We start from the raw sequence: 111,182 nt of genomic DNA on the forward strand, positions 1-111,182 counted from the left end.
GAATACAGGCAGGGCGTCATCAGTGGTGTCACCGTCATTGATTGGGCCAACCACCGGACCGACATCATCTTCCACCTCACCAATCACCGGTTTTTCCGGCGGGGTGAGATCGACCACGAAATCAATAGGATCGGACGGTTCGCTGGCGTTACCCTCAGGGTCGGTGATGACCACTACCGCTTCATGTTCGCCTTCCGGCAGCGGTTTTTCTGGCGTCACTTCCCAGTTGCCGTCTTCACCCACGATCGCGGTGCCCACGACTTCATCGTCGACAATCAGCTCAACGGTATCGCCAGGGTTCGCACCACCGCCACGGAATACAGGCTGGGCGTCGTCAGTGGCATCGCCGTTGTGGATAGGGCCAGTGATCGGGCCAACGTCATCCTCAACTTCGCCGATCGTTGGTTTGCCAGGACCTGTCGGTGGAGGGGGAATAACGTCGCCGTTATCACCACCGTCATTGCCGCCACGGTTATGGCGAATAATGGAGCCGATGCCAATCGCCGCACCAATCGCCGCTAATGCACCCAGTGCCAGCAAGGCAGGGGAAAACGCGGTACCCGCAACCGCCAGACCGTCAAGGCTGGCAATCGCGCCTGCGCCCAGCGCTTGCGCAGAGGATTCACCGTCCAGCAGGAAAGCAGCTTCGTGGTCATCATCACCGTCGGTGGCGATGTATTCATGCCACTGACCATCTTCCCCTTTACCGACCAGTTCACCCGGATTATCAAAGTAGTCTTCGATAATCAGCTGCGGCTGATCTTCATCAGTGCCTTCCAGCATGATGAACAGGTCTTTACCGACACGTTTCAGGGTAATGTTTTCTGGCGCAACGCCGTTTTCCCCTTCAGCAAGAATGTATTTTGCATTCGGGATGGCTTTAATTTTGACGGCACTGCCTATTTTTTCACTGCGCAGAACGTCGGCTTTGACAATCGTATTTTTATCAACGACTGCAATATTTACTGGCTTGAGATTCATTCGCTAAATTCTCGTGTAAATAATCGATCTGTGTCTGCGCAACGCGCCAGACGCACTTCCATACGGGATTCTTTCCCTGGCTGACGCTATCTTCCTGTCAGAGCGACGGAGTCTTAATAAGACCTGTCGCAAACGACCAGGTTAAGGTTGCAAGGAGATGTAATAAAAGGACTGGTCTGTTATCTGGCAGGCCAGGCAGGACAGCGCTGAGGGGGAAAATAAAGTCTCAGTTAAAGACAAGTCTTAGCCAAATTTGCATTGACGGGATAGAGAATAAATTTTTCCTTTCCCGATTCAGGACAACCAGGAATGTCAGGCAAAAAAGTCATTGTCATGGACGCCAGCCCACTGCTTCGCGCTGGACTCCAGGGCTTATTATCAGAACATGGTCATCAGATTGTTGCGCAGTTTGGCACAATGGAAGAATTGCTGGACAAACATTCGTTGTTCAACGCCGACTTGATAATAATGGAGCATCTGCAACAACAGCCAGACGTGTTTTCTTCTCTGGCTCAGTTAATAAAAAATATCCCTGATACACAGGTAATGATTTTATCCTCATCATCCAGTGATTTTCACATTCAGCTTAGCAGGAAGGCGGGAGCTGCCGGCTATCTTAATAAAAACAGTACGCTGGACAACATCGTCCGGACTGTCAATAAAGTCGCATCCGGCCAGTTCTGTTATGGCAATGAACTGAGGCTGCACCGGACAAAATACCCGCGAGACGCCTCGTTGTTGTTATCGCTATCCCATACTGATATCTGTATCTTGCGCTACATTTCTGCGGGCTACAGCAATCAGGTCATTGCCGGCATAATGAATATAAATAATAAACGCGTCAGCGCTTATAAAAAGCGCATCATGCTGAAATTTAAAATATCCAAATTGACTGAACTGGTGGATCTGGCAAAACGTAATTATCTCTATTGAACAGAAATGACGCCGGGAAATGACTAACGACCACGAAACTCGCGACGATAGCGGGAAGGTGAGGTATTAAGCTGCTTTTGAAAGTGGCGCCGTAAAGAGGTCGTGGAAGGGAAGCCGACGCGTTCGGCAATATCTTCCACTGGCCGATCGGTTTTTTCAAGAAAGCGCTGGGCAACGAGAATGCGCTGGTTCAAAAGCCAGTTTGAAAAACGTTCCCCCGTCGTTTGCTGAAAGCGGCGGGTAAAGCTCCTGCGGCTCATGCAGGCTTTCTCCGCCACGCAGTCCAGCGTGATGGCCAGCTGTAAATTCTCTGTTGCCCAGGCCAGCGCGTCGGTGAAGTTATCTCCACGACGCGTATTCTGCACCGGCAGCTCCACAAACTGCCGCTGCCCGCCCTGACGATGAGGCGGCACCACCAGCAAGCGCGCCACGCGGTTGGCGACATCCGCACCCCACGCCTGTCGAACCAGATGCAAACAGCAGTCGATACTGGCTGCCGTTCCTGCTGACGTCACAACATCGCCATCATCAATGTAAAGCACATCTTTATCCATCTGCACTGAAGGATAAAGACGCTGAAAGTCCGCCGCCCACCGCCAGTGCGTCGTTGCCGGACGGTTTTCCAGCAGGCCTGCGGCGGCCACCACGAACGTGCCCATACACAACCCAACAATGCGGGACCCGGCCGCATGCGCGTTTTGTAACGCCGTTAACAGGTCAGGCTCCGGTGCATGCTCAGGCACATCCCAGCCCGGCACAATCACCATATCCATCCCGGCTAACGCATCCAGACCTCGGTCGACCACGATGGAAAAACCGGCATTGGTTTTAAGCGCGCCGGGTGTAGTGGCACAAACCACGAGCTGACACAGGGCGTCCCCCTGCGGCGTCAGTGCTTTCTCAAACACGGCATAAGGCACCGAAAGGTGAAAAGGAATAATGCCTTCAAAGACTACGATACCAATTTTCAATGTCATGACCGCCTCCGTAAGCCAGCCAGTATAGAGGGCTGGCTGGCCACAGGGGTTTCAGTTCGGTCTTATTTTTCCACCGCCAGCGCCATCACCTGATCCGTGGTCATGATTTCAGCAAAGACATCCGCGACGCCTGCCAGCGCTGCACGCTGCAGCGTGTCGTGATCCACCACGCCCCCCTTCCCGTCATCCAGATCGCGCGTGGCTGTCGCATCTTCCGGAATAATCACGCTATAACCCAGCGGTACAGCATCACGTGCAGTCGATGAGATACACATATGCGTCATCAGGCCCGCCACGATGACCTTTTTAATTCCCTGTTTCTTTAAGCGGGCATCCAGATCGGTGCCCACGAAAGCGCTCGGGGTCTCCTTGGTAATAATGGTGTCCTGCGCAATCGGCTGCAGATCCTTATGGAACTGGGCAAATACGGAATTCTCAGCGAACAGCGGCGTACCGTTTTGCTGCGGGTTATTTTTTGTTATGTGGCGCACAAAGTAGACCGGCATCCCTTTTTGGTGTGCATACTCGACCAGCTTTTTGTTTTTCAACAACACATCCGCGCCATCCGGGATAACCATCCGGCCACGGAAGTCCTGACCCGCGTAATATTCATTCTGAATATCCACCACGATTAACGCGGTTTCAGATGCGGATAAAGACGTCGTAGCAACAGCGCCTGACATCGCGCGAATCGTTTTTGTATTCACCTGATTTGTCTCCTGTGCGGTGGCCTGGCTGGAAAATGCGCTCATCATGCTCACCAACAGTGCGGTACGGAAAATCGTTTTCATAACAAGAACTCCCTCTGTGTTGTGTTCGGGAGGCATTATTTCGTATTAACGTAAAAGACAGGAGTCACCTGAAGAACGAAAAACGGTACTTTTGGGTCAATATAAAAAAGATTACCCCGTCGTTCCTGCCGAACAAATATGCCAGAAAAACCCACCACTCTAATTTTCATGTCATTGAAATAGCGCTATTTTCCGCTTATTGACCGGCGGGTAATATCGTTGCAGATATGGTATAGTTATGCATAATATTCATGCCTGTGTTCATCAGGCAAAGCCCTTTGAACCAGGATGATAAAATGAATAGCGTATTAATCGTGGATGACCACCCGGTTGCCCGTCTGGCGGTGAGAATGTTGCTGGAAAAAGACGGGATGACGGTGATCGGCGAGACTGATGATGGCCTTAAGGCATTACAACAGGCACGTCAGTTACTTCCGGATTTGGTTATTGTCGATATCGATATTCCTACAATCAATGGGATTAACGTTGTTCAGCGACTCCGTGCGAATGATTTTAAAGGCGGGATCCTGGTTCTGACGGGTAAAGATGACGATCATTATATTAAGCGTTGTGCCGGTGCGGGCGCCGATGGGTTTATTAGCAAGCGCAATAATCTGACGGAACTTCATGACGCTATCCGTGCAATCAAAAGTGGCTATGGTTTTTTCCCGATTAACCGCGCCCGCCAGATTGCCGCAGAGGATATTCCGCTGGATGACAAAGGGAATATTGCCAGTCTGTCGGATAAGGAACTGCAGGTTCTGCATTTTCTGGCAAAAGGAAGCCGGATTGTCGATATCGCCGGGGAAATGATGATCAGTGATAAAACGGTCAGCACCTATAAACGCCGCCTGATGAAAAAGCTCGATCTTAAAAGCCCGAAAGACATTTATGATTTTGCCCTGCGCAACAAAATAGAATGAGCCAACACCAGGTCTTAAAGGGAAAAATGTGACGGAATCCCCTTCGGCGGCGCGCCCGCTACGCATACTGACTGTAGACGATCACCCGGCAAGCCGACTCCTGCTCAGGCAGCAATTGATCCGCCTGGGGTATGAGGTTGTCGAGGCAGAAAACGGCAAACAAGCCCTTGTGCGCTGGAGCGAACAGCAGGTTGATATGGTCATCACCGATTGTAATATGCCGGTGATGGACGGGCTAACCCTCACCCGGCTGTTACGGGAACGGCAGCAAAAACCGTTAATTATCCTTGGTCTCACCGCGAATGCTCAGCCCGAAGAGCGTAGCCGCTGTATTGCCGCAGGTATGGACGACTGCCTTTTCAAACCGCTCAATCTGAAGCAACTGGAGGCGGGTCTACAGCGGGTATCCCCAAAAGAGGCGACTACAAAACTTGCTGACCCGAAAGGCCTCGGCCAGTTTATCCGTGTGGACAATCTTCGGTCGTTAACCGGCGAGGACAATACCTTATTGTTCACCCTGCTGAATGCCACGCGGGATGAAAACCAACGCGACATGCAACCCTGCCTTACGCTGGCCCGTCAGGGCGACTGGGCAGCGCTGGCGTATCACGTACATCGCCTGGCCGGTGCCGCCGATATCATTGGCGCAACTGCGATAGCGCAGCAGTGTCGCAGTCTTGAAAAGGCATGCGAAGGGACAAGGCAGCCCGTCGAGTCTGAAATTGTGCCCCGCCTCCAGACCCTGCTCAGGGACGTCGCGGCGCTGAATCAGGCGATTACAGCCTTCACCACACCACGCTAACCTCAGGTTTACTTTTCCTCACACGCTGTCGAGCGGGCGCCTGCGCCTGGCCTGTCCTGTTTTTCACCGACAAGGACTACACGCCTATAGTCCTTCCCTTACACGCCTATCATCCTGCCCTCATGTATCTCACTGACCTGGAATTTATATAGTGACCCCGTTGTCACCATGGCAACGTTTTTGAAATAAAGAAGGTTGCCATGTTAAATAATTTATTTGAGACCACTACAACAGAACTGCGCTTTCTTATTCTGATGCTCTTGCTGATCAACCTCACGGGCGTTTTATTTTTATTATTTACGCCTCATTAATTAAAAGGTATTCCTTGTGAAAAAAACATTTCTTATTCTGCCTGTGCTCACAGCATTAACCATGACTGCGCACGCTAAATCATTGACGCAGTCCACCCTGTCTCTGGAACAGGCATCTGTACTCGCCAGCGAAGCCGTTAAATCGTGCAGCGCTAAAGGCTATAACGTCAGCGTAACGGTTGTCGATGCTGCAGGCCTCACCCGCGCGGTACAGCGTATGGATAACGCCGGGCCACACACCCTGACAGCCAGCTATCAGAAAGCGTTTACCTCTGCGTCCAGCGGAGCGGCGACCAGCCAGCTTCTGGAAAACTCAAATAAGTATCCGGCGGCGAAAAACCTCGGCGATATCCCTGGTTTCTTATTACTGGCTGGCGGCGTACCGGTTAAAGAAAATAACGCCACCATCGGTGCCATTGGTATTGGCGGCGCGCCGAGCGGTGATATTGATGAAGCCTGCGCACTCGACGCTATTAAAAAGCTGAAATAAGTAAAGCTATCTGTCATTTATCGGAAAGATAAAAAGGAACTTATTATGAAAGTAACGCCACGTGTTTTATTCGCCTCTGTGATTTCACTGTGCGCTTCCGGCCCGGTACTGGCTGCCGAAAACGTTAAAGAAGGCTATTACGGCGCCCTGAACCTGATTGACACCCATCAGAAGGCCAAGAGCATGAACCTGAGCGAACGCCCGGGGATCGGTTCATTTGTGGCCGGGGACGAAAAAGAGCACAAGCTGAACGGTTCCGTGGCCGCCGGCTATCAGTTCGGCAATAACTGGCGTACCGAAGCGGAATATGTGTTTAAAGAAAAAACAGAATTCACCAGCGGATCTTCCACGTTTGCGACCAGTTTCAACCACATGAAAGTTGATTCTGAACGTGCAATGCTCAACGTTTATCGTGACTTTATGATCACCGATAAATTCGCCCTGTACGCAACGGCGGGTGCCGGTGTGGCAAAAGTGAAAGTGGGTGGCTGGCAGGGTAATGACACCCGCGAGTTTGCTGGCAACACGCAAACCAACTTTACCTACTCCGTGGGTGCTGGTGCGTCTTATGAAGTTATCGACGATCTGACCCTGTACGCCACTTATCGTTATGTCGATATGGGCAATATCGAAAGCGGCCGTAACACCTTTGTCAACGCCCGCAGTCTGCAGGATGAAAACCTGCGTGGACGCCTGGTGAACAATGAATTTGTATTCGGCGTGCGCTACGTCCTGTAAGGCACGTTGACAGACAGTTTCATCACCCTCATTTCAGGTATTTTTCCTCTCTTTTATGCCACTTTGCCTGTCCTTACCGCCTCTCTGCCGGGCGGTAAGGTTTTTTTTGCTCAAGAGCGCTCACGATCGAATTTCCCTTCAGTACGCTGACGCCCCTCATTCCGGCACCACCTCCACGCTCGCCGACAACCCGGCTACCAGCTCAATCCCCTTCGGCAATGCATCAATATGTATGCGCACCGGGACGCGCTGCGCCAGCCGCACCCAGCTAAACGTCGGCTCGACGTCGGGAAGCCCAAGCCCGCCCGTCTCATCGTTGTTATCACCGATCCCATGGCCGATGCTCTCAACATGCCCGGCAATCACCGGTTCATAGCCCATCAACACGATATGCGCCGTGTCCCCAACGCGAATATGGCGAAGTTTGGTCTCCTCGAAATACCCCACCACCCAGAAACTGTGCGCATCGACGATGGCGACCTTAGTCTCCCCCGCGGTGGCATAGTCCCCCGGGCGAAGCCGCAGATGGGTGATATAACCCGAGACGGGAGCCCGTACGGTGGCATGGGACAAATTAAGCTCGGCCAGCTCCAGCGCGGCCAGCGCACCGTGATAATTCGCCACCGCGACGTTCGCGGCGCTGCCCGTTTGCTGTAAATCCTCGCTGGAAATCGCGGCTTTAATCTGTGCGCGTCGCCTGGCGGCATCCTGTCGCATCACCATCTCATGCCGTCTGGATTCCACCTCCGCCTGCGCGCTGGCCACCGCCAGCGTGAGCCAGTGCGGGTCGATAGCGTAGAGCACATCGCCCCGGTTAACCCACTGGTTATCCCGGACAGCCACGCGGATTACCGGCCCGGATACGTCCGGCGCAATCTGTACCACATCCGCCCGTACCCGGCCGTCGCGGGTCCAGGGCGTTTGCGCATAATGTTTCCACATCATAAAAGCCAGAAGCGTGGCCGCCACGACGGCACATAACGTCAGCGCATAGCGACCGACCAGAGAAAGTAGTGATTTCATCTAAATAACCCCAGCGCGGTCAGGCCCTGCATCAGCAGGAAAAAGGTGACCAGATAAGTTGAAACGTCCAGCAGCGGGCGAAAAGGCAAACGACGGTAGAGCCTGCTGAGCGATAAAAGCGCGATGAGTGCCAGCGTGCAGGCCAGCGCCGCGAGCGCGGTGACAAGCAGTCCCGGGATAAAAACGCCCCCGATATTCAGATCATTGACCATCGTCTGCCCTCCGTAATGCGCAATGTAAATCCACCAGATGGCCGACAAACTGGCGCGTTTGTGCATCTGTGGCAGGCAAACTGAGGCGGATGTGGTCGGCGATGTGTTCACGCAAGGCGTCGGTGTCGTTCAGGTGATACAGGCGCGCGCTAATCTCCCTGCTCGCGGGCATACCGCAGCGGCGTAAATGCATCACTGAAAGGCCGATGCGCAGCGCGCGCAGCAGCGGGTTAAGCACCTGCTCTGAGGCACGTCCGCTGCGCTGCAGGCGCGGCAGTAACAGGGCAGCGCGGTCAATCATCAGATTGGTCCAGTGCGTCTCATCCAGCAGAAGCTTGCCCTTCACGCTGCGACGAATATCGCGCTGGCACAGCGTGTGCAGACGTGCGATGGCCGCGTCGGCCTGCACGGTTTGCAGCAGGCTCATGCTGATAACAGCAAAGCCGGTTGCGGCAAACAGCGCAATGGCGGTATTGGCCGCCGTGGCAAAATCTCCGCTGTAGTGGGCACCCAGCTCGCACAATACCGGCAGCGTCAGGGTGATCCCCATCGCCATAAACGTGGTGGGAGGACGTGCCTGAAGCGACCCGGCCAGCAGATATACCGGCGCCAGCACGGCCACCAGCACGGGGAAATCGCTCACCTGCGGAAGCAGCGCAAAGCTGTACAGCAGGCTAATCAATACGCCCCAGAACGAGCCAATAATGTATTTCACAATGTGCGGAGCCGGGGTGTCGAAACTGCCAAACAGCGTGCAGCAGACCCCAAGGATAGAGACCGCCGTGCTGCCATCGGGCCAGGCGGAGAAGATCCAGACCAGGCAGCCGCTCAGGATGATGGCGAACGCGCCCAGCGAGGTGCGGGCGGCAGTAAGAGGATCGCGGTGAAAAACATACCCTTTAACTGCCCTGCCCGCCGTCAGTCCGTGGGCGGGCTTCGCATGGTGGATGGCATCAGAAAGACGTTCGCACTGCTGCAACAGCGTAATGGCCTGCGTCAGATAACGGACAAAACTGGCCAGCAGCGCGTCGTTCATCGTCCGGGCCTCTGCAGCGTAGCGCTCTGCGAGCTGTTCACTGCGTGCTATTAACGCATCTGCCGTGCTGTTGCGTGCAGCATCTTCATCCCCCAGCCAGGCCTGAACGTCGTCGAGCAATACCTGCAACCCGGCAGGCACCGTCGCCGGTAAGCGATCGCGTAATTCACAGTTGACGATGACCAGCCGCGCCAGCCGGTCATGGATAGCCTTTCTGCCCTGCCGCACCGGAGCAGACAGGGCAAAATCATACGGAATATGATGGCTTATGCCCTGCAGAAACTGCAGCGCCAGCGCCAGATGCAGCGGGTCTGAAACCGCGACGGGTTTGCCTGCGAGGGTGTCAGCCACCCGCTCACGCGCGGCGTGCAGGGTTTGCGATAACTTACTGTTGAACAGGCCGGAGATACGCGCGGGTAACACATAGCGATGTATCAGCGCCGCGCAGAAGATCCCAATGACAATCTCCTGCACACGGATAATGGCGATATTAAAAATCCCGCCGGGGTCGGATACCGCAGGAAAACCAATCAGGCTCGCAGTGTACCCGGCCAGCACAAAGGCATACGCCCGCGGGGTGCGCTCCAGCAGAGATAAATAGAGGCAGAACGTGATCCAGCCCGATAGCATCACGCTGCAGAGGATCGGCATATTGACGAAGACAGGTACGATCGCAACGGTGGCGCAGGCCCCCACAACGGTGCCGGCCAGACGATAGAGACTTCTGCTCAGCGAGGCCCCTACCGACGTCTGCGACACGATATAGACGGTAATAATGGCCCACGATGGACGTTCGAGGCCTATCGACAGCGCAATGTAGTAAGCGAGCATCGCCGCTGCAAAACTTCTCGCGGAATAGAGCAACGCGCTGGCATCGTTACGCAGCACGGGAGAAAACCGCTCACGTATGGTGCGCCACGAATGAAAATGAAAAGCGTTTAATATGTTCATGCCAGAATTATTACTGGCTTGCGAACCCGCTTAAATACTCTATTCTGTCAAAAAATACCTAAATGTTGCCAGAAACGTGAAACCTCAACTTGCCAATACGCTCTTCGATCCTGACGCCACCGCATGCCCGGCCGTAGCCCGACATCTGGATTTCGTGGAGTACGCCGCGGAAGTGCCGGTGCACACCCACCGTAAGGGGCAGCTGATTATTGCTTTGTATGGCGCGGTGATTTGTCATGCGGAAAATGATATCTGGATCGTGCCGCCAGACTGTGCCGTCTGGATCCCTGGCGGGATCGCACACAGCGCCAAAGCGACCTGGAATGCTCATCTCAACTATCTGTTTATTGAGCCCGGTGCCGCCGCGCTGCCGGAGAAATGCTGCACGCTGGCCATTTCCCCGTTAATCAAAGCGCTGGTTGACCGTTTGACGCATGAACGCGTTGATTATCCGCCAGAGAGCCATGCCGCGCGGCTGACCAGAGTGACGCTTGATGAGCTCGCCAGCATGCCGCAGCAGAAGCTGAGCCTGCCCGTTTCAGCCCATCCCAAAATACGTGCCATGGCCGACGCGCTGGTCAGCCATCCTGACGACAGAAGCACCCTGAAAGCGTGGGCGAAACGGCTGGCGCTGAGCGAGCGCTCCTTTGCACGTTTGATGGCGCGCGAGACCGGGCTGAGCTTTGGCCGCTGGCGTCAGCAGCTGCAGTTGATTATTGCCCTGCAGGAGCTGGCAAGCGGTGTCCCGGTCCAGAACGTGGCGACAACGCTTGGGTATGAATCCGTGAATGCGTTTATCACCATGTTCAGGAAAGCCATGGGCACCACGCCCGCGCACTATTTTGCCGAACGAAAAGTCAGCGGCCGTTAACCCGGCCCTTCGCTGCCTGCAGCAAGCAGGGGAACCAGCACATCGCTAATCGGAACGGGAATACCGTGAGCACGACCATAGCGCTGGATCACGCCGTTGCGGATATCCCACTCCATGGGACGGTTGGCCTGACGATCGGCGAGGATAGACGTGCCTAAATCGGCAGGTGCGCGCTGGAAATTCGCCAGGATCTCCTGCGCAACGTCATCGTGCAGCACCGCGCCTTCTGCTCGGGCCACGGCAAGCCCCTCGCGCAAATACGCCAGCGCCAGCTCGCTGATATCCTCACGGGAGAACATCCCGGCACGACGATTCGCAAGCACCATCAGGCCTGCAACCGCATTTTGCAGCAGCTTGCGCCATGCGACGGTAAGAAAATCTGCCGACAAGTCTACCGCGCAGCGCGTGCCGTTCAGCGCATCAGCCACCCGTTTTGCCTGCGGCACATCCGGCAGCGTCAACCGCGGACTGGCCCGCAGCCAGACGGAGGCATCCGGCTCACGCTGCGCCGGGAACCAGACCACCGACGGCAGTACCGTCGCGCCATTGACCCACGGTGCAAGCTGGGCCTTTTGCTCGACGCCGTTTTGCAACGCGCAAACCACCGTGTTTTCATCGCACAGCGCGTTCAGCCATCCCGCGCTGTCGGCGTTCTGGGTCGTTTTCACTGCGATAAAAACCAGATCGTACGGACGATCGATGACCGTCGGATCGGTTAATACCGGACCGGGTACCACGATTTCACCCTCATCGTGCCGCAAACGTAATTGCGGGTGTGCGGTACGTCCGCACAGTTGCGGCGTGCGGCCAGCCTCATGCAGCACCGCAGCGATAGTGGTTCCGATTGCACCGGGTCCAATCAGCGCAATGGTTGGATAGTCAGACATTGTTAACTCCCCTGGTCGCTAAAGCCCTAATCAGTGTGCCGTGGCGTTCAGCATAGCCGCCACACGTCACTTTATACCACCGCCTGAAGTGGGAGCCATACCCGTTGTCTATACTCATTTCATCTACGACAACGGAGTGCACCATGCCATTACCCGATTTCCATTCCTCTGAACCTTATACCCTTGGTATTGAACTTGAACTGCAGGTGGTTAACCCGCCGGGGTACGATCTGAGCCAGGACTCCTCCGCCCTTATCGCTGCCGTCAAAGACGACATCAAAGGCGGGGAAGTGAAGCACGATATCACCGAGAGCATGCTCGAAATCGCCACCGGCGTGTGTCAGAACATTGATCAGGCCGCCGCACAAATCTCGGTGATGCAGCAAAGTATTCTGCGCGCCGCTGCGGAGCAGCATATTCAGATCTGCGGCGGTGGGACGCACCCTTTCCAGAAGTGGCAGCGTCAGGAGGTGTGCGATGACGAGCGCTATAACGTCACGCTCGAACGGTTTGGCTATCTGATTTTGCAGGCGACGGTATTCGGCCAGCACGTGCATGTCGGGTGTCGGACCGGCGACGACGCTATTTATCTGCTGCATGGTTTGTCGCGCTTTGTCCCCCACTTTATTGCTCTGGCGGCGTCCTCACCCTATATGCAGGGTACGGACACGAAGTTCGCCTCGTCGCGACTCAATATCTTCTCGGGATTTCCGGATAATGGACAGATGCCGTGGGTGAACAACTGGCAGGAGTTCGAAGGGTTGTTTCGTCGTCTGAGCGCCACCAGCATGATCGACAGCATTAAAGATTTGCACTGGGATATTCGCCCCAGCCCGCATTTTGGCACGGTCGAAGTGCGGGTGATGGATACACCGCTGACGCTCGGCCACGCGATCAACATCGCCGGGTTGATTCAGGCGACGTCTCACTGGCTGCTGACCACGCGGCCCTATAAGCATCAGGAAAAGGATTTTCTGCTGTACCGCTTTAACCGTTTTCAGGCATGTCGTTACGGGTTAGAGGGCATTCTGACGGACGTGCAGACTGGCGAGCACAAAACCGTGGCGGAAGATATTGGGTGGCTGCTGGAGCAGGTTGCGCCGTCGGCCGAGAAGCTCGGCGCGACGAGCGCGATTAAGGAAATAGCCCTGATGTTAAAACAGGGCAAGAGCGAGGCGCAGCGCATGCGCGATTTTATCGCAGACGGCGGTTCGCTTATTTCTCTGGTTCAGAAACATTGCGAGCTGTGGGCGACGAGTCCGTAAGGCGATGCCCCCACTCACGCAGGCGCTGGAACAGCACAAACAGCGCCGGGATAAACAGAATGCCGACCACGGTGGCCACCAGCATCCCGCTGAACACCGTGGTGCCAATGATGCGGCGGCTCTGCGCCCCTGCCCCGGACGCCAGCATCATCGGTAGCACACCGATAATAAATGACACCGCCGTCATCATCACCGCCCGGAAGCGGCGTGAGGCGCCTTCACGGGCCGCATCGACAATCGCCATCCCCTCATTACGCCGTGCGCGGGCAAACTCGACAATCAGGATCGCATTCTTGGCTGCCAGCGCGATTAACAGCACCAGGCCAATCTGCACATACACATCGTTGGCGTATCCCGCGATCCACAGCCACACCAGCGCGCCACCGATGGCGAACAGGACTGAGAGCATCACGCTCGCGGGCAGCGTCCAGCTCTCATACTGCGCGACAAGGAACAGCCACGCCATAACCACCGCGGCCAGGACAATCCAGATGGCCTGATTTCCGGTCTGCTGCTCCTGATAAGACATCCCGCTCCAGGCATAGTCGTACCCGGCAGGCAGGTTTTCCGCCAGAAGCTCGCTCATCACGACCATCGCCGTGCTGCTGCTCACGCCGTCTGCTGCCGACCCGCTCACTGACACCGACGGGAACTGGTTATACTGCTGCAGGAACGGTGCGCCAACGGTCGGGGTAATCGTGACAAGATTACTCAGACGCACCCGCTCACCGTTATTGCTACGCACGAACAATTCGCTGATTTGCCCGGCACGCTCGCGCCACTGCATTTCGTTCTGTACCACCACGTGGTAGACGCGGTTGTTAACGCTAAAATCCCCGGCACGCGTGCCGCCAAAGGCGGTTTGCAGGCTGCTGAAGATGCGCGAGACCGGCACGTCGAGGCGGGCAGCGCGCTCGCGATCAACGGTCAGCGTCAGCTGCGGCACGTTGCTGCTCCAGGTGGTAAACACCCGGTTAAGCTGCGGATGCTGGTTAGCTTTTATCAGAACGTTGCGGGTAACGCGTTCCAGCTCCGCCGGGCTTTGCCCCGCCTGGGCCTGAATACGCAGGTCGAAGCCGGAGGCGTTGCCCAACCCCGGCAACGTCGGCGGGGCGAAGGTCATGATGGTCGCTTCCGGCAGCGCCAGCAGCTGACGCTGCAGCGTTCCCATCACCTCATCAAGCGGCGGACGCTCACTCCATGTCTTCAGCATGATGGAGATAAACCCGCCGTTAGACGCGCTGGTACCGTTGAGAATGTTAAAACCGGAGACCTGAATCACATCCTCGACCGCAGGGTGTCTGGCGATAAGCTCCCGCGCGGTGGTCATCACCGCTTCGGTACGCTCCAGCGACGCCGCTTCCGGCAGTTGCACGCTGGCGAAGAAGTAGCCCTGATCTTCCTGCGGCAGGAAGCCCTTTGGCATTGACATAAAGCTGAACACCACCACGCCCGCCGCACCGGCCGTTGCCAGCAGCACCAGCCACGGACGGAGGTTAATGCAGTTAACGATGCGGGTATAAACGGTGCGCGTGGTATCCAGTCCGCGGTTGAAAACGCGGTAAACCGCGGCTGGCTTCTTCGGGCGCGGGCGCAGCAACAGCGCACAGAGCGCTGGCGTCAGGGTCAGCGCCACCAGGCTTGAGAGCGTGACGGCGGTGGAGAGCGTGACTGCGAACTGGCGATACAACTCCCCCACGATCCCCGGCAGCAGCGCCACCGGCACAAACACCGCCAGCAGCACCAGGGTGGTGGCAATCACCGGCCCGGCAATCTGGCGCAGCGCCTGTGCGGTAGCCGCCGTGCGGCTTTGCCCTTCCGCCATTAGCGTTTCAACGCTCTCCACCACCACAATGGCGTCATCCACCACCATGGTAAGCGCCAGAATAATGGCGAACAGGCTGAGCGTGTTGGCCGAATAACCGAGGGTATAGAGCACCGCAAAGGTGCCGACCAGCGACACTGGAATAGCGAGCGCCACAATCAGCGTCGCACGCCAGCTCTGCAGAAATAAGGAAACCACCACCACGACGGCGAGCAGGGTCAGCGCCAGCGAGACACCAATCTCCTTGATGGTCGCGGCGACAAAGGTGGTGGTATCAAATTTTACTTCATAGGTCAGATCGTCCGGGAAACGTGCAGAGAGTCGCGCCAGCTCCGCGCGAACCGCATCGGCTACGCGCAGGGCGTTGGCGGACGGCGTAGGGTAGATGCCAAGATAGGCGGAGTCATGCCCGTTCAGCTGGGCGCCGGAGCTGTAGCTGCGCGACCCCAGTTCAATCGCGGCGACATCTTTCAGGCGCACCAGCTGGCCCATCTCCCCCGCACGGATAATGATGTCCGCAAAGTCCTCAGCCTGATTTAAACGCCCCAGGCCGTTAATCGTCAGGGTTTGCTGCTGGCCGTTAAACACCGGCGGCGTTCCGACCTGGCCTGCCGCCCCCTGGACGTTCTGCTCGCGTAACGCCTGAGCCACGTCATCGGTGGTCACGTTCAGGGCGTTCATGCGATCCGGACGCAGCCAGATACGCATGCTGTAGTCGCGTGCGCCAAACATCTGCACCTGCCCGACGCCCGGCAAACGCGCCAGCGCTTCACGCACCTGCGTGCTGGCGTAGTTACTGACGAAAAGCGGCGTGTGGGTATTGTCCGGTGAGTAAAGGCTTACCCCCATCATCAGATTGGTAGCGCGTTTACGCACTTGCACGCCGTTTTGCTGCGCCTCGGTGGGCAATTGCGCCACAGCCTGCGCCACGCGGTTTTGCACGTCGATGGCGGCCAGATCCGGATCGGTCCCTGCCGCAAATGTGATGTTCAGGCTGTAGGCACCTTCATCGGAACTGGTGGATTCCATATAGAGCATGTGATCCACGCCGTTAAGCTGAGTCTCCAGCGGCGTGGCAATGGCTTCCGCCACGTCAGCCGAACTGGCACCGGGCCAGCTGGCGGAGACATTCACCACCGGTGGGGTGATCTGCGGGTACTGCTCCACCGGGATAATCTTCAGCGCGATGGCACCCAGCAGGGTTATCACCAGCGCAATCACCATCGCGAAGCGCGGGCGTTTGATGAAAAACGTCAGCATGATGGCTCCTTAATTCAGTATCTGGACGGCTGCGCCAGGCTGTACGCGCTGGGCACCGTCGGTGATCGCTCGCTCACCGGGATGTAAGCCGGATGAAATCTCAAACTGCTGGCCAATCTGTCCGGCAATCTTCAGCGGGCGTTTTTCTGCTTTGCCTTCTGCGTTAACCACCCAGGCAAAGAATCCCTCGCCGTTTTGCTGTACCGCCGCAGCGGGCACTGTCAGCACCGGCTGCGCGCTTGCCGGACGCAGGTAGACATTCACATTGCCGCCCGGCAGCAGCTGATGGCGCGGGTTGGCAAATTCAGCGCGCAGCATCACGCTGGCGGTACGCGGGTCGATACGATTGTCCACGGAGGTCAGTTCACCGTTCAGGCGCTGACCATTGCTGTCAATCCGCGCCTGCCAGGCGCGCTTCAGGGCGCTGATATCCGCATGTTGTCCGGCTTTGGTGGCAAACGCCCCCTCTTCCAGCGCAAAGGCGATACGGATCGGATCAAGCTGCACGACATCCACCAGCACGCCGCTTGACGGGTTCACCAGGCTGCCGGCATGGAACTGGCTGTGCCCCACGCGGCCATCAATCGGCGATGTGATGCGCGTGTACGCCAGCGTCACGTTACGGGTTTCGAGGCGAGCTTTCGCCTGCTCCAGCGCAGCGCTGGCGACATCGCGCTGCATGCGCGCGTTATCCACGTCATGACGGCTGATGGCATTGCTGTTGCCCAGGCTTTCAAAGCGTGAAAGCTGCTGCTGCGCCTGACGCAGCGTGGCTTCCGCGCTCTTTACCTCAGCCTGTGCCAGACGCACGGCGGCGCGTGGCTCGGCATCGTCCAGTTCAAACAGCACGTCACCTTTTTTCACGTATTGTCCGTCGCGAAAATGAACCTGGGTAATCACGCCTTCCGTGCGCGCTCTTATCTCGACGGTATGAATGGCTTCAATGCGGCCAGGCACGTGCCGTTCAGCTGCGTGGGTCGTTTGCTCCACAACCGCCACGCGAACCGGAATGGCAGCAGCAAACGCGGGTTGAAAGAGGGCGAGGAGGACAAACAGGAGCGGGAATTTCATGGGGATGTACCTCTGATGTGTTTCCCTCACCCCGGCCCTCTGCCCAATGAAAGGGAGGTCAGCATCCCCTCTCCCGGCGGGAGAGGGTTAAGGTGAGGGCAAAAGGTTATGCAGCCTTACGGAACCTGCGGGTCAGTCGCTTCTCGATTTCAACAACGAAGAACATCACCGCGGCTACCGCCAGCGTGACGAACCAGTAGCGCAGAGGCAGCGCTTCCGTACCGAAAAGCATCTGCATAAACGGCAGGTAGATGATTGCCGCCTGGAGCAGGAACAACACGCCTGTGACCAGCCAAATCCCTTTGTTCGCCAGCAGGCCACGGTTCAGGGAGAACCCTTCAGTGTTGCGGCAGTTAATCATGTATACCCACTGGGCGCAGACCAGCATCTGCAGCAGCACGGTGCGGATGAACTCCGCGCTGTGGCCGCGCGGTGCCAGCCAGGCTTCCAGCGCAAAGGCGGCGATGGCAATCATGGTCCCGACGAAGGCCACGCGCCATACGGCGTACGCATCCATCACGTGCTGTCCGGTCTGACGCGGCGGACGCTTCATGATGTTGCGCTCAGCGGCTTCAAAGGCCAGGCCAAAGGAGAGCGTGGCGGAGGTTGCCATGTTCATCCACAAAATCAGTACCGGCGTCAGCGGGATAATGTTCCCTGCCAGCAGCGCAATAACAATCAGCAACCCCTGCGCCAGGTTGGTCGGCATAATGAACAGAATGGTTTTCTTCAGGTTGTCGTAAACGCGACGCCCCTCTTTTACCGCGCTGGCGATGGTGGCGAAGTTATCGTCGGTCAGGACCATATCCGCCGCCTCTTTGGTCACTTCGGTGCCTTTAATGCCCATTGCGATGCCCACGTCCGCCTGGCGCAATGCCGGAGCGTCATTCACACCGTCGCCGGTCATGCCCACGATCTCACCCTTGTCCTGCAGGGCTTTCACCAGGCGCAGCTTATGCTCCGGGCTGGTACGGGCGAAAATGTCATATTTCACCGCGGCGTCTGCAAGCTCAGCGTCGTCCATTTTCTCCAGCTGGTAGCCCGTCACCGCCTGCTCGCTGTTGGTGATCCCGAGCATCTGACCGATGCTCATTGCCGTCTGCGGGTGATCCCCGGTGATCATCTTCACGCGGATCCCGGCCTGCTGGCAGGCATGAATCGCATCAATCGCTTCAGGACGCGGTGGATCCATCATTGCGGCAATACCGAGGAAGATCAGCCCGTGATTCAGATCGTCATGCGTCAGCGCCTGCTCACCGTTCGCCGGTTTGAACGCCGCGGCAACCATACGCAGCCCCTGACGCGCATAGCGCTCCATCTCGGTTTCCCAGTAAGCGCGGTCGAACGCTTCAGCGCCGTTACGGGCTTGCTGCTGTTTACACAGCGCGAAAATCACGTCCGGCGCGCCGGTAATCAGGATGTGCTCCTCGTGACCAATCTGATAGTGGGTGCTCATGTACTTGTACTGCGAATCGAACGGGATCTTGTTAATCAGGGTGGTCATCACCGGCTCAAGATGCGCCTTCGCCGCCAGCACCTTCAGCGCCCCTTCGGTCGGCCCACCGGTGATGCCCCACAGACCGCGTTCGTCCTGAATCAGCTGGCTGTCATTACAGAGATCGACAGTGCGCAGGTACTGCTCCAGCACGGTGCCCGGCTGGATCTGCATCGGCTCGTCGCTGCCTTCCAGATAAATGTTCCCCACCGGCTCGTAGCTGTTACCGTCCACGCGGTAGCAACTGTCGGCAGTAATGATGGCTTTCACCGTCATCTCGTTCATGGTCAGGGTGCCGGTTTTATCCGAGCAGACCACGGTCATCGCCCCCAGGGTTTCAACCGTTGGCAACTTGCGGATAATCGCCCGCTTGCGTGCCATCGCCTGCACGCCAAGAGAAAGGATGATAGAAATAATGGCTGGCAGACCTTCCGGCACGGACGCGACCGCCAGACTAATCAGAGAGAGCAGCAGCTCGCCCATGGGGATTTCGCGGAACACCAGGCTGAAGACAAACAGTGCCGCCATCATCGCCAGAATAATGGCGAAGATCGCTTTCCCCAGCTTGTCCATCTGCACCAGCAGCGGCGTACGATGCTTTTCAATACCCGCCATCATCTGGTTAATGTGGCCAAGTTCAGTCTCTTGCCCGGTGGCAATGACCACGCCAATGCCGCCCCCTGCACTCACGGTCGTACCGGAAAAGACCAGGTTAGTGCGGTCGCCCAGCGGTAATTCACCGGTCAGCGGATTAATGTGTTTATCCACCACGGTAGATTCGCCGGTCAGAATAGCCTCTTCCACGCGTAAATTATGCGCTTCGATTAAACGCATATCCGCCGGAATACGATCGCCCGCGCGTAATACAATAATATCGCCCGGGACTATTTCAGTTGTCGGTAGCGTTTCATGGTTGCCATTGCGAATGACACGCGCTTCGCTGGAGAGCATATTGCGAATACTCTTCAGGGATTTTTCCGCATTGCTTTCCTGAATATGGCCAATTAAAGCGTTGATTACCGCCACACCGAGGATAACCAGCGTATCGACCCAGTGGCCCATAACCGCGGTTAATACCGCCGCGGCAAGCAGAACGTAAATCAGTACATCATTAAAATGGGCGAGAAAACGTAGCCAGGCGGGCTTGCCTTTTTTCTCCGGCAACGCGTTAGGGCCATAATGATGCAGACGTGCCTGCGCTTCAGCACGGTCGAGGCCGCTTGCCTGGCTCTGCTTGTTAGCAAGCACTTGCTCAACGGTCTGCTGATACGCCTGCCCACCAGCAGGTGGCATGTTCTGAGAGAGATTTTTTTTGGTCATCGTATTTTTCCTTCAATATACGGTGGACGGAAGCCTGAATTCCTTTCTGGCTTTAATAAATTCATTTTTAAGGCTTGCGGGTAAAATTGATCTACCGCAATATAATTACTTCCGGGATATTCAAAACTAATAAATATTATTCGAATACGATGATTTTTACAAAATATTTCTAAACCAACGCTAAACGAGGAGGAACCATGTTTGGTATTTATCGCGCACGCCGCCTGGCGTTATACATTGTCGCAGCCATTGTTATTGCCACGTTAATTGGATATAGCACTTATATGTTTGTAAAATTATTTGCATGACAAGGACATTTATTTACATAACGCGATAATAATTTAATCGCTTCTGAGAGATTATTCTCTTTCTGTTATTTATTCGCAGAAAAGTGCATTCGATTTAACAAAAAACGTCTGCCGGGTTTATATTGCTTTACGTTCCGCGATGCCGGACAATGACATTTTTAACTGACGATTAACATTAAGATGAAACACCCGTTAGAATCGCTGCTCACAGCGGGGGGCATTTTGTTGATGGCCCTGCTCTCCTGCCTGCTGTTACCTGCGCCGTCGCTTGGGCTGGTGCTGGCGAAAAAGCTGATGACGATCTTCCACATGGTCGATCTTAACCAGCTGTACACCATTTTGTTCTGCGTGTGGTTTTTACTGCTTGGCGCCCTCGAATTCTTCATCCTGCGTTTCGTCTGGCGTCGCTGGTTTTCACTGGCATCGTAAGTAAAAAAAAACCGGGTGCGGCTGCGCCTTACCCGGTCGGATTTCTGCATAACGACACGTTCAGTGTGTCCGGCTGTGGTTCTCTTTGCGGTACGCGCCAGGCGGCTGGTTGAAGGTACGGGTAAAGATACGCGTAAACGTCTGCTGCGAATCAAAGCCGTAGCGCAAACAGATATCGTAGACACGCTCGTCCGATTCACGCAGGTCACGCGCTGCCAGCAGCAGCTTGCGTTCGCGAATGTAACGCCCGAGACTTTCTCCCTTGTACTGCATAAACAAACGCTGCAGATGCCATTTCGAGTAACCCGCGTGGCGGGCAATCTCTTCGATACGTAATGGCTGGTGCAGGTTGTCGTCGATCCACTCGACGATGGTGTCGATGACTTGAGCGGAAATGGTCATACTGCTCTCCCCCTCTGCTTCTCGCTTAAACATTATTCCCACCACTCACGAAAGGTTTGCGTGGTATCACTCACGTGAACAGGTTCACCCAGCTCCGGCGTCAGTAGCCGATAATTTTTATCTTTGCTGGCCTGCGCCAGCTGGATCAGCGGATCGTTCCAGGTGTGTTTCGCCAGCACAAAGCGTCCGTTATGACCAGGCACGACAGCTTTCGCGTTAAGGTCAGCCGACGCCTGTGCCGTTTCCGCCGGCATCATGTGAATGTACTTCCAGTCCCGATCGTACTGGCCGTTTTCCATGATGGCTAAATCCACCTCGCCGAACTGCTCACCGATGGCCCTGAAGTGCGGGCCGTAACCTGAGTCTCCGCTGTAATAAACCTTCTGCGCCGGCGTGACGAACATAAAGCTCCCCCACAGGGTTTGATCGCGTTTAATCCCGCGTCCGGAGAAGTGACGTGCCGGCAGGACGTGCACCGTTAAGTCATCACTGATGCGCACCGACTGGTTCCAGTCGCGCTCGTCGATAATTTCCGGCTTCATGCCCCAGTAGCGCAGATGAGATCCAACGCCCAGCGGGGTAACCACACGTTTCACCTTCGGCAGTAACGCCCTGATGGTGGCGTAATCCAGATGATCGTAGTGATCGTGGGAGATGATCAGCAGGTCGATCTCCGGCATGTTCTGCGCATGCCAGGGATACTCGCCCGCAAAAGCTTTATTGAGGAACGAGAACGGCGCGGCATAGTTGCTGAGTACCGGGTCAATCAGAATACGTTTACCCGCCAGCTGCATATACCACGACGAGTGACCGAGCCAGACCAGCGTGTCCTGCTCCAGCGGCAGACTGGCGAGATCGGTTTTCACCAGCGGCAGCGGCTGCGCGGGACGGGCATTTTCGGTTTTGCGGGTCAGAAATTGCCACCACGCCACCAGCATATTTTGCTCGCCGGTGAAGCCCGGTGTCGGCAACGTATTGTGGAATTTCCCGTCGCGATACTGCGGGGAGGCCTCCACTTCGGTAAGCTGCGCACCCTGCGGTGGCTGGCCAAATCCAGGATTCAGGACAAAAGGTAAACTCGCAGCTGAAGCAATAATCATGACGAACACCACGCAGATGAATAGAGGCTTTTTCATATCCTGACCCGAAAACGCGCCCCATCCGATGGTTTACGCGGGTTGAACTTGATTATGAGTGAGTAAGCACTCATTATAGATATGATGATAAAGTCGTCAAGACGTTTTCGATCTTTGACATTGCGCGTTGCAGCCTGTCAAAGCACGTGTTTCAATCAAGGTTTTTACAATTGACAGGAGGAACAATTTAGTGGCACGTCCGAAGAGTGAAGATAAAAAACAGGCCTTACTGGACGCAGCAACCGCTGCATTTGCACAGTCAGGTATTGCCGCCTCAACGGCCTTAATTGCCCGGAATGCGGGCGTCGCTGAAGGCACACTGTTCCGCTACTTTGCTACCAAAGACGATCTGCTGAATGCCCTCTATCTGCACCTGAAGCAGGATCTCTGCCAGACGATGCTGGCGGAGCTTGATCGCACGCTCACCCTCCCCAAAGAACATACCCGCAATATCTGGAACAGCTACGTGGACTGGGGCATCCGTAATCCTGTCGCTCACGCCGCCATTCGCCAGCTTGGCGTCAGCGAGAAGATCAGCGCCGAAACGGAGCAGGCCGTGCAGGAGATGTTCCCGGAGCTGCATGAACTGTGCCGTCGCGCAGTGCGCCCGGTATTTATGTCCGATGAGTTTCGTACCTTTGGTGATGCCATGTTCTTATCGCTTGCCGAAACCACCATGGAATTTGCCACCCGCGATCCGTCCCGCGCCGTCGATTTTAAAGCGCTGGGCTTTGAAGCCATGTGGCGTGGACTCGCCTCCGAGGATATTGATGGACAGTAAATCGCTGCAGGAACACGCCAAACGCGTGGCGCTGGAACTGCCGTTCACCGAACACTGCTGGCCGTTCGGGCCGGAATTTGATGTGTTTAAAGTGGGTGGCAAGATTTTCATGATTGTTGCGGTTGCTCACGGGCGACCGCATGTCAGCCTGAAATCCGAGCCGGAAAAATCCCTGTTAAACCAGCAGATCTACCGCGGCGTTGAGCCGGGGTATCATCTCAATAAAAAACACTGGATTTCACTCTACGGCACTGACGATGTTACGCCGGAACTGGTGGCCGATCTCATCAACGATTCCTGGAATCTGGTCGTCGATAAACTGCCGAAAAAAGACCAGAAATGGATCAGGCCGCGCTGATTGTTCGTCTGAGACGAACAGATTAAGCGCTCAAAATGCACTTATCTTTTCCCGCTTCGCACGGTAATCTGCACTCCTTTTCGCGCCCGCACGCGGGCGAACTTTATCACCAGGAGTTGTTATGGATATCATTTCCGTTGCCCTGAAACGCCACTCCACCAAGGCGTTTGACCCAAGCAAGAAACTGACCGCTGAAGAAGCGGAGAAGATCAAAACCCTGCTGCAGTACAGCCCGTCCAGCACGAACTCCCAGCCGTGGCATTTTATTATTGCCAGCACTGAGGAAGGTAAAGCGCGCGTGGCCAAATCTGCGGCAGGCACTTACGTGTTCAACGAACGCAAAATGATGGACGCCTCTCATGTGGTGGTGTTCTGCGCGAAAACCGCCATGGACGATGCGTGGCTTGAGCGCGTCGTGGATCAGGAAGAGGCCGACGGTCGCTTCAACACCCCAGAAGCAAAAGCGGCGAATCACAAAGGTCGCTGCTATTTCGCCGACATGCACCGCGTGGATCTGAAAGATGACGACCAGTGGATGGCGAAACAGGTTTACCTTAACGTCGGTAACTTCCTGTTAGGCGTGGCCGCGCTGGGCCTGGATGCCGTACCCATTGAAGGTTTTGACGCCGCCATCCTCGACGCAGAGTTTGGCCTGAAAGAGAAAGGCTTCACCAGCCTGGTGGTGGTCCCGGTTGGACACCACAGCGTGGAAGATTTCAACGCCACGCTGCCAAAATCTCGCCTGCCGCTGAGCACGATTGTGACCGAGTGCTAAGACAAACGGGCCGCAACTGCGGCCCGTTTTCAATCACGCGTCATCTGCCTGGTTTCGCCATTGAGTCAGCATCTCACGCAGACGACGTTTTCTGCGTCTTCCCGATCAACACGCGCAAAAACTTACTTCTCCGCACTCCCGGCATGCCAGATCCGCTCCGCATACCGCCCTATCACCGCCAGCGACGCCGCCAGAATCAGGAAGAACACCACCTTGTTCATCCCATCCCAGAAGTATTCGAAGTAGCGGGTATAGAGGTTAATGGCGAGGAACGTCAGGCCAAACCCGCGCAGCATGCCATCGTCGGTTTTCAGACTGATGTAAATACAGAGAACCGCCGCCACCGCAAACAGCAGCGCCCACGGCAGCAACGAGGCCTGGGTCACGCTGTACCAGTTATCGATATCGTAATTACCAAATATCGACATGATCCACAGGGCGACAAAGAGATACGTCAGCCCCATCGCTTTACTGGTGGTGTAGAGATGACGGGACTGCAGCACAGCACGCAGGATCCAGCACAGGGCCAGCAGCGCGCCGCCGAAAAAGATAAAGCGCACCGGATAGTTCATCCCCAGCCAGTAAGCGCCCCAGCCGGACATATAGCCCGTCTCCGCGCCAAACCAGTTGCCAAGCGAGAGCAAGAAGAACAGCCAGACCAGCCCGGAGCGGCCGAAAAAGCCTACCAGGCCATAGACGGCACAGCCGGCCAGGAACAGGGGGGCGATGTGGCCGCTGCCGTTATCCAGCCGTTCACCCAGCTGCCAGAGCGCGATGGCGGTAAACAAGACTCCGAGGAACAAAATCGCTTCGGTACTGTAATGCCACTGCGTCTCCCGCCGCTGGCGGCTGAAGCCCCACAAATAAAACAGCACGGCCAGCAGTGCCGGCAGCCCGATGCGGGCAAGGGAGGAAAAAGCGAAGAATTCGATAATGCGCGCCATCATTTCGCTGTCCGAAAACAGGCTGCCGATGGCGATAATGACGCAGGCGAGTGCCGTCCAGAAGGCGTAGCGGCTCAGCCGCTGCCAGTCCATGGTCACGCGTTGAAGCGTACCGGCCAGCCGCTGATGGTCGTCAGCGGTTAATGTGCCTTCCTGTTGCCACTCGTTGAGTGCGCGGCGTAGCAGCCGCTCCTGTTTGCCGGTAACCTTCATTTTGCCTGCTCCGTCAGCCATTCCATTGCTCTCTCCCCGGCTTCATCCACTGGCAGATACACCAGCAACCGGGAACCGTTTCGTGGAGCAGAGTACCAGTACATCTGCTGCAGGGTAAATTCCCCAAGCTCAGGATGGGTAAACAACTTGAGCTGGTTTTCCACACCGCGCACGTCATTGCGCTGATGCCACAGATTTTTAAACTCCTCAGACACCGCAAAGAAGCGCGCCAGTTTGGCTTCCCACAACGGGTCACCCCGGTGCTCGGCCATCGCCGCCCGGAAATAGGAGACAAAGACGGGCAGCACATCGTCACGTCTGCCGAGACGGGCGCGCCATGCCGGGTGGGTGAGGAACAGATAAATACAGTTGCGGTCTTCCGGGGGGATCGCATTGAAATCGACCCCCATCAGATGACCAAAGCTGTCGTTCCACGCCACGATGTCGAAATTGGGTTTCTGAATGCTGGCCGGTTTCGGCATTAACGTATCAAGCAGGCGGCGCGTGCCTTCGCTGATCCCTTCACAGCAGGTGGCCTGCGGTGCTTCACCCGGCGGTAGCCCGGCCAGCACAAAAAGATGGCGCGCTTCGGTCGGGGTACATTGCAGCGCTTTTGCCACGGCGGCCATCACCGCGCTGGACGGATTGACGTCCCTGCCCTGCTCAAGCCAGGTGTACCAGGTCACCCCGACGTCCGCCAGCAGGGCCACCTCTTCACGGCGCAGCCCGGGCGTGCGGCGTCGACCGCTGCGCGGCAGGCCGAGCCGCTGCGGATCGAGGCTTTCGCGTCGGGCGCGTAAAAACGCACCAAGTTGTTTTCGGGTGTCATCCTTGAGCGAGACGACGGGTTCAGACATCAGCGCCATAAATCCCCCTGCATGGTAGTGCCAGTACCAGTATAAGCAAGAACTGGTACCCGTTTATCAGATCGTTGATGCTACGACCATCTGTTGAATGACGCAATGGAGTTACCATGAATACGTCAGTCGTTTCACCGGGCCGCGCAGGCCTGATATTGCTGTTAACCGGCCAGATGCTGCCGCTGATTGATACCTCAATCACCAACGTGGCGCTGGATGCTATCACCCATTCGCTGCACGCTACGGCCACCGAGCTGGAATTAATTGTTGCCCTCTACGGTGTGGCCTTTGCCGTCTGCCTTGCCCTCGGCAGCAAGCTGGGGGATAACCTTGGCCGCCGACGTCTTTTCATGTGGGGCGTGGCGAGCTTTGGCCTGGCCTCGCTGCTGTGCGGAATGGCAGGCAACATTGAACAACTGCTGGGCGCCCGTATTCTTCAGGGGGCTGGCGCGGCGCTGATCATGCCGCAAATTCTCGCCACCCTGCACGTAACGCTGAAAGGCACGGCCCACGCGAAGGCCATCAGCCTCTTTGGCGGCATCGGCGGCATCGCGTTTATCGTCGGCCAGATGGGCGGAGGCTGGCTGGTATCGGCGGACATTGCCGGCCTCGGCTGGCGCAACGCCTTCTTTATCAACGTGCCGATTTGTCTGGTGGTGCTGGCCATGAGCCGCCGCTACGTGCCGGAAACCCGCCGCGACACGCCATCAAGCATTGACTGGACGGGCACCGTCCTGCTGGCGATCATCCTCTGCTGCCTGCTGTTCCCGATGGCGCTTGGCCCGCAGTGGCACTGGTCCTGGCCGCTCAAGGTCGCGCTTATCGCCATTATTCCGCTTGCCGGGTTGATGGCCCTCAACGCCCGCAAAAAAGAACGGGACGATGCGCATCCGCTGATCCCGCCGCGCCTGCTGCAGTTGCGCAGTATCCGCTTTGGCGTGCTGATTGCGTTGCTCTTTTTTAGCGTCTGGTCCGGCTTTATGTTCTGCATGGCGTTAACCATGCAAACCGGTCTGGGGATGGCGCCGTGGCAGTCTGGCAACAGTTTTATCGCCCTGGGTGTCACCTACTTTATTTCAGCGTGGTTTGCCCCGCGTCTGATTGCCCGCTACAGCACCAGTACCATTCTGCTGACCGGTCTGGCGATCCAGATAGCGGGCCTGCTGGCGCTGATTGTCACCTTCCGCCTCTGGGGAATGCACAATACCGCGCTGACGCTGGCACCCGCGACCGGGCTGGTCGGCTACGGTCAGGCGCTGATCGTGAACAGTTTTTATCGTATTGGCATGCGCGATATTCAGCCTGATGACGCCGGGGCGGCGAGCGCCATTTTGAGCACGCTGCAGCAGGCGGCACTTGGACTCGGCCCGGCCATCTTTGGCGCGATTTTGCTGCACGGTCTGCAAAATCATCACGGAGATTACACCCAGGCGATCACCCTCTTCCTCGCGGTGGAAACTGGCCTGATGGTGATCCTCGCGCTGGCGACGCTGCGGGTTCGCCATCGGCTGTGCCTGCCAGTGGTGACGACCTGCCACGCCGTCAAATAACCCTGACGAATTTGCATAATAGATCCGCAGCCGCCATTATGGGGCTGCATCAATACAGGAGACGTTATGCAGGAATTAATTACTCAGGTTGAAGAGTTAGGCATTGAAATTAATCACACCACCTCTTTAGTGATTATCTTTGGTATTATTTTTCTTACCGCACTCATCGTTCATTTTATTCTGCACAAAGTGGTCCTGCGGGCCTTTGAGAAGCGCGCGCAGGCCAGCAGCCATTTATGGTTGCAAATCATTACCCAGAACAAGTTATTTCACCGTGTCGCCTTTACCCTGCAGGGGATTATTGTCAACGTTCAGGCGGTACTGTGGCTGCAAAAAGGCAGCGAAGCCGCGGAAATGCTCACCACCTGCGCAAAGTTGTGGGTGATGGTGTATGCCCTGCTCTCGTTCTTCTCGCTGCTGGACGTCATTTTCAATCTTTCGCAAAAGATGGCGACAGCCTCGCAGCTCCCGCTGAAGGGCATCTTCCAGGGGATAAAACTGGTGAGCGCTATTCTGGTGGGGATTTTAATTATCTCGCTGCTGATTGGTCAGTCGCCAGCCATTCTGATTAGCGGCCTGGGCGCCATGGCTGCGGTGTTAATGCTGGTGTTTAAAGACCCGATCCTCGGGCTTGTCGCCGGGATCCAGCTCTCCGCCAATGACATGCTTAAACTCGGTGACTGGCTGGAGATGCCAAAATACGGAGCCAACGGCACGGTCACGGACATTGGCCTGACCACCGTCAAGGTGCGCAACTTCGACAATACCATCACCACCATTCCGACCTGGGCGCTGGTCTCTGATGCCTTTATCAACTGGAGCGGCATGTCGGCCTCCGGCGGGAGACGCATCAAGCGTAGCCTGAATATAGACACCACCAGCATCCACTTCCTCGACGAGCAGGAGCAACAGCAGCTGATTCAGGCGAAGCTGCTTAAGCCGTACATGGCGGCGCGTCATGAAGAAATTTCGCTCTGGAATCAGGAAAACGGTGAAGGCGAATCGGTGCTGAACCTGCGCAAAATGACCAATATTGGAACCTTCCGCGCCTATTTAAATGAATATCTGCGTAATCACCCGCGTATCCGCAAAGATATGACGCTGATGGTTCGCCAGTTAGCGCCAGAAGCTAACGGGCTGCCAGTTGAAATATACGCGTTCACTAACACGGTCGTCTGGGCGGAATATGAGGCGATTCAGGCCGATATTTTCGACCATATATTCGCGGTGGTGGATGAATTTGGTCTGCGTATTCATCAGTCTCCGACCGGAAACGATATTCGCTCGCTGGCTGGCGTAATAGCGAAATAATCAGGCGCTGGCGCGGGAGATAAAGCGCCAGTCCATCATCACTCTTTCCGTGGGCGCATCCGGGTTATCGATTTTATTCAACAACAAATCGACCGCCTTGCGCCCAATATCCCGCGACGGCTGTTCGATGGTGGTGAGCGAAATCATCTCCGCCAGTTCCGTACCGTCAAACCCGACTACCGCAATGTCTTCCGGCACGCGTAATCCCGCCTGCTGGATCGCATGCAATGCACCTGCCGCCAGGGTATCGGAAACGGCAAAGACCGCGTCAGGCGGGTTTTCCTTCAGCAGGTTTTGCATCGCCGCCATTCCGGCGCTGAAGCTGAGATCGCTGGCGTATTCCACCACCTGGTAAGCCAGATCTTTCAGGTGGATAACGCTCTTATAGCCACGCTCGCGCAGGCGGGCATATTTATAACTCAGGTCGTGGTTAATCATCGCGATCCGCCCGCGCCCGCCGTCGGCAAGCTGGCTGACCGCATGCTGCGAGGCGTCCACATCGTTAATCCCGACGCAGGAGACCGCACCGGCATCCGCGTATTCGGCGCACTGCACCCACGGCGCAGCGCCAATCAGGGCGGCCAGTTCAGGAAGCTTTGAGAAGGCATCCATGGTGATAATGCCGTCGACAATTTTACCGGACAGCAAACTCAGCCCCGAACGCGAGCGTTCAATGTCAGAGCCGGAGTTGCACAGCAGAATGCGGTAGCCGTTCTTTTCGGCTTCCTCTTCAATGCCTTTCACCACTTCGGCGCAGAACGGGTTAGCGATGTTCGACACCATTACCAGAATCATATAGCTGCGGGCAGTCCGCAGCTGGCGCGCCAGCAGGTTGGGCTGGTAATTACTCTCTTTGATCGCCTGCAGGACGCGTTCGCGGTTTTTCGCTTTCACGGTATCGCTGTTGTTAAGCACGCGAGAGACCGTTGCCACGGACACCCCGGCAAGCTGAGCGATTTTCTGAATGGACATAGCGACGGCATTTCCTGCGGTTAACGTTTTATGCAGGCTACCATAAATTCGTTGCCCGGCGAACCGGGCAACGCGTCAATACGCAACGCGCACCCAGCGCTGTTGCTGATGGCTTTTCACTATCGCATCAATGATATACATGACGTTCGCGCCGTCATGGAACGTCGCAAACAGCGGCTGTGCCGGCATCTCCCCCTGCATCACGGCGCGGTAAAACTGCGCCATCATATTTTTAAAGGCATCAGGCCAGCCTTCGATATGTCCGCCAGGAAAATGGGCGCTTTCGGCCACGTCACGGTTCATCAGGTTTGGATCGTCGGAGAGGATCTGGTTTGCCTGCGTACGATGGCCGATCCAGAGTTGCTGCGGCACCTCCTGATCCCACGCCACGGATCGTTTGCTGCCGTTAATTTCAAACGTCAGCCGATTTTTGCGCCCGGCGCTGACCTGCGAGACGTTAAAGCTGCCTTTGCTGCCATCGTCGAAGCGCACCAGCACCGAGCCAAAATCTTCGGTGGTGACCGGTTTGTCTTCATCGTTCGCGCTGCGATCATCCGTGAAGGTCCGGTTTCCCGCCGCACTGGCCTTGCGCGTTGGCCAGACGATGGCGAGGTCGGCCATCACGTCGGTGATCCGCCGCCCGGTCACAAACTGCACCGTGTCACACCAGTGGGAGCCAATATCCGCCACCGCGCGCGACGCACCGCCCAGCGCGGCATCCACCCGCCAGTTGTAGTCGGTTTCCAGCAGCATCCAGTCCTGCAGGTAGCTGCCATGCGTGGCAAACAGCCGACCGAGACTGCCCTCGCGCCTCATGCTGGCCGCCTGGCGCACCATCGCAAACTGGCGATAGACAAAGCTGACGCCGTGTACCACGCCCGCCTGCTCAGCCAGTGCCACCAGCTCGCGGGCCTCTTCCGGGGTCATACACAGCGGCTTTTCGGAAAAAACATGCTTACCCGCCCGCAAAATCTGACGGTTCATCTCTGCGTGCAGATGGTTTGGCGTGCAGTTATGCACCACGTGCAGATCCGGATGGGCGAGCAGCGCCTCAACGTTCCCGTAAGCATGGGGCACATTCAGCTGGCGCGCCTTTTCCTGCGCTTGTGAAAGCGAGCTGTCGCACAGGGCGACCACCTGCACACTGCCGAGACGCCGCAGCGCCTCAATGTGCGCCGGGCCGATAAAGCCGCTGCCGACGATCCCGACGTTAATCATGGCTGCCTCCCGCGGCGAAATCGTCAAACGCGCGCCCGGATACCGGAATGATATGACGACGGATAAATTCGCTGCCTTCGCGGGCACCGGTATCGCCATCCTTAAGACAGCACTCCCACTCCAGCACTGCCCAGCCCTCGTAGTCGTACTGGGTCAGTTTGCTGAAAATACCGGTGAAGTCGATCTGCCCGTCGCCCGGCGACCGGAAGCGACCCGCGCGATGGATCCACGGCTGGTAGCCACCGTATGCACCGCTGCGCCCGTTAGGACGAAACTCTGCATCTTTGACGTGAAACGCTTTAATGCGCGCATGGTAGAGATCGATAAACGTCAGGTAGTCCATCTGCTGAAGCAGCATATGGCTGGGATCGTAGAGAATATTGCAGCGCGGGTGGTTGTCCACCAGCGCCAGAAAACGCTCAAACGTCACGCCGTCATGCAGGTCTTCCCCCGGATGCAGCTCATAACAGACATCGACGCCATGCTCATCAAAAGTGTCCAGAATGGGCCGCCAGCGGGTTGCCAGCGTCTGGAAAGCGTCCTGAAAACGCTGCACATTGTGCGGCGGCCACGGGTAGAAAAATGGCCACGCCAGCGATCCAGAAAAAGTGGCGTGTGCTGTCAGGCCTAATTTTGCGGAGGCCGCCGCCGCCTGATTCAGTTTGCTGGTCGCCCACGCCCGACGGGCCGCGTCGTTATCCCTCACGCCTGCCGGCGCGAAATGGTCAAACGCGTCGCCGTAGACCGGGTTCACCGCAATAAGCTGCCCTTCCAGATGGGTCGACAGCTCGCTGATCGCCAGCCCGTGCTCCGCCAGCGTGCCGGTAATGTCGTCACAGTAGGCCTGGCTCACAGCCGCTTTCTCCACGTCAAAAATGTGCGGATGATTGCAGGGGATCTGCACGGCTTTGTAGCCCTTACCTGCTGCCCAGCCTGCCAGCCCATCCAGCGAGTTAAACGGCGCTTCTGCGCTGATAAACTGCGACAGGAAAATACCAGGTCCCTTAATCGTTCTCATACCACCTCCTGAACGTTACGCCTTGTCATCGTCATATTTGAACGTGAGAAGGAAAATCAGCGCAATCACCGCTGCCGCCACCGCCGGGATCCACCAGAAGGTGACCCACGCCTGCGGCACGGCCTGTCCCGCCACCAGACGGTTATACAGCGCGCCAGAAATCTGCGAACCAAGCAGCATGCCGATGCCGTAGGTGAACATCACGATCATGCTCTGCGCCTGGCCTTTCACCTTTTCGCCCGCCACGCGGTCGGTATAGATAAAGCCCACCACAAAGAAGAAGTCATAGCACACACCGTGCAGCAGGATGCCGAGATAGAGCAGGAAACGTCCCTCCTCACTCACCCCCATGGCAAACATCGCGTAACGGACAAACCACGCCAGCATGCCAACCAGCAGCATGACTTTCACGCCCAGACGGCGGAAAAGCAGCGGGATCACCAGCATGAAGACAATCTCTGACATCTGGCCGAACGACATCGCGGTGCTGACATCAGCAATCCCGGCATCCGCCAGATATGAGGCGGTGTAAGCGTAGTAGGTGCCAAGCGGCACGGAAATCAGCATTGCGCAGACGGAAAAGACCAGGAAGTGGCGGGTTTTCAGCAGGGCAAACGCATCAGCGCAGAACAGATCGCGAATCTGGACCGGCAGCCCTTTTGCCGGGGCGGGCGTGTGCGGCAGCGTCAGGCTGTAGAGCGCCAGCAGCACGGAGCTCGCCGCCGCAACCTGGAAGATCGTGACGCTGGAGGCCACGCCAGTAACGCCGATAAAGATCCCCGCGACAATCCAGCCGATAGTGCCGAACACGCGCACCACCGGGAAGGTTTTATCGACGTTTGCCAGGCTGTGAAACGCGATGTTGTTCGTTAAGGCCAGCGTCGGCATATAACAAAGCGTGTAGCCAAACAGCAGGCCGATCAGCAGCGCACCATTTTCAGCGATCAGCGCCCCCGGAACGAACCACAGGATAGCCGCGCCCGCCAGGTGCATTACCGCCATCACCTTCTGCGAGGCAAAGAAGCGATCCACCAGCATCCCGAGCACGAACGGTGACAAAATAGAGGCGATGGGCCCGGCGGAGAACGCATCGCCAATCAGCAACGACATGTTGTGCTGGGTCATCACCAGACCCAGCGTGACCGACCAGCTACCCCAGATAAAAAACTGCAGAAACATCATCAGCGACAGACGCGGAACCAGCAGCCGGTGCTGCGCTATCACCTTTCCACTACTTTCAGTTGTTGACACCATAATGAGCCTCACCCTAGAAAAGTAATCGATTACAAATACCATCAAATGAAAAGTAATCGATTACAAAATAAAGATCCTGTGGATCAGGAGAGATTTGGGAGAGGGGTCACGATAAAGAGGTTTATCGCGTTGGGATGGGAAACCGGATAGCTCGTCCTCTCCCACCGGGAGAGGACGGCATGCATTATTGCTTGCGGGAAAGTTTAAATGCCACAAACAGGAAGATGACCCACACCGGGAGCAACATCGCGGAAAGGCGCATGTCGTCCATGGTGCACATCAGCACAAGGATCAACCCGAGGAAAGCAATGCAGAGATAGTTTCCTGCCGGATAAAGCAGCGCTTTAAACTGCGTCTCACGTCCCTTGCGACGCATCGCGGCACGAAAACGCAGGTGCGCCAGGCAGATCATGATCCAGTTCAGCAGCAGGGTGGCAACCACCAGCGCCATCAGCAGCCCAAACGCCTCTTTTGGCAGCAGGTAGTTGATCACCACCACCAAAGAGGTGATCGCACCGGACAACAGCAGAGAATTCACCGGCACGCCGCGACGGCTGACGCGGGTTAAGAACTTCGGCGCATTCCCCTGCACGGAGAGGCCAAACAGCATCCGGCTGTTGGAGTAGACGCCGCTGTTATAGACCGAAAGTGACGCCACCAGAATAACGAAGTTCAACGCTGAGGCCACCACATTGCTGTTGAGATCGTGGAAAATCATCACAAACGGACTGCTGTTTGATTTCACCTCAACCCAGGGATAGAGCGCGAGCAATACCACCAGCGAACCGATGTAGAACAGGAGAATACGGTACACCACCTGGTTGACCGCTTTCGGAATGCTTTTATGCGGGTCGCGCGCTTCAGCGGCGGTGATACCAATCAGCTCCAGCCCGCCGAAAGAGAACATGATCACCGCCAGCGAAAGGATAAGCCCCTTCCAGCCGGTCGCCAGGAAACCCCCGTGCTGCCACAGGTTGTCGATCGTGGCACGCTCACCGCCGTGACCCGAGAACAGCAACCACAGGCCAAAACCAATCATGCCGATAATCGCCAGCACCTTGATGAGCGCAAACCAGAACTCGGTTTCACCGTACAAACGGACGTTCACAAGGTTGATGGCATTGATGATAATGAAGAAGGCCGCCGCCCAAATCCAGGTGGGCACATCCGGGAGCCAGTACTGCATGTAGATGCCAGCGGCGGTCAGCTCTGCCATCCCCACCAGCACAAACATCACCCAGTAGTTCCAGCCGGAGAGGAACCCCGCAAACGGGCCCCAGTATTTATACGCAAAGTGCGCGAACGAGCCTGACACAGGCTCTTCGACGACCATCTCGCCGAGCTGGCGCATGATCAGGAAGGCGATAATCCCGGCGAGGGCATAACCCAGCAATACCGCCGGCCCCGCCATCTGAATGGCCGGGCCGATGCCGAGAAACAGCCCGGTACCGATAGCCCCACCGAGGGCAATTAACTGTATATGTCGATTTTGCAAACCACGTTGCAGCGTCGGATTCTGTTCCGACGAAGCTTCAGCGCTACCGGTGCCTGAAGCGGATGACGCGTCTTTCACGCCCTACCCCTGTCTCTTTTTTAGAAGGGGCACGTTTTAACACTTCAGGCTGGTGGTAGCAAGGGAATGGGGCATCCCTGCCCCGGATAACGAGCGGCGTTCTCAGAATGCGTAGCCCACCGAGACTTTAAAGGTACGCGGTTCGCCCTGGGTGATGTAGGTACCTGAATCATCCACGCTGGACCAGTAGTTTTCATTGGTCACGTTGTCGATACCCGCACGCACCGTCATCTGATTTTGATTGTGGTTAACGGCGAAGCGATAACGCATACCCAGATCCAGCGTAGTGTAGCTGTCCAGCTTTTTGGTGTTCGCCAGGTCCGCGTATTGCGTGCCGGAGTGGTTCACGCGCGCGGTAGCGGTCAGGCCATCAATCGGTTTGATGTCATACTCTGCGCCCAGAACGGCATAGAAATTCGGAACGCCAATCGCATCATTGCCCTGGTTGAGGCCGTTGTTGGTTTTGGTCAGCTCCGCCTGCAGCCAGGTAGCGCTGGCGTTCAGACGGACGCCCAGCAGGGGCTCACCGAACACATTCAGCTCCACGCCGCGGTTACGCTGCTCGGCATCAAGACCATAATGACCGTTGCTGTTGAGGATCGCCGACGGCATTTTGATCTCAAACAGCGCCAGGGAGCCGCCCACGCGACCAAAATCCGCCTTCACGCCCACTTCGTTCTGCTTAGAGTGAACGATGCCGGTGCTCTGCCCGTAGTTGGTGGCGGTGTTAGGGGCTGATTGACCCGGCTGCAGCGCTTCGGTGTGGTTGGCATACAGGGAGATCGCCTCCCACGGCTTGTAAACCACGCCGTAGGTAGGCATCCAGCGGCTGCCGTCGAAACCGTCTGCTTTATTTTCCTGCCCGGTAATTTTGTTGTATCCGCGAATGACCACCTTCTGATGACGCGCCCCGGCGGTAAACAGCAGTTTGTCGTCCAGCACGCCCAGCGTATCACTCAACAGCCAGCCCTGCGTCCGGGTACGCCCGCTGGTGAGCGGATCGCTGTAATTTCCGCCTAAGCCGTTGAAACTGGAGCTATCCGGCATATCCACACCGGTATTGTGGTAGATATTGGCGGTTGGGTTATCCGCCGCCGACGACATTTTCCAGCCGATTTTTTCGTTTTTGGTCATCGCGGAGTAACCGACGTTGACTTTATGCGTTACGAAGCCGGTAGCAAAGTTACCGCGAATACCCGCCATCCCGCTGACGGAATCGCTGATGCGGTTGGTATCAAGACGGCTGACCGTCGCCTTACCGCTTTTATCCAGCAGCTTCGGCGCGCTATAAATCCCTTCTTCGTGAGCGTGCTGTGCGCCGAGGCCGGTATAGGCCGTCCAGTTATCGGTAATGTCGTACTCGCTGCGCCACATCCCGAATTCATTTTCGATGTTACTGTAGGCCCATTTCTGCGAGAAGTTGCGATCGTTTTTCGGCGGTTCAGGCACGAAATCCACGGCGGAGATATTGACGCTGGTCGGGCTGCCATGGAAGGTTTTCTTCTGATACCCCACATCCAGCGAGGTGCGGAAATTGTCGCCTTTGTAGTCGAGGCCGGTGGAGAGCAGCGTAGTGCGGCGGCGATCGTTGGGCACCCCGCTTTCCCCTTCGCGATGGACGAGGTTCACGCGCGCGCCAAACTGGTCGTTGTCGCCATAGCGACGGCCCGCATCCAGCGTAGTGCCAAACTGGGAATCGGAGGTGTAATCGACGCCCACTTTTGCCTGCGGCGTTTCATCCGCGTGTTTCGGCTCAAGGTTAATCATTCCCCCCACGCCTGAACTTGCCGCGCCGTTCATCAGGGCGTTTGCCCCTTTAAAAATCTCAATGCGGTCGACCATCTGCGCATCCACCACCTGACGCGGCAGAACGCCGGACAGGCCGCCGAAGGTCATGTCATCTCCGTCAAACTTCAGGCCACGGATACGGAAGGTTTCGGCGCTGTTGCCGTAACCCTGAACGTACTGCACCCCCGCGTCGTTAGCGACCACATCAGCAATGGTTTTCGCCTGCTGATCTTCTACCAGCTTCGAGGTGTAGCTGATGATATTAAACGGCACGTCCATGGCGTTCTGCTGCCCCAGCATCCCCATGCGTCCACCGTTCGCCACCTGCCCGTCAAGGAACGCCGGCACAAGCTGGTCGCCGCCGGGTTTAAAATCGCTGGCAGGCGCAGACTGGACAATCAGGGTGTCTTCTTTCTTTTCATCCGCCGCCAGGGCGGAGTGCGTGACCGCGCCAATGGCGAGAGCCAGCAGCGTTTTATGCCTTTTCGTGTTGTTCATAATTAACTCATTAAACGTGCGCGCAAAAAGGGCCCGTTGTCGGGCCTTAGAATGTAATCAAGTGCAATGCAAATGAGAACTATACGCATTACATGATTGTTGGCAAGCGTAAACGCACGTCACTGCGTGAGAAAATCGGTTAACAGGCGCGGGAAAGCAGGAGGACGTATGGACGGGATAGCGTGGCATAACCGCCCCGTTTCCGGGACGGTCTTTCAGGCGCGGCGGGAGAACGATAAAACGCGGGCGGTTCCCGCAACATCAATACGCACAGCCGTACCCGGATTCCAGCCAGGCTGGCTTACAGTCTTCAGAACAACAGGCTCCTGCTGCCCGGCAAACGCCAGGGTGAGCGTGGACAAATGACCGGTAAAATCGACATCAATTATCGACACCGGGCTTTCATGCGGCGCGCACGCCGTCACGCGCAGTTGTTCAGGGCGCATCATGACCCGGCCCTGCCCGGTGGCATGCGTATTGTTGGTGGGTATCTCACCCAGCGCGCACACCGCATGGCCGGCGGTAAGCTGAGCGGGCAGGATCACTGCGTCGCCCAGAAACAGCGCGGTCTCTTCATCAACGGGCTGAGTGTAGACGTCATACGGGGTACCCACCTGGGTAAAGCGCCCGGAACGCATTACTGCCACCTGGGTGGCAAAAGATAACGCTTCGTTTTGATCGTGCGTCACCAGAATCGAGGCAACGCCCGCTTCCGCCAGCAGGTCAGCGGTCGCTTTGCGGGTCATGGCGCGAAGACCGGTATCGAGCGCCGAGAACGGCTCATCCAGCAGCATCAATGAAGGACGCTGAGCCAGCGCGCGGGCGAGCGCCACACGCTGCTGCTGTCCGCCAGAAATCTCATGTGGCCAGTGGGTGGCGAGCTGCCTGTCCAGCGACACCATCTCCATCAGTGCCTCTACGCGCTGGCGCTTTTCGTGGCGCGTGCCGTCCAGCCCCCAGGCAATGTTGTCTGCAACGCTGAGATGCGGGAATAACGCCCCCTCCTGGGGAACAAAGCCAATGCCGCGCAGATGGGCGGGAACGAAGCTGTTTTCGTCAAACAGCGTTCGGCCCTGCATCACTATCCGCCCGGCGTCCGGCGTTTCAAAGCCGGCAAGAATGCGCAGCAGCGTCGTTTTCCCTGACCCGGACGGCCCGACTATCGCCGTCCGGCTCCCAGGCGCAACGCTCAGGTTTAAGCTGTCGAGCACCTGCACACCGGAAAAGGATTTAGAAATGGACGTTAATTCAAGCATGTCATAGTCCTGCAATTTTTTTCGACTGCACGTAGAGGATGGCGGTCAGCGGGAGTGAAATCAGGATCATCAGCATCGCGTACGGCGCGGCGGCAACATAATCGATCTCACTGGTCAGCGCCCAGAAACCGGTGGAAAGCGTGCGTGTTCCCAGCGGGGAGAGCAGCAGCGTGGCGGTCAGTTCGTTGCTGACGCCGAGAAAAACAAGCGCAGCCCCCGCGGCGGCACCCGGCGCGGCCAGCCGCATGGTGACGCTCCACAGCGCCTTCGCAGGCGTGCTGCCAAGGCTACGCGCCACGTTTTCCAGCTCTACCGGCGCCTGTGCAATCCCGGCCCGCAGGTTGATGAGCGCGCGGGGCATAAACATCAGCAGATAGGCGAGGAACAATGTAATTTCCGTCTGATAAATGGGGCGGGCGTAATGAATCGTCACCGTTACCAGCGCGAGAGCGGTCACAATCCCCGGCAGCGAGCTGGTGATGTAGATACACCCTTCCAGCATCCGGAAGACGCGGTGCGGATAACGGATACCGAGCCACGCAATGGGGATCACGCAGGCCGTGGTCAGCAGTGCCCCACCCACGCCGAGCATGAGCGTCTGGCGCAGGGAGTGCCAGAGGTCCGCGCTCATCCAGTTCTCAATACCGCCCAGCCAGACCCAGCGACAGAGCACAATTAACGGTACGCCCAGCGCCAGCACGATCAGCGTGAGGAAAAACAGCTGGCCCAGCGTGGCCGCGACCGGCTTCAGCGGCCAGCGTTTCTGTTCACGTGCAGCCCCGCCGCCGATGCGCGCATAGCGTGCTTTTCCGCGCGTCACCCCTTCCAGCATTAAGATGGCCAGACAGCATAAGGCCAGCACGCCCGCCAGCATATTGGCTGCCGGGCCGCTGAAGGTAGACTGAAACTGGTCATAAATCGCGGTGGTGAACGTATCAAAGCGGATCATCACGTACAGGCCGTATTCTGCCAGCAGGTGCAGCGCGACCAGCAGCGCCCCGCCGCAGATAGCAAGCTTGAGCTGCGGCAGCACTACGCGGAAAAAGACCCGCCACGGCGGCGTGCCGAGCGACGCGGCCACATCTTCAAGCGTCGGGTCGAGGCGGCGCAGTACCGCGGCAACCGGCGTGTAGATAAACGGGTAGTAAGCTAAAACAGAGAGAAATACTCCCGCGGAAAGACCGTGCAGGGAGGGGATGACGCTCACCCAGGCATAGCTTTGTACAAACGCGGGGATTGCCAGCGGGGCGACCGCCAGCGCAGACCATATTCCCCGCCCTGCCAGCCGGGTACGCTCCGTGAGCCAGGCTATCGCCACGCCGGTCACAATACAAAGCGGAACCGCTAAGGCCGTCAGCCACAGCGTGTTGCTGAGCAGTTCAGCAACACGCGGGCGGAACACCAGCGTCTTAATGGTCTCCCAGCCCGTCTCAATGCCAATGGCAATGATAAAACCCAGAGGCAGAAGCGCCATTAATGAAAATAAGACAGCTAACGCAACCATCGGCAGCGCAGGTCGCCTGCGAGCAGGCTCCTGCATCCTGTTTTTTCCGATGTCGAGACTCAGACCAGACATAAGGCGTTCACTTAACTCTCAGGATCACAGCAGGCCGGCTTGCGTCATCAGCTCGATAACTTTTTTGCTGTTAAGCGTTGAAGGTTCCACTTTCGGCGCATCCAGATCTTTCAGCGGAACCAGTTTCGGGTTAGAGGCCGCGTTCACGCCAACCGCATATTCAAACGCGTTGTTGGTGCGCAGGCTCTCCTGACCTTCTTTACCGGTGATCCACTTGATGAATGCCTGAGCCTGTTCTTTGTGTTTGCTGGACGCCAGTACGCCACCGCCGGAAAGGCTGACAAAGGCACCCGGATCCTGATGTTTGAAGTAGTAGAGTTGGGTGTTTTTGCTGTTTTCACCCGTTTTGGACTGATCGACAAAACGGTAGTAGTGATAAATCACACCGCCATCAATCTGGCCGGCGTTAACGGCTTTCATCACGGTGCTGTTACCTTTGTAGGCCACAAAATTGGTTTTCATCGCCTTCAGCCACTCAAGGGTGGCCTGCTCGCCTTTCAGGGCCAGCATCGCACTCACGATCGCCTGGAAATCCGCGCCTGACGGCGATGCCGCCCAGCGGCCTTTCCACTCAGGTTTCGCCAGATCCATCAGCGATGTTGGCAATTGCTGTTCGCTCAATTTTTCCGGGTTATAGACAAACACCGTGCTACGCGCAGCAATCCCGATCCAGCGGCCGTGCGCAGGACGAAATTCCGCAGGCACCTGCTTCAGGGTCTCTGCATCCAGTGGCGCGAACAGTTTGGCATTATCCACCAGAACCATTGATGGCGAGTTTTCCGTCAGAAACACGTCTGCAGGTGATGCCGTGCCTTCCTGAACCAGCTGGTTACCCAGCTCGCTGTCATCGCCATTACGCAGCGTCACCTTAATACCTGTTTCTTTGGTAAAACCGTCAACCCACGCCTTCACCAGATTTTCATGCTGCGCGTTATAAACAACGATACCTTCGTTGTTATCAGCGGCAAGTGCTTGTGTGGAAAGGAAAAGAGATGAAGACAACAAGGCAAGCGAGAAGCATGACAACAGGCGAGAATTCATGAACATATCCTTTATAGACCAGGGTGATTTACCACGCATAGCGTTGTGGGACAGGATTAAAGCATACAAAAACGCTAATGATAATTAGTATCAATCAAGTTTAGTCGTAAAAGTGTAAAATATTCTTATACAGCGGATAAATATGATAAAAATCCAGATTATAAAAATGGATGAAATAAAGATTAAGAAAGCCTTAGGCTGGAAAAATAACAAATATTCATTAGCGTTCTATTTATTTCCCGATTATTTAATCGACAGAATGAGATCGGCATAAACGCGTATTTAGCGTAAAACGGGAGAGTGGAAGCAAAATGGGTGAAGGCAGTAAATGGCACGCCCTGTAGGATTCGAACCTACGACCTACGGCTTAGAAGGCCGTTGCTCTATCCAACTGAGCTAAGGGCGCACTGAGAAGAGTGAACTTCGCGGTGGTGAAACGCCTGGAATTATACGGTCAATGACAGGTGAGTCAATGCCTTTTCGGCTTTCAGGGGCAATTACCGCTAGCCGATTGTAAATACGACTGTTTTTTCAACATTCATCGCTTTTCCGTCGTAGAATTTCGCGCTGCGAAAAGGCTTAGTTGCATTTAAGTAACGCCTGCTGTTTTCCTGAGCGTCAGCTCGTCACACTAGTGTGACGTATCCCGGCCGCCTGGAGGCTGACAGACAACAGGACCATGGAGTGACAGCGCAAAACCTGACCTATACGCCCCCCCGGTTACAGTACCTTTCTCAGGACATCGTCGGCATCAAACTTGAGCCCATCGTCGCCCTCTCCTCTTTACGCAGGGTCGGCGTGGAGGTCCTTAGCGTCCTGTCTGAAACGCAGCATAGCGAAGCCTTTTTCCGCCATCAGTCTGCAGACTGGTCGATAACGCTGCTTGAAGCACAGCTCACCGCGTTAAAAAATACCCCGCACTGTAATAATTTTTTCATTAATCTGCCGATAACCGTCCTGACAGAGCCCGACGCTTTTCAGCGGCTTAGCCGGATAAAATGTCCGCCGCTGAATATTGAACTTGTCGACCCCAGTGCTTTTTTAACGCTGTCAGCCGCGCAGAGGCAGACCGTTACCCGGAGCCTGTTGCAGCTCATAAGACAAGGTCACGGTATCTGGCTGGATGACATTGATGAAACACTCATCCCGCCCTTTTTATCCTGCCGGTTACCGTTAAGCGGCGTAAAAATCGATAAGGATGCATTCTGGCGTCTACGCGCCACGCCCGCGCTACGGCAACTGGTGTCCCGGTGCTTTCAGCTTGCCGGGAAAGTGCTTATTGAAGGTATTGAGACTGAGCAGGATTGTACCTGGGCACTGCAGGCAGGCGCAGAACTCGGCCAGGGCTATTACTGGCCGTCCTGGACATGGCCGGAGGATTAAAAAGCCATTTCCAGGGGGGAGGCCATGCGAATGACAGTGCGCCGTTACCGGCGGCGGCGTACAGGAAGTGATGCACTGGGATTTACGCACTCGCCTTTTGCTCCCCCCTTCTTCGACCGGCTCGAATTTTTGAGTCAGTCCATCAGCCAGCCCCGCAAAACAGACGCTCCGTTTATCATTCTGGTGACGGAGGATCATTTTCTGCGCACCGGTTTTCTCAACGGCCAATTCCCCCTGAGCAGCTGTTGCGACTATCCCACGCTGGAGGATGCGTTTAGCGCCCTGGCCCAGTGGCCTTCCGCCCGCCTGGTGGTGGATATTGAAAGCCGCTCCACTGCGCTGATCGACAAGCTGGATCAGCTCAGAAGGCATAGCCTCTATCCCCCTTTTCTGACGCCCTATCTGTTAGTCAGGGCGGATAATTACGATACTCGCCTGTTCTGCAAAGCGGCGGGCCCTTTTCACGTGCTCGAACGTCAGCTGACGCCGTCTGCTTTCCAGCACAGCCTGATGGATACCAGCCCTCCCCAGGGCTGCGATAAAGACTGGTTCTCCCGCACCGAATGGCCTATTTTGCAGGAGTTATCGCGGGGGAAGACCCTTCGCCAGATAGCGTTGATGCAGAATCGCCCCTATAGCCGCATTATCTATCGTCTCAGCTGCATTCTGTTGAAACTGGGTCTGACCCATCGCCAGGAACTGCTACACCTTCTCAATAACCTCTCAGACTGCACCTTCTAACCCACCCACTAAGCCCTTATTTCCTAAAGACCTTTAGGAATTTACTTATCAATCATGTTGCTTATTTGTTAAATTTTAACAATAATTTCAATTTTATAACTATTCCTAATTTACGGGCTTAAACCATGTGAAATGTCACAGAATGAATAATCTGCAGCACTTTCCTCCGTGCGTTAAGTGTTTGATAAAGGAGTTAATAAGACGATAATGATGTAAAAACAAGCGGCTCGGCGAGACTGCCTGGCAGTCGAAAGCGAAGTCTGTAGTATGTTCTGCTGTACGACGGGAGCCCCTTCCGGCGGCGACCCGATCACTTTCAAACGAAGGTCTGGTGCCCTCTGTGAACACTTTTTCGCCATCCGATCCCGCTTTCAGCCCCTGAAAATGGCCGTCGATTTGTTAACATTTGATCAACATACAGTGTGATATGTCATTTTTTGTTATTACATAAAGATCAAAAGATGCGGTAAATGGGATAACAGGATATTTAAGCTAATTTTAAAAAAATAGCTATTCGGATCCAGAAGATAATACAAAGTAATAAGCGAGGGGTAATTTACAGGGTTTTCGGAAAAAACTTACACGGTATAATAAGACGCGTATCAAATATGAATAAGAAAAACCTTTTTGCCAACACCAGCCAAATGAGATGACCGCGCTGAGGCATAGATTTCTTCACTACGTTAACAAGGATGCTTTCGCTCTTTCCAGGGAAATACTACGGTATAAGGATCTGCACATTTATCCTTCCGGCATTTCGAGAGTTTTAACCAAACTCGGCATAACGCTTTTAACAGTCTGAGGCATTAAAAATGAAACCGGCATCCGTTATCATTATGGACGAACACCCTATCGTCAGAATGTCGATAGAAGTCCTGCTACAGAAAAATAAAAACATCACAGTCAAACTCAAGTCTGGCGACAGCCATGAAGTCCTTGACTGTATCCGTAACCACCCTATCGATCTGGTGATCCTGGACATCGAACTTACGGGCACAGATGGCTTCGCTTTACTGAAGAGAATCAGAAACTTAAATAAAGACATCAAGGTCCTGTTCCTCTCTTCAAAATCCGAGTCTTTTTACGCGGGACGCGCCATTCGCGCCGGGGCAAATGGTTTTGTCAGTAAACGAAAAGATTTGGGCGAGATCTACAACGCCGTTGAAATGATCCTGATGGGCTATTCTTTTTTCCCGTCGGAAACGTTGAATTTTATAAACCATTTGGGTTCGGGGAAAGGGATGGTCGCGGATATGCCATTATCGAATCGTGAGGTGACGGTATTACGTTACCTGGCAAATGGTTTATCCAATAAGGAGATTGCAGAGCAGTTGCTATTAAGCAACAAAACCATCAGCGCACATAAATCCAATATTTATTCCAAGCTGGGTGTGCAAAGCATCGTTGAATTAATTGATTATGCCAAAGCACACGAACTGCTATAACCTGAATTCACTCCCTGCAGCTTATCCGAGCTGCAGGGAGTGCGGTCAGCGCTAATTATAATTAATCATGAAGGTGGCATCAGCATCAGCCCGTCCGGGCTGAGGGTTATCAGCAGTGGCAATATAATTGGCATAAAATGACAATGTCGCATTTCCCTGCGCATCAACCGCTACCGGCTGGCTGGCCTCCTGAAGTGCCAGACGCGTTTTATCCGCATCCCTGATCTCGACGGCAACGTTGCTTGCCGTACTGGCGTCATTGAGCGCCAGTAACCCGTTATTGCTTCCGTCGGCTTTACCCGAAAACGTGATGGACGCCGCACCAGGCGGACAGCCGGTCAGCTTCAGCGTAAACGGCATGGGCTGCGTGCGGCTTCCCGTGGTGCTGAGCTGTTTCGTGGGCCAGGTTCCCAGCGTAACGCTCTTGTCGCTATCGCTGCCCTCGGCCACACAGGTAAAATCAACAATGTTGCCGTACATCTGAATATTGATCTCCCCCAGCGCAGTGGCTGCCTGCGCGCTGGCGTGAAGCATCATCAGTGTCATCGCGGCGAAATGCCAGTTCCGGTTCCGCATCTCTTCCCCTTAATCGTAATCCACACGCAGATAACCCCGCGACGTAAAACGGCCTTCCGCAGGCTTATTCCCCGTCACGCTGACCGGCCAGACCCGGATCCCCACCTGCGCCTGCGCGCTGTCGTCGAGACGGAACGGGATTTTGCTAGTCAGGTTGTTGGGCGTTAGCGGGGTACCGCTTTCGTTGGCAATCACAAACCCCACATCGGGGTTATCCGACACCACCGCGTTGCTGGAGACCTTTTCTGCCTCAACGCGCATCGTCAGCATTGCGTTCGCTTCCACGTTGGTGCATTTGATGGCGATGGTTTTGCTTTGCGCGGTTACCCCCTCCGGTTTGTTACCCGCCCCGGCCTTGCTGAACAGGGAGGCACCGATATCGCCGAAGTCAAACTCCACGATATTCCCCGCATTGATGGCGCAGCTTTGCGGCACCTGAATGGTCCCGCTGTAGCTGATGGTGTAGACCGGCGAGGTTAACGGATCAGAAGAGGTAGTGGTGACATAGACGCGGAACATGGTCGCCCGCGGGATCACCACCATATTAATAAACCTTCGGGTCACTTTGAGGCGAAAGACGAGGCTGGAATCCTGAACGCCAAACGGTTTGTTTTTAGAGACGTTCGGGTGACTCCCCATCTGGATGTAACTTTTGGGCGGATAAAATACGCCAGCAAAGCTGTCCGTAATTTTCATTGCCCCATCCAGATAGTCGTTTAGCTTCAGGTACTGATAGCCATCACTTGTTCCCGTGACCGGGTAATCGGTAACATAACTGCGTTTGGTCGTGTTCCCGGTGGTGCCCTTCGGGCAGACGGCATTCACCCCCACCCACTGCGATTTCTCGCTGAGCGTCACCACCTGTCCGATCTGGTTATTCGAACTGTTAAATTTATCCGTCAGGTCGTAATGCACCTCCGTAGGGACGCCCTTTTCATTCACACACACGGTGGCTAAGGCATTCCCCACGGGCAAAATAGAGAGAAGTGATAAAGCCAGGCAATGGATTTTACTCACAGCGAATCCCCTTAAGTGTGATTGCCTGTTGCAGGCTCTTTTCTGGCAAGCTGTAGTGCGCACGACACTGGGATTGCATCCCGTTGCCCCACTGGATCAGCAGTTCACCTTCCAGCGGCAGGCCGCTCAGGTAAATCTGTCCGTCATCGCCCACCATACTGGTGACGCCGCTCTGGGTTTCACGCACCACAGCACCGAATGGCACAGGCTGGTTGCCGCGCGTGACGGTCAGCAGGGCGCGCACGCCAATACGGGTATCAAAGCTGGCGCGCACCAGCGCCCCTTTTGTCGGCACCACGCTGCTCACGTTATTTTCGATATCGGTGTTATTGCTCATGGTGTTGGTATCCAGCGCCACGCGGTTATAGCGGTAGACGGTGGCATACGGCATCACCGCATAGCCACGCCAGTCGGTTTTCACACCGGTCTGGTTTTCCACGCTCACGCCCGATGCTCCCGGCGCTTTGATCAGAACGTTGGTATCACCCAGCGGCTGGCTGAAGGTTACGCCATCCGCATGGCCGACCACGCCGCCGGAGAGCTGCCAGTTGAGATCGTGCTGGTCGCGTGCGTAGTTGTAGCCAACACCCAGCGTGCCGTAGGTTGCCTGCCAGTTCGCGCTGGCGCTTCCGCTTGAGCCGTTATTGCTGGTGTGGCCCTGGGTCACGCTGTAGTTCAGGTTGCGATCTTCCAGCAACGTCCCACTGACCCCGGTTTGCCAGCTTGTGTCGCCATCACTATTACGGCTGGCTGACGCCGTGGCATAGGCGCGGTCAATGGCGCTGTCCCGACGAAAACCCTGGCGGGTAAAGAGGCTGAACGGTACGGAGACGTTAAACGACGCGATTCGGTCCGTGCCGTCTATCCCGACGGATTTGTTCCATGACCAGGACACGGAGTAGTTGACGCCCTTCACGCCGCCCGCGTACCCCAGTTGATACCAGAGGTTGGACTCATCGGTGCCCCAGTACGTCTGTTCGCTACCGGAGATATAGACCGAGCCGTAATCCCCCAGCGACTGGGAAATATTGAGCTGGAAGCGCCCTTTTTTATTCCACGTCAGGTTGTGATAACTCTCCACATCCGGCACACCGTCATCATCCTGGTTGTCGGCATACTGGTAGCCTTCCATTGAACGCCACGCGACATCGTCCAGGGTGTAGAACCCTTTTGTGGAGTAGCGGTAGCCCAGCAGCTGGAAGTTGGTTCCGAATCCGTTAAGCGATTTTGCATAGAGGAAACGCAGCGACTGCCCTTCATGGCGGCTGTCATCCGCGAGCTGGCTGCGGGCATGGGTGATATCGAGCGACACCGCCCCCCAGTCACCGAGGTTTTTCCCGGCCCCGATGGCCACCGCGGTATAGCGTGACGCGAGTTGGGTACCGCCGTACAGCGTGTAGCCGTCGCCAAGCCCGGTAATCAACGTACCCTGCGTGAAGAATGGCGTATCCTGTTCGCTGTTGCCGCTGCGGTAATCCCCGGCCACCAGGTCATACTTCCAGCGCCCTTCGCGCTGCAGGAGGGGCACGGTGGAATACGGCACGGTATAGCGCTGCTGGCTGCCATCCTTCTCTTCAACCGTCACCTCAAGGTCACCGCTTGACGAGGTTGGGTTAAGATCGGTGATGGCAAAGGCACCAGGCTGTACATAGCTTTGATAGATAACGTAGCCGTTTTGTCGAACGACCACTTTGGCGGGCGTTCGGGCGATGCCGCGAACGGTTGGCGCGTAGCCCTGCAGGCTGTCCGGGTACATGCTGTCAGACGAGAAGAGCCGCCCGCCGCGAAAACCCACGCTGTCGAAAACGTCATTACCGGTATTGCTGTCGCCCAGCACCAGCTCGCTTTTCAGCGGGATCACGGTGCGCTGCGCCCAGGTGCCAATATTCTGCCAGTTGCTGTGCCGCTGCCCGTTATTCTGCGTGTAACGCCATGCGCCATTATTGCGTAAACGCCACGCGCCATAGTTCAGCCCGCTCTGCAGGTTCAGATAATAGCTGTCGTCCTCGCTCCCGCGGTTGCCGGTAAAGCTGTAGTTCACCAGCGCGGCAGGGATCCCTTCATCCCATTGATCGGGCGGAATGTAGCCGCGTGCGCTGTTCTGCATCGCCACCTGTGGCAGGCTGATATTCAGGCGCAGCGAGGCGAAGTTGAACGCGATCTCACTGCCGGGAATAGCCTTCGCCAGGGGAATACAGGTCTCCCCTTTCACGTTAACCAGCTCAGGAAAGGCCGCGATATTGACGCCAAAACGCTCCAGCATCACGCGCGTAATGCACGGCGACAGCCCACCGGCAACCGGCGGTGTATTGTCGGCCTGCTCGAAGCGCACATCCTGCGTCGCGATAAACTCATCGTTACGCCAGATATCCACGCGATAAACGCCAGGCGCCTGCTGGTGACCTTGTTCAAAACGCGATAAATCCGCCACGTTGGCGGTGTCATCGGACAAGAAGGCCGGGTTAAAGTAGCTTTCGCTCCAGCCAGCCTGTGGCCAGAGCGCTGCCATCAGCGCCAGTGCGACCGGGCAGTAACGTCCCTGGTGATTATTCATCGCCCTGACTCTGCTCACAGGTTGACGCTACGCGCCGGCGTAATGGCACCGTAGTCATTCACGCTCTGCCAGGAGAGCGTACCGCTTGCGGCGGCTGGCAGTACCTGCTGCGCCGAGTTTTTAGGCGCAACCATCAGGTTATCCAGCGTCTGTCCGCCCAGCTTCATATTGACCAGCGTGATGTAATACGGCGAAGCGTTACTGACTTTGAGGTGGTTGCCGACGCGCTCAAAACGCAGCTGCGAGAGCGCCTCTTCCGGCTGCATCGGCAAATTTGTCGGGCGGACAAACAGCTTGATCCGCGACAGGATAGCCAGCTGCAGCACGTTATTATTTTCCGTTTTCGCTTTGTTCACGGACGGGATCGCTTTCACGTTCATGTAGAAGAGCGATTCACGATCGGCAGGCAGCGCGGGCCCGGCATAAATAATGCGCAGCGTGTTTTCGCTGTCCGGCTCGCTGACAAACAGCGGCGGGGTCACGGCAAAGGTTTTTTCTTTTTGCCCGTTCGCATTTTCGATCCACGCGTTGATTAAATAGCGCTCTTGTTTATTGCTGTTGGTGATCGCCAGCGAAGTTTGCTTTGCATCTGCCGGATAAATAACGCGGGTGGCCCCCAGCGCAATACCGCCGGAAGCATTTGCGCATGCAGAAACCATCATTAAAATTAACGATAAAAACAGTCCTGGTTTAATTAGGGTATTCATCACAACCGTACCTTTAATAATGTGTTCGCAGGTGTTATGGATAAATCAACGTAAACCAGACATCCGACTGAATATTGCCTGGCACGAGGTGTTCGGAAATAGCCCGATAGCGGGCGCTAAAATGAAACGCAAGCTCACTGGTATTCACCGGCAACCAGCTGACGGCCGTTGCGTTCGGGATAATCTGACGTTGTTGTTCGTCAAAAAGAGCCAGCCCGACGCCGCTGCTTATCGGTGATTCACCTGGCCGCGATGTCGCCAGAAAAACCTGCGGATCTTCTGCTGGCGTAACGCCCTGAAACTGGATCCCCACGGTGCGCGAGACATCCACGCTGCAATCCAGCAGCCGCACGGTGAAGGGCACATTGACCGTGGAAAAACTGCCCACACCGGAAAATGAATTGGTTCGGTACTGCCCCATTTCGATGCGCATGTTCTGGCTGTCGGGTGCCACGGCGCAGCCGCCATTCACCAGCTCACCTCTGAGATGAACTTTGCCGCCGTCGATCACCACGGTATGTGCTGAGGCCTGGCAGGCCATCGCAAGGGTTAACAGCAGTAGTGTTCCGGTCCTTGTCATCCTTCGTTCCTGGCCTTTGCGTATGACGGCCTCTTCCCTGAGGCCTGAACATCCCTGTGCGGAGGAATTACTCGTATTTCATTACGAAAGTGGCGTCAGCGTTTGCCTGGCCTAGCTCGGTGGTCGCAGCCGTTGATTTGTAACGCGCGGTGAAGTTCAGGGTGTTAGTCCCTTCAATCAGGTTCTGCGCGGCAGAGAAGGTTGAACCATCTGGAGTCAGGGTGGTGGATTTGCTGTCGAGGATCTCGATGCCCACGCCCTTCGCGGAGTTGTCGTTGTTACCAGAGGTTACCGCCAGCAGGGTTTTGTCGGTCGCGTCGATCTGACCGGTGAACGCAACTGCGGCTGTTTTCGCAACCAGCGGGTCACAATCATTCAGTTCAATGGTGAACGGAATATTAGAGGTGGTGTCACCCACTTTCGTGAACTTCGCGGTACGGTATTGGCCCAGGTTAACCGTCTGCTCGGAAGAATCAGTATTTACTGAACATGCAGCATTAACCAGTTCACCTTTAAAGTGTACGGTACCGCCATTTACGGTAACCGGTGTGGCTGGATCTGCTGCATTTGCGGCACCCGCAACCAGGGCCAGAGTAGCAATAACAGTAGAAGCAATGTTGCTGAGTTTCATGTCTATTCCTTTAAAATGTAAATAACCCTTCCCGCGAATAATCGGGAATAAGAAATACGTTCAATTGATTAATTGAAAGCTTATTTCGGAGGAGACAAAGTAGCTCATGAATGTATTTTAAAATATGTCAAAACGCTGTCATTTCGCCAGGTCACATCCTAATCCTGCCTAAGAAATTGACCATCCCCTCAGAAGGGTTTTTACGGCCTCCTGATGAAAACTCGCAAAGGGTGACTGACAGCGGCGCTCGCTTCTGACAAAATACAGGCAATCCCCCCTTTCAAACGTTACAGACGGAATCTTCTCTCTGATGGCAGCAAAGATTATTGACGGTAAAACGATTGCGCAGCAGGTGCGCTCTGAGGTCGCGGAAAAAGTGAAGGCGCGTAAAGCTGCCGGAAAACGCGCCCCCGGGCTAGCCGTTGTGCTGGTCGGCAGCAACCCGGCATCGCAGATTTATGTCGGCAGCAAACGCAAAGCGTGTGAAGAGGTGGGGTTCGTCTCCCGCTCTTACGATTTGCCGGAAACCACCAGCGAAGCAGAGCTGCTGGAACTTATTGATACCCTGAATGCCGACAACACGATCGACGGTATTCTGGTTCAGCTGCCGCTGCCAGCCGGCATCGACAACGTGAAGGTGCTGGAACGTATCGCCCCCGACAAAGACGTTGATGGTTTCCACCCGTACAACGTGGGCCGTCTGTGCCAGCGCGCCCCGCGTCTGCGTCCGTGCACGCCGCGCGGTATCGTTACGCTGCTGGAGCGTTATAACATCGATACCTACGGTCTGAACGCCGTGGTCATTGGCGCATCAAACATTGTCGGCCGTCCGATGAGCATGGAGCTGCTGCTCGCTGGTTGCACCACCACCGTGACCCACCGCTTCACCAAAAATCTGCGTCATCACGTAGAAAACGCCGATCTGCTGATCGTGGCGGTCGGGAAGCCGGGCTTTATTCCGGGTGAATGGATTAAAGAAGGCGCGATCGTTGTGGACGTCGGTATTAACCGTCTGGAAAACGGGAAAGTGGTCGGTGACGTGGTTTACGAAGATGCTGCGGCTCGCGCCTCTTACATTACCCCAGTTCCGGGCGGCGTAGGCCCGATGACCGTTGCCACACTGATTCAGAATACTTTGCAGGCATGCGAAGAGTACCACGACGTAGAGGACGCGTAAGATGGCCACATTTTCATTAGGTAAACACCCGCACGTTGAGCTGTGCGATCTGCTGAAGCTGGAAGGCTGGACCGAAAGCGGCGCACAGGCCAAAATCGCCATTGCCGACGGGCTTGTTAAGGTGGACGGCGCAGTGGAAACCCGCAAGCGCTGCAAAATTGTCGCGGGTCAGACCGTGAGCTTTGAAGGGCAAACCGTGACGGTGACCGCCTGATGCTCTCCCCCTCTCCCGTCGGGAGAGGGAACCCACATTCCCCCACACCCATCACGGTTAATTATCGATCGACTTCAAATAATCACTATTTCATCTGTTGAAAAGTGAAAATTCTGTTGCGCGTTTTTCACTCTTTCCCCACGATAAGTAGAACGTTCTACTAAAACGTTCTACTTACAATAACAGCGCCAAAAAAAGCGCTACTCGGGAGAAATCAGCATGAGTCTGATATCAGGGTTTGTTAAATCGCTCTCTAAATTATCGATGATTGGTCGCGCGTTAATGCTGCCAATTTCACTGCTTCCCGCTGCAGGCCTGCTGCTGGCCTTTGGCGATAAGTTTCACCTGCCGCTGATGATGAACGCGGGCGGGGTTATCTTTGATAACCTGCCGATGCTGTTTGCCATTGGTTCCGCCGTGGGGCTGGCATCCGAGTCCGGCATTGCCGCGCTCTCGGCGGCGGTCTCGGTGTTTGTCACCAACATCACCATCAGCACCGTCTTGAGCATCACGCCGGAAATGGCGTCTCAGGGCGGCAAATACGCGATGGTGGTCGGCATCCCGACGTTGCAGATGGGCGTCTTCGGCGGCCTGATCTGCGGGATTCTCGCCGCCTGGTGCTATAACCGTTTCCACACCCTGCAGTTGCCAGAGTTCCTCGGGTTCTTCTCCGGGAAACGCTTTGTGGCGATTGCGACAGCGTTTCTCTCTTTCCTGCTCGGCCTGCTGTTGCCGTATGTCTGGCAGCATATCCAGGCGGGCATCGATGCGCTCTCCGTGGTGGTTAATGGCGATAATCAGGCAGCCTCGACCTTTATCTTCGGTCTGGTGGAACGTGCGCTGATCCCGCTCGGCCTGCACCACATCTGGTATCCCTCTTTCTGGTATTCGTTTGGGGATTACACCACCCAGGCCGGTCAGGTGATTCACGGCGACCAGACCATCTGGTTCAAGATGCTGGAAGAAGGGGTCAAATCCTTCAGCAGTGACAGCTACCAGAACGCCGGTAAGTTCATGCAGGGTGAATTCCCGCTGATGCTGTTCGCGCTGCCTGCGGCGTGTCTGGCGATGTACCACGAAGCGCACACCAAAAATAAGAAAATCGCGGCCGGTATTTTATTCTCTGCGGCGCTCACCTGCTTCCTGACGGGGATCACCGAGCCGGTTGAATTTACCTTTATCTTCGTCGCCCCTATTCTGTACGTCTTTAACGCCATCATGGCCGGTCTGGCGTACATGACCATGTATCTGCTGCATGCGCATATCGCCAAGTCGTTCTCTGCGGGCTTTATCGACTACCTGTCTTTCGGGATCCTGCCGTCATTTAACGGCTACAAAACCAACTTCCTGAACGCCATTATTATCGGCATTCCGATGGGCCTGATTTACTACTTCACGTTCCGCTTTGTGATCCGTCGTTTCGACGTGAAAACGCCGGGCCGTACAGAAGTGACCGCCAGTGCGGACGATAAGTCAGATTCAGAACTCGCTACAGAGATCATCAACCTGCTGGGCGGCGCGCACAACATCGACTCCGTCGGCTCCTGCATCACCCGTCTGCGCCTGGAAGTGGCAAAAAGTGAAGCAGTTGATAAGGACGGTCTGAACGGCCTTGGCGCCCGCGGCGTAGTGTTCGTCGGTGATAACGGTATTCAGGTGATTTTCGGTGCCAGAGCACAGTTTATCGCCCAGACCATGTCCACCATGATTGGCAAATAATAAGATGCCTGAACGACACGTCTCCTGTACGCTGGGGGACGTTGTCTTATCTGGCTGATAATCGGTAAATTTCAGGGAGCGGTTTTGAAGAAAGTCAGCATTATTGATGTCGCAAAGCATGCGGGCGTTTCGGTCTCCACCGTGTCGCTGGTGCTGCGCCAGAAAGGGAAGATTTCAGACGCAACGATCGCGAAGGTCAATGCTGCCATCACTACGCTGGGCTATGTTCACAACGTCGCCGCTGCCAATCTCCGCGCCAACACCTCCAACCTGATCGGCCTGATCCTGCGCGACTTTAGCGACAGCTTTTCCATTAAGGTGATGGCGAGCATCGTCCAGGAGCTGGAGAGACAGGGGTATATGGTTTTCCTCGGCCAGCCGCTGAACGACCATGAACATCTTGAGCGCTGCCTGCTGTCGTTTAAACAGCAGGGGGTCGCCGGCGTTATCTATCTGGCCTCTGACACCCGGGCATCCTCGCTGCCGGAACACATCCGCCAGTGCCCGCTGCCGCTGGTGGTGGTCTCTCAGTCCCTGCTGGATGAAAAATGCAATCTGGTGATGCGCGATAATCGCCAGGCGGCGAACCTTGCCGCGCGTTATCTTATCGAGCGCGGACACCGCAACATTGCCTACATTGGGGGTCGTGAAGGCTGCCTTATCCGCGAGCAGCGTCTGCTCGGCTTTCGCAGCGCGATGACCCAGAACGGCCTGGTCTGGCGTGAGGAATACTCGCCTGCGTGTAGCGATGACACGCTGGCCGCAGGTTTCGCCACCCGCCAGCTGCTGGAAAAAAACAACACCATTACCGCCCTGCTCTGCCACTCACCGGATGCGATGATCGGCTCCATCTCCGGCATTCATCAGGTGGGGCGCACCGTGGGGAAAGATGTGTTTCTCACCCAGCAGGTCGCGCTGGTCGGTTTTGAAGATATGCTGCACGTGAACCTGACGTCTCCCTCGTTTACCTACGTTTCCTCCGCCAGTGAGGAGACGGGGCGTCAGGCGGCGGGGTTGATCATCCGCAAGTTAAAAGAGCCGGATCTGCAAACACAGCGTATCACCCTTTCCGGGCAGCTTATTGCCCGGGAATCGGCATAAATAAGACGCTAACACCATCCTCATTGCGCCCATTCGCTGCTATATTTCCCTGCTTTGCCATGGATAATCGCAATGCCTACCGTTATCACCCACGCTGCAGTGCCTTTGTGTCTGGGCTTAGGCCTGGGAAGTAAAATCATACCTCCCCGCCTGCTGTTTGCCGGCGTCGTCCTCGCCATGCTGCCGGACGCCGACGTGCTGGCGTTTAAGTTCGGCGTTGCCTACGGCAATGTGTTCGGCCACCGCGGCTTTACCCACTCCCTGCTGTTTGCCTTTGTGGTGCCGATACTTTGCGTACTGATGGGCCGACGATGGTTTCGGGCAAGTCTGACCCGCTGCTGGCTGTTCTTAACCGTGTCTCTGCTGTCGCACAGCTTGCTGGACTCCATCACCACCGGTGGAAAAGGCGTCGGCTGGCTGTGGCCGTGGTCAGATGAACGGTTCTTTGCACCGTGGCAGGTCATTAAGGTCGCGCCGTTTGCGCTGTCACGCTATACCACGCCCTACGGGCATCAGGTGATTATGTCGGAACTGCTGTGGGTGTGGCTGCCAGGGGTTGTGCTGATGGGGCTGTTGTGGTGGAAGCGGAGGTAAAAGCAAAACGGCAACCCAGTTGCCGTTTTAGTGTTTGCACCCTCTCCCGGTGGGAGAGGGTATCAGCGCGCACCAGAATTATTTCCGACGCCAGGTGGTTCCCTGCGGGCCATCTTCCAGAATGATGCCCATTTCCGTCAGACGGTTACGCGCGGCATCTGCTGCCGCCCAGTCTTTCGCCTGACGCGCTTCCAGACGCGCGTTGATAAGTTGCTCAATCTCCGCCACTTCGCTATCGTCCGCCTGCGCACCGCTTTGCAGGAACAGATCCGGTTCCTGCTCCAGCAGACCCAGTACCGAAGAGAGCTTACGCAGATGGGAGGCCAATGCATTCGCCGCCGCCATATCTTCTGACTTCAGACGGTTAACTTCACGCGCCATATCAAACAGCACGGAGTAGGCTTCCGGCGTGTTGAAGTCATCGTTCATCACGTCAATAAAGCGCGCTTCAAACGCCTCACCGCCTGCCGCGGGTACAGATTTATCGGTACCGCGCAGGGCAGTGTACAGACGCTCCAGCGCCGCACGCGCCTGTTTCAGGTTCTCTTCGCTGTAGTTCAGCTGACTGCGATAGTGACCAGACATCAGGAAGTAGCGCACGGTTTCCGCATCGTAATATTTCAGCACGTCGCGCACGGTGAAGAAGTTGCCCAGAGATTTAGACATCTTCTCACGGTCAACCATCACCATCCCGGAGTGCATCCAGTAGTTCACGTACTCGCCGCCATGCGCACAGGTTGACTGTGCAATTTCGTTTTCATGGTGCGGGAACATCAGATCCGAACCGCCACCGTGAATATCGAAATGTTTGCCCAGCTGTTTGCAGTTCATCGCCGAGCACTCAATGTGCCAGCCAGGACGCCCTTCGCCCCACGGGGAAGGCCAGCTTGGTTCGCCCTCTTTGGACATCTTCCACAGCACGAAGTCCATCGGGTTACGCTTCACGTCCACCACATCAACGCGCGCACCGGCCTGCAGCTGATCCAGATCCTGACGGGAGAGCTGACCGTAGGTAGGGTCAGTCGGCACGGAGAACATCACGTCACCGTTATCGGCCACATAGGCGTGACCACGTTCGATCAGCTTTTCGGTGATGTCGATAATTTCGTGGATATGGTGGGTGGCACGCGGCTCGCTGTCCGGACGCTGAATATTCAGGGCGTCGAAATCTTTGTGCATTTCCGCGATCATACGATCCACCAGCGCAACAAAGCTTTCGCCATTTTCGTTCGCGCGCTTGATGATTTTGTCGTCGATGTCGGTGATGTTGCGCACGTATTTCAGGTTATAGCCCAGAAAACGCAGGTAGCGCGAGACAACGTCGAATGCAACAAAGGTACGGCCATGGCCGATATGACAGAGATCGTAAACCGTAATACCACACACGTACATGCCGACTTCCCCGGCATGGATAGGTTTAAATTCCTCTTTTTGGCGCGTCATTGTATTAAAGATTTTTAACATCGAAGATTCCATGTAAACACGTGTGTGGTTGAAAACCGGTTATTCTACCTGTAATTCAAACCTGAAGCAGCACACAATGCAAGGTGATCGCATCCTGTGGTTATGCTATAACAAGCCCCTATAGATGACCCAAACGCGGGTCGACGTACCACAATAACGGAACAGGATGCAAAAATGGTTACTTTCCACACTAATCATGGCGATATCGTAATCAAAACCTTTGATGACAAAGCGCCTGAAACAGTTAAAAACTTCCTGGACTACTGCCGCGAAGGTTTCTACAACAACACTATTTTCCACCGCGTGATCAACGGCTTTATGATCCAGGGCGGCGGTTTCGAACCTGGCATGAACCAGAAAGCGACGAAAGAAGCGATCAAAAACGAAGCGAACAACGGTCTGAAAAACACCCGTGGTACGCTGGCGATGGCGCGTACGCAGGCTCCTCACTCTGCAACAGCCCAGTTCTTCATCAACGTTGCTGACAACGACTTCCTGAACTTCTCCGGCGAAAGCCTGCAGGGTTGGGGCTACTGCGTCTTCGCAGAAGTGGTTGAAGGTATGGACGTAGTCGACAAAATCAAAGCCGTGGCGACCGGCCGCAGCGGCATGCATCAGGACGTTCCAAAAGAAGACGTCGTGATTAACAGCGTGACCGTCAGCGAGTAATTCGTGGCGACACTCTTTATTGCAGATTTGCACCTGCAAACAGAAGAACCGGCGATCACCGCCGGTTTTCTGCGTTTTTTACGCGGTGAAGCGAAAAGTGCCGATGCACTTTACATTCTGGGTGACCTGTTTGAAGCCTGGATTGGCGACGACGATCCTAACCCGCTGCACCGTGAGATGGCGGCTGCCATTAAAGCGCTGGTCGATTCCGGCGTCCCCTGCTTCTTTATCCACGGCAATCGTGATTTCCTGCTCGGCAAGCACTACGCCCGCGAAAGCGGCATGACGCTGCTGCCGGAAGAGCAGGTACTCGACCTTTATGGCCGAAAGGTGTTAATCATGCACGGTGACACACTCTGCACTGACGACACCGGCTATCAGGCGTTTCGCGCTAAGGTTCATACCCCGAGGATCCAAAAACTATTCCTGGCTCTGCCGCTGTTTATCCGCAAGCGGATCGCAGCCAGAATGCGTGCCGACAGTAAGGCCGCCAACAGCGGCAAATCCATGGCCATTATGGATGTTAATCCCCAGGCGGTAGTCAGGGTCATGGAAAAACACCGCGTTCAGTGGTTGATCCACGGTCATACTCATCGTCCCGATGTGCATACCCTTACCGCCAACGGCGAAGCGGCCCACCGCGTCGTCCTGGGGGCCTGGCACAGCGAAGGTTCTATGGTCAGCGTCACGCCTGACGGTGTGGAACTGATCGCTTTCCCGTTTTAACCCGTCAAAAATCATTCTATTTTTTTGAACAATATCGGCAAATTGTTTCGATTTTAATCAGCCCGTGGTCGGCCTATTATTTATCACATCAGGGCAACACGCCCTATCCCAGATAAAACATTTAAGGAATACGACCATGAAATCCATCAAAACTTTCGTTGCAGTTGCCGCACTCTCTCTGATCTCTTTCGGTTCTTTTGCTCAGAGCGTCAGCGCCACGGCCTCTACCCTTGACCGCGCAGAAGCGAAAATTGCCGCTCAGGCTGCTGAACAGGGCGCATCTTACAAAATCACCAGCGCTCAGTTTAACAACCGCGTTCACATGACGGCAGAACTGACCAAATAAGACGTCGGCTGACCGTGCCGTCCGTCAAAAGCACATCAAAGCACATCGATGCCTCATAAAACAGACCGCCAGAACGCGGTCTGTTTTGTTATCTCCTGAGGGCCACAACGGCTCAGTTTTTAACCGCGCAACCGTTTTCCTTGCCCCTATTACATGCTATTCTCTGTGCCCTCGAAAGCAGTGTGTTTCGCACCACAGGAGTTTTAAGACGCATGTCTTCCCGCAATAATCCGGCGCGTGTCGCCATCGTGATGGGGTCCAAAAGCGACTGGGCTACCATGCAGTTCACCGCCGAAATCTTTGAAATCCTGAATGTTCCGCACCACGTTGAAGTGGTCTCCGCACACCGTACACCGGACAAACTGTTCAGCTTCGCCGAAAGCGCCGAAGAGAAGGGTTATGAGGTGATCATTGCCGGTGCGGGCGGCGCAGCACATCTGCCAGGCATGATTGCCGCCAAAACGCTGGTACCGGTTCTGGGTGTTCCGGTGCAAAGCGCTGCGTTAAGTGGTGTCGATAGCCTCTATTCCATCGTTCAGATGCCGCGTGGCATTCCGGTCGGCACGCTGGCCATTGGTAAAGCGGGCGCTGCCAACGCTGCCCTGCTCGCCGCGCAGATCCTGGCGACTCACGATAAAGCGTTACATCAGCGTCTGGCGGACTGGCGTAAAGCCCAGACCGACGAGGTGCTGGACAATCCGGACCCACGGGGTGCGGCATGAAGCAGGTATGCGTCCTCGGTAATGGTCAGTTAGGCCGTATGCTGCGTCAGGCCGGTGAGCCGCTGGGTATTGCCGTGTGGCCCGTCGGGCTGGATGACGAACCGGAAGCCGTGCCGTTTCACCAGAGTGTGATCACCGCGGAGATTGAACGCTGGCCACAAACGGCCCTGACGCGCGAGCTGGCGCGTCACAATGCCTTCGTTAACCGCGACGTCTTTCCCATTATTGCTGACCGTCTGACGCAAAAGCAGCTGTTCGATAAGCTCGGGCTGCCGACTGCGCCGTGGCAGCTGTTGTCCGATAAAAGCGAGTGGAAGGATGTATTCGCAATGCTGGGCGAGCTGGCAATTGTGAAGCGTCGCGTCGGCGGGTACGACGGTCGTGGACAGTGGCGTCTGCGCGCCGATGACACTCACGAGCTGCCGGACGATTGCTACGGGGAGTGCATCGTTGAGCAGGGCATTAACTTCAGCGGTGAAGTCTCGCTGGTGGGCGCTCGCGGGCAGGACGGTCATACCGTTTTTTATCCGCTGACGCATAACCTGCATCAGGACGGGATCCTGCGTACCAGCGTTGCATTCCCGCAGGCCAGTGCTGAACAGCAGGCGCAGGCAGAAGAGATGCTCTCTGCCATCATGCACGAACTCGGTTACGTCGGCGTCATGGCGATGGAGTGTTTTGTCACGCCGTCCGGTCTGCTGATTAACGAACTGGCACCGCGCGTTCACAACAGCGGTCACTGGACCCAAAACGGGGCGTCCATCAGCCAGTTCGAGCTGCACCTGCGCGCCATCACTGACCTGCCGCTGCCGCAGCCGGTGGTGAACAGCCCGTCGGTGATGATCAACCTGATCGGTACCGATCTGAACTACGACTGGCTCAAGCTGCCGCTGGTGCATCTGCACTGGTATGACAAAGAGGTGCGTCCGGGTCGTAAGGTCGGTCACCTGAACCTGAACGATACCGACACCGATCGTCTGAGCGCCACGCTGGAAGCGATTATTCCTCTCCTGCCGCCGGAATACGCGAGCGGAATTATCTGGGCGCAATCAAAGCTTAAGTAATACTCCTCTGCCGGGGAGTTGACCTTCCCCCTCCCCGGCGTACAATCCCCGCCCATTGCAGCTTAGTTTTCTTCTGGAAAAACCATGAACGATGGAACGGACTATCGCGCGATCCTCGCATCCGATACCCCTTTAATCGACGTTCGCGCGCCGATCGAATTCGCCCAGGGCGCGATGCCTGCGGCAATCAACCTGCCTCTGATGAACGATGATGAACGCGCCGCCGTCGGTACCTGCTATAAACGCCAGGGGCCGGACGCTGCGCTTGCTCTCGGCCATAGCCTGGTCGCAGGCAATACCCGTGAGATGCGCATTAACGCCTGGCGCGAAGCCTGTCTCTCCCACCCCACCGGCTACCTCTGCTGCGCGCGTGGCGGTCAACGCTCGCATATCACTCAGGCCTGGTTGAAAGCGCGCGGCGTGGATTACCCGCTGATCGCAGGCGGCTATAAAGCGCTGCGTCAGACCGCGATTAAGGTAACCGCTGAGCAGGTGCAAAAACCGATGGTGCTGATCGGCGGCTGTACCGGGAGCGGCAAAACGTTGCTGGTGAAACAGCACGCACAGGGTGTGGATCTGGAAGGGCTGGCACACCATCGCGGCTCGTCGTTTGGCCGCACGCTTACACCACAGCTTTCGCAGGCGAGCTTCGAAAACCAGCTCGCCGTCGTGCTGTTGAAAAAAGAGGCCGCACGCTGGGTGCTGGAGGATGAAGGGCGGATGATTGGTTCCAACCACCTGCCGGAATGCCTGCGCGACCGCATGGTCCAGTCACCTGTTGTGGTGGTAGAAGACCCGTTTGATGTCCGTCTTGAACGCCTGCGTGAAGAGTATTTCGACCATATGTGGGCGGATTTTTCTGCTGCCTTTGGCGAAGAGGCGGGCTGGAACGCGTACAGCGAATACCTGCACCACGGCCTGTTTGCCATTCGCCGCCGTCTGGGGCTGCAGCGCTTTGCAGACTTTACGGCGCTGCTGGATTCCGCCCTGCAGGAGCAACAACGTTCTGGCAGCACCGACGCGCATTTGCGCTGGCTTACCCCGCTGCTGAACGACTATTACGACCCGATGTACACCTGGCAGCTGGCAAAAAAGGCGGAGAAGATTGTGTATCGCGGAACGTTTGAGGACGTGGCTGACTGGCTCAATCGCTGAATCACGCGCAAAAAAACGGCAACCCAGGGTTGCCGTTTTCATATCGGGGTGACTCCCCTGCTGACTGAACTTAGAAGTCGTAACGCAGACGCACCAGGTTCATGTCGCCCAGGTTATCCGTGCTGGAGGTGAACACGTGTTCGTAATCAACACGGAAACCGTAGTCCAGCTGGACGCTAACACCCACGCCGTTATCGATACGCTGGTAGTTACGACCATTCACGTACTCAATACGGTCACCCATGAAGTAAGGCTGGATGGATTTCACCGCATACTGATCGATTGGGAATTTGTACCCTGCGAAGTATTCAATACCCCATGCATCACCGGCAAAGTAGTTGTCAGTAGACACTTTTTTGGTGGTCAGGAAGTTCTGGTACCAGCCGCCGCCAGCCGAGAAGGTCCAGTTATCCGGCGTCCAGCTCAGCGCGGTACCGAGGATATTCTGGTCGTAAGATTTGCTGTCGCCGTTGTCCGGGTTACGCATGTCCGCGCGGGTGTAGTTCCACGCTGCGCCCCAGGTCAGATCGGTGGTCAGGTGGTAATCCAGACCCAGTGAACCGCCGCCTTTACGTTTGTAACGCAGGCCATTGCCCGGCAGGTATTCGCTGTCTTCAAACAGGTAGGATGCATAGATATCCGCATCGCCTACGGTTTTCTTATATTTCAGCATTTTGCGTGAACGATAAGAGCCGTCGTAGTCACCGTTGATCCCGTTACCTGGAGCCTGACCAATCATGTCGTAGTCCCAGATATCGGTTTTCACGCCAACCACATCATAGTAAACGCTGTTCTGTTGACCGAAGGTCAGCGTACCCCAGGTGTCGCTCTTCAGACCGGTGTACAGCATACGGCGAGAGGTGTCGTTAGCACCTTCAGCGTAGTGGTTATCCCAGTTGAACAGCGCCGGAATGTTCACACCCAGCTCGTAGTAGCTGATCCAGCTGATGTCATCAAACAGATAGTAATCTGCTGCGAAACGGAAACGGGTGCCGCCGTCGAAGCCATTACGTTTGTAGGAGCCTTTATCGCCGTCGCCCGTCATCATGTTGAACTGAGGACGAATACTGCCGCCAACGGTAAAGTTAAGACGGCTCAGCGGGTTACCTGCCTGAGGGTCTTGTTTAAGAACCGTGATTTCCGCCTGAGAAGCGAAGGAGGTCAATGCCACTGCTGCGCCAATTGTTACTGCCAGCGCTGATTTTTTTATAGTCATTATTTTTCCTTTATAGACACGCTGCTAAATATTTAGCAGGTGAATATTAACTGGAAATAATCTTGCTGTGTGCGCGGGTTTTTAATGTTTTGTGCTACTAAACGCATGGATATTACCGATTTGTGCTGCTAAATTATTACGCACCAGCAGATAAACCGGTGCGTAATTATCACGGATTTGAACTAACTGGCAAACTGACGGAACAGCGCTTTCCCTTTTAGCAATCGCGTGCCGAGCCAGCCGCCGCACAGCGACAGCAGCACCGCACCGCAGACCGGCAGCGTGAACCACAGTCGCCAGTCAGGCTCCCACGGGAAATCGAAGACGCGGGTCTGCAGCACGGCTAACGCCGTCTCAGCACCCATCGCCGCCACCAGACCCGAGACCAGCCCCAGCAGGGCGAACTCGCTCCACAGCGTGGTGCGCAGCAGTCGCTTACTCGCCCCGAGCGTGCGATAGACCACCAGCTCCTGATGACGCTGCCGCATCCCGACCTGCACCTGGGCCAGCAGCAACAGTACGCCGCAGATCGTCACCAGCACCACCATAACCTCCAGTGCCCGGCTGACCTGCTCCAGCACCTGCCCGACCTGTTTAAGGATCGCGCCAATATCCAGCAGGCTGACCGTCGGAAATTCGCGGTTCAGCCGGGTCAGCATACCGTTGCCGTTTTCCCAGCGGAAACTGGTGAGCCAGCTTTGCGGCTGCCCGTCCAGTGCGCCTGCGGGGAAAATAAAGAAGAAGTTCGGCCGCAGGCTTTCCCAGTCCACCTTACGCAGGCTGGTGACCTTAGCGCTAAAGTCCTGGGTATCGCCGGTAAAGGTCACGCTGTCGCCCAGCCTGACGTTCAGGCGCGTCGCCAGCCCCTCTTCCATCGACACTTCACCCGCTTTCGGCGGCCAGCTGCCGGCGGTAATCGGGTTGTGATCTGGACGTTTCTCCTGCCAGGTCAGGTTCAGTTCGCGGTTAAGCGATTCATCCTTGTTTCCCTCCGTGGACTGGCCGTTGATCTGCGTCAGACGCGCACGGACGATGGGGTAGAACGACTCCGGCACAATCTGGTGTTCCGCCAGGAACGTCTTCAGCGGTGTCACCTGCTCAGGGGCGATATTGATCAGGAAATAGTTCGGGCTTTCCGGCGGAAGCTGCTGTTGCCAGCGATCCAGCAGATCGCCGCGCAGCACCAGCAGCAGTGCCAGCAGCATAAACGACAGCGAAAAGGCAGACAGCTGACTCAGCGTAGACCAGGGCTGGTGCAGCAGACGGTTCACCGCCAGCCGCACGGGAAGCGACTTCACCGTCAGCTTTTTAAGCACATTTAGGAGCACCCAGCCGACCACACCACACAGCAGCGCCAGCACCACCGCCCCGGCCAGTACGGCCCACAGCAGCGTGCTGCCGCCCATCAGCCAGGCCAACAACCCAACCGACACCGCAACAATGACAGGAAGATAGAACTTCAGCGGCCAGACGTTGGCCACCACGTCACGGCGCAGCACGCGCAGCGGCTGCGTCGCGAGCAACAGCCGATACGGGCGAAGCCCCACCAGCACCGAGATCACCATCATCGCGCCAATCGCCCACAGCCATGGCCAAAGGCTGGCCGGTGGAAGTGCGGCAGGCAGTACCGGTTTCAGCATGACCATCAGCAGCTTTTCAAACAGCAGCCCCATCGCCCCACCGGTGAGTGCTGACAACACCAGCAGCATCAGCCACTGGCCGACAATCAGCTTACGCAGCTGGGCGCTGCCCGCGCCGAGGGTTTTGAGGATCGCCACCAGATCGTATCGGCTGCGGCAGTAGTGCCCCATGGCCACCGCCACCGCCGCCACGGCCAACAGCAGGGTTAACAGCGCTGAAAGCAGCAGGAACTGCTGAGAACGTTCAAGAGATTTACCAAGCGCCCCTTCGTCCTGCTCCAGTCCGTACCAGCGGTGCTCTGGTTTTAACTGCGGCAGCAGCCATTTTTCATACGCGTCAAGCTGGGCGGGCGTTCCCGCAAACTTATAGCGCCAGGTAACGCGGCTTCCCGGCTGCACGGCATGGGTATGCGCCACATCAGCGGTATTCATCAGCAAGCGCGGGGCAAGCTGGAACGGGTTAAAGCCGGAGTCAGGTTCCTGAACCACCTCCCCGGCGATGCTGAGCGTGGCGTCACCCACGTCGATGCTGTCACCCGTTTTCAGGTTCAGCAGCGCCATTAAACGTGGCGCCAGCAGCACCGTGCCCGGTTTCGGCTTTAACCCAGGCGGGCTGGTCTGCAGTTCACCGTACAGCGGGTAAAGGTCGTCGACGGCTTTGACGCTCGCCAGCTGCGGCGTATCGCCGGCAAAGGTCATGGTCTGAAAGCTCAGCTGTTCCCCCACCTTCAGCCCACGCTTACGCGCCTCCTCAAGCCAGCCCGGCGGGACGGGACGCGAGCTTTGCAGCGCCCTGTCTCCGGCCATAAACTCGCGGCTTTGCTGGCTTAACCCTTTCTCCATGCGATCGCTGACGCTGCCCAACGCCAGCACGCAGGCTACCGCCAGGCTTAACGCCATCCAGACAATCAACAGCGTGGGCGAGCGCCATTCGCGCCAGAACCAGCGGGCAATCATGCTTCCTCCTGCAGTTCACCGTTAACCAGCCGCAGGCGACGGTCGCAGCGGGCAGCCAGTTGCGGATCGTGGGTCACCAGAATCAGCGTGGTCCCGTGTTCGTGGTTGAGCGAAAACAGCAGGTCGGCAATTTTATCCCCGGTCTTTCGGTCGAGGTTTCCGGTAGGCTCATCCGCAAACAGCACGTCCGGGCGGCCGTTAAACGCCCGGGCCAGGGCCACACGTTGTTGCTCCCCGCCGGAAAGCTGCGCCGGAAGATGGTCGAGGCGTTTGCCCAGCCCTAGTTGCTCCAGCAATGCCTTGGCGTGGGCGCGGCTTTCACGGCTGTTACCGCCGCGCAGCAGTGCCGGCAGTTCAACGTTTTCCAGCGCATTGAGCGTCGGGATCAGCATGAAGGACTGAAAGACAAAGCCGATATGACGTGCGCGGAGCGCGGCACGTGCCTCTTCATCAAGCTGATGCAGCGGTTGCCCGACCAGGTTAACCTCTCCACTGCTGCCGTCGTCCAGACCGGCTAAAATGGCCAGCAGCGTGGACTTCCCGGAGCCGGACTCGCCAATCAGCGCAATGGTTTCGGCGCGTTTGACAACGAGTTCAACTCCGGTGAGGATGGAAAGCTCGTGTTCCCCCTGACCGACGGACTTCTTAAGACGATGAACTTCAACAATGTTTTCCGCTGGCATTTGCCCTTCCTGTTTTTAATCCTGATGACCTTCCGCGCGGCGGCAGCGGACACGTTACTGGTTCTCGGTGACAGCCTGAGTGCAGGCTATCGCATGGCGGCCAACGCGGCCTGGCCAGCTCTGCTCAATGACAAATGGCAGAGTAAGACAACGGTTATTAATGGCAGCATCAGCGGTGATACCTCGCAGCAAGGCTTGTCGCGCCTGCCAGCCTTACTCAAACAGCATCAACCGCGATGGGTGCTGGTTGAGCTGGGCGGTAATGATGGCTTGCGTGGTTTCCAGCCTCAGCAAACGGAACAGACCCTGCGCACGATCCTTAAGGATATTAAGGCCGCGAACGCGCAACCGCTGCTGATGCAAATTCGCCTGCCCGCCAACTATGGACGTCGGTATAATGAAGCCTTTAGCGCGATCTACCCAAAGCTTGCCAACGAGTTTGATATTCCGCTGCTGCCATTTTTTATGGAAGAGGTCTATCTCAAACCCCAGTGGATGCAAGACGATGGGATCCACCCCAATCGCGATGCGCAGCCGTTTATTGCCGACTGGATGGCAACACGGCTGGCCCCTTTAGTTAAACATGACTCCTAATTCAGCGGAGATCCTGACAGGTAAAGTTATGCAAAAATCGGTCTTAATTACAGGATGTTCCAGCGGAATCGGTCTTGAAAGTGCACTCGAATTGAAGCGTCAGGGATATTGGGTACTGGCGGCCTGCCGTAAACCCGACGACGTCGAACGCATGAACGGGCTGGGCTTTACCGGTGTGTTACTGGATTTAGACTCACCGGAAAGCGTGGAACGCGCAGCCGATGAGGTGCTGGCCCTGACCGACAACCGTCTGTACGGCCTTTTTAACAATGCGGGTTACGGCGTGTATGGTCCCCTGGACACGCTCACCCGCGAGCAGCTGGAAAAACAGTTTTCCACCAATTTCTTTGGCGTCCATCAGCTCACCATGCGCCTGCTCCCCGCCATGCTGCCGCACGGTGAAGGACGCATTGTGATGACCTCCTCCGTGATGGGGCTGATTTCAACCCCGGGCCGCGGGGCCTATGCCGCCAGCAAATATGCGCTGGAGGCCTGGTCCGATGCCCTGCGCATGGAGTTGCGTCACAGCGGCATTAAGGTCAGCCTGATTGAGCCGGGCCCTATCCGCACCCGCTTTACGGAAAACGTTAACCAGACCCAGGCGGATAAACCGGTCGAAAACCCCGGTATCGCCGCACGCTTTACGCTCGGGCCGGAAGCAGTCGTCGCTAAAGTGCGCCATGCTTTTGAGAGCGAAAACCCAAAAATGCGCTATCCGGTGACGCTGGTAACCCATGCGGTAGGCTGGTTAAAACGCCTGCTGCCGGGCCGGATGATGGACAAAATTTTACACGGTTGAGTTGAAGCGTCGTCGCTAACCCCCATGTAAATAACAAACCGATAAAAGAGAAGGCCGCATGTCCGTACAGAATATCGTCAATATTACTGAAGCAAACCTGCAACAGACCCTCGAACAGTCCATGACCAAACCGGTGCTGTTCTACTTCTGGTCTGAGCGTAGTCAACACTGTCTGCAGCTGACGCCGGTACTCGAAAGCCTTGCCGCGCAATACAATGGCCAGTTCATTCTCGCCAAACTGGATTGTGACGCTGAGCCTATGGTGGCGTCTCAGTTTGGCCTGCGCGCGATTCCTACCGTCTATCTGTTCCAGAATGGGCAACCTGTTGATGGCTTCCAGGGGCCACAGCCTGAAGAAGCGATTCGCGCCCTGCTGGATAAAGTCCTGCCACGCGAGGAAGAGCTGAAGGCGCAGGAAGCCATGGGACTGATGCAGGAAGGCAAATACGACGAAGCGCTGCCGCTGCTCAAAGAGGCGTGGCAGCTGTCGAAACAGGACAGCCAGATTGGCCTGCTCCTTGCGGAAACGCAGATTGCCCTGCACCGTTCCGACGATGCGGAAGCTGTGCTGAAGACCATTCCACTGCAGGATCAGGATACCCGTTATCAGGGTCTGGTCGCGCAGATCGATCTGCTGAAACAGGCGGCGGATACGCCGGAGATCCAGCAGCTTCAACAGCAGGTTGCCGATAACCCGACCGATGCCGCGCTGGCAAGCCAGCTGGCGCTGCAGCTGCATCAGGTGGGACGTAACGAAGAAGCGCTGGCACTGCTGTTCAGCCATCTGCAAAACGATCTGGGTGCCGCCGACGGTCAGGCGCGGAAAATGTTCCAGGAGATCCTGGCCGCGCTGGGCACCGGCGATGCGCTGGCGTCAACGTACCGCCGTCAGCTGTACGCCCTGCTCTACTGATGAACAGGCCCGGTGCCGCTAGCGCTCACCGGGCCTGCAAAAGAGGCGGTCACCCCGCCTTTTTCAACTGCGTCACCACCAGCTGATGGCGCGCGTTGTAGAACTTCCGATAAGTTAAATAGCAGGCAATGATGGTCGACAGGCTGGCCGTAGAGAGCAGCATAAAGGTCACCATGATCTGATATTTAATGGCTTTGACCGGATCGATACCGGCAAAAATCAGCCCCGACATCATTCCCGGCAGGCTAACCAGCCCAACCGTTTTTGCGGAATCCACCGTTGGGATCAGCGACGAGCGGATGCTGTCGCGGATCAGTACCGCCGAGGCCATTTTCGGTGTCGCCCCCAGACTTAATTTCTCCTGCAGCTTCTGTTGTTCACTGCTAAATCGCTGGCCGAGATTGTTGTAACACAGTCCTACAGCCACCATAGCGTTCCCCGCAATCATCCCGGAAATAGGGATAACCTGCATCGGCGTAAACTCGATTGAGCCGGACACCACCAGCACCGCCAGCGTCAGCGCCGTCCCGGTTGTAATGGCGATAAACGATGAGACAAACGCCTTATCGATATACTTACTGCGTTTCTGCGCGTTCCACGCCGCGTTAAAGCAGATAAACAGCACCATCAGGAGCGTCAGCACCGCGTGGTTGACGTTAAAAATATACTTCAGCACATAGCCGACAATAATGAGCTGGATAACCGCGCGGCAGATACTCCAGACAATATCTTTCTCCAGGCCCAGCTTTTCCCGGTAGCTCACCACAATAGCGATCAGTACCAGCACCATCGAAAACGCCAGCGACGTATTCGTAATATTATGCTCACCCACGGTTTGCTTCCTGCATTTTCCCGCCCTGCGGCTCAAGCGTAATGACATCATCCGCATGGGTAATTTCGTTTGAATCGTGCGTAACCCACAGCACGGCAATATTCTGCTCGCTTGCGTAACGATGAATAATCTCGTTAACGTTGCGTTTGTTCACCTCATCCAGCGCGCTGGTGATCTCGTCCAGTAACAATATCTTCGGCAAAAACTGCAGATTGCGAATCAGCGAAACACGCTGCTTTTCGCCGCCCGATAATTCATTGATGGATTTAGTCAGCGTCTCTTTCGACAGGCCAAAGCGGGCCAGATCGGTGATAAATTTTTCTGGCTCCGGCGTTTTATGACGGATTTGCCACGGAAAGACCAGGTTGTCATAAACCGTGTCCCCAAACAGCGAAGGGGTTTGCACGCAGTAAGAGACCTGCTGGCGATAGCTTTCTGGCGACAGCGTCGCGATATCCTGCCCTTCAAACAGAATAGCGCCCTCAGTGGGGCTGAGCAGTGAAGCGACAATCTTTAATAACGTGCTTTTACCACAGCCTGACGGCCCTGTTATCAGTTTGAACTCACCCGGGGAAAGACAAAAATCGACATGCTGAAGGATCGTGGTATTTGCCACACGAAAACCGACATCCCTGACCTGCAAGAGCGTATTTTTATTGTTCATCATGCATCCTGTAACCACCTTTATTGCAACCATGCGTAGAATAATCCTTTCACGAACGCAGCGCGAATAGGGTGTGTCGATGGCTGGAGTAAAGGTTTTACCGGTATTCGTCGCGCCCCCTTCTTTACAGGGGCGAATTTCAGCCCGATAGCCGATATACTGACTCATAACACACACGCAGTTCCCTTCGTCACAGCATGCAAAACAGGAGGTTTTTATGCTTATCGTTATACCTGTCCTTATTTTCGTTGCGCTGGTTATTGTCGGCGCTGGCGTCAAAATTGTCCCACAAGGGTATCAGTGGACCGTTGAACGCTTTGGCCGCTACACCAACACGCTCCAGCCGGGTTTAAGCCTGATTGTCCCTTTCATGGACAGGATTGGACGTAAAATCAATATGATGGAACAGGTGCTGGATATTCCTTCCCAGGAAGTGATCTCCAAGGATAACGCCAACGTCACCATTGATGCGGTCTGTTTTATACAGGTTATTGATGCCCCAAAAGCGGCCTATGAAGTCAGCAATCTGGAGCTGGCTATCGTAAATCTGACGATGACCAACATTCGTACCGTGCTCGGTTCAATGGAGCTGGATGAAATGCTCTCTCAGCGCGACAGCATTAACACCCGCCTGCTGCACATTGTCGACGAGGCCACCAACCCGTGGGGGATCAAAGTTACCCGTATTGAGATCCGTGACGTGCGCCCACCGGCAGAGCTGATCGCCTCCATGAACGCGCAGATGAAAGCGGAACGGACCAAACGCGCCTACATTCTGGAAGCTGAAGGGGTACGTCAGGCAGAGATCCTGAAAGCCGAAGGGGAAAAACAGTCGCAGATCCTGAAAGCGGAAGGTGAACGCCAGTCTGCCTTCTTACAGGCGGAAGCCCGTGAACGTTCTGCAGAAGCGGAAGCCCGCGCCACCCAGATGGTCTCTGAAGCAATTGCGGCGGGTGATATCCAGGCGGTGAACTACTTCGTTGCGCAAAAATACACTGACGCGCTGAAAGAGATTGGCTCCGCGAACAACAGCAAAGTGGTGATGATGCCGCTGGATGCCAGCAGCCTGATGGGTTCCATCGCCGGGATCACGGAACTTATCAAAGACAGCGGAAACGAGCGCAAAAAATGATTGAGCTAATCGTCGCACATCCTCATGCATTCTGGCTAAGCCTCGGTGGCTTATTGCTGGCCGCGGAGATGCTTGGCGGCAACGGTTACCTGCTCTGGAGCGGTGTTGCCGCTGTCATTACCGGGTTAGTGGTCTGGCTACTGCCCCTGGACTGGGCGTGGCAGGGGGCGTTATTTGCCGTGCTGACGCTGTTGGCCGCCTGGCTGTGGTGGCGCTGGCTTAACCGCCAGGTGACAGAGCAGAAACCGCTCGACGCCCACCTCAATCAGCGCGGGCAGCAGATTGTCGGCAAACGTTTTACGCTCGACACGGCGCTGGTTAACGGGCGCGGACATATGCGCGTGGGCGACAGTTCATGGCCCGTGGTGGCCGACGATGACCTCAGCGCCGGCACGCAGGTTGAGGTCATTGCGGTGGAAGGGATAACCCTGCGGGTTAAAGCCTGTCAGGCATGAGCCTTACGATGACAGCAGCCGGACAGATTATCGATAATCGGGCAGTCGGCGCTGTCATCCCCCGGACAGGATTCCGCCAGCGCCAGAAGCTGCTGACGCATCGCCTGTAACTCGGTAATGTGGCGTTCAATCTCAGCCACTTTCTCCAGCGTACGTTTTTTCACGTCTGCGCTATGGCGCGCCGGATCGTTAAATAAGGTGACCAGCTCGCCGCACTCTTCAAGGTTAAATCCCACCTGCCGCGCCTGGCGCAGTAGCGTCAGTTCATCAAGATGCAGTTGCGTATAACTGCGGTAGCCATTTTCACTGCGCAGCGGCGGTGTCACCAGCCCCTTCTCTTCATAAAAACGGATCGCTTTGCTGGTCAATCCGGTTTTTTTCGCAACATCACTGATATTCACATTTCCCCCTTGACCTTCCCCTTGATGGAAGGTTTAACCTTCATAACAGTTAGCGAAAAGCGTTATGCCGGTCAACATCTGACCAGATCATTATACGGGAGTTTTGTTATGTCTCACACTATTGACCTGACACTGGACGGCCTCTCCTGCGGCCACTGTGTCAAACGCGTTAAAGAAAGCCTGGAACAGCGTCCTGATGTAGACAGCGCTGAAGTGACCCTTGATCACGCCGCCGTCACCGGTAGCGCCAGTGCGGATGCGCTGATTGATACGATCAAACAGGCTGGTTATGGGGCGGAGCTGAGCCACCCAAAGGCTAAACCGCTGGCAGAGTCATCATCCCCGTCGGAAGCACTGACAGCGGCCACTCCTGAGCTTCCGGTAGCTGATGATATTGATGACAGCCAACAGCTGCTGATCAACGGCATGAGCTGCGCCAGCTGCGTCTCCCGGGTACAAAATGCCTTGCAGGCTGTACCGGGTGTCGCGCAGGCACGGGTCAATCTTGCGGAGCGTACTGCGCTGGTGATGGGCAGTGCCTCCGCCGCAGATTTAGTGCAGGCCGTTGAAAAAGCGGGCTACGGCGCAGAGGCCATCGAAGATGACCTCAAACGTCGTGAACGTCAGCAGGAAACGGCCGTCGCCACCATGAAACGCTTCCGCTGGCAGGCCATCGTCGCGCTGCTGGTCGGGGTGCCGGTCATGGTGTGGGGTATGATCGGTGACAATATGATGGTCACCGACGATAACCGCACGCTGTGGCTGGTCATTGGGTTGATTACGCTTGCCGTGATGGTCTTCGCAGGCGGTCACTTCTACTCCAGCGCCTGGAAAAGCCTGAAAAATCGCACCGCGACGATGGACACCCTTGTCGCACTCGGCACGGGTGCGGCGTGGCTGTACTCCATGAGCGTCAACGTCTGGCCCCAGTGGTTCCCGATGGAAGCGCGTCATCTCTATTATGAAGCGAGCGCGATGATTATCGGCCTGATTAACCTCGGCCATATGCTTGAAGCGCGCGCCCGTCAGCGCTCCTCCAAAGCGCTGGAGCGCCTGCTGGATTTAACCCCACCGACCGCGCGCGTCGTGACGGATGCAGGTGAAAAAAATGTCCCATTGGCTGAAGTTCAACCCGGCATGACGCTGCGCCTGACCACCGGCGACCGCGTTCCCGTCGACGGTGAAATCACTCAGGGCGAAGCCTGGTTTGACGAAGCGATGCTGACCGGAGAACCCGTCCCGCAACAGAAAGCCCAGGGCGATGCCATTCATGCCGGTACGGTGGTGCAGGACGGTAGCGTGCTTTTCACCGCCAGTGCGGTCGGCAGCCATACTACGCTGTCACGCATTATTCGTATGGTGCGTCAGGCACAGAGCAGTAAGCCGGAAATTGGTCAGCTGGCCGATAAAATCTCCGCCATTTTTGTGCCGGTCGTGGTCGGTATCGCGCTGCTGAGCGCGGCTATCTGGTATGTCTTCGGCCCGGCACCGCAAATTGTTTATACCCTGGTGATTGCCACGACGGTGCTGATCATTGCCTGTCCTTGCGCGCTCGGTCTTGCCACGCCAATGTCGATCATCTCAGGCGTAGGCCGTGCCGCTGAATTTGGTGTGCTGGTACGGGATGCCGATGCGTTGCAGCGGGCGAGCACGCTGGACACGCTGGTGTTTGATAAAACCGGCACGCTGACGGAAGGGAAACCGCAGGTAGTGGCCGTGATAACGGCAGGCATCACGCAGGATGACGCGCTGCGTCTCGCCGCGGCGCTTGAACAAGGCTCCAGCCACCCGCTGGCCCACGCCATTATTGAGAAAGCCGGGAATGCCAGCCTGCCGCAGGTGAGCAATTTCCGCACCCTGCGCGGTTTAGGCGTCACCGGTACCGCCGAAGGGCACACGCTGCTGCTGGGGAATCAGGCACTGCTGAAGGAGCATGGCGTTGAGACCTCAGCTCTGGAACAAGACCTGAAAGCTCAGGCCTCTCAGGGCGCAACCCCGGTTCTGCTTGCCGTTGATGGCAAGGCCGCGGCGCTGCTGGCAATTCGCGATCCGCTACGCCAGGACAGCGTGCAGGCGTTGCAACGCCTGCATCGCGCGGGCTATCGCCTGGTGATGTTGACCGGGGATAATCCTGTGACGGCGAACGCCATCGCCCGGGAAGCTGGGATTGACGAGGTCATTGCCGGGGTGTTACCTGACGGCAAAGCAGATGCCATCAAGACGCTGCAAAGCCAGGGTCGCCAGGTGGCGATGGTCGGTGACGGGATTAACGATGCGCCGGCGCTGGCACAGGCGGAAGTGGGTATTGCGATGGGGGGCGGTAGCGATGTCGCCATTGAGACGGCCGCCATCACCCTGATGCGTCACAGCCTGATGGGCGTTGCGGACGCGCTGGCGATTTCAAAAGCCACCTTGCGCAACATGAAGCAGAACCTGCTGGGTGCCTTCGTCTACAACTCGCTCGGTATCCCGATTGCTGCCGGTATTTTGTGGCCGCTGACCGGCACGCTGCTGAACCCGGTTGTCGCGGGTGCGGCGATGGCGCTCTCGTCCATTACCGTGGTGAGCAACGCAAACCGGTTGTTGCGGTTTAAACCGAAAGATTGAACCTTCTTCTCCTACGCGCTAGCATGAACCTTTCCGTTTATGGAGCGCGTATGAGTCTGTTTAATCGTATAAAAACATCGTTTCGCGCCCTCTTCCCCCGCCGTTATGCCTGGCCCGGCATGGATATCTCGCTTCCCGGCGGGCAGCACCTTCACCTGGTGGGCAGCATCCATATGGGCACGCAGGATATGTCCCCGCTGCCAGCCGGTCTGATGAAACTGCTGAAGAGCGCCGATGCGCTGGTCGTTGAAGCGGATATTTCGGGCCAGACGTCGCCGTTTGCCGGCCTCGAAAGCGATCTCCCCCTGGCTGAACGTCTGAACGACACGCAGTTCGCTGAACTGACGCGCGTCGCAGATGAGACGGGCGTGTCGCTCTCCATGCTGGACACACTGCCGCTGTGGCAAATCGCGATGGTCCTGCAGGCAACCCAGGCGCAGCGTCTGGGGCTGCGCGGGGATTATGGTATTGATTACCAGCTGTTGAATGCCGCGAGAGCACGCCATTTGTCAGTCATTGAGCTCGAAGGCACGGACAGCCAGATAGCCCTGCTGCGCCAGCTTCCTGATGATGGGCTAATGCTGCTGGATGATACCCTGACCCACTGGCACACCAACGCGCGTCTGTTGCAAACGATGATCGGCTGGTGGCTGAATGCGCCGCCCACGGACGGTAAACTGGCGCTGCCGTCGACGTTCAGTGAATCGTTGTATGATGTGCTGATGAACGAGCGCAACAAAGCCTGGCAGCAGACGCTACATGCGTTGCCTGCGGGGCGTTACGTGGTCGCTGTCGGGGCGTTACATTTGTACGGAGAAGGGAATTTGCCGTCACTGCTGAAATAAAAAAAATGGCCAATATTTCTATTGGCCCGTCAAAGAGGAATTTCATCGTTTTTATTATGCCGAAGGAGACCTTCGGTTGAGCCGATTGTCGCTCAAAGTGACCATCACTGCCAATACTATTGCGCAAGATGGTGCTATTTTTTAGACAAACGTCAGGCGTATGCTGTCAGCATGAATTGTCTGTCGTAAGAAGGATAGCTATGACTCCCGCCGTTAAATTACTCGAAAAAAACAACATTCCCTTTCGGATCCACACCTACGATCACGATCCCAGCGAAACGAATTTTGGTGATGAAGTGGTGCGCAAACTGGGGCTGAACGCCGATCGGGTTTATAAGACGCTGCTGGTGGCGGTGAACGGTGATATGAAACACCTCGCCGTCGCGGTAACGCCCGTTGCCGGGCAACTGGATCTCAAGAAAGTGGCCAAAGCGCTGGGGGCAAAGAAGGTGGATATGGCCGATCCGATGGTTGCACAACGCACTACCGGCTACCTTGTTGGCGGTATCAGCCCGCTCGGGCAGAAAAAACGCCTGCCGACGCTGATTGATGCCCCTTCGCAGACCTTCGACACCATTTATATTTCCGGCGGCAAACGCGGGCTGGATATTGAACTGTCCGCAGGCGATCTGGCGAAAATACTGGACGCGACATTTGCGGATATTGCGCGACGGGATTGAGGAAGTGGCCCGGAGGCACTGTGCTTACCGGGCCGACGATTCTCATACAGGCCGGGTCAGGCATAGCCGCCCCCGGCACAAAACCGCACTACTGCCAGCTCACCTCGCCTTTCGGCTCATAGGTATTCACGTCGATCGGTGAATTCTGCTCGATAAACTGCTTCAGCACTTCCGCATCAATAAACCCGGTATTCACATAGCCCGGTTTATTGTCGATATGCGGATAACCGTCACCACCGGTGGCGTTAAAGCTTAATGTTGCCATGCGGTAGGTTTTGGCAGGGTCGACCGGCTCGCCTTTGATTTTGAGGTCGTTGAGCTTGCCGTCCTTCGCCACAAAGCTGACGTTGGCAAACTGCGGATAAGCGCCGGAGTCCGGCTTCATCTGCGCCACGGCGGTGAGATAGTCAATCACCTCTTTACCGCTCATGTCGACATACACCACGATGTTACCGAACGGCTGAACCTTCAGCACATCTTTATAGGTGATGTTTCCGCCTTCGATGGAGTCACGGATGCCGCCGCCGCTCATCACGCCAAAATCGGCATTTGTGCGCGCCATTTGTGCCGCCAGCACCAGATGCCCCATATTGGTCTGCACAAAGCGAACTTTGCTGCGGTCCCCTTCCAGACGACCATTCAGCGTACCAATCTTCACGTCCAGCTGCGCCTTGCCTTTATTCTGGAAGGGCGTCAGCAGGGAGAGCATCTGTGCGTTCTCAGCAATTTCCGGGGTGTAGAGTACGCGTTCACTCTTCCCGTCAGGGTAAGTCACTTTCTTCTTCAGGTTGACCGGAATGAGCTGATAGTGCACCAGCTTCATCTCGCCGTTACGGAACTCAAAGTCCGCACGCCCCACGTATTTACCCCACTCGTGCGCCTGCACAATCCAGATCCCGTTCTGACGGTCCGGAGCACACGGCGTGCCTGGCACGTAGTCGACCTGCTTTTTATTCTCTGACGCCATGCAGACCGGGTCTTGTGAATGACCGCCCACAATCATCGCCAGCGAGCCCGCAGGCAGGCTGCGAGCCATCTCCACGTCACCCGGCGCATTCGAGCCGTGCTCACCGTTGTCGTAGTGGCCCATATGGGTGGTGGCAATAATGACATCCGGCTTTTCGTTCTGCTGCAATTCCTGAATGACCAGCTTCGCTTCGTCTGCAGGTTTACGGAATTCGATATCGGTAAAGAACTCAGGGTTGCCGATTTTCGCCGTATCGTCAGTGGTTAACCCGATGACCGCAATTTTCAGATCCTGACGCTTAAACAGCGCCCAGGGTTTGAACAGTCGCTCGCCGGTGCTTTTCTGGTAGATGTTGGCAGAGAGGAACGGAAATTTGGCCCATTTTTCCTGCTGACGCAGCACCGTCAGCGGGTTATCGAATTCATGGTTACCGACGGCCATCGCATCGTAGCCAATAAGATTCATGCCGCGGAAATCAGGCTCCGCATCCTGTAAATCAGATTCCGGCACACCGGTATTGATATCGCCTCCCGACAGCAGCAGTACGCTGCCCCCCTGGGCTGCCACCTCTTTACGAATGCCATCCACCAGCGTTTTTTGTGCCGACAGACCGTATTCGCCGTATTCACTGCGCCAGAAATGGCCGTGATGATCGTTAGTATGCAAAATGGTGATTTTATAGGTTTTATCTTTTTCATAGGCCTGCACGGGCAGGCTAACCAGACCCCAGGCGGCGATCAGCGCCAGCGCGACGCTCCGCTTCATTAACTTCATCTTCTCTCTCCCTGACCAATAGACAAAGGCAAAAATTACAGTGACTAATAAGAATAGACAAATAAGTTTTCAGAATTGCGACTTTATTCAAATGTCACTGCCGGGTATGTTAGTTGGATAATAATTACACCCTGCATTTCTAATAACAAAAGACGTGGTATTCATCTCTATGGCAATCAGTGAATCAACCCAGCCCGTGTCTGGCGCTCCGGCGTCGCGCACCTCGTTTAAAGTGTTAGGCGCAATCAGTCTTTCACATCTGCTCAACGACATGATCCAGTCGTTGATTCTCGCGATCTACCCGTTGCTGCAGTCCGAGTTTTCGTTAACGTTCGTGCAGATCGGGATGATCACCCTGACCTTCCAGCTGGCCTCCTCACTTCTGCAACCGGTCGTGGGCTACTGGACGGATAAATATCCTATGCCGTGGTCGCTACCGATTGGCATGTGTTTTACCTTGAGCGGGCTGGTGCTGCTGGCAATGGCAGGCAGCTTTGAAGCAGTGCTGATTGCCGCCGCGCTGGTGGGCACGGGGTCGTCGGTCTTTCACCCGGAGTCCTCACGCGTGGCGCGCATGGCCTCCGGGGGCCGTCACGGGCTGGCGCAATCGCTCTTTCAGGTGGGCGGTAACTTTGGCAGCTCCCTCGGCCCACTGCTGGCAGCGGTGATCATCGCTCCGTACGGCAAGGGTAACGTGGCGTGGTTTGTGCTGGCAGCCTTGCTGGCGATTATCGTGCTGATTCAGATCAGCCGCTGGTATGCCGCGCAGCATCGCGTGAACAAAGGTAAACCTAAAGCGAAGGTTATCAATCCCCTTCCTCGCGATAAGGTCATTCTGGCCGTCTCCGTGCTTCTGGTGCTGATTTTCTCGAAATACTTCTATATGGCGAGCATCAGCAGCTATTACACCTTTTACCTGATGCAAAAATTCGGATTATCGGTCCAAAACGCCCAGCTTCACCTGTTTGCCTTCCTGTTTGCGGTGGCTGCAGGGACGGTTATCGGCGGGCCTGTGGGCGATAAAATCGGGCGCAAATACGTCATTTGGGGCTCTATCCTCGGCGTGGCCCCGTTTACCCTTATTTTGCCGTATGCAAGCCTGGAGTGGACGGGGATTTTGACCGTGATTATTGGGTTTATCCTCGCCTCGGCGTTTTCCGCCATCCTTGTTTACGCGCAGGAGCTGCTGCCAGGCCGTATCGGTATGGTTTCCGGGCTCTTTTTCGGTTTTGCTTTCGGCATGGGCGGCCTTGGTGCGGCAGTGCTGGGCATGATTGCCGACCACACCAGTATCTTCCTGGTCTATAAAATCTGTGCTTTCCTGCCGCTTCTGGGGATGTTGACCATATTCCTGCCTGATAACCGCCATAAAGCGTAATATAACGGTCGCTAAAGTTTTACTTTGGCGACCTGACACCCTGATGCCATAAGGGTTTCTTCTCCATCCCCCTGCCTAATTTATCAAAATGCGCTTTTTTACACGCATATTGCTGTTTTATTCAAACTCCAACAATTATTCATAAACATAACGGCAAAAATTGTCATAAACTATTACTCGGTTTTTGGTTTTTTAACCAAATGGAACACCCACAACGAAAGGAGACGGAATGCATCACGCCACACCGCTTATCACCACCATTGTTGGTGGACTTGTGCTCGCTTTTATCCTCGGCATGATTGCCAATAAACTGCGTATTTCGCCTCTGGTGGGCTATTTGTTAGCGGGTGTGCTGGCGGGTCCCTTTACGCCAGGTTTCGTGGCGGATACCAAACTGGCGCCCGAACTGGCGGAATTAGGCGTGATTCTGCTGATGTTTGGCGTAGGTCTGCATTTCTCACTCAAGGATCTGATGGCGGTAAAGTCGATCGCCATACCGGGGGCGATCGCACAGATAGCCGTAGCGACGCTGCTGGGAATGGCGCTTTCGACAGTGCTTGGCTGGTCGCTGATGACCGGTATCGTCTTTGGGCTGTGTCTTTCAACCGCCAGTACCGTCGTACTGCTGCGCGCGCTTGAGGAGAGGCAGCTTATCGACAGCCAGCGCGGACAAATCGCGATAGGCTGGCTGATTGTGGAAGACCTGGTGATGGTGCTGACGCTGGTGTTGCTGCCTGCCGTCGCCGGTATGATGGAAAAAGAGAGCGTCGGCTTTGCGACGCTGGCGCTGGACATGAGCATCACCATCGGGAAAGTGGTGGCGTTTATCACCATTATGATGCTGGTGGGCCGCCGTCTGGTGCCGTGGATCCTGTCCCGCAGCGCGGCCACCGGCTCCCGTGAGTTGTTTACCCTGTCTGTCCTTGCCCTGGCGCTGGGGATTGCCTTTGGTGCCGTTGAACTGTTCGACGTCTCCTTTGCACTGGGCGCGTTCTTCGCCGGGATGGTGCTGAACGAATCCGAGCTGAGCCACCGTGCGGCGCACGATACGCTGCCGCTGCGCGACGCCTTCGCCGTCCTGTTCTTTGTCTCCGTCGGGATGCTGTTTGATCCGATGGTTCTGGTTCAGCAACCGCTGGCCGTGATGGGCACCCTGGCGATTATTATCTTTGGTAAGTCGGTTGCCGCCTTCTTCCTGGTACGGATGTTTGGCCACTCGCCGCGTACGGCTCTGACCATCGCCGCCAGCCTGGCGCAGATTGGTGAGTTCGCCTTTATTCTGGCGGGCCTGGGTATGGCGCTGAATCTGCTGCCGCAGGCCGGGCAAAATCTGGTCCTCGCCGGAGCGATCCTCTCCATCATGCTGAACCCGGTCCTGTTTGCATTGCTGGAAAAATACCTCGATAAAACCGAAACGCTGGAAGAGCAGACGCTGGAAGAAGCTATCGAAGAAGAGAAGCAGATCCCGGTGGATATTTGCAATCATGCCCTGCTGGTCGGCTTTGGCCGCGTAGGAAGCCTGCTCGGTGAGAAGCTGATGGCGCAGGGGATCCCGCTGGTGGTGATTGAAACATCACGTACCCGCGTCGACGAGCTGCGCGAGCGCGGCGTTCGCGCGGTGTTGGGCAATGCAGCAAACGAAGAGATCATGAATCTCGCGCATCTGGACTGCGCGCGCTGGTTGCTGCTGACCATTCCAAACGGCTATGAAGCGGGTGAAATTGTGGCGTCCGCACGTGAGAAGTGCCCGAATATTGAGATCATTGCCCGCGCCCATTATGACGATGAGGTGGAGTACATTACCGAACGTGGTGCAGATCAGGTGGTGATGGGTGAACGCGAAATTGCAAAAGCGATGCTGACGCTGTTAACGAAACCGCCGGTTGACGAGGTGGTGACGGGGTAAGCGTGCCTCCTGCAGCCCTTGACTGCCCCTCTCCTACCGGGAGAGGGTACAAACACGAATACGGCAACCGCAAGGTTGCCGTTTTGCCTTTATCGATCCCAGTAGGCTTCTTCGAGGCTATCTTCCCTTTCCGGCAGACCGCGGGTTAAGCGCGGCGAGTGCTGGTTCAGCACCTGATAACTCACGCGGTTCGCGTACTTACACACCTGCGCCAGCGACGAATAGGTCAGCCAGTTGAATTTGTGCTTGCTGGAATTCGGGACGTTGGTTTTATGGTAGGCATTCGCAGTGATGTCATGCAGCAGCGCCGCCAGTGCGCCATCTCCCGCGCCATTGGTATTCATGATCTTTTCTGGCCCGCCCATATACGGCGCGATGTGGGAGTAAATACGCAGCGGGTTTTCGCAATCTTTATGGCGAATCGCGCGGCTGAACTCGTACTGGTTAAACTCGGCAATGGCGCCTGGCAGCAGTGGATGCTGCGTTTTGCGTTTGCTCTCTTCTTCCGTGAAGCCTGCCATATATAGCCCTACCGGTCCGGCCGTGCAGAGCACCAGATCGACCCAGTCGAGCGCTTTATCGGAGGCCAGCAGCGGATCGCTCTCGCCGGTCAACGCTTCAGCCTCTTCTTCGTTCATCGCCAGAATCGAGACGTGTTCCTTCAGGAAGGCCTGCCACCACTCGGGGTTGTCGGCTATCACGAATTTGGTGCCCAGCGTCAGAACGACCGGCACATTGTATTTCTTCGCGTACTCAATCGCTTTCATGGTGGCTGCCGGCATCGGCTCGCCGGGTTTACAGCGCACCAGATACGACGTCAGCACCAGTGCAGACGCACCCGCTATCACCGCTTCCGGAATGCTCTCTGCACGCAGCTTATTCATGTGGCCGGGGCTGATGGCAAAGGTACGTTCGCCGGAATCGCTGATCAGCGTGAAGCAGCGGCCAATCGGCCCGTCAACGCCCTGAAGGTAGTTCAGATCGGTGCGGCTGGAGGTATTGCACAAATAACGGTAGGCGTAGCCACCAATTTCGATGTTGCTGCACATGACGCCCAATAACACAGAGCGGTCGTCGGCAAGCACCGAGTAGTTGTGCATGGTGTTGCCGATAGTGCCACCGGCAAACTGATGGGTGATCAGGTTTTCACGCGTCAGCTCCTGATACAGGGCTTCGGCAACATCGTCCTCAATCACCAGCGAGTGACCGGCGCTCAGACCGTAACGAGCGACAAACGCATCATCCACTTTAGCTTCAATGTCCACCAGCGTCTGATCGATACCGACGACCCATGCGGCGCTGGTTTCATTTTCCGGCTGGATTTGCTGCAGGAGCGGATCGCGGGCATCAACGGGAAAGTAGTGTTTAGATTTGCGTTTACCGGGAAATTTCATGGGTCTGAACTGTGCAAGGATTATGGGCCGGGAATGGTAGCACAAACCCGGCCCATAGTGCGATCAGCGGCTGTTTGTCACCAGTGACACCATCATCTCGATATGCTCAGGCGAGTCGTTAAGGGCCGGAATATATTCATATTTCGTTCCGCCCGCCTCGAGGAAGAACTCTCTGTTCTGCACGGCAATCTCTTCCAGCGTTTCCAGACAGTCGGCGGAGAAACCGGGTGACATCACCTGAATATGTTTCACGCCCTTCTCACCGAGCATTTTGAGGGTTTCGTCGGTATAAGGCGTTAACCACGGCTCGCGGCCAAAACGCGACTGGAAGGTCATCATCACTTTCTCTGGCGGCAGGCCGAGGGCTGAGACCAGCTCACGGGTAGTATCGCGGCAGCGCTGCGGGTAATCATCCCCTTCATTGGCGAAGCGCTGCGGGATCCCGTGATAGGAGAGCAACAGCAGATCCGGCTCGCCATGTTTTTCAAACGACGCGCGCGCGCTACTGGCAAGCGCTTTAATATAGCGTTCGTTATCGGCGTAATCGCGAATAAAGGTCACGCCAGGAATACGGCGGCGGGTCGCCAGAATACGAGCCAGCTCATCCCAGACGGCGGCAACCGTCGAGCAGGAATACTGCGGATAAAGGGCGAGCACCACAATGTGGTCGACGCCCTGCGCCAGCAGTGAGTCGACCGCGCTTTCCAGTGACGGTTTACCGTAGCTCATGCCCAGCGCGACGGGCATATCCGGCAGACGGGCAGCCAGCGCTTTTTCCTGCCGACGGCTATACACCATCAGCGGTGAGCCCTCTTCCATCCAGACGGACTGATAAAGCTTTGCGACACGTGGGGCACGAATCGGCAGAATGACGCCACGCAGCAGCGGCCACCACAACAGTCTTGGGGTATCCACGACGCGCGTGTCGCTTAAAAATTGTCGCAGGTAGCGTTTTACCGCTTCTGATGTCGGTGCATCTGGTGTACCCAGATTGGCAAGCAGGATGCCGGTTTTCGCCTGACTCATTCACGCCTCTTAACCATTTGAATGGTTTTCAATTGTAGCGGAAAAGCGTTTAAACGAAACCCATTGCTGCAATAGGTAAGATGAGAATTTTTCTCACCCGGAGAGCCCGGGTGAGAGAGGTGCAATTAGCCGAGGATTTTTTCCAGCTCTGCACGAACGTCAGCAACGGCTTTGGTGCCGTCAACTTTCGCGTATTTAGTGTTACCCGCCTGCGCTTCTTTGGTGTAATAACCGATCAGCGGAGCGGTCATCTGATGGTATTCCACCAGACGTTTACGCACGGTCTCTTCCTGATCGTCTTTACGGGTGGTCAGCTCTTCACCGGTAACGTCATCTTTACCTTCAACCTTAGGCGGGTTGAATTTGATGTGGTAAACGCGGCCAGAGGCAGAGTGTACGCGACGACCAACAATACGGTCAACGATCAGCTCGTCCGGCACGTCGAACTCGAGCACGTAGTCCACGTTGATGCCCGCTTCTTTCATGGCATCAGCCTGAGGAATGGTGCGTGGGAAGCCGTCCAGCAGGAAACCGTTACGGCAGTCTTCCTGAGCAATGCGCTCTTTGACCAGAGCGATAACCAGCTCGTCGGTCACCAGCTTGCCTGCGTCCATGATGTCTTTCGCTTGTTTACCCAGCTCGGAGCCAGATTTAACAGCGGCGCGCAGCATATCACCGGTGGAGATTTGCGGAATACCGTATTTCTCCATGATGAACTGAGCCTGAGTTCCTTTACCCGCGCCCGGAGCGCCAAGCAGAATAATACGCATTGCGAAAATCCCCTCAAAAGTCGATTCAATTTTTCAAAAGCGCTAAACAATACCACCAGAACGGATATGGCTCAAGGAAGGCAGGCGGGCTGAAACGGTTAATGAAGGGAGATTAACGGGAAGGAGCGGTCTGGTGCCCTCCCCCGGTCCTCTCCCACAGGAGAGGGAGAAGACCAGGGGGAGGCGGGTCAATTACGCCAGCAGCAGCGCATTCACACGTTTAATGAACAGGTTAGGATCTTCCAGCGTGCCGCGCTCGGCCAGCAGAGACTGATCCAGCAGGAGCTCAACCCACTCGGCAAAGCGTGCTTCGTCCTGCGTATCCGCCGCGCGTTTCACCAGCGGATGATCCGGGTTCAGCTCGAAGATATATTTCACTTCTGGCATCGCCTGGCCCGCCGCAGCGAACAGTTTCGCCATCTGGGTGCTCATTTCATCCGCATCCGTGGTGACAATGGCCGGGGTATCGGTCAGACGGTGAGTGAAACGCACCTCTTTCACGCGATCGCCCAGCAGCGTTTTCACGCGCTCAACGAAAGGCTCCAGCGCCTTCTCCGCTTCTTTCGCGCTTTCGTCCACTTCATCGGCCAGTTTATCGATCGACTCATCGGCTTTGGCGACGGACTGGAACGCCTTACCGTCGAACTCGGTCAGGTAGTTCATCATCCATTCGTCGATGCGGTCAGAGAGCAGCAGTACTTCGATGCCTTTCTTACGCAGCAGCTCGAGGTGTGGGCTGCTCTTCGCCGCGGCGTAGCTGTCGGCGGTGATGTAGTAGATCTTCTCCTGCCCTTCTTTCATGCGGGAGACGTACTCTTCCAGCGACACGGTCTGCGCAGAGGAATCGGTGTGAGTGGAAGCGAAACGCAGCAGTTTAGCAATGGCTTCTACGTTGGATGTATCTTCCGCAGGGCCCTCTTTCAGCACCAGACCGAACTGTTTCCAGAAGGTCTGGTATTTTTCTGCATCGTCTTTCGCCAGTTTTTCCAGCATCTGCAGCGCACGTTTGGTCAGTGCATTACGCAGGTTGCGGGTGACGGTGCTGTCCTGCAGAATTTCACGGGAGACGTTCAGCGGCAGATCGTTGGAGTCAATGAGACCACGCACAAAGCGCAGGTAGTTCGGCATGAACTGCTCGGCGTCATCCATGATAAATACGCGCTGGACGTACAGCTTCAGACCGTGCTTGTGATCGCGGTTCCACATATCCCACGGCGCCTGTGACGGGATATACAGCAGGCTGGTGTACTCCTGCTTACCTTCCACACGGTTGTGGCTCCAGGTGAGCGGATCGGTAAAGTCGTGGGCGATGTGTTTGTAGAATTCGTTGTATTCGTCGTCTTTAATTTCAGACTTATTGCGCGTCCACAGCGCCTGCGCCTTGTTGATTTTCTCCCAGGACACCACGGTTTCACCGTCTTTCTCTTCCTGTTTTTCAATCTCAACCGGCAGGGCAATATGGTCGGAGTATTTGCTGATGATGGAGCGCACGCGCCAGTCATTCAGGAAATCATCTTCGCCTTCACGCAGGTGAAGGGTGATTTCGGTACCGCGGTCCGCTTTGGTGATGTCATCAACGGTGTATTCGCCTTCGCCTTTAGATTCCCAGAAGACGCCGTGATCCGCACTGTCGCCTGCTGCGCGGGTACGTACGGTAACTTTGTCCGCAACGATGAACGCCGAGTAGAAGCCCACACCGAACTGGCCGATCAGCTGGCTGTCTTTCGCCTGATCGGAGCCCATTGATTCGAGGAACGCTTTGGTACCGGATTTAGCAATGGTCCCGAGATGGTCGATGACCTCGTCGCGGTTCATACCAATGCCGTTATCGGCGATAGTCAGGGTACGGTTCTCTTTATCGAAAGAGACGCGCACGCGCAGCTCTCCGTCGCCTTCGTACAGATCCGGGTTAGACAGGGCGCGGAAGCGCAGCTTGTCCGCCGCATCGGAGGCGTTGGAAATCAGCTCACGCAGGAAGATTTCTTTGTTGGAATACAGGGAATGGATCATCAGGTGCAGAAGCTGTTTTACTTCTGACTGGAAACCACGGGTTTCTTGTCCTTTCATCTATGTCGACCTCAACAATGCCATTTAATGGGGTTTTAAAACGTTGAGGGAGAGATGGGGATACGAGGGGAGAATTTCAAGCGGAGGCCGCGATTACAGCCTCCGTTTGGTCAGAAAATAATCTTGTGACGTCCAGCCAGAGAGTGGGACAGCGTGGTGCCGTCCACCATCTCCAGCTCACCGCCCACTGGCACGCCGTGAGCGATGCGGCTGGCGTCAACGCCATACTGTGCGCACAATTCGGCGATGTAGTTGGCCGTAGCTTCCCCTTCCACCGTTGGGTTGGTGGCGAGGATCACCTCTTTGATCGTTTCGGACTCAAGACGCTGTTCAAGGCGATCGAGACCGATATCGTCCGGGCCAATACCGTCCAGCGGGGAGAGATGCCCCATCAGCACAAAATAGCGGCCAGAAAACTGCCCGGTCTGTTCGATGGCGTAGATGTCCGCCGGACTCTCCACCACGCAAATCTGACCATTTTCCTGACGACGCGGATTAGTGCAGATGTTACACACGTCCTGCTCGGTAAAGGTACGGCAATCCGCACAGTGACCAATTTCTGACATGGCACGGGTCAAAGCCTGCGCCAGGCGCATCCCGCCGCTGCGGTCGCGCTGCAATAGCGTAAACGCCATGCGCTGCGCCGACTTCGGGCCGACACCCGGCAGACAGCGCAGTGCTTCCATTAACTGCGTGAGCAGCGGACTGGTTTGCATCAGAATGGCATCTTGAAGCCAGGCGGCAGTTGCATACCGCTGGAAACAGAGGCCATTTTCTCTTTCTGAGTTTCATCGATACGGCGCGCAGCATCGTTAAACGCGGCTGCAACCAGATCTTCCAGCATGTCTTTGTCGTCTTCGAGCAGGCTTGGGTCGATTTCAACGCGACGGCAGTTATGCGCACCGTTGATGGTCACCTTGACCAGACCGGCACCGGATTCACCCGTGACTTCCAGCTGAGCGATCTCTTCCTGCATCTTCTGCATTTTTTCCTGCATCTGCTGAGCCTGCTTCATCAGGCCACCCAGACCGCCTTTTCCACCAAACATAGGCTTCTCTCTTCTTTCACGTTTATGGATTACAACCGTAAGTCAGACTCACGATCAAATGGGGCGAATACTCTCTTCATCCAGATCGGCGTCGAAGAACCGGCGCAGAGTCTGGATATTGTTATCCGCGATAATCGACTCGCGCGCCTGCGCGAGCTTCTCTTCATAAATTGCCTGACGCCATTCCAGTGGCGTTCGCACCGCCGGATTATCATCTTCAATGATAGTCAATTCAACCGGTGCACCGTGTAATGCGGTGAGCGCCTCGGCCAGCGCTTTTTGCGCGCCAGGGGAATTCAGGTGCCGCTGACCCGGTCGCAGGTGTAAACGTACCTGATGACCGTCCTGCTCTTTCCAGGCATTCAGCGCGACCTGCTCAACCAGCTTCGGCAACTGCAGTTTACTGACCTCTGCGGCCCACGCGTCACGCTCAATAGACTCTTCGGCAAGTTTCGCGGAAAGCTCAGGTGTTTTTTCATGCTCCAGCGCCTTTTTTAGCGCTTTCGGTGTGGCAACTTCTTCTTTCACCTCTTCGACGAGGGTCGTTGCCTTCCAGCGGTAAGCCTCTTCTTTCACCGGGGCTTTTTGCTCGAGCGCGGACGGTGCAGGGCGCGACTGAACGCGCTCCGTAACCGAAGCCAGTCGTTCAAGCGCGGCGTTGTTCACCGGCCGCGCTCTTCCTGGCGCTGCCGGTTCACTCTTTTTTGGTTTGGTTGCTCCCTGAGCACGTTGCAACTGGCTTCGTGCGGCAAGCACCGAACTGGTGGCCTCCGGCAGCGGTACGTTCTGCTGCGGGGGAGCCGTCGGCTGCGGTGGCACCTGCTGAGGCGACATCACCGCAGTGGGGGCGACCGGAGCAAAAGACTGTCGGGGCACTTCCGGCTCCGGCAGAGGCATGCGCGGATGGAACGCCAGCGCACGCAGCAGGGTCATTTCAACGCCCATCCGGGGATCCGGCGCAAACGGCAGCTCTTTGCGGCCAATCAGCAGCGTCTGGTAATAAAGCTGCACGTCAGCCGGTGGGACGGTGCGCGCAAGTTCACGCATCCGGTGTTCAATAACCGCCATATCGGCACCGATGGCTGACGGAGAAAGCTGCAGCATTGCCACGCGGTGCAGCAGACTCAGCATCTCAACCAGCAGCGCTTCCCATTCAATGCCCCGGGCAGCCGCGGCGTTCACCAGCGACATAACGCGTTCACCGTTGGCGGAAATCATCGCTTCGATGAGAGAAAGCGCCTGATCGTCATCCAGCGTGCCGAGCATGGTGCTGACCGCGTCGGTCGAGAGTTTACCGTCACCGCTGGCGATCGCCTGGTCGGTGAGACTTAAGGCATCACGAAGGCTGCCGTCTGCTGCGCGGGCCAACAGCTGCAGGGCGCGCGGTTCGTGGACAATCTTCTCTTCATCAAGAATATGTTCAAGCTGAGCGCGGATCTGCTCGACGTCCAGCGCCTTCAGATGGAACTGCAGGCAGCGCGACAAAATAGTGACCGGCAGCTTTTGCGGATCGGTGGTCGCCAGCAGGAATTTCACATGCGCGGGCGGCTCTTCCAGCGTTTTCAGCAGGGCGTTGAAGCTGTGGCGTGACAGCATGTGCACTTCATCGATCAGGTAGACCTTGAAGCGGCCACGCGCCGGCGCGTACTGCACGTTGTCGAGCAGATCGCGGGTATCTTCCACTTTCGTGCGCGAGGCGGCGTCGATCTCAATCAGATCGACAAAGCGCCCCTGCTCAATTTCACGGCAGTTGTCACACACGCCGCACGGCGTGGCGGTGATCCCGGTTTCGCAGTTCAGACCTTTTGCCAGCAAACGGGCAATAGAGGTCTTACCGACGCCGCGGGTGCCGGAGAAAAGATAAGCGTGATGGATGCGACCTAGCGACAAGCCGTTCGCCAGGGCCGTCAGCACATGCTCCTGACCGACAACGTCAGCAAAGGTTTGTGGTCGCCATTTACGGGCTAACACCTGATAACTCATGGGCAGGCTCTGCAACGCTGGAAGGTGAATTTATGGAGGGGAATGCTATCACAACCTCACCCATTGAGCGAGGTTGTGAAAACCGGGATTAATGACCCGGGAAAGGCACCAGGCTGTAGCTGGTAATGCCCTGTTTTTCCAGGCGCTGTTCGCCACCCAGATCGAACAGGTTAATGATGAATGCCGCGTCGGTCACTTCACCACCCAGACGACGGATCAGCTTCACGGTCGCTTCAATCGTGCCGCCGGTCGCCAGCAGATCGTCAACCACCAGCACTTTATCGCCAGGCTTGATCGCATCAACGTGGATTTCCAGCTGATCGGTGCCGTACTCCAGTTCGTAGCTCTCTGCGATGGTTTCACGCGGCAGTTTGCGCGGTTTACGCACCGGCACAAAGCCAACACCCATTGCCAGCGCGACCGGCGCGCCAAACAGGAATCCACGGGCTTCGGTACCCACTACTTTGGTGATCCCGGCGTTTTTATAACGCTCGACCAGCAGTTCAATGCTGAGCGCGTACGCTTTCGGGTCTTCCAGCAAGCTGGTGACATCACGGAAAAGAATGCCAGGCTTTGGATAGTCCTGGATACTTTTGATGCTGTTTTTCAGATATTCAAGCTGCTGTGCAGTTGCGGTCATCGGTTTGTGCCTAAATGAAACAGTGTTACTCACAGCGCGCAACGAGTCGGCCAGGGTAACAATTGTTTAACCTTTGACCAGGCGCAGCTGTGCTCGAAAACGGTCGAATTTACTGGCTGCGCGCAATAATTGCAACAGCCATTATAAGGCTTCAGTGCTTTTGTTGCTTTTCATCAACCACGGGGATCCGCCACATAAAGAAAAGCAGACAGGCGAGGATCGTCAGCAACAGAATGCGCACCCACATCATTTTCACCAGCCATAATGAAATGGCAAAGGTAATCAGGATCACCGCGATCGCACGCGGCTTCGCACCGGGCGGCATTGCCCGATGTTTTTGCCAGTGGCGCAAATAGCCGCCAAACCAGGAGCGGTACAGCAGCCAGTGGTGAAAGCGCGGCGATGAACGGGCGAAGCACCAGGCTGCCAGCAGGATAAAAGGTGTGGTGGGCAATAAGGGCAAAACCACGCCCAGCGTGCCTAACACTACCGCGAGCCAGCCAATGATGATTAAAATAGTACGCTGCATAATGCGAATCGTTATCAAACTGAACGGCTACTTTACCACTGGAGAGCGTATTGAAAACAGCCCTGCTTCTGGAGACGCTGCAAAATCAGCTGTCCACCCTGCGCGCGCAGGCTACGCCGTTAATGGGGCATGCTACGCTGAAGCCGCGCTTTGACCGGCAGCTTTTTCGTACCCGCAGCACGCGCATCCAGGATTATGTTGCTGAAGCGCAGACGAATCTTGATGAGTTGCGCCACGCGGTTGAGAACAACCAACAGCAACAAGTCGCCTGGCTTGCGGAACATCTCACCGAGCAGATCACCGCCCTGCACCGTGAAATGACCGCCTGGCCGCTACGCGTCTGGGACAGCGCGTCGCCGGGTCTCGGTAAATGGCAGCGCAAGCGGCTGGAGAACCAGGAGTTTGCGCGCCGTCTGTTTGAGATGAAGCGGGAGCGGGAAACGCGCCTGAACGCAAGCGAGACGCTGGAAGAGCAGCAGTTATTAATGCGAGAGATTAGCGCCCTCGAGGGCCGCATCGTTCGTTGCCGTCAGGCACTGGATGAAATTGAACGCGTCATTGAACGTCTGACCCGTTAACAGGAGCCGTAAATGTCACTGGAAAATGCACCCGATGAGGTCAAGCTGGCCGTCGATTTGATTATGCTGCTGGAGAATCATGACATCCCTGCCCAGACGGTGCTGAAAGCACTTGAGATAGTGAAGACGGATTTTGAAGGCAAGGTGAAGGCCAGTCGCCTTCACCCTGCCCCTCTCCCACCGGGAGAGGGAACCTGAATTACGCCGGGGTAGGATCGTCACCCTGAATCTCGCGCTTCACTTCCGTATGCTCATCACCTTTCTCGTTACGCAGGTGAACTTCAAGCTGGTTGAAGGCGATGTTAATGTTATTTTCACGGCACAGACGATCGATAGTGCGGTTCAGCTCATCCACGGTGTAGCTGCGATCGCGCAGCTCACGCACGTATAACCGCAACTCGTGATCCAGCGTGCTCGGCCCGAAGGTGGTGAAGAACACATCTGGGGCGGGCTCGTGCATCACCTTAGGATGCGATTTCGCGGCTTTTAACAACACCTCTTTCACTTTATCCAGATCGGAGCCGTAGGCCACACCCAGCCGAATGACGACGCGCGTTGTGGTGTCGGAGAGCGACCAGTTGATCAGTCGCTCGGTGACGAACGCTTTGTTCGGGATGATCACCTCTTTGCGATCGAAGTCGGTGATGGTGGTGGCACGAATACGGATCTTACTGACCGTTCCCGAGAAGGTGCCGATGGTGACGGTATCACCGATACGTACCGGACGTTCGAACAGGATAATCAGGCCGGAAACAAAGTTACCGAAGATCTCCTGCAAGCCAAAACCGAGACCGACAGAGAGCGCGGCCGCCAGCCACTGCAGCTTATCCCACGAGACGCCAAGCGATCCAAAGACCGTCATCGCCCCGACAATAATAATGACGTAGTTGAGGATGGTGGTGATGGCATACGACGCCCCCTGACGCAGGTTCAGACGCGACAGCACCAGCACTTCAAGCAGGCCTGGCAGGTTTCGAATCAACGCCCAGGCTACCACTGACGACACCAGGGCAAAGAGCAGGCTGCCCATGGTCACGCTTTTCATTACCGCGGCGCCCGCTTCGGTGCCGTTGTATTGCCAGAGGGTGATACTGTCGAGGTAGGCGAAGACGGTGATTAAATCAGACCAGATCGCCCAGAACATCACCGCAAACAGCGCGATCATCACCAGCATGGTGATACGCAGTGTCTGCTGGTTAACCTGCTCCAGCGCGATGGTTGGCTCTTCCTGTGGCTCTGCGCCTTCGGCCCCCTCCTTCACCTGATGCTGGCGACGCGCGATGGCACGACGATAAGCGATGCGGCGAGCCGCCACGCTCAGGCCGCGCAGTACGGTCTGATAGAGCAGGTTCCAGACGATCACCAGATAGACGGTTTCAATCCAGCGTCCGGACAGGCGCAACGTGGTATAGAAGTACCCCGTCGCCGTGAGCACCATCAGTGCCAGTGGAATAATCGCCAGTACCGTCACGGTGGCCAGACGAATGTTGTGAGACTCTTTATCCCGCCAGCTGTCGCGGCACATCGGCCACATCAGGATGGCAATGAGCAGCAGGTTCAGCAAAATAACCAACTGGCCCATGACATCGTCCATCAGGTGCAGCGGAGACAGCTCAGCGACAACGGACCAGAAGTGCAGCGGCAACAGTGCCAGGCTGACGCGTACAATCTGACGACGCCAGTGGCTGGTCAGTTGCGCAGGCATGTTGAAATGACGCACCGCAACGCCGTCTTTTTCCAGCACTTTCCAGCACACGCCAAACACCAGCCAGAACAGGGCCAGTTTTTTACTGAACGCCCACAGCAGGTCGCTGATGTTGAGCTGCATCGTCAGCAGGATAAGCCCCACCGCCAGAATAATCAGGCAGACCGGCAGCGCGCGGATCAGATCGATCAGAATCGCTTTTGGCGTGTGCAGCTGACTGTCGTTACGCAGTTGCCCCACTTCAGACGCCAGCTTATCCTGGTATTTCTTCAGCCAGCCCAGACGCCAGCGGATCAGGCCGGCAATCAGCAGCAGCGGGAGCCCCGCCAGGAAGGCAATAATCACCGCAGGCCAGGCTTTCTCCCAGTTTACGGTGATTTTCATGCTCTTAACCTGCGCCTTCAGCGTTTCAGGGAAGGATTTGATCCAGTCCCAGTCCATCGGCTTGTTGCTGTTAACCCAGAAAATCTGCTGGGTCAGGATCTCCTGCAGACTTTTCGACACGCTCACCAGCTGTTGCTGGTTGATCTGCAGGTTAATCGCCATCATCAGCTGGTTGCCGAGCTGTTTGTTGAGCTGGTCGAGCAGCTCGCGGCGCATATCCACAACCTGCAGCAGAGCGTCGTGAACTTCCGGGTTCACTTCACTGGAATGGCCTTCTTCCAATTTGGCGACAAACGTATCGCTCTGGAAAAGGGCGTCGCGCTGCTGGTTCACATCGAATTGTTCCAGACGCAAATCCGCAATGCGGTTGGTCATGTCCTCGAGCTCATCGGCGGACGGCAGCGTCTGCTGTTGCTGGTAGAGAATACGCGACAGCAGCAGGCTGCCTTTCAGAACCGCAATCTGCTCTTTAATGTTGCGTTCAGCCTGCAGCGCGCGGTCCAGCCAGTTTTTCACTCTGATATTTTGCTGAACCAGCGAGTTACCGCTTTCTGTTGCCAGTATCAGGCGCTGGCTCAGTTGATGGTTAGCCTCGAGCTCCTGTTTCACCAGCGGGTTCGCCTGAATGCGGGCAGTTTCGTCCGGTGAGACGGCTTCCTGAGCCGTTTTCTCCGTCAGCGTAAGGCGCTTGCTGTTAACCGCCTCCTGCAACAGCTGAAGCTGATGTTCCAGACGATTAATGTTCGCCGTTACGTAGTCGCGCTGCTTCTGGAGCGTATCCTGCAGCACCGTATTCCCTTCCAGGCTTTTACGCTGCTGTTCGATTTGTGCATTCAGTAAGGCCTGTTGCATCAGCAGCAGCGTTTGCTGCGTTGGGCGCAGGGTACCTTCGCCAACCGACGTGCCGTTCAGACGGTTGCGGATCTGCTGCAGCTGCTGAGAGGCGGCGTACATCGCATTTTGCACGCGCTCGGGCTGGGTTTGCAGGGAGACAAGCTGGCTGTTGTACGTGCCGAGATCGGACTGCGCCGTTTGCAGATCGTCGAGCAGCTGTGCGACGCGCGATTCCAGCTGACGCAATGACAGGGTCGCGAGCGTTTTACGGGTTTCGTCGTCATTATCCACATCGCTCAGGGCATTCAGCGATTCCGTGGCCTTACGCATGTTTTCAGGCGCCTGCGCCACTTTCTGCCGAAGCTGTGTGGTTTCCGCTTTAACACGCTCAATTTTATCAAGCGTTTCCAGCGTCTCCGTCAGATCCTGCTGAACGAGCTTATCCAGAGCAGAGAGGTCTTTTTGTTTATTCAGGGTGTCGAGTTGCGACTGAACATCACTGCGTGAAGGGATGTCATTGTTGTTATCGGCGCGGGCCCAGGAAAGCGGTGCCGTTGCGAAGAAAAACAGCGTCGCCAATAAAAATACAAGAACAGGATGTTGCGAGCGATTGGTGTGCAGCATAGTTGTGAATGATGTCAGAAGATGACCGAAAATAGTCCGGCGTGCAGGATATCACGCTCGCCTGAAGCAGAATAGCGCGAACGTGAGCCTCTAAGAGAAATCCTGGAATCGCGTCAGGCTGTTAGCGAGCCTGACTTGCCATGCAGCGTCGGGGAGAGCTGGCACATCTCCAGGAAAATAGCGACATAGCTGCGGGCTTCGTTCTTCAGGTCAAAGGAGTCCGGGGCGAAAAGCCAGTTTTCCATCAGGCCGGAAATATAACTGCGCATCAGGACTGCCGCCCGTCGGGTCATTAACGTCGCCGGCAGCTGGTTCGCCTGCATGCACTGGGTGAGGACCTGTTCAATGCGATCGTAGCTTTCCAGACACAGGCTGCGCTGCGCCTGCTGGACGACCGCCATCTCTCCAACCAACTCGCATTTATGGTAGATGATTTCCATCATTAACCTGCGACGTTCTTCAACTACCGTTGCTTCAAGGATATATACTAATATTTCTCTTAATACTGAGAGTGGATCCTCGGGGAATTTTGCCCGATACTCAGTCTCAAGATCGCTAATGCTGGACTCTGAGAGTTGCCAGATTTCACTGAACAGATCTGTCTTGTCTTTAAAATGCCAGTAAATCGCTCCCCGCGTGACGCCCGCGGCCTGAGCAATCTGCGCCAGCGAGGTTGACGAAACACCCTGCTGAGAAAACAAACGCATAGCCACATCCAGAATGTGTTGTCGGGTTTCAAGCGCTTGTTGTTTGGTTTTTCGTGCCATACGTTAGTGAATTTACAGGAGTCAGATTTACATACATTTGTGAATGTATGTACCATAGCATGACGATAATATAAACGCAGCAATGGGTTTTTGGACTCAGGACCATTGATCAATTTGAAATCGGACACTCGAGGTTTACATATGAACAAAAACAGAGGGTTAACGCCTCTGGCGGTCGTTCTGATGCTCTCAGGCAGCTTAGCGCTAACAGGATGTGACGACAAACAGGCTCAACAAGGAGCTCAGCAGGTGCCAGAAGTTGGCGTGGTGACGCTCAAGTCCGAACCTCTCCAGATAACGACAGAATTACCGGGCCGTACCAGCGCATACCGCATCGCAGAAGTGCGTCCTCAGGTGAGTGGTATCATCCTGAAACGTAACTTCACCGAGGGTGGTGAAGTGAAAGCTGGCGAGTCTCTGTATCAGATTGATCCGGCAACCTACCAGGCCTCCTATGAGAGCGCGAAAGGCGATCTGGCGAAAGCAGAAGCTGCAGCCAAAATCTCCCAACTGACGCTGAACCGTTACAAAAAACTGCTCGGTACCAAGTACATCAGTCAACAGGATTATGACACTGCCCTGTCTGATGCACAGCAGACCAACGCCGCCGTGATTGCCGCGAAAGCTGCAGTGGAAACAGCGCGTATCAACCTCGCCTATACCAAAGTGACCTCCCCAATCAGCGGTCGCATCGGTAAATCTTCCGTCACGGAAGGGGCGCTGGTGCAGAACGGTCAGACCAACGCGTTGGCCACCGTGCAGCAGCTTGATCCGATTTACGTTGACGTGACCCAGTCCAGCAACGATTTCCTGCGCCTGAAACAAGAGCTGGCAAATGGCACGCTGAAGCAGGAAAACGGTAAAGCCAAAGTGGAGCTCGTGACCAATGACGGTATCAAGTTCCCGCAGACAGGCACACTGGAATTCTCCGATGTGACGGTCGACCAAACCACCGGTTCCATCACCTTACGTGCGATTTTCCCGAACCCGGATAAGACACTCTTACCTGGTATGTTCGTTCGCGCGCGTCTGGAAGAAGGCACCAACCCAACCGCACTTCTGGTGCCTCAGCAGGGTGTCACCCGTACGCCACGTGGCGACGCGAGCGCACTGGTTGTCGGGGCTGATGACAAAGTCGAAACGCGCAACATCACTGCCACGCAGGCGATTGGCGATAAATGGCTGGTGACGGAAGGTCTGAAAGATGGCGATCGCGTGATTATTACTGGTTTGCAAAAAGTTCGTCCTGGCGCGCAGGTCAAAGCACAGGAAGTGAAATCTGACGATAAACAACAAGCTTCGGCCGCTGGCCAGTCAGAACAAACCAAGTCTTAACTTAAACAGGAGCCGTTAAGACATGCCTAATTTCTTTATCGATCGCCCCATATTTGCATGGGTGATCGCCATAATCATCATGCTGGCTGGGGGACTTGCGATCCTGAAGCTGCCTGTCGCGCAATATCCAACGATTGCGCCACCGGCGGTAACAATTTCCGCAACCTACCCCGGGGCTGATGCAAAAACGGTGCAGGACACCGTGACACAGGTTATCGAACAGAACATGAACGGTATCGATAACCTGATGTACATGTCCTCAAACAGTGACTCAACCGGTACGGTACAGATCACCCTGACCTTCCAGTCAGGTACTGATGCTGACATCGCGCAGGTTCAGGTCCAGAACAAACTGCAGCTCGCCATGCCGTTGCTGCCACAAGAAGTACAACAGCAGGGTGTGAGCGTCGAGAAATCGTCCAGTAGCTTCCTGATGGTTGTTGGCGTTATCAACACCAACGGCACCATGACGCAGGAGGATATTTCCGACTACGTGGGCGCCAACATGAAGGACGCCATCAGCCGTACGTCTGGTGTGGGTGACGTTCAGCTGTTCGGTTCTCAGTACGCGATGCGTATCTGGATGGATCCGAACAAACTGAACAACTTCCAGCTGACGCCGGTGGACGTGATCAACGCCATCAAAGCGCAGAACGCCCAGGTTGCCGCCGGTCAGTTAGGCGGTACCCCGCCGGTGAAAGGCCAGCAGCTTAACGCCTCGATCATCGCACAGACCCGTCTGACCTCCGCCGATGAGTTCAGCAAAATTCTGCTGAAGGTGAATCAGGACGGTTCACAGGTTCGTCTGCGCGACGTGGCGAAAGTGGAACTGGGTGGCGAAAACTACGACATCATTGCGAAGTTTAACGGCAAGCCAGCTTCCGGTCTCGGGATCAAACTGGCGACAGGTGCTAACGCCCTGGACACCGCGACGGCTATCCGTGCGGAACTGAAGAAGATGGAACCGTTCTTCCCGTCCGGCCTGAAGATCGTTTATCCGTATGACACCACGCCGTTCGTAAAAATCTCGATTCACGAAGTGGTTAAAACCCTGGCAGAAGCGATCATCCTGGTATTCCTGGTCATGTATCTGTTCCTGCAAAACTTCCGCGCGACGCTGATCCCAACCATCGCCGTACCGGTCGTATTGCTCGGGACCTTCGCCATACTGGCCATCTTTGGCTACTCGATAAACACCCTGACGATGTTCGGGATGGTGCTCGCCATCGGCTTGCTTGTGGATGACGCCATCGTGGTGGTAGAAAACGTCGAGCGTGTCATGGCGGAAGAAGGTCTACCGCCGAAGGAAGCAACCCGTAAATCCATGGGCCAGATCCAGGGCGCGCTGGTCGGTATCGCGATGGTACTGTCTGCGGTATTTATCCCGATGGCCTTCTTCGGCGGCTCAACCGGTGCAATTTATCGTCAGTTCTCCATCACCATCGTCTCGGCGATGGCGCTGTCGGTACTGGTTGCATTGATCCTGACGCCTGCACTGTGTGCCACCATGCTGAAACCTGTTCAGAAAGGCGGTCACGGCGAGCATAAAGGGTTCTTCGGCTGGTTTAACCGCATGTTTGATAAGAGCACGCATCACTACACCGACAGCGTGGGTAACATCCTGCGCAGCACCGGTCGTTACCTGCTGCTCTATATCATCATCGTGGTGGGTATGGCCTATCTGTTCGTTCGTCTGCCAAGCTCGTTCCTGCCCGATGAAGACCAGGGCGTGTTCCTGACGATGGCACAGCTGCCGGCGGGTGCCTCGCAAGAACGTACCCAGAAGGTGCTGGATGAAGTGACGGATTACTACCTCACCAAAGAGAAAGCTAACGTTGAATCCGTGTTTGCAGTTAATGGCTTTGGCTTTGCGGGTCGTGGTCAGAACACCGGTATTGCCTTCGTTTCTCTGAAAGACTGGTCAGAACGTCCGGGCGAAGAGAACAAAGTTGAGGCGATTACTGGCCGTGCAATGGGCACGTTCTCACAGATTAAAGATGCGATGGTCTTCGCCTTTAACCTGCCAGCGATTGTTGAACTGGGTACAGCGACAGGTTTCGACTTCCAGCTGATTGACCAGGGCGGTCTGGGTCATGAAAAACTGACACAGGCACGTAACCAGCTGTTCGGTGAAGTGGCGAAACACCCTGACCTTCTGGTCGGCGTGCGTCCTAACGGTCTGGAAGATACGCCTCAGTACAAAATCGACATCGATCAGGAGAAAGCACAGGCACTGGGCGTTTCCATCAGTGACATCAATACCACGCTGGGCGCGGCCTGGGGCGGTAGCTACGTTAACGACTTCATCGACCGTGGTCGTGTGAAGAAAGTGTACGTGATGTCAGAAGCGCAATACCGTATGTTACCGAACGATATCAACAACTGGTACGTTCGCGGCAACAACGGTCAGATGGTGCCGTTCTCATCCTTCTCTACGTCGCACTGGGAATACGGTTCGCCGCGTCTGGAACGTTATAACGGGCTGCCATCCATGGAGATCCTGGGTCAGGCCGCACCAGGTCGAAGCACCGGTGAAGCCATGAACCTGATGGAAGAGCTGGCAGGTAAACTGCCTGCGGGTATCGGCTATGACTGGACCGGTATGTCCTACCAGGAACGTCTGTCCGGTAACCAGGCCCCTGCCCTGTACGCCATTTCACTGATTGTGGTCTTCCTGTGTCTGGCGGCACTGTATGAGAGCTGGTCGATTCCGTTCTCCGTTATGCTGGTGGTGCCACTGGGGGTTATCGGTGCGCTGCTTGCGGCAACGTTCCGTGGATTAACCAACGACGTGTACTTCCAGGTGGGCCTGCTGACAACCATTGGCTTGTCGGCGAAGAACGCGATACTTATCGTTGAATTCGCCAAAGATCTGATGGAGAAAGAAGGTAAAGGCCTGATTGAGGCGACCCTTGACGCGGTGCGTATGCGTCTGCGCCCAATCCTGATGACATCACTGGCATTTATCCTCGGGGTAATGCCGCTGGTTATCAGTACCGGTGCCGGTTCCGGTGCACAGAACGCCGTCGGTACAGGCGTTATGGGGGGTATGGTTACCGCAACCGTACTTGCTATCTTCTTCGTTCCGGTATTCTTCGTGGTGGTTCGCCGCCGCTTTAGCCGCAAGAATGAAGATATTGAGCACAGTCATTCGGTAGAACCGCACTGATACCGGTTTCACATGATAAAAAGGCCGCATTAGCGGCCTTTTTCTTTTTCAGAAAAAAATCATAAAATAGGCTTATTGTGCTTCTATTTATTTCCTGCCGCCTAAAATGACATATCATAATTAAGTGATAACGTAATCGGTGAATTCAGGATTTTTTTAATTTCATTTCCCTGCTTAAGTGATTAGGAATATTCCTAACCATATCTTCAGACAAAGAGAACTCCGGATTTGGACATCTTAGGATTGTTTACGCTAAGCCAATGAAACGTAAGGGAGCGAAAAAAAATTCCGCGTTAATCTGGATAAAAATGTTTAGTTCTGAAGGCACATTTGCGTAAAGGCTCGCAGTCAGTGCTTTTATTTGTAATTTTTCGTAATAGCGCGGTGAAATCTTGATCAGAGTGGATTATAGTTAGAGTTATCAGGAACACAGCACCCGTGCGGCTAAGTATGTTGTATCCATCCCGACATGATGTTCGGTGAGTAAGAAATCACTCAGAAGGGGATGCGCTATGGACGAGTACTCGCCAAAAAGGCATGATATCGCGCAGTTGAAATTTCTCTGCGAATCCTTGTACCATGACTGCCTTGCCAATCTTGATGAAAGTAACCATGGCTGGGTAAACGACCCAACGTCTGCCATCAATTTACAGTTAAACGAGTTGATCGAGCATATTGCAACCTTCGCACTTAATTATAAAATTAAGTACAATGAAGATAATAAGCTGATTGAGCAAATTGATGAATACCTGGATGACACCTTTATGTTGTTCAGCAGCTACGGCATTAATGCGCAAGATTTGCAGAAATGGCGTAAATCGGGCAACCGACTATTTCGTTGCTTCATCAACGTGAGCAGAGCTAACCCCGTTAGTCTTTCCTGTTAAAATTATTACAATTAGTAAGGTAAATTTATGTCTGAAAAACCACTCACAAAAATCGATTATTTGATGCGTTTGCGACGCTGTCAGTCAATAGACACGCTTGAACGTGTAATTGAAAAGAATAAATACGAGCTTTCTGATAATGAACTGGCGGTATTTTATTCAGCGGCTGACCACCGTCTTGCTGAACTGACCATGAATAAGCTGTATGACAAAATCCCAACGTCCGTGTGGAGATTTGTCCGTTAATCTTTGAAGTGTGTCTGTAGAGGTTCTACGCCACTTTCTCAGCTGTATTCAACTTTCTGGCTATACCCTCCTGCCCCAGTGCAGGTCTCCGTGTAAAACGTGCTCATCCGCAATATTATTGTGATAATAGTCACAGTGATTTTCCGGGAACGTTCCCCTGCTATCCTGTTCCGATTACCCTACGGTAAAGACGACCAGTGAGGTTCCCAATGAGCATAGAAAAGCAGAAGATGATTGCAGGTGAACATTACCGCCCTGGTGATGAAACATTACGGGCCGACCGATTACGCGCCCGACACCTGGTTCACCGTTATAACCACACTGCACCTGATGAGAAACTCGAACGCCAGAACATTCTGGCGGAACTCCTCGGGCAAAGCGAAGGGGCCTATATTGAGCCGAGCTTCCGCTGTGACTATGGATATAACATTTATCTGGGCAAAGAATTTTACGCCAATTTCGATTGCGTGATGCTGGATGTCTGCCCGATACATATTGGCGACAACTGCATGCTCGCGCCAGGGGTGCATATTTACACGGCAACCCATCCGCTGGACGCCGACGCGCGTAATAGCGGCGTGGAGTTTGGCAAGCCGGTGACCATCGGCAACAACGTCTGGATTGGCGGACGTGCGGTTATTAACCCGGGCGTTACGTTGGGTGATAATGTGGTGGTGGCCTCTGGCGCTATCGTAACGAAAGACGTCCCGGCGAATGTCGTCGTCGGCGGCAATCCGGCAACAATCATTAAACGGCTGTAAAGTGACGGGGAGTCAACTGTTATGGTCTTTTAGCGCCTGACTGTTACTTTTTTCAGCCAAATGGCTCCCCTAAAATTGGCAGACATCCTGTATTGTCAATTCTCATAAAGGCAAAAAATGACCGAGATACAGCGCCTGCTTACTGCCACCATCGACGATCTTAATCACCGCGAAAAGCGCGACAATCGCCCGCGCTTTAGCATCAGCTTTATTCGCAAACACCCTGGACTGTTTGTCGCAATGTATGCCGCCTGGCTGGCGACACTGATTGTGATGCTGAAGTCCGAAACTCTGGTGGACTCCGTCTGGCTGCTTGTCATTCTGTTTGTGGTGTTTAACGCCTTTTTCTTTTTTGACGTTAATCCCCGCTACCGCTACGAAGATATCGACGTCCTTGATTTCCGGGTTTGCTATAACGGTGAATGGTATAACACGCGTTACGTGCCGCCGGAGCTGATCGAAAGCATCATGCACTCCCCCGCGGTTGAAACAGTGCAAAAAGAGAAGCTGCAGAAGATGGTATCCACCAAAGGTCAGCTCTCTTTTTATGATGTCTTTACCCTTTCCCGTCCTGCTGCTGTGTGATTAAAGCCTGTATGCGTCGGATACCCGACACAAACTGAGAAGCAGAGGTATTGCCGTAACCTAACACCAGACCGGTTTGCCCCTGCTTCGGCTCCAGGTAATACCCGCTCAGTGCAGCGGGTGCCAGCTGAAACGCCCTCGCCTGCTCAACCACTTTTTGGTCGTCGATGCCGTCTATTGCCAGCGTCAGATGCATCCCCCCTTCACCCGCCAGAATGCGATGCGGAATATGAAGCTCAGCACTCAGCACCTCACGCAGCTGCCGGTAGCGCTTACGGTAGAGCCGGCGCATGGCGGCAAGGTGGCGGGCATAATGTCCTTCCTCAATAAACAGCGCCAGGGTTCGCTGTTCGGCGCGATGCCCGCCACGCAGCAGCGCGCCAATGGCCGGACGGGCCGCTTTTGCCAGCGCCGGGGGTAACACCATGAACCCCATTCTCAGCGACGGAAAGAGGGTTTTGCTGAAGGTACCGAGATAGACAACCGGCGCATTGTTGACCATTCCCAGCATTGCAGGCACGGGCTCACCGGAATAACGAAACTCGCTGTCGTAATCATCTTCAATAATCCAGGCGTTATGCTGCCGGGCCAGATCCAGCAGCGCCAGGCGTCGCCGCGCACTGAGCACGCTTCCGTACGGAAACTGGTGCGAAGGTGAGGTGAAAATAAGCGCAGGGGACGGCGTATCCAGCCCTTCCCAGAACATGCCTTCGTCATCAACCGGCATCCCCGTCATGACTAAGCCCGCTTTGGCAAAGGCGCTTTTAGCCCCGCCATAGCCAGGATCTTCCACCCACGCGACGCTGCCGGGTTCGCTCAGCAGCATCGTGCAAAGGTTTACCCCCTCAAGCGCGCCTTCGGTCATTACTATCTGACTGGCATCGCAGTCAATGCCGCGCGAAAGGGCCAGATGGCGGGCAATGGCCGCCCGCAGCGACGGCTCCCCGGCAGGATCGCCATACCCTAACAGCGCGCTGCCCTCTTCGCGCAGAACCCGGTCGTACAAGCGCCGCCACAGCGGCAGGGGAAAGTAGTTGATGGCCGGTGTTCCCGGCGTAAATGCCGGAACCGGGGTATCACGTGGCACCGGCGCAGGCAGCGAGGCGACCCGGCTGCCGAGCGTGACGGCAGAGTCCGGCAATGCCTGAACGAGCGTACGCTGCGCCAGCTGCGCCACCCGCGTCCCCTGGCGGTTACGCAGCAGATACCCTTCGAGCGTCAGCTGTTCCAGCGCCGCATTGACGGTATTCCGTGAAAGCGAGAGCTGCTGAGCCAGCATTCGCGAACCGGGAAGCCGGCTCCCGGCGTGTAGCTTGCCGCACAGTATCGCCTCACGCAATGCATGATACAGTGCACGCTGTAGCGTCTCTTCCCCCCGCGCTTTCAACGCGGCATTCAGCAAAGTATAAAATTCATCGCCCGGTATGTTCATCTCGCCTCCCGTGGTACCACCAAAACATAGCTGAGTGGCACTTTTTAAGGAACCAGTAATTCACTAGTCTGGCGTTCTTATCAACGTCACGGACAGTAAAATGAAAACATTCAATGAGTTTGGACAGCCAGTAGGCGAGGCGCTTATCGACTGGCAACCCCGCCAGCACCCTTCACGTGTGGTGCTTCAGGGCCACTATTGTCGCCTTGAGCCGCTGCGGGTGGAGCACGCTGAGGCGTTGTTCAGCGCGTATTCTCTGGCCGAAGATACCCGCAGCTGGACGTGGCTGTTGCGTGAGCCGGATGCCAGTGCAGAGGCGTTTGCAGGGTGGGTAGAGAGCGTGCGTGACTTATCCGATCCGATTCACTTTAGCGTTATCGACAACCATACCCAGTCTCCGGTCGGCACGCTGGCTCTGATGCGGATCGATCCAACCAACGGCGTTGTGGAGGTGGGACATGTTCATTTCTCCCCGCTACTCAGCCGCACGCCGATGTCGACGGAAGCGCAATATCTGCTGATGCGATACGTGTTCGACACCCTTGGGTATCGTCGATACGAGTGGAAGTGCAACAGCCTGAACGCACCTTCGCGCAAGGCGGCACTGCGTCTTGGCTTTCAGTTTGAGGGGCGTTTTCGTCAGGCGCTGGTCACGAAAGGTCATAACCGGGATACCGACTGGTTTTCGATTCTCGACAAAGAGTGGCCGGCGCTGGCGAGTGCCTTTGAAGGCTGGCTTGCCACCGACAATTTTACTGCCGATGGCAACCAAAAAAGATCCCTGGAAAGCTGGCGCGAAACACGCGTCTAGCGTCTTTTCTTACGTCCCTGAACCGCCTTAAAGCGCGGATTGGATTTGCAAATCACGTATAAGCGTCCCTTGCGTTTGACTATCTGGCAATCCGGGTGACGCTGTTTTGCACTGCGCAATGAGTTAAGTACCTGCATGGTTATCCCCGCTTCGCATTAAGAAAGCCGCCGAAACGCTTACGGAAGCGCGCCGCACTGCCATCCGTCGAGAACGTTTTCTGCTTGCCGGTGTAGAACGGGTGCGATTTTGAAGAGACCTCGATGGTGATATACGGATACGTTTCACCGTCGAGTTCAATTTCGCGGTCGGTCTTAATGGTTGAGCCGACTTTAAAGTATTCATTAGCACTGGTGTCGTGGAACACCACGGTGCGATAGGCTGGGTGGATATCTGGTTTCATCGTAAACTCTTTATGTTTTGTTATAACATAACAAAATGATATCTAACCCCTGCTGAAAAAACAACCCCTCTGCCCCGACGATATTTTCTGTTGTGCCGTAAATCATGACCTGCGCGTGCTATAACTTTATCATTTAGCGGTAAAATCTTTCTCCTCTGGCAGGTTTTTCAGCGCCCAGGAGCGGGCATAAGAGGAAGGAAACAGCACCATGAAAACCCGACATCTGGTCAGTCTGGTGACCGGCGTACTTATCATTGCGGTGCTGGTTCCGATTAGCCTGAGCATCTGGCTGGCACATCGCCAGGCGGAAGATAAGTTTGTCGATGCGCTGGATAGCTATGCCTCACGCGTGCTGATACGTACCGCCAGGGTGGTGGATGATGCAAAGGAAGCGCTCAATAGCCTGCAGACCTTTAAAGGAATCCCCTGTAGCGTTATGCATTTAAGGGAGATGCGGCGGGTCGCTTTTTCATGGCGTTATGTTCAGGAAGTTATTTATATCAACAATCTTGAACCCCTTTGCTCGTCCCTGGAACAAACCAGTCAGTCGGCCCCTTTCCCGCCGCCCATGCGAATCACGGAAGATGGTTATGGCACATGGCTCACCACGCAAAACGATCTCGGTTTTAGCCGCTACATGGCGGTCCTGGGTCGGGGCCACTATCTGGTGCTGGTGGATCCTGCCTCGCTTGTCGATGTGATCCCTTTCGGTGAGATCGCCACAGATGCCGCCCTGGTGGGCAGCAAATCACATCTCATTTTTGCCAGCAGCAGCAAGCTCGATCCGCATATCCGCAATCTGGTTAAGGATCAGGGCGTCACCCGCATTCAGTACAACGGCTCGATATACATTATGAAGCCTGTTCCTGAACTGGGGTTTACGGTGGTCGCCTGGGCGGCGTTAAAACCGCTGGCTGAAACCTGGCACAAGCAACTTCTCATCTGGCTACCATTCGGCATACTGATAAGTCTGCTTGCCGCACTCTTTGTTTTACGACTGCTGCGTCGCATCCAGTCGCCACGCAACCGGCTGCTTGACGCCATCAATAACCGGGAATTTGTGGTTCATTACCAGCCCATTATTGAACTCTCTAGCGGGAAGATTGTGGGCGCAGAGGCGCTAACCCGCTGGCCCCAGCCTGACGGGAGCAGCCTTTCACCGGATATTTTTGTGCCGCTTGCTGAGCAAACGGGGCTCATCTCGCAGCTGACGCATTTGGTCATTGAAAAGGTGTTTGAGGATATGGGCTACTGGCTGCACCTTCATGCCGGGCAGCATATTTCCATTAACCTCGCGCCGGCCGATTTGACCTCGGGAAAACTTCCGCCACTGTTGAGTCACTTAATGAATAAGTGGAAAGTCCATCCGCAACAGATCGCCCTTGAGTTAACCGAGCGCGGCTTTGCCGATCCTAAAATCAGCGCACCGGCCATCGCCGCCTTTCGTCATTCAGGCCACGCAATCTATATTGATGATTTCGGTACGGGCTATTCCAGCCTGAGCTACCTGCAGGATCTGGATGTCGACACGCTAAAAATCGATAAAGCGTTTGTGGATGCACTGGAATATAAAAACGTGACGCCACACATTATTGAAATGGCAAAATCGCTGAAGCTGGCGATGGTTGCGGAAGGCGTGGAGACCGAAGGGCAACTCGCCTGGCTACGTCGTCACGGCGTGCAGTATGGGCAAGGTTGGTACTACAGCAAGGCGTTGCCGAAAGCGGACTTTATTCTTTGGGCGGAAGATAACCTCAAAACACATCCTACTTAAGATAGGATTTGATCACCTGTAACACGACGCCAAGATCGGCTTCGCGCTGAGCTTCTTCAGGCTCTTTCACCACATGATCGGTGAGATGACCTTCGATCACCTGCATCATCATGCCGTTTACCGCACCGCGGATCGCCGCCAGCTGTTGTAACACGTCGGCGCATTCGTGGTCGCTATTGAGCATTTTTTCCAGAGCAGCGCTTTGCCCCTGAATTTTCTTCAGGCGAGTCAATAACATCTTCTTATCGCGAACTGTATGTGACATCTCTGTCTCCCTTATCGTATGGCTTTTAAAGCATATCATGCTCTACTCCCCCTGAGTATTTTTCTACTGGGGGGTAGTATTAGACTACTGGGGGGGAGTAGTATCTGAACACGCTTTCCACTCCGGAATTTTCCATGAACGATTTTGCTTCACTCCTCCAGCAGGGCAATGCCTGGCTGTTTGTACCCAGCGCTATCCTCCTCGGCGCGCTGCATGGCCTGGAGCCGGGCCACTCCAAAACGATGATGGCCGCGTTTATTGTGGCTATTCGCGGTACGCTGAAACAGGCGGTGTTGCTTGGTCTGGCGGCAACGCTTTCCCATACGGCGGTGGTCTGGATCATTGCCATGGCAGGATTATGGTTTGGCCGGGGCTGGGATGCGCATACGTCTGAGCCCTGGTTCCAGCTGGTCTCGGGGATACTGATCGTGCTGATCGCCCTGTGGATGGCCTGGCGAACCTGGAAGGAGAGTCAGCCACACGATCACCACCATCATCACGATCACCATGACCATCATCATCACAACCATGACCATAACCACCATCATGATCATCACGACCATGGGCATCCACTGGTTGAAGAAGAGTGGCAGGACGCCCACCAGCGCGCGCACGCGCAGGATATTAACCGCCGCTTCAACGGCCAGAACGTTACCACCGGACAAATTGCACTGTTTGGCCTGACCGGAGGGCTTATCCCCTGCCCGGCCTCAATCACGGTCCTGCTCATCTGCCTGCAGCTGAAGCATTTTGCCCTCGGCGCAACGCTGGTATTCAGCTTCAGTATTGGTCTGGCGTTAACGCTGGTCGCTTCCGGTGCAATTGCCGCCCTGAGCCTTAAGCATGCGACAAAACGCTGGCCGGGTTTCAGCGAGTTTTCACGAAAAGCACCGTGGATCTCCGCTGCCCTGATTACTGTGGTCGGGATTTACATGAGCCTGCACGGCCTGAGCGGTATCCTGGCGTAAGCGAGGCGGCCACTGCTGTGGCCGCCTCTTTGCTCAGTCAGGGTTCTGCTGCCAGCTGAAGGTATAGCGAAGCTGGCGTTTCTGCAGAATAAATTCCGGCGAGACGCTGGGGCTCCACGAGTCATCACCGCCCACGCCCATATGGAACGCGTCCAGGTTAAGCCAACACCCCGGCTCCTCGCGCAACAGATGATGGTGAGTTGTCTCATGCAACTGCTGCTGGCTATAGCGGCTGACGGAGAAATGGAACAGGCCATTCAGCCGATGCGCGCCCAGCAGCAGTTCACGGGTATCACAGCGCAGACCATTTTCTGTCGGGAAGATGTAAGGCGTGTGCATGGCTTCCAGCGGTAATGTCCAGCGCCCCTGCTGAGCCGCCAGCGTTCTGTCCGGGTAATTTTCATGTGGCCCAAGCCCCAGCCACTGAACCGTTTCCGGCGTTGCGGCAAGGTGAACACTCAGGCCTACGCGTGCCGGTTCCGGGATATCAGACGCAATATCGACCTGAATATCGCCATGCAAAACGCCCCGATCGTCCACCCGCCAGACTTTACGGCTCAGGAACAGCGCTTTAGCGCGATACTCCCAGACATGAAGGGTTTTCACCACCGCCTCGGCTGCATGCTGCTCTCCTTCACAGTGCAGTAATCGCGGGGTGAGCTCGTACATGCCTGCCGCTTTCCAGCGCTCCACCCACGCATTCGGATCGATTCGCGTGGCCTCGCTCACGCCAATATCATTGTCCAGCGGTGCGCGGCTAACGTTATCCGTCAGCGGTGAGAGCAGCGTTTCAACGCCATTGCGCCACCATTGCGTCAGGTGTCCTGACGCGCGGTTGAACTGCCAGCGTTGCTGCTGATGCACCAGCTCAAGCACGTCGCCAGTTTGCGTTAACACCGGCGGTACACCTTCCGGTGCTGGCGGGGCGATATACAGGGGAGTCGGAACCGGCCACTGCTCCCACGCGCAGCGATGGTTTGCCGGTGACCACGGCGTCGCCCGCGGCTGATGCACTTCAACGTTCAGCCAGACGTCACCCGGTTCAGGCGCCAGCGCTGGCAGGTTGATGTCCAGACGCTGTGTGCCCTGGGGAGCAATGGAGAGCGTCACGTCCCCCCTGGCCAGCACGCTGCCGTCACGGACAAGGGTCCAGCGTAGCACCTCGTTATCGGTATGACGGAACAGGTAATCGCTGTGGACTTCAATCACCAGCGGAGACGTACTTACCCGCGTAAAGGTGAAAAACTGCTGAGCGCGCTGGGCTTCATACAGTGCCGGATGCGGTGTGCGATCGGGAAAAACCAGCCCGTTAAGGCAGAACTGGCGGTCATTGGGCGTGTCGCCAAAGTCTCCCCCGTAGGCCCAGAACGGTGTGCCATTGTCGTCTTTTCTGGTCAGCGCCTGATCAACCCAGTCCCAGACAAATCCCCCCTGCAGGCGAGGATGGCGGCGAAACGCCTGCCAGTATTTGGCAAAACCACCGAAGCTGTTCCCCATCGCGTGGGCGTATTCACAGAGAATAAGCGGACGCGTTTCATCCGGCATGCCGATCCATTTTTTAACAGACCATTTCGGTACCGCCGGGAAGGGCTGATCCTGATCGACCCGGGCATACATCGGGCACACGATATCGGTCGCTGCCGTATTCGCCCCACCGCCTTCGTACTGCACCGGACGCGTCGGATCGGTGGTTTTCAGCCAGCGATACAGTGCGTCATGGTTCGCGCCATGGCCGGACTCATTCCCCAGCGACCAGATGATAATCGAAGGATGATTGCGGTCGCGCTGCACCATGCGGGTAACGCGTTCGCTCATGGCAGGGAGCCAGCGCGGATCGTCAGCAAGGCGACTCATCGGCACCATGCCGTGGGTTTCAATATTGGCTTCGTCGACGACATACAAACCATAGCGGTCGCAAAGCGTGTACCACAGCGGATGGTTCGGATAGTGCGAGCAGCGCACGGCGTTGAAGTTATGCTGCTTCATGAGTTCGATATCGCGGCGCATCGTCGCTTCATCCATCACCTGGCCGTTTTCCGGGTGATGCTCATGCCGGTTAACGCCGCGGATCAGCAGGGGTTTACCGTTGAGCTTCAGCAGGCCATTGCTGATCTCTATGCGGCGGAACCCCACATCGCAGGCCTCCGTTTCCAGCACCTCACCCTGCGCGTTTAGAAGGGTCATCGTCAGGCGATAAAGTTCCGGCGTTTCCGCACTCCACAAAGCGGGCGCCTCAACGGGGAGCGTCACCGTTAGCCGCTCGGCCCAGCCGCCGCGCTCATCGACAACGGCAGTGCCCGGCCGCCCGGTGGCACTGGCGCATTTTTCGCCGTTGCGCCACAGGGTAAACGCCACCTCACACTCCGCAAACTGTGCGCCTGCGAGCGCGAGATCCACCTTCAGCACCGCGCGATCCCGCTCCGCATTCAGGTCAGTCACAACCTGATAATCGGCAATGTGCGTCTCTGGCTTATGCAGTAGCGACACATCGCGGAAAATCCCGCTCATGCGCCACATGTCCTGATCTTCCAGATAGCTCCCGTCGCACCAGCGCAACACCATGACCGCAATGCGGTTCTGGCCAGGACGCAGTACCGCTGAGAGATCGAATTCGGCGGGCAGTCGGCTGTCCTGTGAATAACCGATCCACTGACCGTTACACCACAGATGAAACGCCGAATTCACGCCATCGAAGATAATGCGGGTTTGGCCGCTCTGCAGCCAGGCATCATCCATCTCAAATGTGAGC

At 55.8% G+C, this 111,182-nt stretch carries 101 protein-coding genes, 1 tRNA gene and 1 other annotated feature; of the genes, 48 read left to right on the forward strand and 54 right to left on the reverse strand.

Annotated features, from left to right (window positions below):
* Positions 1-981: Ig-like domain-containing protein (locus F8561_RS02440; RefSeq protein WP_226777980.1), on the reverse strand; the 981-nt coding region annotated here is incomplete at its 3' end.
* 309 nt (positions 982-1,290) lie between these two features.
* Between F8561_RS02440 and F8561_RS02445 the strand changes: the two genes are divergently transcribed.
* Positions 1,291-1,914: a response regulator transcription factor gene (locus F8561_RS02445; RefSeq protein WP_047744057.1), complete on the forward strand. Its 624-nt coding sequence runs from the start codon at positions 1,291-1,293 to the stop codon at positions 1,912-1,914.
* Between the two features lie 23 nt (positions 1,915-1,937).
* Here the strand turns inward: F8561_RS02445 and F8561_RS02450 are convergent, their stop codons facing one another.
* Both F8561_RS02450 and F8561_RS02455 read right to left on the reverse strand, forming a co-directional pair.
* The gene (locus F8561_RS02450; protein WP_151887108.1) at positions 1,938-2,891 is read right to left on the reverse strand and encodes a GlxA family transcriptional regulator; all 954 of its coding nucleotides are present in this window, start codon (positions 2,889-2,891) and stop codon (positions 1,938-1,940) included.
* Between the two features lie 62 nt (positions 2,892-2,953).
* Positions 2,954-3,682 carry a cysteine hydrolase family protein gene (locus F8561_RS02455; protein ID WP_151887109.1) on the reverse strand — a complete coding sequence of 243 codons (729 nt, stop codon included), beginning with the start codon at positions 3,680-3,682 and terminating at the stop codon, positions 2,954-2,956.
* 296 nt (positions 3,683-3,978) lie between these two features.
* Between F8561_RS02455 and F8561_RS02460 the strand changes: the two genes are divergently transcribed.
* From F8561_RS02460 to F8561_RS02475, 4 genes are all read left to right on the forward strand, one after another.
* Positions 3,979-4,605, forward strand: coding sequence for a response regulator (locus F8561_RS02460; RefSeq protein WP_020885118.1), 627 nt, complete (start codon positions 3,979-3,981; stop codon positions 4,603-4,605).
* A gap of 28 nt (positions 4,606-4,633) precedes the next feature.
* On the forward strand, positions 4,634-5,407 hold the full coding sequence (locus F8561_RS02465) for a response regulator (RefSeq protein WP_151887110.1): 774 nt from the start codon (positions 4,634-4,636) through the stop codon (positions 5,405-5,407).
* A gap of 327 nt (positions 5,408-5,734) precedes the next feature.
* On the forward strand, positions 5,735-6,208 hold the full coding sequence (locus F8561_RS02470) for a GlcG/HbpS family heme-binding protein (RefSeq protein WP_020885120.1): 474 nt from the start codon (positions 5,735-5,737) through the stop codon (positions 6,206-6,208).
* A gap of 45 nt (positions 6,209-6,253) precedes the next feature.
* Complete coding sequence (locus F8561_RS02475) at positions 6,254-6,946, forward strand: outer membrane protein (RefSeq protein ID WP_032681508.1); 693 nt, start codon at positions 6,254-6,256, stop codon at positions 6,944-6,946.
* Between the two features lie 156 nt (positions 6,947-7,102).
* On the opposite strand, the gene F8561_RS02480 is transcribed toward F8561_RS02475, so the two are convergent.
* From F8561_RS02480 to F8561_RS02490, 3 genes are read right to left on the reverse strand one after another with little or no spacing between them, the layout of a single operon-like run.
* Positions 7,103-7,969 (reverse strand): HlyD family secretion protein, encoded by an 867-nt coding sequence (locus F8561_RS02480; RefSeq protein WP_151887111.1) that lies wholly within the window; start codon positions 7,967-7,969, stop codon positions 7,103-7,105.
* Entirely contained in the window at positions 7,966-8,181 is a 216-nt protein-coding gene (locus F8561_RS02485) for a DUF1656 domain-containing protein (RefSeq protein WP_020885123.1), read from the reverse strand. Before F8561_RS02485 ends, F8561_RS02480 begins: the two co-directional genes overlap by 4 nt.
* Positions 8,171-10,168: an FUSC family protein gene (locus tag F8561_RS02490; protein WP_151887112.1), complete on the reverse strand. Its 1,998-nt coding sequence runs from the start codon at positions 10,166-10,168 to the stop codon at positions 8,171-8,173. The genes F8561_RS02485 and F8561_RS02490 overlap by 11 nt, the downstream gene beginning before the upstream one ends.
* Positions 10,169-10,244: 76 nt before the next feature.
* Between F8561_RS02490 and F8561_RS02495 the strand changes: the two genes are divergently transcribed.
* The gene (locus tag F8561_RS02495; RefSeq protein ID WP_025204769.1) at positions 10,245-11,039 is read left to right on the forward strand and encodes an AraC family transcriptional regulator; all 795 of its coding nucleotides are present in this window, start codon (positions 10,245-10,247) and stop codon (positions 11,037-11,039) included.
* Here F8561_RS02495 and F8561_RS02500 read toward each other — a convergent pair.
* Positions 11,036-11,926 carry an oxidoreductase gene (locus F8561_RS02500; RefSeq protein WP_032677591.1) on the reverse strand — a complete coding sequence of 297 codons (891 nt, stop codon included), beginning with the start codon at positions 11,924-11,926 and terminating at the stop codon, positions 11,036-11,038. The two genes, F8561_RS02495 and F8561_RS02500, sit on opposite strands and share 4 nt — an antisense overlap.
* Before the next feature lie 143 nt (positions 11,927-12,069).
* On the opposite strand from F8561_RS02500, the gene F8561_RS02505 reads away from it, so the two are divergent.
* Positions 12,070-13,191: a YbdK family carboxylate-amine ligase gene (locus tag F8561_RS02505; protein ID WP_040016833.1), complete on the forward strand. Its 1,122-nt coding sequence runs from the start codon at positions 12,070-12,072 to the stop codon at positions 13,189-13,191.
* Here the strand turns inward: F8561_RS02505 and F8561_RS02510 are convergent.
* The 3 genes from F8561_RS02510 to F8561_RS02520 form a co-directional block, all read right to left on the reverse strand.
* A complete protein-coding gene (locus tag F8561_RS02510) occupies positions 13,142-16,276 on the reverse strand; it encodes an efflux RND transporter permease subunit (protein WP_063858398.1) in 3,135 nt (1,044 codons plus the stop codon). The two genes, F8561_RS02505 and F8561_RS02510, sit on opposite strands and share 50 nt — an antisense overlap.
* Positions 16,277-16,285: 9 nt before the next feature.
* Positions 16,286-17,347, reverse strand: coding sequence for an efflux RND transporter periplasmic adaptor subunit (locus F8561_RS02515; protein WP_020885129.1), 1,062 nt, complete (start codon positions 17,345-17,347; stop codon positions 16,286-16,288).
* A 106-nt stretch (positions 17,348-17,453) separates the two neighbouring features.
* Positions 17,454-20,162 (reverse strand): cation-transporting P-type ATPase, encoded by a 2,709-nt coding sequence (locus F8561_RS02520; RefSeq protein ID WP_151887113.1) that lies wholly within the window; start codon positions 20,160-20,162, stop codon positions 17,454-17,456.
* A 488-nt stretch (positions 20,163-20,650) separates the two neighbouring features.
* Between F8561_RS02520 and F8561_RS02525 the strand changes: the two genes are divergently transcribed.
* Entirely contained in the window at positions 20,651-20,899 is a 249-nt protein-coding gene (locus F8561_RS02525; RefSeq protein ID WP_025204775.1) for a DUF1158 domain-containing protein, read from the forward strand.
* A 60-nt stretch (positions 20,900-20,959) separates the two neighbouring features.
* Here F8561_RS02525 and F8561_RS02530 read toward each other — a convergent pair whose 3' ends face one another.
* Both F8561_RS02530 and F8561_RS02535 read right to left on the reverse strand, forming a co-directional pair.
* The gene (locus F8561_RS02530; RefSeq protein ID WP_020885132.1) at positions 20,960-21,301 is read right to left on the reverse strand and encodes a RamA family antibiotic efflux transcriptional regulator; all 342 of its coding nucleotides are present in this window, start codon (positions 21,299-21,301) and stop codon (positions 20,960-20,962) included.
* Positions 21,302-21,333: 32 nt separating this feature from the next.
* Complete coding sequence (locus F8561_RS02535; RefSeq protein ID WP_020885133.1) at positions 21,334-22,437, reverse strand: MBL fold metallo-hydrolase; 1,104 nt, start codon at positions 22,435-22,437, stop codon at positions 21,334-21,336.
* Between the two features lie 190 nt (positions 22,438-22,627).
* Here F8561_RS02535 and F8561_RS02540 point away from each other — a divergent pair, with 190 nt between their 5' ends.
* The 3 genes from F8561_RS02540 (at position 22,628) to nfsB (ending at position 24,351) form a co-directional block, all read left to right on the forward strand.
* Complete coding sequence (locus F8561_RS02540) at positions 22,628-23,218, forward strand: TetR/AcrR family transcriptional regulator (protein ID WP_020885134.1); 591 nt, start codon at positions 22,628-22,630, stop codon at positions 23,216-23,218.
* Positions 23,208-23,576, forward strand: a complete 369-nt coding sequence (locus F8561_RS02545; protein ID WP_032677586.1) for an MmcQ/YjbR family DNA-binding protein — start codon at positions 23,208-23,210, stop codon at positions 23,574-23,576. The genes F8561_RS02540 and F8561_RS02545 overlap by 11 nt, the downstream gene beginning before the upstream one ends.
* A gap of 121 nt (positions 23,577-23,697) precedes the next feature.
* Positions 23,698-24,351: an oxygen-insensitive NAD(P)H nitroreductase gene (nfsB, locus tag F8561_RS02550; RefSeq protein WP_020885136.1), complete on the forward strand. Its 654-nt coding sequence runs from the start codon at positions 23,698-23,700 to the stop codon at positions 24,349-24,351.
* A 122-nt stretch (positions 24,352-24,473) separates the two neighbouring features.
* Here the strand turns inward: nfsB and F8561_RS02555 are convergent, their stop codons facing one another.
* Together F8561_RS02555 and F8561_RS02560 are read right to left on the reverse strand one after the other, a co-directional pair.
* On the reverse strand, positions 24,474-25,508 hold the full coding sequence (locus tag F8561_RS02555; protein ID WP_151887130.1) for a DUF2157 domain-containing protein: 1,035 nt from the start codon (positions 25,506-25,508) through the stop codon (positions 24,474-24,476).
* Positions 25,505-26,374 carry a helix-turn-helix transcriptional regulator gene (locus F8561_RS02560; RefSeq protein ID WP_014168966.1) on the reverse strand — a complete coding sequence of 290 codons (870 nt, stop codon included), beginning with the start codon at positions 26,372-26,374 and terminating at the stop codon, positions 25,505-25,507. The genes F8561_RS02555 and F8561_RS02560 overlap by 4 nt, the downstream gene beginning before the upstream one ends.
* 107 nt (positions 26,375-26,481) lie before the next feature.
* Between F8561_RS02560 and F8561_RS02565 the strand changes: the two genes are divergently transcribed.
* Entirely contained in the window at positions 26,482-27,918 is a 1,437-nt protein-coding gene (locus F8561_RS02565; protein WP_032681520.1) for an MFS transporter, read from the forward strand.
* A 66-nt stretch (positions 27,919-27,984) separates the two neighbouring features.
* Positions 27,985-29,229 (forward strand): mechanosensitive ion channel family protein, encoded by a 1,245-nt coding sequence (locus F8561_RS02570; protein ID WP_151887114.1) that lies wholly within the window; start codon positions 27,985-27,987, stop codon positions 29,227-29,229.
* On the opposite strand, the gene F8561_RS02575 is transcribed toward F8561_RS02570, so the two are convergent.
* From F8561_RS02575 to F8561_RS02620, 10 genes are all read right to left on the reverse strand, one after another.
* Positions 29,230-30,201 carry a LacI family DNA-binding transcriptional regulator gene (locus F8561_RS02575; protein ID WP_047744076.1) on the reverse strand — a complete coding sequence of 324 codons (972 nt, stop codon included), beginning with the start codon at positions 30,199-30,201 and terminating at the stop codon, positions 29,230-29,232.
* A gap of 75 nt (positions 30,202-30,276) precedes the next feature.
* Positions 30,277-31,419: a Gfo/Idh/MocA family protein gene (locus F8561_RS02580; RefSeq protein WP_151887115.1), complete on the reverse strand. Its 1,143-nt coding sequence runs from the start codon at positions 31,417-31,419 to the stop codon at positions 30,277-30,279.
* Complete coding sequence (locus F8561_RS02585) at positions 31,412-32,437, reverse strand: sugar phosphate isomerase/epimerase family protein (protein WP_151887116.1); 1,026 nt, start codon at positions 32,435-32,437, stop codon at positions 31,412-31,414. The genes F8561_RS02580 and F8561_RS02585 overlap by 8 nt, the downstream gene beginning before the upstream one ends.
* A 15-nt stretch (positions 32,438-32,452) precedes the next feature.
* Entirely contained in the window at positions 32,453-33,691 is a 1,239-nt protein-coding gene (locus F8561_RS02590; RefSeq protein ID WP_044867815.1) for an MFS transporter, read from the reverse strand.
* A 184-nt stretch (positions 33,692-33,875) separates the two neighbouring features.
* A complete protein-coding gene (gene pheP / locus F8561_RS02595) occupies positions 33,876-35,264 on the reverse strand; it encodes a phenylalanine transporter (RefSeq protein WP_014168959.1) in 1,389 nt (462 codons plus the stop codon).
* A gap of 102 nt (positions 35,265-35,366) precedes the next feature.
* Positions 35,367-37,550, reverse strand: a complete 2,184-nt coding sequence (locus F8561_RS02600; RefSeq protein ID WP_151887117.1) for a TonB-dependent receptor — start codon at positions 37,548-37,550, stop codon at positions 35,367-35,369.
* A gap of 215 nt (positions 37,551-37,765) precedes the next feature.
* A complete protein-coding gene (locus F8561_RS02605; protein ID WP_032677576.1) occupies positions 37,766-38,806 on the reverse strand; it encodes an ABC transporter ATP-binding protein in 1,041 nt (346 codons plus the stop codon).
* Position 38,807: 1 nt separating this feature from the next.
* The gene (locus F8561_RS02610) at positions 38,808-40,382 is read right to left on the reverse strand and encodes an ABC transporter permease (RefSeq protein ID WP_192938248.1); all 1,575 of its coding nucleotides are present in this window, start codon (positions 40,380-40,382) and stop codon (positions 38,808-38,810) included.
* A 24-nt stretch (positions 40,383-40,406) separates the two neighbouring features.
* Complete coding sequence (locus tag F8561_RS02615; protein ID WP_032677574.1) at positions 40,407-41,423, reverse strand: iron ABC transporter substrate-binding protein; 1,017 nt, start codon at positions 41,421-41,423, stop codon at positions 40,407-40,409.
* 329 nt (positions 41,424-41,752) lie between these two features.
* Positions 41,753-41,829, reverse strand: a tRNA-Arg gene (locus F8561_RS02620).
* A 278-nt stretch (positions 41,830-42,107) separates the two neighbouring features.
* Here F8561_RS02620 and F8561_RS02625 point away from each other — a divergent pair.
* The 3 genes from F8561_RS02625 to fimZ all read left to right on the forward strand — a co-directional run bounded on the left by F8561_RS02625 (position 42,108) and on the right by fimZ (position 44,992).
* Entirely contained in the window at positions 42,108-42,806 is a 699-nt protein-coding gene (locus F8561_RS02625) for an EAL domain-containing protein (protein ID WP_047744085.1), read from the forward strand.
* A gap of 24 nt (positions 42,807-42,830) precedes the next feature.
* Complete coding sequence (locus F8561_RS02630; RefSeq protein ID WP_014168953.1) at positions 42,831-43,547, forward strand: helix-turn-helix transcriptional regulator; 717 nt, start codon at positions 42,831-42,833, stop codon at positions 43,545-43,547.
* A gap of 812 nt (positions 43,548-44,359) precedes the next feature.
* The gene (gene fimZ / locus F8561_RS02640) at positions 44,360-44,992 is read left to right on the forward strand and encodes a fimbria biosynthesis transcriptional regulator FimZ (RefSeq protein WP_014168952.1); all 633 of its coding nucleotides are present in this window, start codon (positions 44,360-44,362) and stop codon (positions 44,990-44,992) included.
* A gap of 51 nt (positions 44,993-45,043) precedes the next feature.
* On the opposite strand, the gene sfmF is transcribed toward fimZ, so the two are convergent.
* The 6 genes from sfmF to fimA all read right to left on the reverse strand — a co-directional run bounded on the left by sfmF (position 45,044) and on the right by fimA (position 51,057).
* Positions 45,044-45,568, reverse strand: coding sequence for a fimbria assembly protein (gene sfmF / locus F8561_RS02645; protein WP_047356118.1), 525 nt, complete (start codon positions 45,566-45,568; stop codon positions 45,044-45,046).
* A 9-nt stretch (positions 45,569-45,577) separates the two neighbouring features.
* Entirely contained in the window at positions 45,578-46,585 is a 1,008-nt protein-coding gene (fimH, locus tag F8561_RS02650) for a type 1 fimbria D-mannose specific adhesin FimH (protein WP_020885154.1), read from the reverse strand.
* Positions 46,578-49,139, reverse strand: coding sequence for a fimbrial biogenesis usher protein (locus F8561_RS02655; protein ID WP_020885155.1), 2,562 nt, complete (start codon positions 49,137-49,139; stop codon positions 46,578-46,580). The genes fimH and F8561_RS02655 overlap by 8 nt, the downstream gene beginning before the upstream one ends.
* Before the next feature lie 14 nt (positions 49,140-49,153).
* Positions 49,154-49,846 (reverse strand): type 1 fimbria chaperone FimC, encoded by a 693-nt coding sequence (gene fimC / locus F8561_RS02660; RefSeq protein ID WP_020885156.1) that lies wholly within the window; start codon positions 49,844-49,846, stop codon positions 49,154-49,156.
* A 34-nt stretch (positions 49,847-49,880) separates the two neighbouring features.
* Positions 49,881-50,426 carry a type 1 fimbrial protein subunit FimI gene (gene fimI, locus F8561_RS02665; RefSeq protein WP_020885157.1) on the reverse strand — a complete coding sequence of 182 codons (546 nt, stop codon included), beginning with the start codon at positions 50,424-50,426 and terminating at the stop codon, positions 49,881-49,883.
* Positions 50,427-50,493: 67 nt separating this feature from the next.
* Positions 50,494-51,057, reverse strand: a complete 564-nt coding sequence (gene fimA, locus F8561_RS02670) for a type 1 fimbrial major subunit FimA (protein WP_151887118.1) — start codon at positions 51,055-51,057, stop codon at positions 50,494-50,496.
* Between the two features lie 310 nt (positions 51,058-51,367).
* On the opposite strand from fimA, the gene folD reads away from it, so the two are divergent.
* The 5 genes from folD to F8561_RS02695 all read left to right on the forward strand — a co-directional run bounded on the left by folD (position 51,368) and on the right by F8561_RS02695 (position 55,862).
* Positions 51,368-52,234 carry a bifunctional methylenetetrahydrofolate dehydrogenase/methenyltetrahydrofolate cyclohydrolase FolD gene (folD, locus tag F8561_RS02675; RefSeq protein WP_151887119.1) on the forward strand — a complete coding sequence of 289 codons (867 nt, stop codon included), beginning with the start codon at positions 51,368-51,370 and terminating at the stop codon, positions 52,232-52,234.
* Between the two features lies 1 nt (position 52,235).
* On the forward strand, positions 52,236-52,448 hold the full coding sequence (gene ybcJ, locus F8561_RS02680) for a ribosome-associated protein YbcJ (protein ID WP_014168944.1): 213 nt from the start codon (positions 52,236-52,238) through the stop codon (positions 52,446-52,448).
* 219 nt (positions 52,449-52,667) lie between these two features.
* Positions 52,668-54,167, forward strand: coding sequence for a PTS transporter subunit EIIC (locus F8561_RS02685; protein ID WP_014168943.1), 1,500 nt, complete (start codon positions 52,668-52,670; stop codon positions 54,165-54,167).
* Positions 54,168-54,251: 84 nt separating this feature from the next.
* Positions 54,252-55,268, forward strand: a complete 1,017-nt coding sequence (gene malI, locus F8561_RS02690) for a Mal regulon transcriptional regulator MalI (RefSeq protein ID WP_014168942.1) — start codon at positions 54,252-54,254, stop codon at positions 55,266-55,268.
* 72 nt (positions 55,269-55,340) lie between these two features.
* A complete protein-coding gene (locus F8561_RS02695; RefSeq protein WP_025204825.1) occupies positions 55,341-55,862 on the forward strand; it encodes a metal-dependent hydrolase in 522 nt (173 codons plus the stop codon).
* Between the two features lie 78 nt (positions 55,863-55,940).
* Here F8561_RS02695 and cysS read toward each other — a convergent pair whose 3' ends face one another.
* A complete protein-coding gene (gene cysS, locus F8561_RS02700) occupies positions 55,941-57,326 on the reverse strand; it encodes a cysteine--tRNA ligase (protein WP_020885161.1) in 1,386 nt (461 codons plus the stop codon).
* A gap of 174 nt (positions 57,327-57,500) precedes the next feature.
* Here cysS and ppiB point away from each other — a divergent pair, with 174 nt between their 5' ends.
* The 6 genes from ppiB to mnmH all read left to right on the forward strand — a co-directional run bounded on the left by ppiB (position 57,501) and on the right by mnmH (position 62,008).
* Positions 57,501-57,995, forward strand: coding sequence for a peptidylprolyl isomerase B (ppiB, locus tag F8561_RS02705; RefSeq protein ID WP_014168939.1), 495 nt, complete (start codon positions 57,501-57,503; stop codon positions 57,993-57,995).
* 3 nt (positions 57,996-57,998) lie between these two features.
* Positions 57,999-58,721 carry a UDP-2,3-diacylglucosamine diphosphatase gene (gene lpxH, locus F8561_RS02710; RefSeq protein WP_151887120.1) on the forward strand — a complete coding sequence of 241 codons (723 nt, stop codon included), beginning with the start codon at positions 57,999-58,001 and terminating at the stop codon, positions 58,719-58,721.
* 136 nt (positions 58,722-58,857) lie between these two features.
* Positions 58,858-59,067 (forward strand): YdgH/BhsA/McbA-like domain containing protein, encoded by a 210-nt coding sequence (locus tag F8561_RS02715; RefSeq protein ID WP_013095921.1) that lies wholly within the window; start codon positions 58,858-58,860, stop codon positions 59,065-59,067.
* A 212-nt stretch (positions 59,068-59,279) separates the two neighbouring features.
* Positions 59,280-59,789, forward strand: a complete 510-nt coding sequence (gene purE / locus F8561_RS02720; protein ID WP_020885164.1) for a 5-(carboxyamino)imidazole ribonucleotide mutase — start codon at positions 59,280-59,282, stop codon at positions 59,787-59,789.
* The gene (gene purK / locus F8561_RS02725) at positions 59,786-60,853 is read left to right on the forward strand and encodes a 5-(carboxyamino)imidazole ribonucleotide synthase (protein WP_040016808.1); all 1,068 of its coding nucleotides are present in this window, start codon (positions 59,786-59,788) and stop codon (positions 60,851-60,853) included. Before purE ends, purK begins: the two co-directional genes overlap by 4 nt.
* An 84-nt stretch (positions 60,854-60,937) precedes the next feature.
* Positions 60,938-62,008: a tRNA 2-selenouridine(34) synthase MnmH gene (gene mnmH / locus F8561_RS02730; RefSeq protein WP_151887121.1), complete on the forward strand. Its 1,071-nt coding sequence runs from the start codon at positions 60,938-60,940 to the stop codon at positions 62,006-62,008.
* Positions 62,009-62,078: 70 nt separating this feature from the next.
* Here mnmH and F8561_RS02735 read toward each other — a convergent pair whose 3' ends face one another.
* The 3 genes from F8561_RS02735 to ybbA all read right to left on the reverse strand — a co-directional run bounded on the left by F8561_RS02735 (position 62,079) and on the right by ybbA (position 66,504).
* Entirely contained in the window at positions 62,079-63,224 is a 1,146-nt protein-coding gene (locus tag F8561_RS02735) for a porin (RefSeq protein WP_014168933.1), read from the reverse strand.
* 182 nt (positions 63,225-63,406) lie between these two features.
* Positions 63,407-65,821, reverse strand: a complete 2,415-nt coding sequence (gene ybbP / locus F8561_RS02740) for a putative ABC transporter permease subunit YbbP (protein WP_151887122.1) — start codon at positions 65,819-65,821, stop codon at positions 63,407-63,409.
* Complete coding sequence (ybbA, locus tag F8561_RS02745; protein WP_151887123.1) at positions 65,818-66,504, reverse strand: putative ABC transporter ATP-binding protein YbbA; 687 nt, start codon at positions 66,502-66,504, stop codon at positions 65,818-65,820. Before ybbA ends, ybbP begins: the two co-directional genes overlap by 4 nt.
* On the opposite strand from ybbA, the gene tesA reads away from it, so the two are divergent.
* The 3 genes from tesA to F8561_RS02760 are packed head-to-tail and all read left to right on the forward strand — an operon-like array spanning position 66,475 to position 68,810.
* Positions 66,475-67,098 carry a multifunctional acyl-CoA thioesterase I/protease I/lysophospholipase L1 gene (gene tesA, locus F8561_RS02750; protein ID WP_025206538.1) on the forward strand — a complete coding sequence of 208 codons (624 nt, stop codon included), beginning with the start codon at positions 66,475-66,477 and terminating at the stop codon, positions 67,096-67,098. The two genes, ybbA and tesA, sit on opposite strands and share 30 nt — an antisense overlap.
* The gene (locus F8561_RS02755; RefSeq protein WP_014168929.1) at positions 67,088-67,897 is read left to right on the forward strand and encodes an SDR family oxidoreductase; all 810 of its coding nucleotides are present in this window, start codon (positions 67,088-67,090) and stop codon (positions 67,895-67,897) included. Before tesA ends, F8561_RS02755 begins: the two co-directional genes overlap by 11 nt.
* A 58-nt stretch (positions 67,898-67,955) precedes the next feature.
* On the forward strand, positions 67,956-68,810 hold the full coding sequence (locus F8561_RS02760; protein ID WP_025204830.1) for a co-chaperone YbbN: 855 nt from the start codon (positions 67,956-67,958) through the stop codon (positions 68,808-68,810).
* 49 nt (positions 68,811-68,859) lie between these two features.
* Here the strand turns inward: F8561_RS02760 and fetB are convergent, their stop codons facing one another.
* Positions 68,860-69,642, reverse strand: coding sequence for an iron efflux ABC transporter permease subunit FetB (fetB, locus tag F8561_RS02765; protein ID WP_025204831.1), 783 nt, complete (start codon positions 69,640-69,642; stop codon positions 68,860-68,862).
* Positions 69,635-70,306: an iron efflux ABC transporter ATP-binding subunit FetA gene (gene fetA / locus F8561_RS02770; protein ID WP_041162451.1), complete on the reverse strand. Its 672-nt coding sequence runs from the start codon at positions 70,304-70,306 to the stop codon at positions 69,635-69,637. The genes fetB and fetA overlap by 8 nt, the downstream gene beginning before the upstream one ends.
* Positions 70,307-70,523: 217 nt before the next feature.
* Between fetA and F8561_RS02775 the strand changes: the two genes are divergently transcribed.
* Both F8561_RS02775 and F8561_RS02780 read left to right on the forward strand, forming a co-directional pair.
* Positions 70,524-71,438: an SPFH domain-containing protein gene (locus F8561_RS02775; protein WP_014168925.1), complete on the forward strand. Its 915-nt coding sequence runs from the start codon at positions 70,524-70,526 to the stop codon at positions 71,436-71,438.
* Positions 71,435-71,893: an NfeD family protein gene (locus F8561_RS02780; RefSeq protein WP_014168924.1), complete on the forward strand. Its 459-nt coding sequence runs from the start codon at positions 71,435-71,437 to the stop codon at positions 71,891-71,893. The genes F8561_RS02775 and F8561_RS02780 overlap by 4 nt, the downstream gene beginning before the upstream one ends.
* Here F8561_RS02780 and cueR read toward each other — a convergent pair.
* Positions 71,884-72,294 carry a Cu(I)-responsive transcriptional regulator gene (cueR, locus tag F8561_RS02785; RefSeq protein ID WP_014168923.1) on the reverse strand — a complete coding sequence of 137 codons (411 nt, stop codon included), beginning with the start codon at positions 72,292-72,294 and terminating at the stop codon, positions 71,884-71,886. The two genes, F8561_RS02780 and cueR, sit on opposite strands and share 10 nt — an antisense overlap.
* A 108-nt stretch (positions 72,295-72,402) precedes the next feature.
* On the opposite strand from cueR, the gene copA reads away from it, so the two are divergent.
* The 3 genes from copA to ybaK all read left to right on the forward strand — a co-directional run bounded on the left by copA (position 72,403) and on the right by ybaK (position 76,426).
* A complete protein-coding gene (copA, locus tag F8561_RS02790) occupies positions 72,403-74,901 on the forward strand; it encodes a copper-exporting P-type ATPase CopA (protein WP_047366347.1) in 2,499 nt (832 codons plus the stop codon).
* A gap of 50 nt (positions 74,902-74,951) precedes the next feature.
* Complete coding sequence (locus F8561_RS02795; protein WP_025204835.1) at positions 74,952-75,746, forward strand: TraB/GumN family protein; 795 nt, start codon at positions 74,952-74,954, stop codon at positions 75,744-75,746.
* Between the two features lie 200 nt (positions 75,747-75,946).
* Positions 75,947-76,426 (forward strand): Cys-tRNA(Pro)/Cys-tRNA(Cys) deacylase YbaK, encoded by a 480-nt coding sequence (gene ybaK / locus F8561_RS02800; protein ID WP_020885175.1) that lies wholly within the window; start codon positions 75,947-75,949, stop codon positions 76,424-76,426.
* 88 nt (positions 76,427-76,514) lie between these two features.
* On the opposite strand, the gene ushA is transcribed toward ybaK, so the two are convergent.
* A complete protein-coding gene (ushA, locus tag F8561_RS02805) occupies positions 76,515-78,167 on the reverse strand; it encodes a bifunctional UDP-sugar hydrolase/5'-nucleotidase UshA (protein ID WP_014168919.1) in 1,653 nt (550 codons plus the stop codon).
* A gap of 169 nt (positions 78,168-78,336) precedes the next feature.
* Here ushA and F8561_RS02810 point away from each other — a divergent pair, with 169 nt between their 5' ends.
* Together F8561_RS02810 and ybaL are read left to right on the forward strand one after the other, a co-directional pair.
* Positions 78,337-79,545 carry an MFS transporter gene (locus F8561_RS02810; RefSeq protein WP_032677549.1) on the forward strand — a complete coding sequence of 403 codons (1,209 nt, stop codon included), beginning with the start codon at positions 78,337-78,339 and terminating at the stop codon, positions 79,543-79,545.
* Positions 79,546-79,774: 229 nt separating this feature from the next.
* Positions 79,775-81,451 (forward strand): YbaL family putative K(+) efflux transporter, encoded by a 1,677-nt coding sequence (ybaL, locus tag F8561_RS02815; protein ID WP_014168917.1) that lies wholly within the window; start codon positions 79,775-79,777, stop codon positions 81,449-81,451.
* Between the two features lie 89 nt (positions 81,452-81,540).
* Here the strand turns inward: ybaL and F8561_RS02820 are convergent, their stop codons facing one another.
* The 9 genes from F8561_RS02820 to F8561_RS02860 all read right to left on the reverse strand — a co-directional run bounded on the left by F8561_RS02820 (position 81,541) and on the right by F8561_RS02860 (position 90,908).
* Positions 81,541-82,845, reverse strand: a complete 1,305-nt coding sequence (locus tag F8561_RS02820; protein WP_151887124.1) for an inosine/guanosine kinase — start codon at positions 82,843-82,845, stop codon at positions 81,541-81,543.
* 63 nt (positions 82,846-82,908) lie between these two features.
* Positions 82,909-83,871 carry a ferrochelatase gene (gene hemH, locus F8561_RS02825; protein ID WP_025204839.1) on the reverse strand — a complete coding sequence of 321 codons (963 nt, stop codon included), beginning with the start codon at positions 83,869-83,871 and terminating at the stop codon, positions 82,909-82,911.
* Positions 83,872-83,996: 125 nt separating this feature from the next.
* Positions 83,997-84,641, reverse strand: coding sequence for an adenylate kinase (adk, locus tag F8561_RS02830; RefSeq protein ID WP_151887125.1), 645 nt, complete (start codon positions 84,639-84,641; stop codon positions 83,997-83,999).
* A gap of 192 nt (positions 84,642-84,833) precedes the next feature.
* Positions 84,834-86,708, reverse strand: coding sequence for a molecular chaperone HtpG (htpG, locus tag F8561_RS02835; protein WP_014168914.1), 1,875 nt, complete (start codon positions 86,706-86,708; stop codon positions 84,834-84,836).
* A gap of 110 nt (positions 86,709-86,818) precedes the next feature.
* Positions 86,819-87,424 (reverse strand): recombination mediator RecR, encoded by a 606-nt coding sequence (gene recR / locus F8561_RS02840; RefSeq protein WP_006809843.1) that lies wholly within the window; start codon positions 87,422-87,424, stop codon positions 86,819-86,821.
* On the reverse strand, positions 87,424-87,756 hold the full coding sequence (locus F8561_RS02845; RefSeq protein ID WP_010428194.1) for a YbaB/EbfC family nucleoid-associated protein: 333 nt from the start codon (positions 87,754-87,756) through the stop codon (positions 87,424-87,426). Before F8561_RS02845 ends, recR begins: the two co-directional genes overlap by 1 nt.
* 54 nt (positions 87,757-87,810) lie before the next feature.
* Entirely contained in the window at positions 87,811-89,739 is a 1,929-nt protein-coding gene (gene dnaX / locus F8561_RS02850; RefSeq protein ID WP_047744116.1) for a DNA polymerase III subunit gamma/tau, read from the reverse strand.
* Positions 88,417-88,481, reverse strand: a sequence feature (DnaX frameshifting element). Its footprint overlaps the gene before it by 65 nt.
* 88 nt (positions 89,740-89,827) lie before the next feature.
* Positions 89,828-90,379: an adenine phosphoribosyltransferase gene (gene apt, locus F8561_RS02855; protein ID WP_000127359.1), complete on the reverse strand. Its 552-nt coding sequence runs from the start codon at positions 90,377-90,379 to the stop codon at positions 89,828-89,830.
* Positions 90,380-90,530: 151 nt separating this feature from the next.
* Positions 90,531-90,908, reverse strand: coding sequence for a DUF454 family protein (locus tag F8561_RS02860; RefSeq protein WP_020885182.1), 378 nt, complete (start codon positions 90,906-90,908; stop codon positions 90,531-90,533).
* Positions 90,909-90,958: 50 nt separating this feature from the next.
* Between F8561_RS02860 and priC the strand changes: the two genes are divergently transcribed.
* The gene (gene priC, locus F8561_RS02865; protein WP_014168909.1) at positions 90,959-91,486 is read left to right on the forward strand and encodes a primosomal replication protein N''; all 528 of its coding nucleotides are present in this window, start codon (positions 90,959-90,961) and stop codon (positions 91,484-91,486) included.
* A 12-nt stretch (positions 91,487-91,498) separates the two neighbouring features.
* On the forward strand, positions 91,499-91,684 hold the full coding sequence (gene rsmS, locus F8561_RS02870; RefSeq protein ID WP_020885184.1) for a pleiotropic regulatory protein RsmS: 186 nt from the start codon (positions 91,499-91,501) through the stop codon (positions 91,682-91,684).
* A gap of 1 nt (position 91,685) precedes the next feature.
* Here the strand turns inward: rsmS and mscK are convergent, their stop codons facing one another.
* A complete protein-coding gene (gene mscK, locus F8561_RS02875; protein ID WP_151887126.1) occupies positions 91,686-95,033 on the reverse strand; it encodes a mechanosensitive channel MscK in 3,348 nt (1,115 codons plus the stop codon).
* Between the two features lie 113 nt (positions 95,034-95,146).
* Positions 95,147-95,800: a multidrug efflux transporter transcriptional repressor AcrR gene (acrR, locus tag F8561_RS02880; protein ID WP_014168906.1), complete on the reverse strand. Its 654-nt coding sequence runs from the start codon at positions 95,798-95,800 to the stop codon at positions 95,147-95,149.
* A gap of 141 nt (positions 95,801-95,941) precedes the next feature.
* Here acrR and acrA point away from each other — a divergent pair, with 141 nt between their 5' ends.
* From acrA to F8561_RS02910, 6 genes are all read left to right on the forward strand, one after another.
* Positions 95,942-97,135 (forward strand): multidrug efflux RND transporter periplasmic adaptor subunit AcrA, encoded by a 1,194-nt coding sequence (gene acrA / locus F8561_RS02885; protein WP_151887127.1) that lies wholly within the window; start codon positions 95,942-95,944, stop codon positions 97,133-97,135.
* Between the two features lie 22 nt (positions 97,136-97,157).
* Positions 97,158-100,304, forward strand: a complete 3,147-nt coding sequence (gene acrB, locus F8561_RS02890; protein WP_014168904.1) for a multidrug efflux RND transporter permease subunit AcrB — start codon at positions 97,158-97,160, stop codon at positions 100,302-100,304.
* Positions 100,305-100,816: 512 nt separating this feature from the next.
* Positions 100,817-101,191 carry an Hha toxicity modulator TomB gene (tomB, locus tag F8561_RS02895; RefSeq protein ID WP_020885187.1) on the forward strand — a complete coding sequence of 125 codons (375 nt, stop codon included), beginning with the start codon at positions 100,817-100,819 and terminating at the stop codon, positions 101,189-101,191.
* Between the two features lie 27 nt (positions 101,192-101,218).
* Positions 101,219-101,437 (forward strand): HHA domain-containing protein, encoded by a 219-nt coding sequence (locus tag F8561_RS02900; protein ID WP_014168902.1) that lies wholly within the window; start codon positions 101,219-101,221, stop codon positions 101,435-101,437.
* Positions 101,438-101,646: 209 nt separating this feature from the next.
* Positions 101,647-102,198 (forward strand): maltose O-acetyltransferase, encoded by a 552-nt coding sequence (maa, locus tag F8561_RS02905; protein WP_020885188.1) that lies wholly within the window; start codon positions 101,647-101,649, stop codon positions 102,196-102,198.
* Between the two features lie 117 nt (positions 102,199-102,315).
* Positions 102,316-102,783 (forward strand): YlaC family protein, encoded by a 468-nt coding sequence (locus F8561_RS02910; RefSeq protein WP_020885189.1) that lies wholly within the window; start codon positions 102,316-102,318, stop codon positions 102,781-102,783.
* Here F8561_RS02910 and F8561_RS02915 read toward each other — a convergent pair.
* The gene (locus F8561_RS02915; RefSeq protein ID WP_151887128.1) at positions 102,755-104,215 is read right to left on the reverse strand and encodes a PLP-dependent aminotransferase family protein; all 1,461 of its coding nucleotides are present in this window, start codon (positions 104,213-104,215) and stop codon (positions 102,755-102,757) included. The two genes, F8561_RS02910 and F8561_RS02915, sit on opposite strands and share 29 nt — an antisense overlap.
* Positions 104,216-104,315: 100 nt before the next feature.
* On the opposite strand from F8561_RS02915, the gene F8561_RS02920 reads away from it, so the two are divergent.
* Positions 104,316-105,026 (forward strand): GNAT family N-acetyltransferase, encoded by a 711-nt coding sequence (locus F8561_RS02920; RefSeq protein WP_148576354.1) that lies wholly within the window; start codon positions 104,316-104,318, stop codon positions 105,024-105,026.
* Here the strand turns inward: F8561_RS02920 and ykgO are convergent.
* Complete coding sequence (ykgO, locus tag F8561_RS02925; RefSeq protein ID WP_003859006.1) at positions 105,023-105,163, reverse strand: type B 50S ribosomal protein L36; 141 nt, start codon at positions 105,161-105,163, stop codon at positions 105,023-105,025. The genes F8561_RS02920 and ykgO overlap by 4 nt on opposite strands.
* Positions 105,164-105,165: 2 nt before the next feature.
* Entirely contained in the window at positions 105,166-105,426 is a 261-nt protein-coding gene (locus F8561_RS02930; RefSeq protein WP_010428154.1) for a type B 50S ribosomal protein L31, read from the reverse strand.
* Between the two features lie 208 nt (positions 105,427-105,634).
* On the opposite strand from F8561_RS02930, the gene F8561_RS02935 reads away from it, so the two are divergent.
* Positions 105,635-107,200, forward strand: coding sequence for an EAL domain-containing protein (locus F8561_RS02935; protein WP_032677530.1), 1,566 nt, complete (start codon positions 105,635-105,637; stop codon positions 107,198-107,200).
* Here F8561_RS02935 and F8561_RS02940 read toward each other — a convergent pair.
* On the reverse strand, positions 107,193-107,465 hold the full coding sequence (locus tag F8561_RS02940) for a metal/formaldehyde-sensitive transcriptional repressor (RefSeq protein ID WP_020885193.1): 273 nt from the start codon (positions 107,463-107,465) through the stop codon (positions 107,193-107,195). The genes F8561_RS02935 and F8561_RS02940 overlap by 8 nt on opposite strands.
* A gap of 134 nt (positions 107,466-107,599) precedes the next feature.
* Between F8561_RS02940 and F8561_RS02945 the strand changes: the two genes are divergently transcribed.
* The gene (locus tag F8561_RS02945) at positions 107,600-108,433 is read left to right on the forward strand and encodes a nickel/cobalt efflux protein RcnA (protein WP_148576353.1); all 834 of its coding nucleotides are present in this window, start codon (positions 107,600-107,602) and stop codon (positions 108,431-108,433) included.
* 33 nt (positions 108,434-108,466) lie between these two features.
* On the opposite strand, the gene F8561_RS02950 is transcribed toward F8561_RS02945, so the two are convergent.
* Positions 108,467-111,182, reverse strand: a 2,716-nt coding sequence (locus F8561_RS02950; protein WP_151887129.1) for a beta-galactosidase, incomplete at its 5' end; no start/stop codon positions are given.

It is taken from the genome of Enterobacter sp. 198 (assembly GCF_009025585.1).
GTDB lineage: Bacteria > Pseudomonadota > Gammaproteobacteria > Enterobacterales > Enterobacteriaceae > Enterobacter > Enterobacter ludwigii.

Coding starts and splice junctions, on each gene's coding strand:
- F8561_RS02445 (WP_047744057.1), top strand. CDS start 1,291: ATGTCAGGCAAAAAAGTCATTGTCATGGACGCCAGCCCACTGCTTCGC.
- F8561_RS02450 (WP_151887108.1), bottom strand. CDS start 2,891: ATGACATTGAAAATTGGTATCGTAGTCTTTGAAGGCATTATTCCTTTT.
- F8561_RS02455 (WP_151887109.1), bottom strand. CDS start 3,682: ATGAAAACGATTTTCCGTACCGCACTGTTGGTGAGCATGATGAGCGCA.
- F8561_RS02460 (WP_020885118.1), top strand. CDS start 3,979: ATGAATAGCGTATTAATCGTGGATGACCACCCGGTTGCCCGTCTGGCG.
- F8561_RS02475 (WP_032681508.1), top strand. CDS start 6,254: ATGAAAGTAACGCCACGTGTTTTATTCGCCTCTGTGATTTCACTGTGC.
- F8561_RS02480 (WP_151887111.1), bottom strand. CDS start 7,969: ATGAAATCACTACTTTCTCTGGTCGGTCGCTATGCGCTGACGTTATGT.
- F8561_RS02485 (WP_020885123.1), bottom strand. CDS start 8,181: ATGGTCAATGATCTGAATATCGGGGGCGTTTTTATCCCGGGACTGCTT.
- F8561_RS02490 (WP_151887112.1), bottom strand. CDS start 10,168: ATGAACATATTAAACGCTTTTCATTTTCATTCGTGGCGCACCATACGT.
- F8561_RS02500 (WP_032677591.1), bottom strand. CDS start 11,926: ATGTCTGACTATCCAACCATTGCGCTGATTGGACCCGGTGCAATCGGA.
- F8561_RS02505 (WP_040016833.1), top strand. CDS start 12,070: ATGCCATTACCCGATTTCCATTCCTCTGAACCTTATACCCTTGGTATT.
- F8561_RS02510 (WP_063858398.1), bottom strand. CDS start 16,276: ATGCTGACGTTTTTCATCAAACGCCCGCGCTTCGCGATGGTGATTGCG.
- F8561_RS02515 (WP_020885129.1), bottom strand. CDS start 17,347: ATGAAATTCCCGCTCCTGTTTGTCCTCCTCGCCCTCTTTCAACCCGCG.
- F8561_RS02520 (WP_151887113.1), bottom strand. CDS start 20,162: ATGACCAAAAAAAATCTCTCTCAGAACATGCCACCTGCTGGTGGGCAG.
- F8561_RS02525 (WP_025204775.1), top strand. CDS start 20,651: ATGAAACACCCGTTAGAATCGCTGCTCACAGCGGGGGGCATTTTGTTG.
- F8561_RS02530 (WP_020885132.1), bottom strand. CDS start 21,301: ATGACCATTTCCGCTCAAGTCATCGACACCATCGTCGAGTGGATCGAC.
- F8561_RS02535 (WP_020885133.1), bottom strand. CDS start 22,437: ATGAAAAAGCCTCTATTCATCTGCGTGGTGTTCGTCATGATTATTGCT.
- F8561_RS02545 (WP_032677586.1), top strand. CDS start 23,208: ATGGACAGTAAATCGCTGCAGGAACACGCCAAACGCGTGGCGCTGGAA.
- nfsB (WP_020885136.1), top strand. CDS start 23,698: ATGGATATCATTTCCGTTGCCCTGAAACGCCACTCCACCAAGGCGTTT.
- F8561_RS02555 (WP_151887130.1), bottom strand. CDS start 25,508: ATGAAGGTTACCGGCAAACAGGAGCGGCTGCTACGCCGCGCACTCAAC.
- F8561_RS02560 (WP_014168966.1), bottom strand. CDS start 26,374: ATGGCGCTGATGTCTGAACCCGTCGTCTCGCTCAAGGATGACACCCGA.
- F8561_RS02565 (WP_032681520.1), top strand. CDS start 26,482: ATGAATACGTCAGTCGTTTCACCGGGCCGCGCAGGCCTGATATTGCTG.
- F8561_RS02570 (WP_151887114.1), top strand. CDS start 27,985: ATGCAGGAATTAATTACTCAGGTTGAAGAGTTAGGCATTGAAATTAAT.
- F8561_RS02575 (WP_047744076.1), bottom strand. CDS start 30,201: ATGTCCATTCAGAAAATCGCTCAGCTTGCCGGGGTGTCCGTGGCAACG.
- F8561_RS02580 (WP_151887115.1), bottom strand. CDS start 31,419: ATGATTAACGTCGGGATCGTCGGCAGCGGCTTTATCGGCCCGGCGCAC.
- F8561_RS02585 (WP_151887116.1), bottom strand. CDS start 32,437: ATGAGAACGATTAAGGGACCTGGTATTTTCCTGTCGCAGTTTATCAGC.
- F8561_RS02590 (WP_044867815.1), bottom strand. CDS start 33,691: ATGGTGTCAACAACTGAAAGTAGTGGAAAGGTGATAGCGCAGCACCGG.
- F8561_RS02600 (WP_151887117.1), bottom strand. CDS start 37,550: ATGAACAACACGAAAAGGCATAAAACGCTGCTGGCTCTCGCCATTGGC.
- F8561_RS02605 (WP_032677576.1), bottom strand. CDS start 38,806: ATGCTTGAATTAACGTCCATTTCTAAATCCTTTTCCGGTGTGCAGGTG.
- F8561_RS02610 (WP_192938248.1), bottom strand. CDS start 40,382: ATGTCTGGTCTGAGTCTCGACATCGGAAAAAACAGGATGCAGGAGCCT.
- F8561_RS02615 (WP_032677574.1), bottom strand. CDS start 41,423: ATGAATTCTCGCCTGTTGTCATGCTTCTCGCTTGCCTTGTTGTCTTCA.
- F8561_RS02630 (WP_014168953.1), top strand. CDS start 42,831: ATGCGAATGACAGTGCGCCGTTACCGGCGGCGGCGTACAGGAAGTGAT.
- fimZ (WP_014168952.1), top strand. CDS start 44,360: ATGAAACCGGCATCCGTTATCATTATGGACGAACACCCTATCGTCAGA.
- sfmF (WP_047356118.1), bottom strand. CDS start 45,568: ATGCGGAACCGGAACTGGCATTTCGCCGCGATGACACTGATGATGCTT.
- F8561_RS02655 (WP_020885155.1), bottom strand. CDS start 49,139: ATGAATAATCACCAGGGACGTTACTGCCCGGTCGCACTGGCGCTGATG.
- fimC (WP_020885156.1), bottom strand. CDS start 49,846: ATGAATACCCTAATTAAACCAGGACTGTTTTTATCGTTAATTTTAATG.
- fimI (WP_020885157.1), bottom strand. CDS start 50,426: ATGACAAGGACCGGAACACTACTGCTGTTAACCCTTGCGATGGCCTGC.
- fimA (WP_151887118.1), bottom strand. CDS start 51,057: ATGAAACTCAGCAACATTGCTTCTACTGTTATTGCTACTCTGGCCCTG.
- folD (WP_151887119.1), top strand. CDS start 51,368: ATGGCAGCAAAGATTATTGACGGTAAAACGATTGCGCAGCAGGTGCGC.
- ybcJ (WP_014168944.1), top strand. CDS start 52,236: ATGGCCACATTTTCATTAGGTAAACACCCGCACGTTGAGCTGTGCGAT.
- F8561_RS02685 (WP_014168943.1), top strand. CDS start 52,668: ATGAGTCTGATATCAGGGTTTGTTAAATCGCTCTCTAAATTATCGATG.
- F8561_RS02695 (WP_025204825.1), top strand. CDS start 55,341: ATGCCTACCGTTATCACCCACGCTGCAGTGCCTTTGTGTCTGGGCTTA.
- cysS (WP_020885161.1), bottom strand. CDS start 57,326: ATGTTAAAAATCTTTAATACAATGACGCGCCAAAAAGAGGAATTTAAA.
- ppiB (WP_014168939.1), top strand. CDS start 57,501: ATGGTTACTTTCCACACTAATCATGGCGATATCGTAATCAAAACCTTT.
- F8561_RS02715 (WP_013095921.1), top strand. CDS start 58,858: ATGAAATCCATCAAAACTTTCGTTGCAGTTGCCGCACTCTCTCTGATC.
- purE (WP_020885164.1), top strand. CDS start 59,280: ATGTCTTCCCGCAATAATCCGGCGCGTGTCGCCATCGTGATGGGGTCC.
- purK (WP_040016808.1), top strand. CDS start 59,786: ATGAAGCAGGTATGCGTCCTCGGTAATGGTCAGTTAGGCCGTATGCTG.
- mnmH (WP_151887121.1), top strand. CDS start 60,938: ATGAACGATGGAACGGACTATCGCGCGATCCTCGCATCCGATACCCCT.
- F8561_RS02735 (WP_014168933.1), bottom strand. CDS start 63,224: ATGACTATAAAAAAATCAGCGCTGGCAGTAACAATTGGCGCAGCAGTG.
- ybbP (WP_151887122.1), bottom strand. CDS start 65,821: ATGATTGCCCGCTGGTTCTGGCGCGAATGGCGCTCGCCCACGCTGTTG.
- tesA (WP_025206538.1), top strand. CDS start 66,475: ATGAACTTCAACAATGTTTTCCGCTGGCATTTGCCCTTCCTGTTTTTA.
- ybbA (WP_151887123.1), bottom strand. CDS start 66,504: ATGCCAGCGGAAAACATTGTTGAAGTTCATCGTCTTAAGAAGTCCGTC.
- F8561_RS02755 (WP_014168929.1), top strand. CDS start 67,088: ATGACTCCTAATTCAGCGGAGATCCTGACAGGTAAAGTTATGCAAAAA.
- F8561_RS02760 (WP_025204830.1), top strand. CDS start 67,956: ATGTCCGTACAGAATATCGTCAATATTACTGAAGCAAACCTGCAACAG.
- fetA (WP_041162451.1), bottom strand. CDS start 70,306: ATGAACAATAAAAATACGCTCTTGCAGGTCAGGGATGTCGGTTTTCGT.
- F8561_RS02775 (WP_014168925.1), top strand. CDS start 70,524: ATGCTTATCGTTATACCTGTCCTTATTTTCGTTGCGCTGGTTATTGTC.
- F8561_RS02780 (WP_014168924.1), top strand. CDS start 71,435: ATGATTGAGCTAATCGTCGCACATCCTCATGCATTCTGGCTAAGCCTC.
- copA (WP_047366347.1), top strand. CDS start 72,403: ATGTCTCACACTATTGACCTGACACTGGACGGCCTCTCCTGCGGCCAC.
- F8561_RS02795 (WP_025204835.1), top strand. CDS start 74,952: ATGAGTCTGTTTAATCGTATAAAAACATCGTTTCGCGCCCTCTTCCCC.
- ybaK (WP_020885175.1), top strand. CDS start 75,947: ATGACTCCCGCCGTTAAATTACTCGAAAAAAACAACATTCCCTTTCGG.
- ushA (WP_014168919.1), bottom strand. CDS start 78,167: ATGAAGTTAATGAAGCGGAGCGTCGCGCTGGCGCTGATCGCCGCCTGG.
- F8561_RS02810 (WP_032677549.1), top strand. CDS start 78,337: ATGGCAATCAGTGAATCAACCCAGCCCGTGTCTGGCGCTCCGGCGTCG.
- ybaL (WP_014168917.1), top strand. CDS start 79,775: ATGCATCACGCCACACCGCTTATCACCACCATTGTTGGTGGACTTGTG.
- F8561_RS02820 (WP_151887124.1), bottom strand. CDS start 82,845: ATGAAATTTCCCGGTAAACGCAAATCTAAACACTACTTTCCCGTTGAT.
- hemH (WP_025204839.1), bottom strand. CDS start 83,871: ATGAGTCAGGCGAAAACCGGCATCCTGCTTGCCAATCTGGGTACACCA.
- adk (WP_151887125.1), bottom strand. CDS start 84,641: ATGCGTATTATTCTGCTTGGCGCTCCGGGCGCGGGTAAAGGAACTCAG.
- htpG (WP_014168914.1), bottom strand. CDS start 86,708: ATGAAAGGACAAGAAACCCGTGGTTTCCAGTCAGAAGTAAAACAGCTT.
- recR (WP_006809843.1), bottom strand. CDS start 87,424: ATGCAAACCAGTCCGCTGCTCACGCAGTTAATGGAAGCACTGCGCTGT.
- F8561_RS02845 (WP_010428194.1), bottom strand. CDS start 87,756: ATGTTTGGTGGAAAAGGCGGTCTGGGTGGCCTGATGAAGCAGGCTCAG.
- dnaX (WP_047744116.1), bottom strand. CDS start 89,739: ATGAGTTATCAGGTGTTAGCCCGTAAATGGCGACCACAAACCTTTGCT.
- apt (WP_000127359.1), bottom strand. CDS start 90,379: ATGACCGCAACTGCACAGCAGCTTGAATATCTGAAAAACAGCATCAAA.
- F8561_RS02860 (WP_020885182.1), bottom strand. CDS start 90,908: ATGCAGCGTACTATTTTAATCATCATTGGCTGGCTCGCGGTAGTGTTA.
- rsmS (WP_020885184.1), top strand. CDS start 91,499: ATGTCACTGGAAAATGCACCCGATGAGGTCAAGCTGGCCGTCGATTTG.
- mscK (WP_151887126.1), bottom strand. CDS start 95,033: ATGCTGCACACCAATCGCTCGCAACATCCTGTTCTTGTATTTTTATTG.
- acrR (WP_014168906.1), bottom strand. CDS start 95,800: ATGGCACGAAAAACCAAACAACAAGCGCTTGAAACCCGACAACACATT.
- acrA (WP_151887127.1), top strand. CDS start 95,942: ATGAACAAAAACAGAGGGTTAACGCCTCTGGCGGTCGTTCTGATGCTC.
- acrB (WP_014168904.1), top strand. CDS start 97,158: ATGCCTAATTTCTTTATCGATCGCCCCATATTTGCATGGGTGATCGCC.
- tomB (WP_020885187.1), top strand. CDS start 100,817: ATGGACGAGTACTCGCCAAAAAGGCATGATATCGCGCAGTTGAAATTT.
- F8561_RS02900 (WP_014168902.1), top strand. CDS start 101,219: ATGTCTGAAAAACCACTCACAAAAATCGATTATTTGATGCGTTTGCGA.
- maa (WP_020885188.1), top strand. CDS start 101,647: ATGAGCATAGAAAAGCAGAAGATGATTGCAGGTGAACATTACCGCCCT.
- F8561_RS02910 (WP_020885189.1), top strand. CDS start 102,316: ATGACCGAGATACAGCGCCTGCTTACTGCCACCATCGACGATCTTAAT.
- F8561_RS02915 (WP_151887128.1), bottom strand. CDS start 104,215: ATGAACATACCGGGCGATGAATTTTATACTTTGCTGAATGCCGCGTTG.
- F8561_RS02920 (WP_148576354.1), top strand. CDS start 104,316: ATGAAAACATTCAATGAGTTTGGACAGCCAGTAGGCGAGGCGCTTATC.
- ykgO (WP_003859006.1), bottom strand. CDS start 105,163: ATGCAGGTACTTAACTCATTGCGCAGTGCAAAACAGCGTCACCCGGAT.
- F8561_RS02930 (WP_010428154.1), bottom strand. CDS start 105,426: ATGAAACCAGATATCCACCCAGCCTATCGCACCGTGGTGTTCCACGAC.
- F8561_RS02935 (WP_032677530.1), top strand. CDS start 105,635: ATGAAAACCCGACATCTGGTCAGTCTGGTGACCGGCGTACTTATCATT.
- F8561_RS02940 (WP_020885193.1), bottom strand. CDS start 107,465: ATGTCACATACAGTTCGCGATAAGAAGATGTTATTGACTCGCCTGAAG.
- F8561_RS02945 (WP_148576353.1), top strand. CDS start 107,600: ATGAACGATTTTGCTTCACTCCTCCAGCAGGGCAATGCCTGGCTGTTT.